Consider the following 93,050-nt stretch of genomic DNA (forward strand, 5'->3'; position numbering starts at 1 on the left):
GCGGCAGGCGTCCAGCCCCCGCTCCCCGAATGCCGGCATGGTGGCTTTGCTGGCGCATTACGCCAGTAAAGCCACCATGCTGGCGTTTCACTCTCCCGCCGCTCGGAGCTATCCCGCAGCTTCGTCCGGCATCGCGGCGGACCGTGTCAGCGCGTCCACGCAGGCCTCGGCCGGGCCCCGCAGGAGGCCGTGTGCCTCGAGGAACACCTCGTGGGCCTGTCGGCCGTTCCACCCTTCGGGGAGCAGTTCCGGCGGGAGGTCGGGATCGCGGAACGGGAACCGCCGGTAGTCGTGGATCAGCTTCATCCGCTCGACCAGGGCGTCGGCCCCCTGCAGCTCGCCCGCCCGGTAGGCCGGGAGCCGGGGACGGTAGGTCGCGAGCAGGCCGGCGTACGCCCGGTCGAGCTCGGCGAGGTCCCAGCACCGGGCCGCGACGTCGCGGTCCTCCTCGACACCCGCCGAACGGGACCGGAAGACGTCGAGCCGCACGGCGGGTTCGCCGGCGAACGCCGTGCGCACCTGGCCGGTCCGGTCGTGCGGGCTCAGCCACACCGCCGACGACAGCGGGCCGAACCCGAACCACGCCAGCTTCTTGCGCAGCTGTTCGCGCAGGCCCCGCTCGGTCTCCGGCACCGAGTAGAGGACCATGTGCCACTGGCCGTCCCAGGGCCCCTGCGCCCGGTGGAAGATCCGCTCACGCCCCTCGTCGAGGAGCGCCCACGCGGCGTCGGTCAGGGCGTACACCGTCTCGCGGCCGTCGCGGCGGCTCGAGAGCCAGCCCTCCTTGCGCAGGCGCGTCACCACGACCCGCACCGTCGACTCGGGGACGTCGAAGCAGTCCATGAGCGACACCAGGCTGCGCAGCCGCACCTCCCCACCGCGGTAGCGCAGGTAGTCGCCGAACAGGTCGAAGACCAACGATCGCGCCTTCACCCACAGCACCTCCCGCCGGCACACGCAGACGGCGCGCCGCCCCCAGTGTCACACCACTGCCGACAGGCGCCACCACCCCATAAATGTTTCATGCTCTAGACGGTCGTCGTCATCTCGTTGTAACTTGTGCGGGCCAGTCGCCATGACGGCGACGTGTGCGTCCCAACGAGGAGCGTGGTGCTCGTGTCACAGGCGACAAGCCCAGCTGCCCGACCCGGCCTCGTCGTGGTGGCCCTGTGCTTCCTGACGATCGTCTTCGACGGCTACGACCTGATCGTCTACGGCTCGGTCGTCCCGAGCCTGCTGGCGGAACCCGGCTGGAACATGGGCCCTGCGCAGGCCGGCGCGATCGGCAGCTACGCCCTCGCGGGCATGCTCCTGGGCGCCTTGGGCGCCGGTGCGGTCACCGATGCGCTGGGCCGTCGCCGGATCATGCTCGTCGGCATCACCTGGTTCTCGGTGCTGATGCTGGGCTGCGCCCTCGCGCCGACCCCCGGTGTGCTGGGCCTGCTGCGCTTCCTCGCCGGTCTCGGGCTCGGCGGCGTGATCCCCTCGGCGATCGCGCTCACGGTCGAGTACGCACCGCGGGGTCGCCGCCAGCTCTACAACGCGCTCATGTTCGCGGGGTACTCGGTGGGCGGTGTGCTCGCCGCGGTGATGGCGCTGCTGCTCGTCGTCGACCACGGCTGGCGCCCGCTGCTGGCGATCGGGGCGGCGCCGCTGGTGGTCGTGCTGCCGCTGGCGTGGCGGTTCCTGCCCGAGTCGGTCGGATACCTGCTGGCGAAGGGGCGTGACGACGAGGCGCAGGCCCTCGCCGCCCGCTACGGCCTCGACCTGCCCGCGATGCGCGCCGAGCGCAGCGCCGCCACGGGCACGGCGGGGCCGCGGGCGCTGTTCCGCCCGGGGGTCGTCGGCGCCACCCTGATGTTCGGTGCCGCGAGCTTCTGCGGGCTGCTGCTGGTCTACGGCCTCAACACCTGGTTGCCGCAGATCATGCGCCAGGCCGGCTACCCGCTCGGGTCCGCCCTGACGTTCCTTCTCGTGTTGAACCTCGGCGCGATCGTCGGCACCGTCGCCGCCTCGGTGCTCGCGGACCGGTTCGGCCCCAAGCCGGTCACCGCGGCCGCCTTCCTGCTCGCCACCGCCTGCCTGGTGGTGCTCAGCCAGCGGGTCGACACGTGGCTGCTGCTCGTGGCGGTGGCCGTGGCGGGCCTCGGCAGCGTCGGCACCCAGATCCTGGTGAACGGCTACGTCGCCGTGCACTACCCGGCCTCGGTGCGGGCCACGGCGCTCGGCTGGGCGCTGGGCGTCGGGCGCGCGGGCGCGATCGTCGGCCCGCTGTTCGGCGGCTGGGTGCTGGCGTCGGGGATCGGGTTCGAGTGGAACTTCTACGGGTTCGCCGTGCCCGCGCTCGCCGGTGCGGTGCTGATCGCCCTGGTCCCGCGCGCGGGCGGGCACACCGCACACCCCGACGACCCCGTCCCCGAGGCGCCAGGCCTCGTCCCCAGTGCACGTGAGGAGCGCCCGTGAGGCTCGCGACGATCAGGACCGCCACCGGCACGGCCGCCGTCCGGGTGGACGAGGACGGCGCGGTCGAGCTGGGCGCCGCCGACCTGGGGGAGTTCCTCGCCCGGCCGGACTGGAAGGCGACGGCGGCCGCCGTCGGCGGGGCCCGGCACACGCTGGCGGGTCTGGACTACGCACCCGTCGTCCCGCGGCCGGAGAAGATCGTCTGTGTCGGCCTGAACTACCGCACGCACATCCTGGAGATGGGCCGCGAGCTCCCGGAGCACCCGGCGCTGTTCGCGAAGTTCGCACGGGCGCTGGTCGGCGCCCACGACCCGGTCGAGCTGCCGGTGGGCTCGGAGCAGGTGGACTGGGAGGCCGAGCTCGGTGTCGTCGTCGGCGCGGAGGTCCGCTGTGCCGACCCGGAGGAGGCCGCCGCGGCGATCGCCGGCTACACGGTGGTCAACGACGTCACCGCCCGCGACTTCCAGTACCGCTCCGTGCAGTGGCTGCAGGGCAAGACCTTCGAGCGCAGCACCCCGGTCGGGCCGTGGCTGGTGACCGACGCGCGTCCGGGCGAGATCTCCTGCGAGGTCGACGGCGACGTGGTGCAGAAGGCCGACACGGGGGATCTGGTGTTCGCACCCGCCGACCTGGTCTCCTACATCTCGCAGATCATCACGCTGGTGCCCGGCGACATCATCGCCACGGGCACCCCCGGCGGGGTCGGGCACGCGCGGAAGCCTCCGCGGTACCTGGCCGAGGGGTCGGAGCTGGTCACACGGGTGGAGGGTGTGGGCGAGCTCCGGAACACGATGACGAGGGGGCGCTGAGACATGCGGATCGCCGTCGCGGGGGGTGGCCCGGGTGGGCTGTTCCTCGCCACCCTGCTCCGGCGGGCCGCGCCGTCGGTCGAGGTCACCGTGTTCGAGCGGAACCGGGCCGACGACACGTTCGGTTTCGGCGTGGTCTTCTCCGACCGCACCCTCGCCGGCATCCACGAGGCCGACCCGGTGCTGCGCCAGGCGCTCACCGAGCACGGCAGGCACTGGGACGAGATCGAGGTCCGGCTCAAGGGCGAGCGGATCCGGTGCGGTGGCAACGGCATGGCCGCGATCGTGCGGCGCACGTTGCTGGCGCTGATGCAGGCCCGCGCCCGTGACGTGGGCGCCGAGCTGCGGTTCTCGACCGAGGTCGGGCTCGACGACCTCGCGGGTTACGACCTGGTCGTCGCGGCCGACGGGACCGGCTCGAAGATCCGTGAGCGGCTGGAGGCCGATCTCGGGGTGGAGGTCGAGACCGCGACGGCGAAGTTCATCTGGTTCGGCACCGACTACCTGTTCGACGGGCTGACGTTCGTGCACGAGCGCAGCCCGGACGGGGTCTTCGCCGTGCACGGCTACCCCATCTCGGACGAGGTGTCGACCTTCATCGTGGAGACCGACGAGGCCGCGTGGCGGCGGGCCGGGCTCGACGAGTTCGACGTGACGCGCCCGCCGGGGGAGAGCGACCTGCTCTCCAAGGAGTACCTGGAGAAGCTGTTCTCCGACCAGATCGACGGGAAGCGGCTGCTGGTCAACAACTCCCGGTGGGGCAACTTCCGCACCCGCCGCACCCGGCGCTGGCACACCCTGCACCCGCGCCCCGTGGCGCTACTGGGCGACGCGGTGCACACCGCGCACTTCTCCGTCGGGTCGGGCACGAAGATGGCGATGGAGGACGCGGTCGCGCTCTCCCGCGCCCTCGCCGCGCATCCCGGCGACCTGCCTGCCGCGCTCGCGGAGTACGAGGCCGCCGCCCAGCCGTCGGTCCGGAAGATCCAGGACTCGGCGCGGCCGAGCCTGGCGTGGTGGGAGCACTTCGGGCGCTACCACGACGAGTTCGAGCCGTGGCAGTTCGCCTACCACTTCCTCTCCCGGTCGATCACGGACTCCCGACTCGCCCGGCGCGACCCGGGCTTCGTCGCCGCGAGCCACGACGGGTGGGTCTCGGCTCATTGCGCGGAGCCGCTCGAGACGCCGTTCCAACGCGGCGGCTGGTCCACGCCCGGCCGGCTGGTGACCGTGACGACCGCCGACGGCGTGCCGACCGCGGTGGCGGGCGGCCTGCGGCTCGCCACCGAGCCGCAGGCCGGTCCGTGGGGAGCACCGGTCGCCGCCCCGGCGAGCGAGGACGGCCTGCCCGGCGTGTTCGCGCGCCTCGACGAGCTCGTTGACCTGCAGCCCGTGCTCGTCGCGGTGCACGGCGGCACGGCGCTGACCCGCACGCTGGTGTGCGAGCAGGCCCGCATGCACAACCGGCTGCCCGCGCTGGTCGTCGACACCGGCGAGCGCGAGGGCCTGGCCGATCGCGCCCTGACCACGGTGCTGTCCGGCCGGGCCGATCTCGTCGGAGTCCCCGCATGAGCCGTACCGGCCTCGACGCGCTGTTCGCGCCGAAGGGGATCGCCGTCGTCGGCGCCTCCCGCAGCCCCGGCAAGCTGGGCGCCACCCTGGCCCGCTCGCTGCGCGGCTTCGCGGAGAAGGGCGGGCACCTCGCCCTGGTGAACAGCCGCGACGACACCATGTACCCCTCGGTCCGGGCGGCGGCAGGCGCCGGTCCGGTGGACCTCGCCATGGTCTGCGTCCCGGCCGCGGCGTGCGCAGGCGTGCTGGCCGAGGCCGCCGACGCGGGCGCCCGCGCCGCGGTCGTCTGCGGGGGTGGGTTCGCCGAGGCGGGCGGCCCTGGCGTCGGCCACCAGGAGGAGCTCGCGGCCGTGGTCGCCGCGACCGGGCTGCGCCTGCTCGGCCCCAACACCAGCGGCTTCCTCGCCCCCCGGGCCGGGGTCACGGCGAGCTTCGTCCCCGGCGTCGCGCAGGTCCGGCCCGGCCGGGTGGCCGTCGTCGCCGCGAGCGGTGGGGTCAACCACGCTCTGGCCTTCCTGCTCACCGAGGCCGGGCACGGCGTCAGCCTCGCGGTGGGCCTGGGCAACGCCGTCGACGTCTCCGCGCCCGACGTCCTCGGCCACCTCGCCGGTGACCCGGAGACGGCCGCGGTCGCCCTGCACGTGGAGTCCGTCGCCGACGGGCCCCGGCTCGTCGACGCCGTGCGCAGGCTGTCCGCGCGCCGGCCCGTCGTCGCCCTGGTCGTCGGCCGCCACGACATCGGCGCCTTCGCCGCCTCCCACACCGGAGCGCTGGCCACCTCCTGGCGCACCACCCGCGCGGCACTGGCCCAGGCCGGAGCGGTGCTGGTGGACGACGAGCGCGAGCTCGTCGACGCCGTCGGGGCACTCGCGGTGGCCCGGGCGCGGCCCGCCCCTGACCCCGGGGTCGGTGTGGTCACCGCGCAGGCCGGGCCGGGGCTGCTCCTGCTCGACGACCTGCGCGGCCGCCGCGCCCGCGTGCCCGAGCTCGCCGGGCCCACCCAGGAGGCGCTCGCGACCCTGCTGCCGCCGCTGACCTTCCAGCGCAACCCGGTCGACACCGGCCGCCCCGGGCCCGAGCTGGGGCGGGTCTTCCACGCGGTGGCGTCCGACCACCAGGTCGACGTCATCGCCGGGTACGCGCTGCACGAGCCCGACGCGGTCGACCTGGTCGCCGCCGTGCGTGCCGGCCGGGTGGCGGACGTGCCGGTCGTCCTCGGGGTCGGTGGCACCGGGGACGACGTCGTCCGCGCGCGCCGCGACCTGCTCGCCGCGGGCGTCGCCGTCGCGACCGATCCGCGCGGCGTCGCGGCCGGGGTCGGCGCGCTCCTCGCCGACGCCCGGGTGCGGGCCCGGGGGCCCGGGGCCGCCGCACCGCGGCGGGTGCCGACCGGCGTCGGGGGCGCGCACGACGAGGACCGGGCCAAGGGGTTGCTCGACCGGCTGGGCATCGGCACGCCGCCGCGCCGGGCATGCGGTTCGCGCGCGGAGGCGCGCGCCGCCCTCGCCGAGCTCGGCGGTCCGGTGGCGGTCAAGATCCTCGACGCCGCGGTGCTGCACAAGACCGAGGTCGGGGGCGTGCACCTCGGGATCGCCGGTCCGGCCGAGCTCGACGCGGCCCTCGACCGGCTCGACGCGATCGGCGCCACCCGCTACCTCGTCGAGCGGATGGCGCCCGCGGGCGTCGACCTGGTGCTCGGCGCCCGCCGCGACCCGGTGTTCGGGCCGATCCTGCTGCTGGGCCTCGGCGGCACCACCGCGGAGGCACTGGCCGACGTCGCGATCCGGCTCGCCCCGCTCACCCCGGAAGAGGCCGCGGAGATGCCGGCCGAGCTGGCCGGGCACGCGCTGCTCGACGGCTGGCGCGGCGGGCCCGTCCTCGACGCCGCCGAGCTCGGGCGCACCGCATCGATGCTCGGTGACCTGCTGGTCGCCAACCCCGCACTCGACGAGATCGAGGTCAACCCGCTCCGAATCACCCACGACGGCCTCGTCGCGCTCGACGCCGTCGTCCTGGCAAGGAGGCCGACCGAGGATGCCGACACCGCCCACCCCGATCAGTGACCACACCGTGCCCTGGCCCGACGACGTCGCCGCCGGCTACGTCGCCAAGGGGTACTGGGCCGGCGTGCCGCTCGGCACGTTGCTGCGGGAGGTCGCCGACAGCCACCCGGACGCCCCGGCCCTCGTCGACGCCGCCACCGGAGTTCGGCTGACCCACGGCGAGCTGGCGCAGCGCGCCGACGCCGCCGCCGCGCGGCTGCTCGACCTGGGGGTCAGCCGTGGCCACCGGATGGTGGTGCAGCTGGGCAACGGGTGGGAGTTCGTGGTGCTCACCCTCGCCTGCCTGCGCGCCGGCGTCGTCCCGGTGATGGCGCTGCCCGCGCACCGCCGCACGGAGCTCGCCTACCTCGCCCGCCACGCCGAGGCCACCGCGATCGCGGTGCCGGACCGGATGCACGACTTCGACCACCAGGCGCTGGCCCACGAGCTCGCCGACGACGTCCGCGAGGTCACCGGCGCCCCCTGGCACGTGCTGGTCGCAGGCGAGGTCGCACCGGGCGGCGTCGACCTGCGGGTGCTCTGCGGGCCCGCGGAGGACCCGGAGGCCGACCGGGCCCGGCTCGACGCCGGGGCATCCGGCAGCCGCGACGTCGCGGTCTTCCTGCTGTCGGGCGGCACCACCGGCCTGCCGAAGCTGATCGCCCGCACCCACGACGACTACGCCTACAACGCCCGCCGCAGCTCCGAGGTGGCCGGCATCGACGCCGGCACGGTCTACCTGGTGAGCCTGCCCGCCGGGCACAACTTCCCGCTGGCCTGCCCCGGCATCCTCGGCACGCTGCTCGCGGGCGGCCGGGTCGTGATGCTGCCCTCGCCCGAGCCGGTGCGGGCGTTCGCCACGATCGCGGCCGAGGGTGTCACGCACACGGCCGTGGTCCCCGCGGTCGCAAGCCGCTGGCTCGACCACGCCGCCGCGCACGGGTCCGACCAGGTCACCTCCCTGCGGGTGCTGCAGGTCGGCGGCGCGCGCCTGGCCGACGAGCTGGCCCGCCGGGTCCGCCCGGTCCTCGGCACGACCCTGCAGCAGGTTTTCGGGATGGCCGAGGGGCTGCTCAACTACACCCGCCTCGACGACCCCGAGGACGTCGTGTGCACCACCCAGGGCCGCCCGATGTGCCCGGACGACGAGGTGCGCCTGGTCGACGAGCTCGACCGGGACGTCCCCGACGGCGAGCCGGGCTCGTTGCTCACCCGCGGTCCGTACACCCCGCGCGGCTACTACAAGGCCGCCGAGCAGAACGCCCGGGCGTTCACCGAGGACGGCTGGTACCGCTCCGGCGACATCTGCCGCCGCACGCCGGAGGGCAACCTGGTCGTCGAGGGCCGCGACAAGGACATGATCAACCGGGGTGGGGAGAAGATCTCCGCCGAGGAGGTCGAGAACCTCGTCTACCAACTGCCCGCCGTCGCCCAGGTGGCCGCGGTCGCGATGCCCGACCGGGAGCTGGGCGAGCGGGTGTGCCTCTACGTCGTGCCCAGGCCCGGGGCCGCGGTGACGCTCGAGGAGATCCGCGCGGCGATGCAGTCCATCGGCGTGGCGCGCTTCAAGCTGCCGGAGCACCTGGTGCTGGTCGACGAGCTCGCCACCACGAAGGTCGGCAAGATCGACAAGAAGGCGCTGCGCAGCGACATCGCCGAGCGGCTGGCCGCGGCGTCGGCGTAAGCCGCCGCGTTGACTGAATATATAGACCGGTCTAGCTTTTCGGCATGGTCACGGCCAAGGGTGCGCAGACGAGCGCGCGACTCGTGGAGACGATGCTCGAGCTGATCCAGACCCGCGGTTACGCGGGAACCGGGCTGAACACGCTGATCGAGCAGTCGCAGGCGCCGAAGGGGTCGCTGTACTTCCACTTCCCGGAGGGCAAGGAGGAGCTGGGGGTGCGGGCCGTCGAGCTGGCGGCCGAGCAGTTCCGCGCCCTCGTGGCGGACGCGGCGTCGTCGGCGGCCACGCCCGGAGAGGTCGTCCGGCGCGTGGTCGAGGTGCTGGCCGAACTCCTCGCAAGCAGTGACTTCCGGCTCGGGTGCCCGGTCTCGGTGGTCACCCTGGAGATGGGCGCGCAGAGCGAACGCCTGCGCGAGTCCTGTGCGGGCGCGTTCGACTCGTGGATCACCCCGGTGGCCGCGTACCTCGCCGCGAACGGCAGGCCGGAGCCGGTCGCGCGGGCGCTGGCGACGGCCGCTGTCAGCGCCGTGGAGGGCGCGATGATCGTGTCACGGGCACAGCGGAGCGTGGAACCGCTGCGCCACACCGCCGACGCGCTGGTCACGTTGCTCGACGGACCGGTGTCGTGAGCAGACGCCTGCGCGTCGGCATCGCCGCGTTCGCCTGTTCTCTGCCTGTACTCGGGTTCGCGCCGGGTGCCGCGTCGGCGCAGGCCCCGCCGCCGGAGCCGGCGCCCACGATGGTCGTGCTGGACGCCTCCGGGTCGATGACGGGCGCCGATCCCGGACGCGGCACGAAGATGGACGCGGCGAAGCACGCCGTGCACGCGCTGCTGGACGCCGCCCCGGACGGTGCGCCGATCGGGCTGGCGGCCTACGGGACCGGCACCGGCAACTCCGACGCCGAGCGCGCGCAGGGGTGTCAGGACGTGACGGTGCTGCACCCGCCGAAACCGCTGGACCGCGCCGGTCTCGGGGCCGACGTCGACGGTCTGGTCGCGCGCGGCTACACGCCGATCGGGCGCTCGCTGCAGGTCGCGGCGGAGCAGCTCCCGCAGGAGGGGCCGCGCTCGATCGTCCTCGTCTCCGACGGCGTCGACACCTGTGCCCCGCCCGAGCCGTGCGACGTCGTGCGGACGCTCGCCGGCCAGGGGGTCGACCTCGTCGTGCACACCGTCGGGTTCGGGGCCGACGAGGCGGCGCGTGCCCAGCTCGCCTGCGTCGCCCAGGCCACCGGCGGCACCTACACCGACGCCCCCGACGCCGACGCGCTGCAGCGGGTGCTCCCGCGGGTCACCCGCTCGGCGATGCGGAACTACCAGCCGGCGGGCACCCCGGTGACCGGCGCAGCCACCGTCGTCGCAGCCCCGCTCACCACGCCGGGGCAGCACCTGGACACGATCGGGCAGCACGAGCAGCGGTTCTACGCCGTCGACGTCCCGGCGGGCGCCACCGCGTACGTCAGCGCCACCGTCGCCTATCCGCGGCTGGAGGGCGTCGGCATCACCGACGACTTCAACGTGCTCCAGCTGCAGACCTACGGCGGGACGGGCGAGAGCTGCAACCAGTTCGAGAGCGAGCAGACGGGCGACTCGAGCTCCGGGGAAGTGCTGACCGTCGCCACGACGTGGACGGGCGCCACCGAGCAGGACACCGGCGACGGGTGCACGGGCGGCGGTCGCTACACGTTCGGCCTCACCTGGGACGTCGTGTCCGCCGGCGTGCCGGAGCGGCTGCCGGTCGAGCTGCTCGTGGCCGTGGAACCGCCGGTCGCCGACGCCGGGCCCGCCGCCGTCCTCCCGGAGCCGGTGTTCACCGAGCGGCCGGGCCCGGCGCTGCCCGTCGCGGGGGGCGGCTCGTTCAACGTGGCCGCCGAGCTCCCCGGCTCCGGGAGCTACACCGACTCGGTGCAACGCGGGGAGTTCGTCTTCTACCGGGTGCGGCTCGACTGGGGGCAGGGGCTGGCCTACCGCGTCCGGTTCGCCGCGACCCCGGGCAACGGCCTCGACAACCTCTCACCGGTCTCCACCGCGGCGTACACGCCCACGCGGCAGGAGATCCTCTCCGACAACCTGGCCTACACCGGCGACGCGGAGGTGCTCCCCACCGACGCGGCAGCGGAGACCACCGCGCGGGTGCGCTACGCCAACCGCGAGGCGGACACGTACGAGTACCACGCCCAGAGCGTCGCGGGCGGCTACTACATCGCGGTGCACATCGGCCCGACCGAGGAGAAGCCGGGTGCCGCGGTGGCGGTGCCGATCCAGCTCGACGTGGCCGTCGTGGGCGATCCCGAGCCCGGCCCGCGCTACGCCGCCGTCGCCCCGGCGCCCGGGGAGCCGCCCTCGGCGGCAGCGCCTGCCGGCCCCGTGAGCACCCGCACCACGCTCACGCCCACCGGGTGGGCCGTACTCGCCGGTGGGGGCGTGGTGGCGGCGCTCGCGATCGCACTCGTCATACGGCGACGTCGACGTGCCGGACGCGTCTGAAAGGACTGCTGGAACCGCAGGAGGGGGGAATCGTGTCCGAAGAACCACCTGCCGGTCTGGGCTCGCCGCCGTACGACCCGCCGCTCCTGCTGCCGGACGATCCGCTGGTGCCGGCCGACTTCGGCGGCTGGTGCGCTGGGTGGTCGGGGTGTGGCGCCGCAGCTGGCGCAGGCTCCTGCCCCTCCACGCCATCACCGTGGTGGCAGGCGCGCTGTACTGGGCGGTGATCGGAACGGTCGTCCCCACTACGACGGTGTCGCGGACGTGGTGGGAACGGGCCGGGCGGGCGTCGACGACGTCACCACGTTCCTGGCCGCCGAGCTGGGTTCGGTGGTCGTCTCGCTGGTGGTGGGCGCGTTCGTCTGGAGCGCCGCGGTGTTCGTCGCGGTACAGGGTGCGGCGGGCCGCCCGGCCGGCCCGCTGCAGGGGCTGCGCTTCGCCGCCCGTCGGGCGGTGCCCCTCATGGGCTGGTGGCTGCTCGCGATGCTGCTCGTCGCGATCGGAACGATCATGCTGGTCGTGCCCGGGCTCGTCCTGACGGTGCTGTTCTACGGTTCGCTGCTCGGGGTGGTCGTCGTCGAGCGACGGGGCATCGGCCGATCGATCGAGTTGTCGATGGGCCGCTTCTGGCCGACCGCGGGCCGGCTGGTGGTCGCAGGCCTCGTCTGGCAGCTGGTCGCCGTCGCCGCCGATCGGATCGGCGGTGGGTTCACCGACGGCGTCGTCGGGGCCCTCGCGCAGGCGGGTCTGATGCTCGTGGTCGCCCAGCTGCTCACCGGCGTCGCCGTCGTGACGTACGCGGAGCTGCGCAGCCACGACGGCGGGTGCACGACCAGCACACTCGCGGAAGAACTGGGTGTCCACCGACAGCCATGAGGCGTCGACGAGGATCGGCGGCGATCCTGGTGTCGGCCTCGTGGCCGGTTCCGCCCGAGGTCTCAGGCGGCGGGGTGGTCGGTGGCGGGAGCCGTCTGCGCGGTGGCGTCGAGGTTGGCGCGCAGGGCGTCGATCTTGGCGCTGGCGTAGGCGTGCGAGTCGGACCCGAGCACCTGGCGCAGCGGGGCCTCGGCATCACTCACCACCCGCTCGATGATCGCCGCGGCACCCTTCACCGGGTCGCCGAGCTGGCTGCCCTGCAGGTTGAGGTGGTTCTCGGTCATCTCCCGGATGCCGGGGTAGGCGTCGGTGGTCTCGGCAGGCAGCGCGAGGGAGTCGCGGGTGAGGAAGTCGGTGCGGAAGTAGCCGGGCTCGACGATGGTCACCTTGACCCCGAAGTCGGCGACCTCACCGGCCAGGGCCTCGCTGATGCCCTCCAGCGCGAACTTGCCCGCGCAGTAGAGCGCCCAGCCCGGCAGGGAGACGAGCCCGAGCACCGACGAGACGTTCACGATGTGCCCGCTCTTCTGCTCGCGCAGCACCGGCACCGTGGCGCGAAGGACGTTCCACACGCCGACGACCTGCACGTCGAGCATGTCGCGCACCTCGGCGGGGCTGGTCTCCTCGACCGCGGCCAAGTAGCCGTAACCGGCGTTGTTCACCACGACGTCGAGGCCGCCGAAGCGCTCGACGGTGTGGGCGACGGCCTGCGCGACCGCGGCGTCGTCGGCCAGGTCGAGGGGCAGGGGGAGCAGCCGGGAGGTGTCGACGCGGTCGCCGAGCGCGGCCAGCAGGCGGTCGGTGGAGCGGGTGGTGGCCGCGACGTTGTCGCCGCGCCGCAGCAGCTGGGTGACCAGCTCAAGCCCCAGGCCGCGGGAGGTGCCGGTGACGAACCAGGTCGACGGGCGGTCCGACGGGAAGCTCATGGTGTCCTCATTTCGACGGGGAATCGCCTCGGCGAGGCGTGATCCCAGATTCGGCCACGGCGACGGGCCGCAGGGCCTCATCTCGGGCCCTGTGCGACCTCGGACGCGGCAACCCAGGACGCGGCAACCCAGGACGCGGCAACCTGGGACGCGGAGGTCCAGGTACGGCTCGTCGACGTCGGGGAGGATGGGATCCGTGGCAGGGACGAATCGTGAGCTCGCCGATTTCCTGCGCCGGGCCCGCAGCCAGGTCGACCCGGCGCGGGCGGGGTTGCCGCCGGACGGCCGGGTGCGCCGGGTTCCCGGGTTGCGGCGCGAGGAGGTCGCGCTGCTGGCGGGGGTGTCCACCGACTACTACGCGCGGCTGGAGCAGGGCAGGCGGATCACGCCGTCGCCCGCCGTCGTGGAGGCGATCGGCCGTGCGCTCGGGCTCGACGCGGCGGGGCGGGCGCACCTCGAGGACCTGATCGGGCTGGCGGCGGCGCCGGTCCGGCGCCGGGCCGCGGCCGTGCAGCGGGTGCGTCCCGGGCTCTACCAGCTCCTCGAAGCCCTCGACGGCGAGCCCGCGCTGGTGCTCGGGCGGCGCACCGACGTGCTGGCGGTCAACCGGATGGGTGCGGCGTTGTTCGCCGACTTCGACCGCATGCCCGTGGCGCAGCGCGACTACGCGCGCTGGATGTTCCTCGACGACCACGCGCGTGCGCTGTTCGTCGACTGGGAGGACCAGGCCCGCGCCGCGGTGGAGAGCCTGCGGTTCGAGGTCGGGCGCGACCCGCACGACCGCGCCACCGCCGCTCTCGTCGCCGAGCTGCGCGAACACAGCGCCGAGTTCGACCACTGGTGGGAGCAGCACCGGGTGCACCAGCGCACCCACGGCTCGAAGCGGCTGCGCCACCCGCTGGTCGGGGACCTGACCGTCGAGTACGAGACCCTCTCCCCGCCCGGCGATCCGGACACCACGCTGTTCATCTACACCACCGAGCCCGGTTCGCCGTCGCGGCGGGCCATGGACATCCTCGCCAGCTGGGCGGCGTCCGGTACGGGCATGGAGGCGCGCCCCGAGTCGGGTGGACGGCGTCTCCGACCAGTGAACGGTCGTCCTCCCAGGCCTCGGTGATGGCTGCGCCCTGGAAGCCGACTCCACTCGCCGGCGCGGGACCTCACCGCCCGACGGCATCGTGCACGATCTCCGCGGCCGCCGCGTTCTCGTCGCCTTCCAGCAGGGCGTCCACCACCCGCCCCCCGCGGTCGCCGAGCAGCTCGCCTGCCGCCCGCCGCTGCTCCGCGGAATCGCGGAAGAACAGCTCGGCGGGCAGGTCGGCGGTGCGGCAGGTGACGGCGTCCCCGCCGGACCCGATGGTCACCACGGCGTCCCGGTAGCCGAGGTCGTCGTCGGCGACCACCTCGACGCGCGCGGCCAGTGCCACCACGGTCTCGTCGTCACGCCGGTCGTAGTCGGCGGAGGTGAGCGTTCCGGTGGCGAGCAGTTGCGCCGTGACGAACCGGACGCTGGACAGCGCCGAGGTCAGCGTCGGGAAGGGCGGCCGGCCCAGGGTCCCGGGGAAGCCCGCGAAATGGGCGTTCATCCGCACCGTCACGGGAGCCCCGGCCACGGCCGTGCGCCCCTGCCCGTTGTGGTGGAGGTGCCGGGCGGCGAGTGCGGCCGCCATGTTGTCGCCGAGCGTCGGGAGGGCCTTCGTCCAGACGTCGAGGACGAGATCCTGGTGGGGCGGTGTCCGCAACGGCTCCGGGACGGTGCCGAGCCCGGCGATCATGCGGAGGAACCCGAAGCGGGCGTCGAGCGCGCCGGGGCCGGCGACCATCCCGGCGCGCGCGGCGAGCGCGTAGAGGAACCCGTCGCGGGCGGCTCCCGGGTTGTGGAGCCGCCAGTCCTCGCCGCCCGAGCCGACGCTGTGCAGCGATCCGCGTCCGACGAGGAGCGCTCCGCTCAGGGCGTGCAGCGTCTGCCCGGCCGTCAGGCCCGCCGCGCGGGAGGCCGCCGCGCTCGCGCCCGCCGCGGCGAAGGTCGGGCTCGGGCGGTGGCCGGCAGCCATCATCGCGAGCGGGACCTGCCCGTCCGCGCCGAGCCAGGCGGTGGTGGCGTACCCGGCGACGAGCCCGTCGAGCAGGGCACCGTACGTCGCACCGGTCTCCACGGCGGCGGCGACCGCCGAGGGCACCACGAAGCTGCCCGGGTGGCTCCACGACCGCATGTCGGTGTCGTCCTGGAACCGCGCGCACACGGCCACGGCGTTGGCCTGCACGGCGTCGGCGGCGCCGAGGCGGTTGCCGGAGGACCACGCCAGGTGCGCCCCCGACCCGGCCCCGAGCTCGCCGAACGCCGTGGCACCCGGCACCGTGTGCGCGGCGAGCGCGAGCGTGACGGCGTCGGCCAGCAGGATCCTGGCGTACCGGCGCACCGCCGGGTCGTCGTAGCGGCCGTCGGCGACGAAGTCGGCGGCGCTCGCCAACGGGTCGGTTCCGGTGGTCATGCTGTGTCCCGTCCCGGGCGGTCAGGCGACCCGCGTCGCGTCGGCGAGCGGCGAGAGGCCGGTGAACGGCTCGGCGTCGCCGAAGCGGGCGAGCCGGGCGTGGAGCGCATCGGCTGCCGCGCCGAAGCCGGCGAACGTCACGCAGTCCTCGAACTTGGCGCGCAGGTCGTCATCGCTCATCGGGGCGCGGCGGTCGCCCTGCGGGACGTCGACCCGGGCGACCTCGCGGCGGCCGTCGCGCAGCCGCACGTCGACCACGGCGTAGGCCTGTTCCCATGTCGCCGGCCCGACCGGGGGCTGCGCCGCCTCGGCGATCCGCACCCGCTCGACGAGGGCACGGGCCTCGGGACGGCGGACCGCCACGTCGGTGTAGGTGGACAGGGCCACCGCCCCGTCGAGCAGCGCGGCGGCGACCGCGTACTCACCGCTGAACTTCCCCTCCAGCCCGGTGGTGGGCCGGTGGTGGATGAGCGGGTCGAGACCGCCCGGCTCCACGGTGAGCGCGATCTCGGCGACGTCCTGGGGGCGGACGCCCCGCGCCGCCACCGCCAGCGCGGCGTCCAGGGTGCGCTGCGTGTTGTAGCAGGCCGGGTACTTCTTGACGTTGACGCCGTCGCGCAGGACGGCGGTGCCCGGCGCCGCCGGGAGGGCGGGAACGATGCGGTCGACGCGGGACCGGTCCTGCCCGTAGAGCGCGACGAAGCCCAGCGGTCCCTCGATCTGGCCGGTGTCGGCGGTGAACCCGCCGGCGGCGAGGCCGGCCGCGAGGACGCCGTCGCGGGCGGCGAGCCCGGCGTGCAGCGGCTTGGTCATGGTGCCGAAGTTCTGGCGGCTGCCGCCCGCCATCGAGGCGGCGATCCCGAGCGCCGTCGCGGCCTCTTCGGCGGTGCGGCCGAGCAGCCGGGCCACCCCGGCCGCCGCGGCGAGGACGCCCAGTGTGGCCGTGGAGTGCCAGCCGCGGGCGTAGTGCTCGCGCAGCACGAACCCCTGCGTGAGCGCCATCTCGACGTCGAAGGCCACGAGGTAGGCCTCGACCAGCTGCCGGGTGCTCACCCGGTGCGTCTCCCCGGCGGCGAGCAGGGCAGGCCACAGCACGGTGCTCGGGTGGCCGTAGAGCACGTCGACGACGTCGTCGTAGTCGAGCGCGTGCGCGGCGACGCCGTTGACCAGCGCCGCGTCGTGCGGCCGCGCGGTGGAGCCGTCGACGAGCACGGTGCTCGCGCCGGGCCCGCCGCCCACGAGATCGCGGACCACCGCCACCGCGGGGTCGTGCCGCGCACCGATCGCAACGCCGACGGTGTCGACGAGCGTGCGCCGGGCGAGCGCCACCGCCTCGGCGGGCACCGCGGACAGGTCGCTGTGGATCGCGTACTCGGCGAGCGCGCGCGTGACGGCCGGTGAGTCGCCGGACATGGGTACCTCCGGAAGGGTCAGCCCTGCGGGCGGAAGACGGACGTGACGGGCTCGCGCCACGGGCTCAGCGGCCCCGCGTAGGCCGCCGGACCCCGGCGGAAGTGCGCTGCCTCGTCGAGGGTTTCGATGAACGGCAGGTCCATCGGGTAGAGCCGATCGCCCTCCGGGAACCCGCCGGCCTTCGACACGTGGCCGTACAGCGGGTGCCCGACGATCCGCTCGGCGAGCACGACGACGTCGATCAAGCGGTCGAGGTCCACGCCGGTGCGGTAACCGAGGCCCTCGAGCAGGTGCACGACGTCCTCGGTGGGGGAGAGGGCGGCCGCGCGCCCGTTGCCGCAGTACGGGCATCCGGCCATGCCGCCGACGCTGGTGTCGAGCACCACCCGGCGGCCCGGGCCGAGGGTGGTCAGCGCGGCGTAGGCCGAGATCGGCGCCATGCCGCGGGTGTTGTGCAGGTGGAGGTGGAAGGTGGTGACCTGCTGCCAGCGGTCGACGATCGCGCGCAGGTCGGCGGCCACGAGGTGAGGCATGTTCCACCCCATCGGGTCTCCGAGGAAGACCTTCGTGACCGGGATCCCCGCCGCCGTCCAGAGCGCGTGCTGGTCCTCGAGGAAGCGCATCCGCTCCCCGGGCTCGAACCGGCCGAGCCAGTTGGAACCCCATGCCGCGTTGACGCCGATCTCCGCCTCGGTGGCCCCGTCGGCCACCGCGCGGGCCACGACGCCGTCCCACGAGGCGATCTCGGCCGCCCGGGTCCGGTTCGTGTTGCGCTGTGCGAACACGTCGCACAGGTGCAGCCGGGTGGCGGGGCGCTCGTCCTCCAGCGACAGCCGGTCCGGGATGTACGCGGCCCGGCGTTTGACGCCGCGGGCGTTGAGGGCGAGCGCGGTGTAGCGGACGCCGGGTCGCGGGGTGAACCCCTTCACGAGATCGTCGATGCGCGCCATCTGCGGCGTCCACCTCGGACTCACGAAGCTGCCCACGACGATCCGCTTCAGGCCGGTGCCGGACAGCGCGTCGAGCAGGCGGATCTTGTCGCCCACCGGGATGGCGGCGTCCTCGATCTGCAACCCTTCGCGCATCCCCTCCTCGACCAGCACGACGTCGGGGAATCCCGCCGGGCCTGCGAGCACGTCGTCCGCGCCGGTCATCGTCGGGTCTCCCCGTCGTCGAGCCAGGCGGGGCCGTGCTCGCCGAGCTGTGGGGCCGGGCGCCGCAGGCCGGGGTAGCGACCCCGGTTGCGCAGCGGCAGCCGCACGGTCCGGAAGTCCGGGACGCGCGGGTGCGGCACCGGGCCGATCGCCTCGATCGCGGTGACCTGCTCGTGCCGGACGACCTGGTCGAGCGTGTGGATCGGCGCGCACGGCACGCCGGCCGTCTCGAGCGCGGCGACCCACTCGGCACTCGTGCGGTCCGCGAGCGCCTTCGCCAGCTCCGCGAACAGCTCCTCGCGGTGCGCGACGCGGTCCGGGTTCCCGGCGAAGCGCGGGTCGGCGGGCAGGTCGGGCCGGTCGAGCACGACGCAGAGCCGCAGCCACAGCGACTGGTTCCCGGCCGCGACGACGATCCACCCGTCCGCCGTCGGGAACGCGGCGTAGGGGTAGATGCCGATCGTGCCCGAGCCCAGCCGTCCCGGCACCGTGCCGTCGGCGAAGTGGTTGCCGAGCTGGGCGGGCTGCCACATCAGGGCGGTGCCGAGCAGCGAGACCTCCAGGTGCGTCCCGGCCCCGGTGCGGTCGCGTTCGCGCAGCGCGTCGAGCACCGCGATCGCCGCCCACATGCCCGTGCCCTGGTCGAGGATGGACACCGGGATCCGCGCGGGCGGCCCGCCCTCCTCACCGGTCATGCTCATCAGGCCGCTGAACGCCTGCATGAGCGGGTCGTAGGCCGGGCGGTCCGACAGCGGGCCACCCGAGCCGTAGCCGGTGATGTCGCAGTAGACCAGCCGCGGGTTGCGCCGGGCGGTATCGGCGTACCCGAAGCCGGCGCGCGCCAGCGCCCCGGGCCGCAGGTTCTGCACGAGCACGTCGGCCGTGTCGACGAGCCTGCCGAAGGTCGCCGCGTCCGCCGGGTCCTTCAGGTCGAGCGCGACGCTGCGCTTGTTGCGGTTCAGCGCGGTGAAGTGCGGGCTCTCGCCGTTCCAGAACGGCGGGCCCCAGTGCCGGGTGTCGTCGCCGGACCCCGGCCGTTCCACCTTGAGCACGTCGGCGCCCAGGTCGCCGAGCACGAGCGTGGCGAACGGGCCGGCCACGCTCGTGGTGACGTCGAGGACCCGGATCCCCGTGAGCGAACCGGCCATCAGCCGAACACCCCCTTCTCGAGCACCTCGGCGTCGTGGCTGGGGACGACGGTGGCTCCGAGCCGCTCGATCGTCGCGAAGCTGCGCATGTAGGCGGCGAGGTCGACGAACGACCCCGACGGGATGTGCGACAGGCGCTCGTCGCCGTCCCAGTTGGCGTGGGTGTCGACCGTGTCCCCGGCGAGCAGGTGGGGGCCGGCGCCGGTCTCCACCAGCACGCCCTGCGACCCGGGGGTGTGCCCGGGCAGGGCGACGACACCCACCCCCGGTGCGAGCCGCGCGTCGCCATCGACGGTGCGGAAGCGGTTCAGCACCGGCGCCCACGGCGGGGCGATGGCGTCGGTGTTCTCGAACGCCACGCGCGACGGCTCGAGCGGGTCGACCGCGTAGGACAGCTCGGCCTTCTGCACCACGAACCGGGCGTTCGGGAACAGGTGGTTGTTGCCGCAGTGGTCCCAGTGCAGGTGGGTGTGGACGACGAGGCGGACGTCGGCGGGGTCGACCCCGATCCCGGCCAGGGTCGCCGCGGGGTCCTCGGCCGCGGGGCGCACGAAGTCGTACCCGTGGTGCTCGCGGACGAGGTCCGGCTCCGGGGTGCCGCTGTCGACGACGATCGGGAACTCCCCGCCCGTGATCACGAACATGATCATCGGGGTGTCGTGGAAGTCGCCGAAGCCGCGCAGGTAGCGCACGGCGGCGACCGGGAAGTTGCGGATCGTGCCCGCGGGGAGCGCGTGGATGCGCAGGCTCATCGGGTGCTCCTCGTCAGTGTTCGTCAGCGTTCGTCACGATTTGTCGTCACCGCCGTCGGCGACCAGCACCGCTCCGTTGACGAAGCTCGACCGGTCCGAGGCGGCGTAGACGATCAGGTCGGCCAGCTCCTGCGCGGTGCCCCACGCCCCGTCCGGGCGGGCGATGCCGGGAGCCCACGACCGCAACTGGGCGTCGACGTCGCCGGCCGTGGCCCCCGCGCCCAGCTCGGCCTGCCACTTCGCGAGCCGCTCCTCCGTGCGGACGTATCCCGGCACGACGGCGTTGACCCGGATCCCGCGCTCGCCGAACTCGCTCGCGAGGATCTTGGTGAGGCGGTTCTCCGCGGCCTTCGACGGTCCGGTGCAGGACGAGCGGAACGGCGGCGTGGTCACCCGGATGCCGGTCTCCCCGGTGACGTTGACGATCACGCCGCCGCCCTGGACGAGCATCACCGGCACGACCCGCTGGGCGAGCCGGAACTGCGCGAAGAAGTTCACCGTCGTGCCGTACACCAGCTCCTCGTCGGTGACCTCGAGGAACGGCTTGTAGATCCCGTCGCCTGCGTTGTTCACCAGCACGTCGATGCGCCCGTGCAGGTCGAGCGCCGTCCGGACGAGCCGGTCGAGCGCGGCCGGGTCGCAGATGCCGACCGGCGTCCAGTCCACGTGCACCCCGGTCGAGGCGGTCACCGACCGCGCGGCGGCCTCCAGCACATCGGGCCGGCGCGCCGCGATGAGGACGCGCGCGCCCTCCTCGGCGAACGTGCGCGCCGCGGCGAGCCCGATCCCGCTGCTGCCGCCGGTGACGACGACGGACTTGTCCTTCAGGTTCAGATCCACGACGGAGCCTCTTCTTCGGTGCGGGTTCTGCGGTGCGGTCTCAGTACGACTTGGGCATGCCGAGCACCTGGTGCCCGATGTAGGCGAGGACGAGGTTGTTGTTGATCGGGGCCACGACCGGCAGGCGCGCCTCCCGGAACTTGCGCTCGATCCCGTACTCCTCGGCCAGGCCGAACCCGCCGAAGGTGTCCATCGCGGCGTTCGCCGCCGCCCAGCTCGCCTTCGAGGCGAGCAGCTTGGCGGCGTTCGCCTCGAACCCCGGCTGGCCCCCGGCGTCGAACTTCGCCGCGGCCTGCCAGCGCATGAGGCTCGCCGCCGACAGGTCGGCGTAGGCCTGGGCGAGGGGGAACTGCACGCCCTGGTTCTGGCCGATCGGCCGGCCGAACACGACCCGCTCGCGCGAGTAGCGCACAGCCTGGTCGACGAACCAGAACCCGTCACCGAGGACCTCGGAGGCGACCAGGATCCGTTCGGCGTTCAGGCCCGAGAGGATGTAACGGAACCCGCGGCCCTCCTCACCGACCAGGTTCTCGGCCGGGACCCGCAGATCGGAGAAGAAGACCTCGTTGGTCTCGTGCGCGGTCATCGTGCGGATCGGCCGCACCGCGATCGCGTCGCCCGCCTCGCGCAGGTCGACGAGCAGGATCGACATGCCGTCGGACTTCTTCTCTACTTCGTCGTAGGGCGTCGTGCGGACCAGGAGCAGCAGGTAGTCCGAGTGCTGGAAGCGGGAGGTCCAGATCTTCGCGCCGTTGACGACGTAGTGGTCGCCATCGCGGCGGGCGAAGGTGCGGATCCGGGTGGTGTCGGAGCCGGCGTCGGGCTCGGTCACGCCGAACGCCTGCAGCCGGATCCGGTTCGCGGCGATGTCCGGGAGCAGCCGCTTCTTCTGCTCCTCGGAGCCGTGCCGCAGGATCGTGCCCATCGTGTACATCTGCGCGTGGGCGGGCACGCCGGTGCCGCCGGACCGGTTGATCGTCTCGAGCACGATCGCCGCGTCGGTGAGGGTGCCCCCGCCGCCGCCGTACTCCTCGGGGATCAGCACCGACAGCCACCCGGCCTCGCCGAGCGCGGTGACGAACTCCTCCGGGTACTCGAGGTTCGCGTCGCGTTCCCGCCAGTACTCCAGCGGGAAGCGGGCGCACAGGTCCGCGACCGCGGCCTGGATCGCGAGCTGGTCGTCGTTGAGGTCGAACACGGGTGGGTTCCTCCGGGGTCGTGGGGTCCGGGCGGCTCAGCGGCCCCGCCAGCGGGGCGGTCGCTTCTCCAGGAAGGCGCGAATGCCCTCGGCCCGGTCTTCGGAGAGGTACGGGTTCGGGCCGACGTTGAGCCGCAGCGCGCTGGACACCGGGAGCTCCCAGCCCTTCGTGACCATCTCCTTGTAGCGGCGCAGCGTCAGCGGGGCGTTGGCGACGATCGCGTCCACGTACGCCGCACTCACGGCGGCCAGGTCCGCCTTGTCGACCACGCGGTTCAGCAGGCCCCACTCCAGCGCGGTCGGTGCGCTGATCGGCTCGCCGAGGTAGAGCATCTCCAGCGCCCGGGCGCGGGGGATGAGGCGGGGGAGCAGCACGGTGGCGAAGTTGGCGCCCATGCCACGCTTGGCCTCGGGCATCCCGATGAACGCGTGGCTCGCGGCGATGCGCACGTCGCACGCGAGCGCCAGCTCGCAGCCGCCCGCCACGGCCGGGCCGTTCAGCACGGCGATCGTCGGCTTCGGGGTCTCGGCCACGGCCTCGTAGACGTTGCGCTCCGGGCCGGTCATCGGGACCGGGATCGGCCGGCCCTGCCGGGCCATCTCGTCGAACTCCTTGAGGTCCGCGCCCGCGCAGAACGCGGCATCCCCGGCACCGGTCAGGACCACCGCCCACACGTCGTCGTCGAGCGCGGCGTCGCTGAAGCACTCGACGAGTCGCCTGCTCACCGCGAGGGACAGGGAGTTGCGCCGCTCCGGGCGGTTGATCGTCACCCGGGCCACGTGCCCGGAGACCTCGTAGCGGACCTCGTCCTCGACGCGGGCGGTCATCGCAGGTCGTTCCCCTTCGTCTCGGGCGACAGCAGCGCGGTGACCAGCCCGACCAGGGCGAGGACGACCGTGTAGAGCCCGAAGACCCACTCCAGGTCGCGGCTGGAGAGCCAGGTGAGCAGGTAGGGAGCGCTGCCGCCCAGCAGGGCGACGGTCAACGAGGAGCCGATCCCGACGCCGCTCGCCCGCACCTCGGTGGGGAAGAGCTCCGCGAAGTAGGCGGGCATGTTGCCGTTGAAGGCGCCCATCAGCACCAGGGCGACCGTCATCAACAGGCCCATCCGCACGGCCGAGTCGTTCAGCAGGGCGAGCAGCGGGAAGGCGATCACGGCCATGGCCGCGCCGTAGAACACGTACACCGGGCGGCGGCCGACGCGGTCGGAGAGCAGGCCCCAGAGCGGGAGCGTGGCCATGAACACGAGGTTCGCGACGACCGTCGCCCACAGCGCATGAGTCGGGTCGACCCCGCGGGTGCTGATCGCGAACCCGGAGATCCCGACCGCCCAGACGTAGTAGACGACGGTGATCCCCGCGGTGAGCCCGATGGTCCGCAGCAGGCTCGCCCGGTTCCGCGACAGGTCGGCTGCCAGCTGCCGGAGGGTCGTCGGAGTCGCGTCGGTGGCGCGGAAGGCGGCCGTCTCCTCGAGGCTGCGCCGCAGGTAGAGCCCGACGACGCCGAGCAGGCCGCCGATCAGGAAGGGGATGCGCCACGCCCATTCCCGCAGCTCGTCGGCACCGAAGATCGTCGCGGCGGCCGCCCCGACGAGCGAGGCCCCCAGTACGCCCGCGGTGACCGAGACGTAGACCGTCGTGGACCAGAGGCCGCGCCGCTCGCGCGGGGCGATCTCGGCGACGTAGGTGTACGAGGCGGCGATCTCGCCGCCGTGCGCGAGGCCCTGCACCAGCCGCGCCACCACCAGCAGGACGCCCGCCCAGGCCCCGATCGCGGCGTGGGTCGGGGCGAGGCCGATCAGCAGGCTCCCGCCGGCCATCATCATCATCGACGTCGTCATCGCGAAGCGCCTGCCGCGGCGGTCCGCGACCCAGCCGAACAGGAACCCGCCCAGCGGGCGCATGAGGAACCCGACGGCGAAGATCGCCAGCGTCGACAGGATCGCGCCGAACGCGCCGTCGTCGACGAAGAACTGGGCGGCGAAGAACGTCGCGAAGATCGCGTAGACGCTCCAGTCGAACCACTCGAGCATGTTCCCGACGCCTGCGCCGGCGAGGATGCGCGCGGTGCCGGGGCCCGGCCGGTCCCGTTCGGCGGCAGGACTGTCGACGGTGGCCACCGGGAGTGGCTGGGGATCGGACATCGAGGCGACTCCACGGTGAGACGGACCGGCGGGGGCCGGAGCGCGCACGGCGTCCCGACGTCCGCGACTCTCGCCGCCGGACCCTGGCCCGGGACACCCGGAGAACACCTAAGCCACCACGTACACCGTGGCCACGGCCCCGGAGCCGCCCCACGCCGTTGTTGACCGGCCCCTGCGCGCCGGATAGCGTCGCGACGCCATGAGCGCGCCACGGTCGCCGCGACGGGACGGTTTCCTCCCTGCCGAGCTGACCGGTTTCGTGGGGCGTCGACAGGAGCTCACCGCGCTCAAGCGCCTGCTCGGCACCGCACGGCTCGTCACGATCATCGGGCCGGGTGGGGTGGGGAAGACCCGGCTGGCCGTTCACGCGGCCACCGAGCTGCGGAGGCGGTTCAGCGGCGGGGCCTGGCTGATCGAGCTGGCGGAGGTGTCGCACCCCGCGCACGTGGCGCAGGTGATCGCAGCGGGTCTGGGGATGCGCGACCAGTCCGACCGGGACCCGGTGGACGTCCTCGCGGAGTACCTGCGGCAGCGGCGGCTCCTGCTCGTCCTTGACAACTGCGAGCACCTGGCCACCGCCGTGTCCGAGCTGCTCTACCCGCTGCTGCGCCGAGCCCCGGACCTCCAGGTGATCGCGACGAGCCGGCAGGCGCTCGGGGTCACCGGCGAGCACCTGTTCCCGCTCGACCCGCTGGCCGTCCCCCCGGCGGAGCCTGCACCGTCCCTCGGCGAGCTGTTGGGCTTCGAGTCGGTCCAGCTGTTCCAGGAACGCAGCCGGGCGGTGGCGCCCGCGTTCGCCGTCACGGAGGACAACCGGCGCGTGGTGGCCCAGCTGTGCGCGCGGCTGGAGGGCCTGCCGCTGGCCATCGAGCTGGCGGCCGCGCGCATGCGTTCGCTGACCGTCGCCCAGATCGCGGCCCGGCTGGACGACATGGCGGGCCTGCTCGCAGGCGGGAACGAGGGCGGGCAGCCCCGGCAGCGGGCGCTCTCCGCGCTGATGGGATGGAGCTTCGAGCTCTGCACGCCTGCCGAACGCCTGGCGTGGATCCGGACGTCGGTCTTCGCGGGCACCTTCGATCTCGAGGCGGCGACGGCGGTGTGCGGGCTGCCGAACCCGGACGACGCCGGCGTGCTCGACGCACTGGCCGGGCTCGTCGACAAGTCGATCCTGACCCGCGTCGGCGACTCGGCGCCCCGGTACCGCTTCCTCGAGCCGATCCGGCAGTTCGGTCGTGCCCGGCTCGCGGAGTCCGGGGACGAGCACGCGACGCGGGAGCGGCACTGCGCCTACTTCCGCGATCTCGTCGGGCGTGCCGACGCGGAATGTTTCGGGCCCGCGCAGCTCGACTGGCTCGTCCGGCTGCAGCAGGTGAACGCCGACGTGCGCGCCGCGCTGGAGTTCTCGCTGCAGAACGACGGGGTGGACGCGGCAGCGATCGCCGGCGCGCTGCGGGTCTACTGGCACTCCAGCGGCTCGCTGAGCGAGGGGCGGCGGTGGCTGGGCACGGTCCTGCGCGTCTACGCCGAACCCGACCGGCGGCGTGGCCTGGCGCTGTGGACCGACGGATGGCTCGCGCTCATGCAGGGGCGGGTCGAGGCCGCGCTGCCGGCGTTGCGGGAAGGCAGGGAGCTGGCCGAGTCGCGCGCCGACGCCGACCTCCGCGACGACATGGCGCTGGCCTTCGGGGTGGCCGAGATGCACACGGGCGACCTCGTCGCGGCCCGGGACACGCTGTCGGCCGCCTACCGGGGCTTCCGGGCCCGCGGCGACCACGTCGGCACGGCGATCGCGCTCGTGCAGCTCGCGCTGCTGGAGTGCGTCGGTGGCGACGCCGATGCGGCCGCGGCCCACGGCGCGGAGTGCGTCCGGCTGAGCGAACGCCACGGCGAGTCCTGGTACCGCGCGCACGGGCACTGGGTGCTGGCCGTCGCCTGGTGGCGCTCCGGGCGGGCGGAGGAGGCGATCGAGGAGCTGCGCGCCAGCATCCACCTGATGCGGCAGTTCGGCGAGCGCCTCGTCATGGCGCGCTCGTTCGAGGTGCTCGGCTGGATCGCCGCCGATCAGGGCGATCCGGACCGGGCCGTGCGGCTGCTCGGGATGGCCGACCGGCTGTGGTCCGACACCCACGCCACCCTCTCGGCGTTCGGCCGGCTCTCCACGTTCCACGACCGCTGCATCGCCGATCTGGAGCGCCGGATGGGTGCCGAGGCGCTCCAGCGGGGGATGACGGCAGCCGCGGGCATCCCGCTGGACGCCGCGATCGCCTACGCCCTCGGCGAGCCGGAGCCGCGCGCGCGGCCTGCGGTCGAGGGCCATCGGACGTCGGCGTCGTCCGAGCTCACGCGCCGCGAGTGGGAGGTGGCGGGCCTGCTGGCCGACGGGAAGGCGAACCGCCAGATCGCGGCGCAGCTGGTGATCTCGTTGCGCACGGTCGAGGCGCACGTCGAGCACATCCTGAACAAGCTCGGGTTCCGCTCCCGGGCGCAGGTCGCGTCCTGGTACGTGGCGCAGGTGGACCAGCGCGAGCGCGACGGTGCGGTGGCGGTGGTGCGGGTGCGGCGGGTCTGACGGCCGCGTGCGGCCGGGGCGGTGACCGGTCGGCCGGTCACCGCGGGCCGAGGGTGTGCCCGGGCGGTCGGAGCGCGCGCGAGATCCCCAGCGCGGCGGTGCGGACGGCGGCAGCGAGCCGCTGGGTGTTCAGGCGGTGGGACCAGCCGGTGATGGAGACGGCGGCGACGGCGTGCCCGTCGATGCCGAGCACGGGTGCGGCGACGCAGGCGATCCCGGCCGCGGACTCCTCGTGCTCCTCGGCGATGCCGCGACGGCGGACCGTGTCGAGCTCGGCGTGCAGGAGGCCCGGAGCGATCACCGTGCGGGGGGTGCGGCGCCGCAGGCCCGCGGCGACGACGGCGGCGAGCCGCTCCGGCGGGCTGAAGGCGAGCAGCGCCTTGCCGACGCCGGTGCAGTAGGCGGGCATGCGGCCGCCGAGCCGGGACGGGATGTCGGGGCTGCCGCTGACGGTGAGCTTCTGGACGTAGACGACGTCGGTGCCGTCGGGCACGGCGAGGTGGACGGTTTCGCGCGTGGCTTCGAACAGGTCGGCGAGGAACGGTGCGCCGACGTCCAGGAGGTCGCGCTGGCGGGGCACGAGCTGGCCGAGCTCGAACAGTCGCAGGCCCAGGCGCAGCGCCCCGTTCGGCGTGCGTTCCACGGCGCCCCACTCCGCGAGCTCACCGAGGAGCCGGTGTGCGGTGGGCTTGGCGATGCCGGTGCGGCGGGCGAGCTCGGCGAGCGTGAGCTCGCCGTCACCGGGGCGGAACGCGGTGAGCAGCGTGAACGCCCGGCCCAGCATCGAGACCGCGGCACCGTTCCGCTCTACGGAATGCACGGCTCCATCCTGCTGGCGTGGCGGTGCGAGAGTCCAGCCATGACGAAGGTGGCGATAATCGGGTCGGGCAACATCGGCTCCGACCTGATGCTCAAGGTGATCCGGCTGTCGGACACGTTGGAGATGGCCGCGATGGTCGGCATCGACCCCGCGTCCGACGGGCTGGCCAGGGCGCACCGGCTCGGGATCCCGACCACCGCCGAGGGCGTCGACGGGCTGATCGGGCTGCCGGGGTTCGGCGAGATCGACATCGTCTTCGACGCGACCTCGGCCAAGGCCCATCTCGCCAACGCCGCGCTGCTGGAGCCGCACGGCAAGACCCTCGTCGATCTCACCCCCGCGGCGATCGGGCCGTTCGTGGTGCCCGCGGTGAACCTCGGGGAGCACACCGCGGCGCGCAACGTCAACATGGTCACGTGCGGTGGCCAGGCCACGATCCCCGTGGTCGCCGCGGTATCGCAGGTCTCGCGCGTCCGGTACGCCGAGATCGTGGCCTCGATCGCGTCGGTGTCGGCCGGCCCGGGCACCCGGGCCAACATCGACGAGTTCACCGAGACGACGTCGAAGGCCATCGAGGTGGTCGGTGGGGCGGACCACGGCAAGGCGATCATCGTGCTGAACCCGGCCGATCCGCCGATGATCATGCGCGACACCGTGCTGTGCCTGGTGGAGGGGGGCGAGCCGGACGCCATCCGCGGCAGCGTCGAGGCGATGGTCGCCGAGGTGGCCCGCTACGTGCCCGGCTACCGGCTCAAGCAGGCCGTGCAGATCGTCCCGGTCCCGGCGGACGAGCCGCTGGACACGCTGATCGGTGCGGGGGCGCCGCGGCCGGCGTGGCAGGTCACGGTGTTCCTCGAGGTCGAGGGAGCTGCGCACTACCTGCCCGCCTACGCCGGGAACCTCGACATCATGACCTCGGCCGCGCTGCGCACGGGCGAACTGCTCGCCGCCCGGACCGTGGAGGCCGCGCTGTGACCCGCCTGTACATCCAGGACGTGACGCTGCGGGACGGGATGCACGCCATCCGCCACCGCCTGCACCCCGACCGGGTGCGCACGATCGCCGCGGCGCTCGACGCGGCGGGGGTGGACGCGATCGAGGTCTCGCACGGCGACGGCCTGGCCGGCGCCAGCCTGACCTACGGGCCGGGCAGCAACACCGACGGGGAGTGGATCGCCGCGGCCGCCGAGGTGGTGCGGCACGCGCGCCTGACCACGCTGCTGATTCCCGGCATCGGCACGGTCGCCGACCTGCGCCGGGCGTACGAGCTGGGGGTGCGGTCGGTCCGGATCGCCACGCACTGCACCGAGGCCGACATCGCCGCCCAGCACATCGCCACGGCCCGCGCGCTGGACATGGACGTCGCCGGGTTCCTGATGCTGTCGCACATGGCTCCCGCCGCGGAGCTGGCGAAGCAGGCGCGGCGGATGGAGGAGGCCGGGGCACACTGCGTGTACGTCACCGACTCCGGGGGCCGGCTCACCATGAACGACGTGCGGGACCGGGTGCGCGCCTACCGCGACGTGCTCGACCCCGGCACGGAGATCGGCATCCACGCCCACGAGAACCTGTCGCTGTCGGTCGCGAACTCCGTGGTGGCCGTGGAGGACGGCGTCACCCGCGTCGACGCCTCGCTCGCCGGCCAGGGTGCCGGCGCAGGCAACTGCCCGATCGAGGCCTTCGTCGCGGTCGCGAACCTGCACGGCTGGGCGCACGGCTGCGACCTGTTCGCCCTGCAGGACGCCGCAGACGATCTCGTCCGCCCGCTGCAGGACCGGCCCGTCCGCGTCGACCGCGAGACGCTGACGCTCGGCTACGCCGGCGCCTACTCCAGCTTCCTGCGCCACGCGGAACGCGCCGCGGACCGGTACGGCCTGGACACCCGCGACATCCTCCTGGAGGTGGGCCGACGCCGCCTGGTCGGCGGTCAGGAGGACATGATCGTCGACATCGCGCTGGATCTCGCGAACACCTGAGGGGATCCGGCTCCGTCAAGGGCGAGCGAAGATCGATTCGTCGACCCGTTTCCCGGTCGCCTTCTCGACGGCGTCGAAGATGAGCTTGTCCTCCGGGATCCCGGACCGCCTCGCGCCGTCCTCCAGCACCGAGTTCACGAAGCGCTGCAGCGCCACGACGTCGACGAGCCATGCGCCATCGACGTGGACGAGCTCGAAGTCGAACGGGGTGGGGGTGCCGTCGGCGACGATCTGGATGTACGCGCGGTCGCCCTCGATGCGCACGGCGCCGAGCGCGTCGTCGGACGGGGGTGCGGTGGAGCTGAGCCTGGGCGTTTCGACCCCCGCGCTGAACAGCTGCCGTCCGTCCATCGCGGCGAGTTCGGCGGTCGGGAACTGGATGCGCAACGCCGCGATGCTGATCCGGTCGAACATCGACAGGGTGCCGATCTCCTCCGGCCCGCCGGTGCCGGCGACTCCGGCGAGCCACTCGTTGTACGCGATGGTGCTGTCGGGCACCAACGCGAGCGCTGCGGGCGCGTCCCGATCCTCCAGCGCTTCCCGGTAGGCGCCGAATGCGGCGCACACCGCCGTTCGCTCGTCCTGCTGGTCCGGCGCCGAGGGCGCTGTGGCGGCCAGCAGTTCGGAACAGCCGGCGGTCTCGTCCTGACCGCGCGCGCAGCCGCCGGCGATGATGACCATGACGAGCGCTGTCGCCGCGATGCCTGCCGAACGTCGTGAGTGGACCATGTCTGCCTCCCCCTGTAGACAAGGGACGACCCGGCTCCCGGTGCCACGGTTGGGGCGGCTCGGCGCCCGGCCGGCCTACCGCACCGCCCGACGAACGGGGAGGCACACGATGGCGCTCGAGGCGGTCGACCGGACACTGTCGATCACCCAGCTCGAAGGCGATGACTGGGGTGACGCACCACCGGGCGCGGCGCACCTCGTCACCACGGTGCACCGCCTGCGCCACAAGCCGCTCGAGGCGCTCGATGCGGGCGACTACTGGGTGGCGCACCCCGCGCAGCGCTCCGAGGTCGAGCGGATCCTCGACGTCGTCGACCCGGACGACGCCGGGATCCGCGCCGAGATCACGTCCTTCCGGAACACCGCACCGTGAGGAGAAGCAGATGGCGCGCGTGGTCGTGCTCGGAGCGGGACTGACCGGACTGGCCGCAGCCCTGGTGCTCGCCCGCGACGGGCACGAAGTGACGGTGCTGGAGCGGGACCCCGCTGATCCGGTGGGTGGGGCCGAGGATCTGTGGGAGCACTGGCAGCGGCCCGGGGTCAGCCAGTTCCGCCTCGGCCACATGATGATGGGCCGGTGGCGTCGTCTGGCGGAGCGGGAGCTCCCGGACGTGCTGGCCGAGGTGGAGCGGCTGGGCGGGCAGGTGATCGGCCCGATGGACGTGCTGCCCCCGTCGTTCACCGGAGGGCCACGACCCGGCGACGAGGACCTGCGCACCGTGCAGGCGCGGCGCCCGGTGCTCGAAGGGGCGATGGTGGCGGTGGCCGCCCGTACCCCCGGGCTGGTCGTCCGTCGTGGCGTCAAGGCGGAATCGCTGCTCCGAGGGGCGGCCACCGACGGGGTGCCGCACGTCGCCGGGGTGCGCGCCGGCCGTGACGGCGAAATCCGGGCGGACCTGGTCGTCGACGCGATGGGACGCCGCTCACCGCTCGCCGACATGCTGAGCGCCATCGGCGCCCGACGGCCGGTCGAGGAGCGGGACCAGCTCGGGTTCGTCTACTACGCCAGGCACCTCCGGCTGATCCACGACGACGTCCCGCAGATTGTGCCCGCCATCATCGATTGCGAGGGTATGTCGGTGCTCGTGCTCCCCGCCGACGCCAGGACGTACAGCGCGCTGTTCAGCTGCGCAGCCGACGACCGAGCGCTGCGCCCGCTGCGGGACGAGCAGGTGTGGGAGCGGGTGCTCGCGCTGTTCCCCAACCTCGCGCAGGCACGTGCGGTGTCGGAACCGATCACACCCGTGCAGGTCATGCCCGGCGCCGAGGACCGGATCCTCAGGTTCGTCGACGGCGCCACGCCGATCGCCACCGGCGTCGTCGCGGTGGGTGACGCCGCCATGCGGACGAACCCGTCGCTCGGCCGGGGAACGTCGATCGGCCTCACGCAGGTGTGCGTGCTGCGGGACGTCCTGCGCGAGGTGGGCCCCGGGCGTCCCGAGCGGCTCGTCACGCGGTTCGCCGAGGCGTGTGAGGAGACGGTCGTGCCCCTCTACCGCAGGACACTCGCCCAGGACCGGTCCCGGATGGCCGAGATCCAGGCCGACATCGCCGGCACACCCCACCCACCGGCTGGTCCGGACTGGTCGGTCACGCGAGCGCTCGCGGCGCTCTCGAGGACGGACCCGAGCATCCTGCGTGCGTACGCGCGGATGTTCAACCACATCCTGGAACCGAGAACCGCCTTGGACGAGCCCGGCGTGCGAGCCACGTACGACGAGCTCGCCCCGACCCTGCCCCGCTACGCCGGGACCCCGACGCGGGCGCAGGTCCTCGCCGCGATCGACGACGGTGGTGGCGGCTGATCCGATGATCACTGCTCCGGCGCAAAACCCGACGGAATGCGTCGGAAGACGCGCCAGACCGGCGATCAAGACCTGGTGTTGGGCCGCCAGGGGTCGTCGAGGAGGGCTCCGCTCGCTCAACGAGGCGATCCGGATGACATGATCGACCGCCGGGATGGGGGACGGAAGGGCGGTTGGTGGAGCACGCGTTCCAAGTAGACCTGCGGGGGGTCGTCGACCTCCTCAGCCGCCACCTCTACACCGGTCCCCGCGTCTACGTGCGGGAGCTGCTGCAGAACGCCGTCGACGCCATCGCCGCCCGTCGGCTGGTCGAACCGGATGCCCCGGCGGCGGTCGACGTCGTCGCGGGCGAGGTGCTGGAGGTGCACGACAGCGGGATCGGGCTCACCGAGGACGAGGTGCACGAGCTGCTCGCGACGATCGGGCGCAGCTCCAAGCGCGACGACTTCGGGTTCGCCAGGCACGAGTTCCTCGGCCAGTTCGGCATCGGGTTGCTGTCCTGCTTCCTGGTGGCAGACCAGGTGCGGGTCACCACCCGGTCGGCGCGGGGCGGGCAGACCGTCGTGTGGACGGGGTTCGCCGACGGCCGCTACACGGTGACGTCCGCGGACGGTGAGCGCGCCCGGCGCGGCACGACGGTGACCCTGGCTCCGCGCCGCGGGATGGAGCACTGGCTGGGCGCGCAGGTCGTCACCGAACTCGCCACCGCGTTCGGAAGCCTGCTGCCGGTGCCGGTCACCGTGAACGGGCGGGCGGTGAACGAGGACGAGCCGCCGTGGCAGCGTCGGTACGGGACCTCGCACGACCGGACCGCCGCGTTGAGCGCCTACGGGGAGAGCCTGTTCGGGTTCACCCCGTTCGACGTGATCGACCTGCGGGTTCCTGCAGCGGGCCTGTCAGGGGTGGCGTTCGTGCTGCCGATGGCCGCCAACCCGGCGGAGCGGGGCGGGCACCGGGTGTACCTGCGCAGGATGCTGCTCGCCGAGGACGTGCCGGACCTCCTGCCGGAGTGGGCGTTCTTCGTGCGGTGCGTGGTCGACACCAGCGAGCTGCGGCCCACCGCCGGCCGGGAGGCGCTCTACGCCGACGACCTGCTCGCCGACACCCGCGAGGCCATCGGCGCGCAGCTGCGGGACTGGCTGGTGGCGATGTCGGGCACGCAGCCGCGGCGGTTGCAGCGGTTCCTGCAGGTGCACCACCTCGGGGTGAAGGCGCTGGCCGTGCACGACGACGCGATGCTGCGTGTGGTCGACCGCTGGTGGCCGATGGAGACCAACCTCGGACCGCGGACCCTCGCCGAGTTCCGCCGGACGCATCCGACGGTCCGCTACACCGCGACCGCCGCCGAGTTCCGCGAGCTCGCCGCGGTGGCCGCCGCCCAGGGCATCGGGCTGGTCAACGGCGGCTACACCTACGACATCGAGATCATGAAACGGGTGCCGGAGCTGGACCCGGCGGTACAGGTGCGCTACCTCGAACCGGCCGACCTGACCACGACGTTCGCACCGCCGGACCCGGTCGCCGCACAGCGGCTGCGGCCCTTCGTCGCCCTCGCCGAGGACCTGCTCGCAGGGCGGTGCGCGGTGGTCCCACGCACCTTCGACCCGCCCGCGGTCCCCGCGCTGTACCTGGTGAGCCGGGCCGCGGTGCAGGCGGGCGAGATGGCCGCGGCGCGTGAGTCGGCGGACGATCTCTGGTCCGGGGTACTGGCCGCCGTCGACGGCCCGGCCCCGGCCGACGACCGGCCGCAGTTGGTGCTGAACCTCGCCAACCCGCTGGTCCGCCGCATTGCCGAGCTCCCGGACGCGACCCTGACCGGCCTGGGTGTGCAGGCGTTGTACGGGCAGGCGCTGCTGCAAGGACACCACCCGCTGCACACCGAGGACAGCGCGGTGCTCAACCAGGCCCTCCTCGGGCTGCTGGACTGGACCGTACGGCCGGGAGAGGGTGCATGAGCCACGACGAAGCGGAACTGTGGGCCGCGCTGGAGGCAGCGCAGGCGACGGGTTCCCACGAGGCGGAGCAGGCGCAGCTCGAGGACGTGGTCCGCCACGCCGATGCCGGGGGTTTCTCCCGGCTCGCCTTCGTCGCCCGGCGCGCACTGGCGAGCGCGTACTGCGTGGGGCGGCAGTGGGACCGGGCGTTCCCCCTGTTCGCCCGCTGCCTGTCCGAGCACGACTCGCGCGTGCGGGAGTTCAGCCCGGCCGAGGCGGCATCGCTGCGCTCCTGGTACTGCTGGACCATCCAGTCGATGGCCGAGTTCCCGGCCATCGGCCTGCCCCGGATCTACGCGGCGCTCGACGACGTCGAACAGCGCTACCGGGCGGCGGGCCAGAACCTCCGGGAGGTGTACGAGACCCGCCGCTCCGTGGCGCACATCGCCGCGGACTGGGAGCAGGAGGACCACTACTTCCGGCAGTGGCTCGCCGCGGGCGGGCCGGACCCGGGAGGCCTGTGGGACTTCGCCCTGCAGGTCGACCGGCTCACCGACCGCGGCGCCGACGCGGCGGCGTACGAGCTGGCCGCCCCGGTGCTGGCCGGCGCGCGAACCTTCGGCGTGCCCCCGGTGCCGGTGCAGATCGACATGTTGCTCCCGCTGGCTCGGCTGGGCAGGCACGCCGAGGCCCGGCAGGCGTTCCGGCGGGCTCGCCGGGACATCTTCCGCGACGTGTACCGCTTCGAGTACAGCGGCAAGCTCATCGAGTTCTGCGCGCTCACCGGGAACCTCGACGCAGGCCTCGACCTGGTCAGCGCGATGATGTGGGGCTTCCCGACCCTGAACCGGCCGACCGGGCGGATGGGCTTCGCCGCCTCCGTTGCGGTGCTGATGCAGCAGATGGTCGAGGCGGGCCGCGGTGCCGAACCCATCGACTGGAGCAAGCAGGACCCGGACGAGTACGTCACCGCGGCGCAGCTGCTCGAGCAGATGCGCGGTATCGCTCTGGATCTCGCGGCGCGGTTCGACGCCCGCAACGGCACCACCGCCCAGGGCGACCTTGTCCGCGCCCGGCTCGCCGCGCAGCCGGTCGGGCGGATCCGGGTGGGCGCCGCGCAGTTCCGGGTCCGCCGGCCGATCCCCCCGGGTCTGCCGGCCGAGGAGCTGCTGAGCCGTGCCGAGTGGCACTTCTACCGCGAGCAGCGCGCGGTGGCCCGCGACCACCTCCGGGCACTCGGGCAGCCGCCGGCCCACCTGGCCGCCCGCCGCGCCCACCTGCTGGCGATGATGGACGACGGGCCGGACGCGGGAGCCGATCTGCACGACGCGGCGGAGCAGTACCAGGCCGCCGACGACCTGATCGGCATGATGCTCTGCCTCTGCGACGTCGCGGTGTGGATGTCCGACGACGGCCGGCAGGACGCGGCGGTGGGGGTCGTCACCCAGATGCGCGAGGCCCTGCACAAACAGCCCGACCAGCGGGCGATCGCCCTCGCCGAGGTCGCGTTCGCCTTCGTGGTGGTGCGCTCGGATCCGGGTGCGGCCGACGAGGCGCTCGCCCGTGGCGCTCACCACGCCGCCGAGTCCGGTGACCCCCACGTCGTCGCGAAGGTCGCGCGCCTGCAGGTGCACCGGGCGCTGGCCCTGGAGAAGCCGCCCGAGCAGGTCATCGCGCTCGCCACGACACTGCGCGACGCCGCGTTCGCCGCGGGCTGGCCGGCCAACGTGGTGCGCGCGTTCGACTACCTCGAGACGGCGCACGCCCGGGCGGGCACCACCGCCGCCCACCACCAGGCGATCGACGCGCAGATCGCCCAGCTCCCTCCGGGCACGCCGCAGCTGGTGCGGGTGGGCTTCGGCTACGCGCAGGCCAGGGGCTTCCTCGCGAACGGCCGGGCAGCGGACGCGGTGCCCGCGTTGGAGCAGTTGATCGCCGAGGAACGCCCCGGCGGGGTGCCCGCCGAGCACTGGAACTGGCTCGCGCAGGCCTACTTCGCGGCCGGTCGCCTCGACGACGCGGTCGACGCCGCCGACGTCGACGCCGACTGGCTCGACGAGCTGCAGGATCGCGGGAGCCTCGCCACACCGTCGATGGCGGACGAGAACCGCAAGCTGCTCGTCGAGTGCTACCGGAGGCTCGGCGAGCCCGACGGCGTCTCGGAGCAGCTGGAGATCCTGGGCCGCAAGGCCCGTGAACGCGACGACGCGGACCTGCAGGCCTACGTGCACGCACTGGTCGGTCACGTCCGTTGAGCGCCGGCGGCTACTGGTCCAGGTAGTCGCCCTGCTTGTCCCGGTAGACGCTGTGGTAGTGGTTGTCGCCGTTGCCGAAGCGGCCGACGTTGGAGAACTCGATCCACAGCCGCGGACCGTCTATCCGCAGGTAGGAACCCGGGGTGTCCGGGTCGGTGGAGCCGGCCCAGGCCACGCGGGTGCGATCGAACTCGGCGACGTACCGCTCCATCAGCGGCTGCGCGATCCGCTGGTCGGTGTCGCCCACCCACGCCCGCACCACGTCGATGACCCGCTCGCGTTGTTCCTCGGTGAGGTCGGTGACCAGGGTGCCTTCCGGGTCGGGGTACCGGTCGCCCTCCCCGGTGCCGACGCGCACGTCGTCGATCGGGTCGATCCGCGCGGTGGCCAGTTCGCCCTCGTCCATGCTGCCGAACAGCGCCGACACGGCGTCGGTCTCGGCGAGCATCGGCCGGAGCCGCTGACCGGCCTCCTCGAAGTCCACCGGGTCGACGCCGGTGAAGGCCGGCGTGGGGCTGACCCGGCCGTTGTCGAACGTCGTGTTCACCGCGAGGTGGTGCCCGTTGATCTGGACCGTGAACCGCCCGGCAGTGCGGGGCTCGCCGAAGAACGCGATGAAGTAGCGGGCGGAGCTGACCGCGCTGTCGTTGTTGCGCACGCCGAGCGCGTCCTCCGCGGCGATGACGCCACGCAGCTGGGCGTACCCGCTGTCGGAGAGCACCGCCTCGGCGACGGCCAGGGCGGCGCCGCGCTGCTCGTCGGTCAGGTCGCCGAACGCCACGCCGTTGCGGTCGCGGGTGGTCGGGAAGTAGGTCCACCGGCGCAGGGCCGGGTCGGCGGCGTCGTGGAGGACCTGGTCGCGTTGGTCGGGGTCGAGGCCGGCCAGGAAGGCATCGGCGGCCGCGACGACCGCCTCGGTGGGGCCGGGCCCGGTCTGGACGTGGTCCGCCCGATCGACCGGCGGCGCCGGGGCGGCTGCGGTGTCGCTGCCGGCCGCGCCGGCCGCGCAGGCCGACAAGGCCATGGCCGTGGCGACCGCCGCGGAGAGAAGCGGGGTTCGAGCTCGCATGCATCGAGTCTATCCATCACTTGATGCATATCAAGCTCTTGATTACGGGTGCGGTGCCACCGGCAGCTCCGACAGCCCGCGCAGCACCACGCCGTCGCCGTGCCCCCAGCGCAGCTCGCCCGGCTCGACGGCCAGTCGCATCCGCGGGAACCGCGTGTGCAGCGCCGCGAGCGCGATGCGGCCCTCCAACCGGGCCAGCGGCGCCCCGAGGCAGTGGTGGATGCCGTGGCCGAACGCGAGGTGGCCGCCGTCGTCGCGGTGGATGTCGAACCGCTCCGGATCGCGGTAGCGCGCAGGATCCCGGTTCGCCGCCGCGAGCGACACGACGACCTGCGTGTACGCCGGGATCACGACGTCGCCGATCCGGACCTCCTCGGTGGTGTAGCGGAACGTCGAGTGCGGCACGGGGGCGTCCCACCGCATCACCTCCTCCACCACGCGGGGCGCGAGCCCGGGGTCGGCGACGAGCGCGTCGCGCTGCTCCGGGTGGCGCAGCAGCGCCACGGTCGCGTTGCCGATGAGGCTCGTGGTGGTGTCGTGCCCGGCGATGATCAGCTGGAAGATCGTCGAGAGCATCTCCTGCTGCGTGAGGGCACCGTCGCGCGCGGCGACGACGAGGTCGGTGACGAGGTCCTCGCCGGGTGCGGCGCGCTTGAGCTCCAGCAGCGCGGTCAGGTAGCCGACGACGGCCTCGGACGCGGCCACGGCCTCGGGACCCTGGTCCGGGGCGAGCAGGGTCCGGATCCACCGGCCCAGGTCGGCGCGGTCGTCCGGTGGCACCCCGAGCAACTCGCAGATGACGGTGAACGGCAGCGGGAACGCGTACCCGGCCACGAGGTCGACGGGGCCATCGTCGACGGCGCTGTGCGTTGCCAGGCCGTCGAGCAGGTCGTCGACGATCCGGCGGATCCGCTCCTCCAGCCGGTCCACCCGGCGCCGCGAGAATGCGGGCATCGCCATCCGCCGCAGCCGGCTGTGGTCGGGCGGATCGACGGCGAGCATGTGGCGGGCCAGGGCCGGGCCGGGCAGGCCCTCCGCGACGACCTCGCCGCTGCGGGCCAGCGCCGCGTGCATGTCCTTCGACAGCCGCGGGTCGCCCAGCGCCGCCCGCGCCTCGGCGTGCCCGACCACCAGCCACGCGGTGTGGCCGTCGGTGAGCCGCACCTGGTGCACCGGGCCGGTGGTGCGCACCCGGTCGAACAGGGGGAAGGGGTCGTCCCGGTCGTAGTGGTCGGGGCCGCCCCACGCGTCCAGCGCGGGGTCACGCAGCGACGTGCTCATCGAGTACCTCCCGGAAACCGGAGCACAGCAGGTCGATCACCGCCAGCAGCCCGTCGACCGTCTTGCAGACCGCGGTCTGGGTGCACACCCAGCGGGTCGTGCCGCGGGTGACGTGCAGGCGGTAGTGGATGAGGAGGCGGTCCCCGACGGGTTCGCCCGCCGCGCTCACGAGCCGCACGGTGTCGAACCCGGCGAAGAAGCCGAGGAAGCGGGCGGCGACGTCCGCGCGCCCGTGGACCTCGATCGGGCCACCGGGCAGGAGGGCGCGCAGCCGTGCCGTCTCGGTGATCACGGTGGCGAGCTGCTCCGGGTCGCGCGCGGCGACGAGCGCGGCGACCTCGGCGGCGACGGCGTGGTGCTGCACGGCCGGCCCCCTCAACTCGCGCGCCCGGCGAGCGCGCCCAGGTGGTCGACGAGGTGCTCGGTGAGGTCGCGCGCGTCGGCGGCGGCGCCGTCGATCAGCGTCGACCTCCGGCGGCGCAGGAACGGCAGCCCCATGACGTAGAGGCCGGGCGCGGCGGTGACGCCGCCGTCGTGCACGACCCGGCCCTTGCGGTCGAACACCGGCACGTCGAGGAAGGACAGGTCCGGGCGGAAGCCCGTGGCCCACACGACGCTCTCGATCCCGCCGCGGCCGAGCCGGGCCGACAGCACCGGCTCCGGCACGGCGGTCGGGTCGAAGCGCTCCGGGGCGTCCGCTTCGATCCCGGCTCGGTCGGCCCATGCGTCGAACCGGTCCAGCAGCCGGTTCAGCTTGAGGTCGGCGAGCGCGCACACGTTGGCCAGCGACCCGGAGAACTGCGCGACCCCGTCGCGGACGCCGCTGAGCCTGCCGACCAGCGAGATCCCCTGCCGGCGCAGCGCGTTCAGGTCCAGCGTCCGGGGCGCGCCCACCAGCTGCATCGACGGCAGGCTCCGTTGCCGGACCAGGTCGTCGACCTCGTCCCAGCGCTCGTCGAGCAGGCCGGAGGCGTCCATCCACCACAGGACGTCGCGGCCCCGGTAGGTGCGCGGCAGCCGCACGTGCTCGCCGACCGCCAGGGTGACCGGTCGCCCCGAGCGGGCCAGTTCGTCGGCGATCTGGATCCCGCTCGCCGAGGCGCCCACGACCAGCACGCCACCGTCGGGGAGCCGGCCGGGGTTGCGGTAGTCCGCGGCGGTCACCGCAGGGATTCCCGGGGGGAGCGGCACGGCCGGTGCGGCCGCGGTGGCGGCCGCCCCGGTGGCGACGACGACGGTCCGCGCCCGCCACGCTTCCCGGTCGGTGCGCACCAGGTAGCCCTCGCCGAAGGCCTGCACCGACGTGACGGTCACGCCGGTGAGCACCGGCGCCCCGGTCGCGTACTCCTCGAGGAGCCCGACCACCTCGGGCATGGTCAGGTAGCCGTCCGGGTCGGCGCCGCGGTAGCTGTGCCCGGGCAGCCTGGTCATCCAGTTCGGGGTGAGCAGGCGCAGCGAGTCCCACCGCTGGGTGCGCCACGAGTGCGCCACCTCGCCGCGTTCGATGACGACGTGGTCCACCGTGTGCGCGGCGAGGCAGCGGCTCACGGCCAGCCCGCAGTGGCCTGCGCCGATCACCACCGCCGTCGCGTGCCGCATCTCAGCTCACCGTCACCGTGACGGCCGTCGGGTTGGTGAGGATGTCGTAGACGGCGGACCGCTTCTGCGACTGCGCCACCAGCGCCTCGATCTCGGCGCGCGTGGCGTCGGCGTCGAGGTCGTAGTCGACCCGCACGCCGCTGAAGCCGTTGCGGACCTCCGGGTCGGCGCCGAGGATGCCGTGCAGGTCCATCTCGGCGGTGACCTGGGCGCGCACGGAGCGCAGCTGGATGCCCCGCTGCTGCGCGACGGCCGCGATGCCCGCCGTCAGGCAGCCGCCCAGGGCCACCAGCACGTACTCCACGGGCGTGATGCCGTTGTCCTCGGCGGCGAACTGCAGCGGGTGGTCGACGTCGAAGGTGAACGTCCGGGTGTGCCGCTGCTCCTCGCCGAACCCGGAGAACGTGTCGACCTCGGCCGTGCTGTGCGTGCCGTTGACCCAGGCCACACGCGAGCGCCACTGGAACCGGGCGATCTCGGGCGCGTCGGCGAACGCATCCCGGGCCCCGAGCAGGGCGGCGACGTTGACGCCGTTGTCGACGACGGACGTGGTCATGGTGTGCTCCTTCGGATCGGCCTTCACCAACGGCCGGAACGCTAGGAGCGCGGGGATGGGCACCGCGTCGGGAATCGCTACCCATCTCAGCGCTGCGCCGTTACCCATTCCGGAGGCGTGCGGCTGCCCGGATTTGCCGCCTTCGGCCGAGTCCGGCCCAGGCGCGCCCCGCGTACGTTGCAGGTCATGCCCCTGCTGGAGCGGGACGAGGCGCTCGCCGACTTGCACGCGGCACTCGGTTCGGCGCGGCGCGGTCAGGGGCGCGTCGCGCTCGTCAGCGGCGGCGCCGGGCTCGGCAAGACGTCGGTGGTGCGGGCGTTCCTGGCCGGGCTGGACGCCGGCGTCGCGGTCCGCGAGGGCGCCTGCGACGACCTGCTGACCCCGCGCCCGCTGGGCCCGATCCACGATCTCAGCCGCCAGGCCGGGCCGGCGCTGGCCCGCGCGCTCGCCGGCGACGACGTGCACGCCGTGTTCACCGCGCTGCTCGACGAGCTCGCGGGCGGTGCGGTGACCGTGGTCGTGGTGGAGGACGTGCACTGGGCCGACGACGCGAGCCTCGACGCGCTGGCGTTCGTGGCCCGCCGCATCGAGCGGCTGCCCGCGCTGCTGCTGCTCACCTACCGCGACGACGACGTGCCCGCGGAGGCGCCGCTGCACCGCGTGCTGGGCGGGCTGCGCGCCCCGTCCGCGGTGCGGATCGCGCTCGCGCCGCTCTCACCCGACGCCGTGGTGCAGCTCGCGGGGCAGGAGGAAGCGGGACGGCGGCTGTACGCCTCGACCGGGGGCAACCCGTTCTTCGTCACCGAGCTGCTCGCCGCCGAGCACGAGGGCACCCCCGCCTCGGTGAGCCACGCGGTGATGGCGCGGGTGGCGCGGCTGCCGAGGCCCACCCGCGAGCTGCTCGACCTGCTCGCGGTCGTCCCCGCCCGCACGGAGGCGGCGTTGCTCGACGGCCTGTGCCCGGGGTGGCCGGAGCGGGCGGCGATCGCCGAGGAGCGTGGCGTGGTCGGGTGGCAGGGCGGCGGGCTGGCCTTCCGCCACGAACTGGCGAGGCGGGCGGTCGAGGAGGCGTTGCCCGCGTCCCGGGCGCGCGGGCTGCACGCCCGCGTGCTGGCGGCGCTGCAGGCCGCAGGCGCGGACCCGGCCCGGCTGGTCCACCACGCCGACCGCGCCGCCGACCTCGACACGCTCGTCGCGGTCGCGCCGCTCGCCGCACGGGCGGCCGCCGCCGCGGGCGCGCACCGCGAGGCCACGGCGCACTACCGCCGGGCGCTGGAGCTGGGCGACCGCTACTCCGACGCCGAGCGGGCCGAGCTGCTGGAGGCGTTCACGGTCGAGGCGTCGACCACGTGCCGCATCGGCGAGGCGCTGCGGGCCGCGGAGCGGGCACTCGAGCTGCGCGAGGCGCGCGGCGAGGCGTCGGGGATCGGGCGCAACCTGCGCCGGCTCTCCCAGCTGTACTGGTACGCGGGGCGCCGCGAGGACATGGAGCGCCGGCTCGCCGCCGCGCTCGAGGTGCTGGAGGGGCAACCGCCCGGCCCGGAGCACGCGATGGCCTACAGCGACCTGGCGATGCGCATCGGGCTCTACGGCGGACGGCGCGAGGAGGCCGAACGCACTGCTGCCCGCGCCGTCGCCCTCGTCGAGCGGTGCGACGACCCGGTCGCGCTCGGTCACGTGCAGGGCCGCATCGGGTTGATGCGCGCGACGCTCGACGGCGACGACACCCTGCTGCGGGACTGCCTGCGCCGCGCGCGGACGACCGGGTCGCACTTCGACGCCGGGTTCGCCTACGAGGGGCTCGCTGCGGGCGCCGCCCTGCGCCGCGACCGGGCGGCCACCCGCCGGTGGATCGCCGAGGGCATCGACTACCTGCGGCCCCGCGACATCCTGGGCCCGCTGCAGTACCTGCGCGGGCTGCAGGCGGCGCAGGAGCTCGCCGACGGGGACTGGGCGGGCGCGCAGCGGTCCGCCGCGTGGGTGCTGGCCCAGCCGGAGGGACGGGGGATCACCGGGATCCACGCGCTGGTCACCGACGCCCTCCTGCAGCTGCGCCGCGGCCGCGTCCCGGAGGCCGTGTCCACGTTGGACGAGCTGTGGACCGTGGCGGCGACGTGCGGGATGGTGCAGCACGTCGCGCCGGCGGCCTGCGCGCTGGCCGAGCACGCCGAGCTGACCGGCGAGTGGGACGGCGCCGTCGAGCCGCTGCGGGAGGCCAGGGCGCTCGCACAGCGGCTGGGGCTCGCCGGGGTGGCGACCGAGCTCGGGTTCTGGTTGTGCCGGGCGGAGGCCCTCGACCCGGCCGAGCTCGGCGCCCTCGACCCGGGCGACCCGTACGCGCTGGCCGCGGCGGGGGAGTGGCGCGCCGCGGCGGCCGTGTGGGAACGGTGGGGACGTCCGTTCGAACGCGCACGCGCCCTCGCCGCCGTCGACGACCAGCAGGCGCTGCTCGCCGCCCTCGACGTCGCCTGCGACCTCGGCGCCGAGCCGCTGGCGGCCCGGGCGCGGGCGCGGCTGCGCGACCTGGGCGTGCGGCGGGTCCCGCGTGGTCCGCGGCCGGCCACCCGGGCCAACCCGGCCGGCCTCACCGCCCGCCAGCTCGAGGTGCTGGCACTGCTGCGCGAGGGCCTGACCGACGCCGAGATCGCCCAGCGGCTCGTGCTGTCGGTGAAGACGGTGAACCACCACGTCAGCGCGGTGCTCGACAAGCTCGGGGTGGACAACCGCCGCGACGCGGTGCGCGTCGCCGCGGGTTCCGGCTGAAGCCGGGGACGGTTTCCGGGGACGCACCCCCCACGTCAGCTCCAGCGTTCGGGTGTCACGTGGGCCCAACTGCGAGAAGCACCTTCATGGGGGCGTCGGCGGCGCGCGCTTCGCGGAAGGCTGCAGCGGCGTCGTCGAGCGGGAAGACCGCCACCGGCAACCGGTCCAGGCCGAGCGGGTCGTCCGGGAGGAGCGCGACGGCCTCGGCGAGGTCGTCGCGGGTGTAGACCCGAGAACCGAGCAAGCGCTGCTCGCCGAAACACATGGCTCTCAGGTCGAGGGCTGCCGGCTGTCCGTAGACGGCCACCAGCACGATCGTGCCGGTCTCGCGAGCCGCGACGCTCAGCATACCGGCGACGTCGGGATGTCCTGCCGCGTCGAAGACGACGTCCGCTCCCTCCGATGCGTTGGTGGAGCGGAACCACGCGACGGGGTCGACGCCGTCGGGGACCGTCTCGAAGCCGCAGTCGGCAACCGTCTTCCGGCGGCTCGCCTTCCGTTCGACGAGGACCGTCCGGGCGGCACCGGCCTCGCGGGCGACCAGCGCGACGAGGATGCCGATGGGGCCTGCGCCGACGACGAGCACCGACTCGCCTCCCCGCAGCTGCGCTCGCGCCACCGCGTGCACCGCGACGGCGAGGGGCTCCGCCCATGCGGCGCGCCGAACCGGCACCCCGGGCTGCACCGGGACGACCCGGTCCGCCGGCACCGCCATGTGGTCGGCGAGCCCGCCCGCCGCGTCGATCCCGAACAGTTCGAGCTCGCGGCACACGTGTGATGACTGGTGGCGGCAGGCCCAGCAACGGCCGCAGCTGATGAGCGGCTCGACCACCGCCCGGGTCCCGACGGGCGGCCCGCCCGGGCCCGTCCGCACGACGGTCCCGACGATCTCGTGGCCGAGCACCAGGGGGGCGGCCGCCCGGGGGTGCTTCCCCGCGACGATGGACAGGTCCGTTCCGCAGATGCCGCCGTACTCCACCCCCAGGAGCAACCATCCGTCCGGGACGTGCGGATGCGGGACGTCGCGCACGTCGACGCGTCCCGGACCGGTCCAGACAGCGGCACGCATGGTGACGTCCCGCGACACGGCTTCCGTCGCCATGGTCGGAGCTCCTCGGGGTCAGCGCCGGAACTGGTCGACGTAGTCGGCGCCCAGGCCGTTCGCCGCGTAGTGGGCGCGGCACATGTCCAACTTGGTGAAGGCGTCCTCGTAGCCGATCTGGCGGCCGTCCTCGTCCAGGTAGATCATCGCGCCGCTGATGTTGAAGAAGGTGATCATCTCCTGGCAGTGGTCGGGGACCCGCAGGGTGTGGATCTCACCCGGCGGCTCGTAGACGAACCCCCCGGTGCGAGCCGTCCAGTCGTGCTCGTCGTACTTCCACTCGCCCGCGATGACGTATCCCACGACGATGCCGGGATGCCGGTGGCGGGAGACGATGCCCGACCTGGTCACCTTGAGCAGGTTGCACCACTGGCCGGTCACGGTGTTGATGAACAGCGGGCGGAAGAAGACGCCCGGGGCCTGCGGGACCCACACCCGGTCGTCGTCCGGGAGCGCGTCGACGGCGATCTCCAGCGGGATGTCGGTCGAGACGGCGATCTGCTGCATCTGCGGTTCCTTCTCTCTTGCCCGGTCGCTAGTACCTGTCGGAGCCGACGGCCCCGGGGAACACGGGTTCGGTGCCCTCGCGCACGGCACGGATCCCGGCCTCGGCGTCCGGCAGCGTCGCGCTGTGGGCCTCGACGTAGAGCGAGTGCTCGAAGATGCCCATGTTGTGCAGGTACCAGTCGTTCAACGCGGCCTTGGTGCCCTGGATGGCGAACTGCGGCCCCGTGGCGAGCCGCACCGCGATCTCGTTCGCGGTCGACATCAGGTCCTCGTGGGGGACGCACCTGCCCACCAGCCCGATCTCGGCCGCTTCCCGACCGGTGATCCGGTTGCCGAGCAGGAGGTGGTACTTCGAGCGGGCCATGCCGATCGCGAGGGGCCACACGAGGGCGGCGTGGTCGCCCGCCGCGAGACCCAGTCTGACGTGGCCGTCGATGAGCAACGCCCGCTCGCTGGCGATCGAGATGTCCGCGAGCAGGGCGATCGCCAGGCCTCCGCCGACCGCGACCCCGTTGATGGCGGAGACGATCGGCTTGCGGCACGCGATCATGCTGCGCACCAAGGTGCGCCCGTCGCGGGTGTCGACGGGGAGGGGCCCGTTGCCCTCCTTGATGTCACCCCCCGCGCAGAAGGCGCGTCCCGCGCCGGTGATCAGGGCGACGTTCATCTCCGGGTCGGAGTCGAACTCACGCCAGATGCGGCCCTGTTCGGCGTGCCCGATCTCGCCGGACGCGTTCAGCTTCTCGGGGCGGTTCATGGTGATGCGGAGGACCCGATCCGCCCCCGCCTCCACCTGGAGGAACTCGTAATCGCTGTACATCTGCTGCTCCTGTCATCGTGGTCGGGCCGCGGCCGCGGCGATCGTGTCGGCGAACACGTCGGGTGCCTCCACGGGTACGAAGTGCCCGACGCCGTCCACGGGCACCACCGTCACGTCCGCGTAGAAGGCGTCGAGCCGGTCGGCCCACGCGCGGGGGAAGAGCGGGTCGTGCTCGGGCCACAGGAACGTCGTCGGGACGGCGATCCGGTCGGCGGGGTCCGGCTCGGTCTCGGCGAGCGCGCGGGCGACCATTCCGACCGCCGCGCGGTACCAGCCGATCGACGCGACGAACGCCCCGGGAGCGCCGTAGACGGCGGCGAGGTGGTCGAGCCGCTGGTCGTCGACGGTGTGGTCCGGGCCGGACCAGTGGGACCAGAAGTGCTTCAGGTAGGCGCGGGCGCGCCCCACGTCGCCGTCGATCAGCTCGCGGGCGAGCTCCAGCTGGTGGAACGGCTGGTACCAGAACTCGCGCATCGGACGCTCGTCGAGGACCCGCCGCCCCACGCCCGGAGCCGGCGGGGCGACCACCAGGGCGCGCACCAGGTCCGGCCGGTCGAGGGCGAGCTGCTGGCCGACCCGGCTGCCGATGTCGTAACCGCCGACCACGGCCTGCGAGACCCCCAGCTCGTCGAGCAGCCCGGCCACGCCGCGCGCCTGTGCGGGGGCGCCGTAGTACGCGGCGGGATCCCGGTCGTGCTTGTCGGACTGCCCGAAGCCACGCAGGTCCGGTACGACGACGTCATGCCCGGCGCCGGCGAGCCGTTCGGCCACCGCCGCGTGGTCGGTCCGGTCACCCGGCCAGCCGTGCAGCAGCAGGACGGGGGGTCCGGCAGCGTCGCCCTGCCGGTCGTAGGCGAGCCGGAAGTCGTCGACCGGCTGGGACAACGGCGGGGACAACAGCGGGGACAACAACATCGGTGCTCCTGATCCCGGCCGTCAGATCTGCCGGTCGACGCCACGCCAGTACGGCTCGCGCACGCGGTTCTTGAGGACCTTCCCGTTGGGGCTGCGCGGAAGCTCTCCGACGATGTCGATGCGCTTCGGAGCCCGGATGCCGCCCAGCCGCTCGCGGCACCAGGCGACGAGCTCCTCCGGAGTGGCCTCGGCCCCCGGACGCAGCTCGACCACACCGGTCACCGCCTCACCCCAGTCCGGATGCGGGATGCCGACGACGGCGCAGTCACCCACCGCGGGGTGGCCCCACAGGACCTGCTCCACCTCGCTCGGGTACACGTTGAACCCGCCCGAGATGACCAGGTCCTTCTTCCGGTCGGTGATGTAGAGGTAGCCGTCGCCGTCGAGGTGGCCGATGTCGCCGGTGTGCAGCCAGCCGTCGACCACCGTTTCCGCCGTCTGCTCGGGCTGGGCGTGGTAGCCCGCCATGACCGTGTCCCCGCGCACGCAGATCTCGCCCGCGGTACCGCGGGGCACGGCGTTGCCCTCGTCGTCGCGGATCTCGAAGGAGAGGAGCGGGGTCGGCCGGCCGCAGGAGGCGAGCCGCGTCTCGTCGAGGCGCCCGTCGGGACCGAAGAGCTCCGCGCACCGCATCAGCGCGATGGTTCCCGGGGACTCCGTCTGGCCGTACGCGGCCGTCATCACGGGCCCGAAGACGTCGATGGCCTGCCTGAGCCGCTCGACCGACATCGGCGCGGAGGCGTAGATCAGGTAGCGCAGCGACGAGAAGTCGCGTTCCTGGCCCTCGAGGTGGTCGAGCCAGCGGTAGATCACCGTCGGGGGCAGGAACATCTCGGTGACGCCGTACTGCTCGACCACGTCGGCGAGCACCGTGTGGTCGGCCTTCTCCAGGACCACGACCGTGCCGCCCCGTGCCGTCGCCGGCAGGCTCAGCAGCCCGCTGGTGTGCGTCATCGGCGCCGCGGCGAGGTTGACGATCGGCTGCTGGGCCTCGTAGTTGAGCAGCATCAGCAGGTGAGCGGTGGACGTGTGGAAGTTGCGATGGGTGCTCATCACCCCCTTGGGCCTGCCCGTCGTCCCGCCGGTCGGCGGGATCGCGACGACGTCGTCGATCGCGGTGCGCACGGCCGGGGGTTCGGCGGGGTGGGCGGCGCACCAGCGGTGCAGTTCGGGGGCGTCCGCCATGTCCTGGTCGAGGCACACGGCCAGCCGGAATCCGGGCGACCGGTCCCGGAGCGACTCCACCACACCTGCCATCGACGAGTGGTAGAAGATCGCCTCGCAGTCGAAGGCGGCGGCGAGCTCGGCCGTCTCCTCCTGCGGCATGGCGGGGTTCAGCGGCACCCAGACCATCCCGGCCCGCCAGCTGCCGATCACGCAGATCCACGCCTCGGGGTGGTTCGGCGACAGGACGGCGACCTTCGAGCCGGGCTCCAGTGCGGCGCTCAACCCCTGGGCCACCCGGCAGGACAAGCCGTACGCCTCGCGGTAGGTCCACCGGCGGCCGTCCATGATGTAGGCCGGGCCGTCCGGGTTCTGGCGGAACCCACGATCGAAGAACTCGGTGATCCTCACTCCCCGTGTCCCCCCGCCGTGCCGGCGTCGCCGACGCGGGGCGGTGTGCACGGCGATACGAGGTGTGTCGCGATGTCGGCGACGCTGCTCATCAGCCGGCTCCTCTCGTCGACCTGGTGCTTCAACGGCTCGATGGTTCAGCGCGGCCGCCCCCGCTTCTACGGCGAGCGCCCCAACCGTCGGCGGCCGCGATTGGAGGCCGCTACAACGTCTGGCACAATGCGGTGGTAGGAGGCGTAATTGGAACCATCAGCATTGCGCGGCGATGCCGCCGGGCAATCGTTTCGCGACAGCGTGGCGAGGCTGATGGACGACGTCGACGAGCTCGTCGTGCGGACCGTTGCCAACGGCGACGAGCAACGGCCGCCGTACGCGGTGGTTCCGCGCAGTGCCATCGAGGCGTCGGTCCGGATGAACCTGGAGACCGTCCGGAACTCACTCCTCGCCGGGTCGCCCGTCGTCGACGACCGCGACGTCGAGGCCCTGACCATCCGGGTCGACGAGCGCCTCGGGCAGGGGCTGCGGGTCGAGGACGGGATCCAGGGTTGGCGCCAGTCCATCGGCGTCATCCAGGAACGATTCATCGAGATCGCGGCCGAAAATGGCGTCGACGCGACCGAGGTGCTCGAATCCGTTCGCGTGCTCTGGCAACTGAGCGACCTGATGGCCAATCAGATGACCACGCTCTTCCGGAGCAGGCAGCTCACAGGCGCGCTGCGGAATTCCCAGCTGCGCGCGGAATTCCTGGAGAGGGTCCTCGCCGGAGGACTCCCGGTTCCCGAGGTGCGCGCGCGAGGGGAAGAGCTCGGCCTGGACACCACGGTCGACTACCTCGCGGTGAAGGCGGGCACCGCGCCGGGCGCGTCGGTGGAGGCCCTGCGACGTCGCCTGGAAACGCGGGCGACCGACCTGGTCGTGGTCGCCGACGGATACTGCTTCGGGCTGCTGTCCGGTCCCCTCGGCGTGCTGGCACCCGAGGACGTCGTCGCACTCGGCCCCGCGACACCGCTGCCCGAGGTCGCGGGCTCGTTCGAGCTCGCCACCCGCATCTACGACTGGATGGGACGGCACGGCGTCCGCGGCCGGCGCCGGATCGAGGACATCGGCTGGCTGCTCGCAGTGGATCGGGACGACGCCGTCACCTCGCTCCTGCTGCGCCGCTACCGCGCGCCGCTCGACGCGATGGGCGAGTTCGGTGCGCTCATCTGGCGCAGCATCCGCGCCTACGTGGATGCGGACAAGAACGTGGCGCGCGCGGCCGAGGCACTGGTCGTCCACCAGAACACCCTCCGCTACCGGCTGGCGCGCTTCACGGAGATCACCGGGGCGAACCTGGATTCCACGACGACCTTGCTCGAAGTGGCCTGGGCGCTCGCCGCGGAGCCGGACGAGACGACATGACCCGCCCGGTCCCCGCCGCCCGCCGTCACGGCTGAGCGTCGGCGGCCCCCACGGCGACCGGCTGGTTCATGGCGGCGGCCCCGTGCGCCCGGGCCGTGCGCCCGACGATCGCCGCGGCACACCACGCGGACAGCAGCGCGACCACCGACAGGCCGATGCCGAGCAACGTCGGGCCGTTCGGCGCCGTCGAGACGAGCGTGGCGACGAACGGCGTCACACCGCCGACGACCACCCCGAGCTGCATGCCCAGCGACAGACCCGAATAGCTGACCTTCGTGGCGAACGCCTCGGCGAGCATCACGGGGTAGACCCCCGTGATGACGGCCCAGCCGATCCCGAAGAGCAGCAGGTAGGCGGCGAGCACGAGCACCGCGGAGCCAGTCGCGATCATGGGCAGGAAGAACAAGGAGGTGACCGCGATGAACAGCGCGCCCGCGAGGTACGTGGGCAGCCGCCCGAGCCGGTCGGACAGCGCGCCCGCGGCGGGGACGAGGGCGAGGTGCAGCACGCCGCTGAGGATGATCCCGAGCAGCGGCAGCGCAGCCGGCACGTCGTGCTCGCGGGCGTACGCCAGGCTGTAGACGACGGCGATGTACGACGCCACCGCCTGGCCGGCCTGTACGCCGCCGGCGAGCAGGATCTGGGTCGGGTGGGTGCGGATGACGTCGAGGATCGGGGACGCCGACACCTGGGCGTTCGCCTTGTTCCGCTCGAAGTCCGGGGTCTCGGCCAGTCCGAACCTGACCAGGAGTCCGATGAGGACCAGGAGGCCGCCCGCCCAGAACGGGATCCGCCAGCCCCACGTCTGCACGGCGGCGGGGTCCATGGTGGTGCTGACGGCGAGGAACGCGAGGTTGCCGAGGACCAGGCCGAAGGACACACCCACCCCGGGCAGTGACGCGAACAGCCCCCGGCGCCCCGCGGACGCGTGCTCGGCGACGAGGAGGACCGCCCCGGGTTGTTCGCCGCCGAAGGCGAACCCCTGCGCGAGCCGGAGCAGGACGAGCAGCACCGCTCCCCAGTGACCGATCGAGTCGTATCCGGGCAGGCAGCCGATCAGCACGGTCGACACGCCCATGATGAGCATCGTCGTGACGAGGACGTTCTTGCGCCCCAGCCGGTCACCGAAGTGGCCGAAGACGGCGCCGCCGAGCGGGCGGGCGAGGAAGCCCACTCCGAAGGTGGCGAACGACGCCAGCACACCCACCGTCGGATCGGCGGAGGGGAAGAAGACCGGTCCGAAGACCAGGGCCGCAGCCAGCCCGTAGATGGCGAAGTCGTAGTACTCGAGCAACGTCCCGCCCAAGCCGGCGGCGGCCGCACGCCGCGTCTGCTTCAGGCTGGGGGAGGGGAGTGCCCGCCGCTGATCTGCGGTCATGACCGTACTCCTTCGTACGAGCGGGTAGGGGTTGCGAGGACGGGCCCCGGACGTGCTACTCGGCGCCGACCCGGATGACGACCTTCCCGACGGCCGTGCCGGTGGACGGGGAGGCCTGGGCTTCCTCGGTTTGCGTCCAGGGGACGACCCGCGCGATGACCGGGCGGAGTTGCGTGAGGTCCAGGTTCCGGACCTGCTGGTAGAGCGCGGCCAGCTCGGCCGGGGTGCGGGTGCGGAACGTCACCCCGCGGAGGGTGAGCTGCTTCAGCGAGAACGCCTCCAGATCCGCCGTCGCCTCCGCGCCCGCCGCCCGCCCGACGTTGACGATCCGCCCGTTGACCGCCGCCGCGGCGACGAGGTCGGGGAAGTAGCACCCACCGACGTGGTCCACGGCGACGTCAGCGCCCGTCCCGCCGGTCGCGTCGAGAACCCGTTCGGCGAAGCCGGGCCCCGAGCTGTGGAGGACGAGGTCGGCACCGAGGCGGTGGAGGACGTCGTCCGCGCGGTCCGATCGCGCCACGGCGATGATCCGGCCGGCCCCGAGGTGCCGCGCGAGCTGTACCGCCTGCAGACCCATGCCCGAGGTGGCCCCGGTGACGACGACGCCCTCGCCGGCGCGCAGGCCCCCGGCCGCGGTGAACGCGCTGCACCCGGTCAGCAGACCGACGATCCCCGCCGCGCCCTCCTCGTCGGACCACGCCGGCGGGACGGGGACGGTGAACCGCGCGTCGGCGACCACCTGCTCCGCGAGGCTGCCGGGCACCATGGCCATCACCCGGTCACCGACCTGCACGCCGCTGACACCGTCCCCGACCTCGGTCACCTCGCCGGCACCGTCCAGGCCCGCCACCCACGCAGCGCCGTCCGCGGGGGGCGTGCCGTACCCGCCCTGCGGCACGACCCGGTCGGCGTAGTTGACCGAGACGGCGCGGACGGAGATCCGGACCTGCCCGTGGCCGAGCTCCGGCTCCGGGACGTCGCCGAGGGCGAGCGTCGCGCCGTCGGTGCGGCGGTGGATCAACACCGCCTTCATCGCGCCGTCCCGGTGACCTCGGACAACAGGGCCGCCATGTCGCGAACGGGTTCGATTCCGTCCCAGCCCTCGGCGGCATCGGCGATCGCGTCGAACAGCGCCCTCTTGTCGGCCCCCCGCTCGGAGATCTCGATCGCGGTGCCGTCGGGGGCCCCACGGTCGAAGTAGGCGAACCGGCTGTCGGGCCTGCCGGGGAGCGACGTGCCGCGGTGGAGCTCGACGTACCCGCGGGCCAGGGCGGCCTCCACCCCGGCGTCGAAGTGCTCGGTCCAGAAGGCGACGTGGTGCAGGCCCTCGCCGAACCGCCCGACGAACGTGTGGAGGAACGACGGCGAGTCGTCGCGGAGTTGGACCAGCTCGATCTGCACGCCACCGGACTGCGCCAGCGCGCCGTTCCCCTCGAGGTAGTAGAAGGGCCCGACGCCCGGGCCGTCGAGCCAGTGGCGCATGGCCGCGCGGATGTCCGTGACGACGTACCCGAGTTGCCGAACGGGTCCGAAGGGCGGGGTCATGGGTCTCCTCAGCTGGTCAGATGATCGGGCGCACGAGTCGGTGGGTGAGCATCCACCGTCCGTCCGGCCCGCGGCGCACCGTGTCGGTGAACTCGCCGACGCTCAGCCGTCCACCGGAACGGACGGTCAGCACCTTGGAGCGGCAGGTCGCCGTGTCCGGCCCCGCCGGCTGGACGGTCATGCTGGACAGGTGGTGGCTCAACGCGGGATCGGCCGCGTTCTCGAGCGTGTCGACGAGCTCCGCCAGGCTGTGGATGTGCGTCTTCCCGGGGTTCTCGTACTCGACGTCGTCGGCCAGCAGCTCGCCCAGCCGTGCGGCGCGGTCACCGCCGGCGCTGTCGAAGGCGAACGCGATCTCGGCGACCAGGTGCTGGATGGCGATGATCTCGCGCTCGGTGACGACCGGGTCTCGGGTGGTGTGCATCGGTCACTCCTGTGGACCTCGGGGCCGGGGTGACGCCGCTCGCGCATCTCCGGCTATGACGGCGCTCACTCTCCGTCACCCGGGCACGCCGGGGTATGGCGGTGCCACCAACCCTGCCGGGACGAGGTTGTGTCTCGCTCCAACCGGTCCCGGGGACCATGGACGGGGTGAGAGCAGCGATCTACCGGAAGACCGGGCCGGCCCGGGACGTCCTCGAACTCGTCGAGCTGGACGTGCCCGACCCCCGGGCGGGAGAGGTGCGCGTCGCGATCTCGGCCTCCGGCGTGAATCACACGGACTGGAAGGCCCGAACCGGACTCACCGGCCGCGCCCCCGACGATTTCCAGGTGCCCCACCACGACGGCGCCGGCCGGGTCGACGCGATCGGCCCGGGGGTCACCGGGCTCGCCGTCGGCCAGCGCGTGTGGCTCTACCTCGCCGCAGCCGACAACCCGTACGGTACGGCCGCGGAATTCGCGGTGGTTCCGGCGCACAAGGTGGTGCCGCTCCCCGACAACGCGTCGGACGAGCTCGGCGCCGGCCTGGGGGTGCCCGCGCTGACGGCGGCGTACTGCCTCGGCGGCGACCCCAGCGCGGTACAGGGGCGGACGGTTCTCGTCGCGGGGGGCGCGGGAGCCGTCGGGCACTTCGCGATCGAGCTGGCGAAGCACGCGGGGGCCCACGTGATCACCACGGTCAGCTCCGAGGAGAAGGGCGAGCTGGCGCGTGCCGCAGGCGCCGACCTCGTGCTGAACTACCGCGAGGAGAACGTCGCGGAACGGATCCTGACGTCCGCCGGACGCGTCGATCGCATCGTCGAGGTCGCGCTGGGGGCGAACATCGACACCGACGCCGCCGTCCTCGCCCCCAACGCCGTGATCGCCGTGTACGCCGGGGAGTCCGAGCAGCCCAGGATCCCGATCCTGCCGTTGGCGGTGGCGAACTCGTCGATCCAGTTCGCGCTGATGTACACGGTCTCGGCAGCCGAGTTCGCGCGGGTGGTGTCCTGGACGAACGCCGCGATCGAGGCGGACGCGCTGTCCGCGCTGCCCTTCTCCGACTACGGCCTCAGCGACGTGGTCGCCGCGCAGGAGGCCGTGGAGAAGGGTGCGATCGGGAAGGTGCTCGTCCGTCCTTGAGCGCGGCACCGAGCAGGTCGGCAACGCCCGCTGACGGTGCCGCGCTGATCGAGCGCCGCGGCCGACAGGCGTGTTGCGCTCGGGCGGGGCAGCTCGACCCACAAGGCCATGCCGGCCTTCGGCGTGGACCGCAACTCACTCGCCACCTCACACCACGAGGGAGGGGGACGCGACCTTGACGACTGTTTTCCCTCGGGTCTTGCCGGACAATGCCTGATTGAGTGTGTCGCGGGCGTTTTCCAAGCCGTCGACGACGGTTTCCTCGTAGGACAACGAGCCCACCTGCAACGCGGTAGCGAGCTTCCCGATGATTTCGCCATAACGCGCGACGTGGTCGGTGACGATGAACCCCTGCAGGGTGGTTCGCTGCATCAGCAACTGGTTCACATTTCGCAGACCCAGCTGGTCGCCGTGGTCGTTGTAGTCGTCGTACTCGGATATCAGACCGCACAGCGTTATCCGTGCTCCGACGTTCAGTCGGCTCAGTACGTGATCCATGATCGGGCCGCCCACGTTCTCGAAGTCGACGTCGATGCCGTGGGGAGTTGCGTCGTCGAGCGACTCGCGCCAGTCGTGCGAGTGTCGGTCCACGCACGCGTCGAAGCCGAGTTCCGCCACGAGGCGGCGGCACTTCTCAGTGCCGCCCGCGATGCCGACCACCCGAGCGCCACGTTGCTTCGCCAGCTGGCCGGCGATAGAACCGACAGCTCCGGCAGCGGCAGAAACCACGAACGTCTCTCCCGGTCGGGGATCGCCCAGTTCCACACCGATGAAGGCTGAAATGCCAGTGTGTCCCAGCACTCCGAGGAACGCGGACAGCGGCGCCGGCAACGGGTCCGGAAGGACCGTAAAAGGAATTTCGAGAACGGAATCGTCAGCAACGCAGTACTCTTGCCAGCCGGTGAAGCCGAGCACGAAGGCGCCGACCGGAAGATCCGCTCGCCGACTTTCGACGACCTGCCCCACGCCGAGACCCCGCATGACCGCGCCGAGCTCGACCGGCGCGATGTAGGACCGAATCTGGCTCATCCACACGCGATTCGTGGGATCGAGCGAGAGGTAGAGGGTGCGGATCAACGCCTGCCCGTCGGCGATCTCGGCAACGGTCTCCTCGCTCCACTCGAGATCCCCCTCGCCCACACGGCCCTGAGGCCTGTTGCGCAAGCGGAAGAGTCGGTTGACGGGCGATTTCATGATCGACCCCCGTTGGTCGCGAGCAGTGACATGGGTGGTCGGACACGCGGCGCGTGCGCTGCAGCGAGGGTGTCCGCAAGCCTGTCAGCAGGCTAGACCGGACGTCGATAGTCGTCAACACAGTGTCGACACCGGTGTCGACCTCGCCTTCCGTGCCTGGACCGGGCAGAACGCCGCAGAAGAGTCGACAGCGTGTTGACTACTGCCGACACCTCGTGCACTGTGGGCTGGGACACCGGCTGAGACATCAGTCGACGAGGACATGGAGGCGGTGTATGAGCGCGCAGGCGGACAACCGGGCGACGGTGGAACGCTTCTGGAAAGCTCTCGAGGAGGGCCCACCTCGCGGTGCGGCCCTGGAGGCCTGGAAGGACACCTTCGCCGAAGACAGCGTCTGGGAGATGCCCTTCGCGCCCGAGCCGCTGGCCAAGAGCGTGCCGGGCCGGCACCTCATCGGACATTTCGTCGACTGGTTCTTCGAGTCGGTACCGGACCTGCGCATCGACTCGCTGACGGTGCACGAGACCACCGACCCGGAGCTCTTCGTCCTCGAGCTGCACGGCACGGCGACGGTGTCGCAGAACGGCAAGACCTACGCGAATACCTATTGCACGCACATGCGGATCCGGGACGGCAGGATCGTCCTGTTCCGCGAGTACTTCAATCCGGATGTCGTCCTCGAGGCGTTCGGGTACGACGAGATCGCCAAGGGCATGTCGTCCGTTCTTGCCGCTGCTGGAGTGGAGGTCGGTCGGTGAAGTTGGAACCGGAGTTCAGCTACACCGCAGAGCTGGCCGAACCTCAGGTCGTCGGCCCAGGCCCTTACGGCCTACGTCAGGTTCTCGCCGTCACGGGAGGCAAGGTCACCGGCAAGCGACTCAGCGGGACAGCGGCCCCCGGTGGCGGCGACTGGCTGCTGGCCGGGGACGACGGCTTCGGCCGACTCGACGTACGCGCGCAGTTCTACACCGACGACGGCGCGGTCATCTACATGAGCTACCAGGGTCTGGTCCAGGTGACCGAAGCAGCCGCAGGCGCACTCGGTGGAGGCGCAACGGGCACCGACTTCGGCGACCACTACTTCGTCACCACCCCCCGCCTGGAATGCGGAGACCCCAGGTACTCCTGGGTCAACCAGAGCATCTTCGTAGGACAGGGCCGCATCCAGCCGGGGCCGATCGTCGAGTTCCAGGTCTTCCGGGTCGACGCATGACGCCCGCCGGCCGTTCCGGCGGATCCCTCCCGTTCCGGGGGTGAGGGGTCGCATGAGCGTGCTGCATGCGCAGGTCGAGCAGCTGTTGCGTTCTGCGTCCACGCGCCCGGCTCCGCAGCCGTGGGAGATGCCGATCGCTGCCTACCGGCAAGCCGGCGAGAACTTGAGGGCATTGTCAGGCCCCGTTGACGAACGCTGCACGGTCGACGATTTCACGATTCCAGTTCGCGAGGGGGTGGTCGCGGCACGGCGCTACCGCCCTCCCGCAGCCGGATCCACCCTGCTCCCGGGCGTTGTCTACCTGCACGGCGGGGGTTTCGTGCGCGGGAGCCTGGACACCCACGATCGACTCTGCCGAGAGGTCTGCGTGCAGGGCGGGCTCATCGTGGTTTCCGTCGCGTACCGACTAGCACCAGAAAGCCGGTATCCGGCTGCTCACGACGACGCCGGTGACGCATTCACCTGGGTGAGCGAGCATGCGGATGCGTCAGGCATCGACGGAGGTTCTCTCGCGGTCGCCGGTGACTCCTCAGGAGGTGCGCTGGCGGCGGGCATTGCCCTCGCCTCGCGAGGGCACGGCCCGCCGGTCAAGGCGCAAGGTCTGCTGTGTCCCGCTCTCGATGCCACCATGAGCAGCGACTCGGTGGACCGGTACGCGGACGGTCCGTTCCTCACCCGGGCCGCGCTCGAATGGTCGTACGACCTGTACGTCCCGGACGCCGATGATCGTCGATCGAACCTCGCCTCGCCGTTGCTGACCCGGGATCTCACGGGTGCTCCACCTGCCGTCATCGTCAGCGGTCAGATCGATCCCGTCGCCGACGATGCCCGCCGGTACGGCGAGATGCTCGCGGCGGCGGGAATTGAAGTCCGAAGCCATGAGTACAAGGGAATGCCGCACAGCTTCCCGCTACTGGCGGGAGTGCTGGACGATGGCGGTCACGCCATCACGGTATTCGCGCGAGGACTCTCCGACCTGCTCCGACAAGTCCGTACGCCCGTACCTTGATCTCGAACACGTACACGGCGCCACACACACAAGGACGAACGAGGACCGACATGACCACTGCATCAGAAGCCGACCAGATCCAGCCGTCGACCTCTCGCGACGGAGAAAGCTATGTCTCGCACCGTGACGAGATCCACTTCAATATGACCGGCGATTTCATGACGGGTGTGGACTTCTGGATCCACGCGACCGGCGAGACCACCAACGGCCAGCTGATCGTCATCGAGACGAATTGGGTCCGCGGTACCGAACCCGTCTGGCACATCCACCACCGCGAAGAGGAGGGCTTCTTCGTGATGGACGGCGAAATCAAGATCCACACCGAAGCCGGTTCGTACAGCGCCAAGCAGGGCCAGTTCGTGTGGGGGCGCAAGGATCAGCGGCACACGTATGAGGTGGTCGGTGACGAAGCTCGGATCCTCGTGGTGTTCGTGCCCGGACCCGACAGCAAGGGTTTCGAGCCCAACGGCGGAATCGACAAGTACTTCTACGAGGCCCGCGACCGGGAGCTCCGGACGCCCGAGCAGCTGCAGGCAGAGGTCGAGAACCTGAAGGTCAACTACGGGTTGGAGATGTTCCCGGACCTTCCGCACCCGCGTGACCAGAAGGGCGAGTAGCGGTGAGCATCGACGCATCCCTCGACACCACCGTGCCGCACTGGATCGCCGGCGGCGCGGTGCCCCCGACGAACGGTCCGCGAGCCGACATCCGTGATCCGGCTACCGGGCGGGTGGTCAGGACCGTCGTGCTGGGCGGTGCTGATGCCGTCGAGGAGGCTGTGGCCGACGCGCGGACCGCCGCGGAGGGCTGGGCCGCCACCCCCGCCCCGGCACGCGCATCGGTGCTCCACCGGTTCCGCGCTCTGATGATCGAGCACACGGACGAGTTGGCGTCACTCATCACATCCGAACAGGGCAAGACGATCGCAGATGCCCGGGGAGAGATAGCCCGCTCCGTCGAAGCCGTCGACGTGTCGCTCTCGGTGGTGCAGCAGCTCAAGGGGGAGTACGCCGACCAGGTCGCCAACGGCGTCGACACGTACTCCTTCCGCCAGCCGCTCGGGGTGTGCGCCGGTATCACGCCGTTCAACTTCCCGGTCATGGTGCCGGTGTCGATGTTCACGGCCGCCATCGCCTGTGGGAACGCGTTCGTGCTCAAGCCGAGTGAGCGGGTGCCGTCGGCGTCGGTCAGGTTGGCGCAGATGATGAGCGATGCCGGCCTGCCCGGCGGTGTGCTCAACGTCGTCCACGGCGGCTCGGAAGCGGTCGAGGCACTTCTCGATCACCGCGATGTCGCGGCGGTGTCGTTCGTCGGGTCCACCCGCGTCGCGCGCATGATCTACCGGCGCTCGGCCGAGACGGGCAAGAAGGTCCAGGCCCTCGGGGGCGCGAAGAACCACATGGTGGTGATGCCCGACGCCGACCTCGACGCCGCCGCCGATGCACTGGTGTCAGCGGCCTTCGGCGCCGCGGGCCAGCGGTGCATGGCCGTGACCGTCGCCGTCGCCGTCGGCGCGGCGGGAGAGGCTCTGGTCGCCAGGGTCGCCGAGCGCGCGAACGCGTTCACGGTGGGTCCGGGGGCCACGTCGGGTACCGACATGGGGCCGTTGATCTCGGAGGTCGCCCTCGATCGGGTCCGTGCGGCGCTGGAGGTCTCCGTCGAGCAAGGGGGCCGGCTGGTCGTCGACGGCCGCGAACGACCGGCACCCGGGCCTGGCTACTTCATCGGTCCCAGTCTCGTCGACCATGTCAGCGTCGAGAGCGACCTCTACCGCGAAGAGGTGTTCGGCCCCGTACTGAGCGTGCTGCGCGCCGGAGACCTCGAGCACGCCCTGCAGATCGTGAACGACAACCCCTACGGAAACGGCGCCGCCATCTTCACCAGGAGCGGTCCGGCCGCACGTCGGTTCACCCGGGGCGTACTGGCCGGAAGTGTGGGGGTCAACATCCCCATCCCCGTGCCGATCTCCTGGTTCGGCTTCGGCGGCTGGGGGGACTCCCGGTTCGGTGACGACGGGCTCAACTACGACGCATACCGCTTCTACACGAGGTCCAAAGTGGTCACACAGCGATGGACGGAGCCCACTCCGGGTCTTGCACCGCACTTCGTCGCGGCGGCAGGTCAGTAACTCGGCCGGCAAGGAGCCGTCATGCCCGAGAACAATCCCACCTCGCCTCCTCGACTTGATCATGTCGGAATACTGGTTCGCGATCTGGATTCTGCCGTCGCACACTGGTCCGGCCGGTTCAAGGTCGAGGTTGCTCGAAGGGTCGAGGCGCCGGCCATGAGCATCAGGGCGGCCTTCCTCAACGTGGCGGGGGCAGAGGTCGAACTGTACACCGTGCACGAGACGGATGTGCTTGATGCGGCTCTGAAAGGCGCATCGGCGAAGCTCGACCACGTAGCGCTACGGCTGCACGACGCCGATGGCCCGGAACTCGCCGGATGCGCTATCCGAGGGCCCGGTCGGCCGGATCCCATATTCGAGCCCATTGCGATGGGAGGCGCCACACATGTCTGGACCGAGCCTCCCGGGATCGATGTTCTTCTCCAACTGATCAGGCCCGGCGGGTAATCCGAAACCCAGACGTCAACGAAGTCACACAGAAGGAGGAGCGCAATGGGGCGCATGGAAGGCAAGGTCGCGCTGGTCACCGGCGCGGCTCGGGGTCAGGGGCGGGCACACGCGGTCCGCCTCGCCCAAGAAGGTGCAGACATCCTCGCGTTCGACTGCCCGGTCGACGGAAGGGTTCCCTACCCCGTTGGCACGGCGGACGATCTCGCGATCACGGTCAAAGAGGTCGAGGCACTCGGCCGGCGGATCATCGCGCGCGCTGGGGATGTCCGGGAGCAGTCCGCGCTGGACGAGTTGGTGGCTTCGGGCGTGCAGGCTTTCGGCGGGCTCGACGTCGCAGTGGCCAACGCCGGCATCTGGACCGTGCACCCCTTCGCGGATATTCCCGAGGACGAGTTCCTGGACGTTCTCAACGTCAACATCGTGGGAGTCTGGCGCACGCTGAAGGCGGTGACTCCTGCCATGAAGTCACGCGGCGGTGGGTCGGTGATCGTCACCTCGTCCGGCAACGGCGTCGAGGGATCTCCGCACTACGTCCACTACGTCGCATCGAAGCACGGCGTACTCGGCCTGGCGAAGAGTGCAGCGCTCGAGTTCGGCCAGTTCGGCATCCGGGTCAACTCGTTGCTTCCTGGTCCTACTGATACCCCCGCCCTCGACTGGCAAGGCGGCTACGATCTTTGCGCAGGGAAGGGGCCGGGCCAGGGCGTCAAGGAGGACTTGCAGGGCGCGAAGTACTGGTCGGTTCTCCGCGATGTGGGCCTGCTGCCGACGCGAGCCATGAGCGAGGCGGTCCTGTGGCTCGCATCCGACGAATCACGATGGACGACCGGCCTCGAGATGCTGGTCGACGGCGGCCACATGCTCATGCCGGGGCTGAACATGGCGAAGATCGCGTTGGACAACCAGTAGCGTCCGAGCAGGTGTTCAGCGGGGCTTCCATTCGCGACCGTAGACCGTCCGCAGCCAGATGGTGGTCATGGTTTCGACCATGTCGTCCAACGGGATGGCATTTTCGCTGCGCAAGCTCATCAACGAGAGGTTGCGTTCTCCCATCCACATCAACGCAGCTGCCAACGACCTGGCGGGCGGTCCGTCGATCGCCATGCCAGTGGCTCGGTCTCGCTCGATGCCTGCGGCCGCAGCGTCGATGAACCGACCGAGGATCGAGTCCCATTGCGCCTGCAAGGCCGGCTCGGCGGCAGCGGCGTCGGCTACTTCGCGCAGAACATGACCGTGCTGTTCCCACACCTGGATGACCTCGTTGACGGCCTGCTCGATCGCCGCCTCCGGCGGCATCCCGGTGGGACGCTCGAATATCAGGTGCGACGCTCGGAACACATCGGCGGTGACCCGCGAGAGCAGCGCGGACAGGACCTGCCACTTGGATTCGAAGTAGAAGTAGAACGACGACCGGGACAGCCCTGCACGCTCGGTGATGTCGTGAATCGAAATGTTGCGCAGAGGCATCGTGCGCAACAGGTCGTAAGCACCTTCGAGGAGGGCTTGCTCGCGCCTGTCACCCTTGATGTTTCGTCGGCCCACCCGCGCTTCCGCTGCGCTCAGGCCGAACGGGGAGTTGGTCGCCACAGGCGACATGATAGAACAGGAGCCAAGCGTGTCGAACCTCGCTGAAAACCTCGTGGCGGCCGCACGTGAATACGGAAGCCGTCCGGCCGTGAAGCTCGACGAGTACGTCCTGTCCTACCGCCAGCTGCATCACCACGCCGCAGCTGTGGCCGGCGACCTGCGCGCCCGCGGCGTGCAGCCGGGCGATCGGGTGGGTCTCATGGTGCCGAACGTCCCTGCCTACGCAGTCCTGTTCTACGGCATTCTGCTGGCCGGTGCGGTTGCGGTGCCGATGAACCCGCTGCTCAAGTCGCGTGAGGTCGAGTACTACCTCGACGACTCGGGCATGACGCTGGTGTACGGGCTGGACGGTAGCGATGCGGTCGTGCCGGACCTGGCGGCGAAGGTCGGGATCCGGTCGGTCCTGGTACCTCCGACGGGTCCGGCCGACTTGTCCGGCGACCCGGTCCTCGAAGCCACCGATCGTGTCGACGACGACACCGCCGTGATCCTGTACACCTCCGGGACCACCGGGCGGCCCAAGGGGGCCGAACTCACCCACCGGAACATGTCGACCAACGCGGCGACGACGGTGGACACCCTGATCCAGCTGGGTCCGGACGATGTGATCCTGGGCTGCTTGCCGTTGTTCCACGTCTTCGGCCTCACGTGCGGGCTCAACGCAGCGGTGAAGGCAGCTGCACTGCTCACCCTCGTCCCCCGCTTCGAGGCCACCAGGGCACTGCAGGTCCTGGCCCGCGATCGGGTGACGGTTCTCGAGGGCGTGCCCACCATGTACGCCGCGATGTTGCACTCTGCCGATGCCGACGACACGGACACGTCCTCGCTCCGCACGTGCATCGCCGGCGGCGCCGCCATGCCCGTCGAGATCCTCCGGGCGTTCGAGAAGAAGTTCGCCTGCGAGATCTACGAGGGCTACGGGCTCTCGGAGACAGCGCCCATCGCCTGTTTCAACCAGCCCGGGCACGAACGCCGACCCGGCACGATCGGGATACCGGTACGCGGCTGCCGGTTGCGGCTCGTCGACGACGACGGTGCAGACATTCCCGACGGGGAGCGCGGCGAGATCGCCATCCAGGGCGAGAATCTCATGAAGGGATACTGGAACCGACCCGAGGCCACTGCCGAAGCCATCCCCGACGGATGGTTCCGCACCGGGGACATCGCCACTCGCGATCGCGACGGGTACTACACCATCGTGGACCGGAAGAAGGACCTGATCATCCGCGGTGGGTACAACGTCTACCCCCGCGAGGTGGAGGAGGTTCTCTACGAGCACCCCGCTGTCGCCGAGGCGGCGGTGGTCGGCATCACGCACGTGGACCTCGGGGAGGAGATCGGCGCGGCCGTGGCACTCAAACACGGAGCACGTGCGGAGACCGAGGAGCTGAAGGAGTTCGTTCGAGGTCGGCTCGCCGCCTACAAGTACCCGCGCGAGGTGTGGATCGTCGACTCCTTGCCGAAGGGGCCGACGGGCAAGATCCTCCGGCGAGAGGTCGAGCCGCCTGGCGTCACCACCGCCGCAGGCACCACGAACCGAGAGAATCGGCCTGTGGCGAGCGAGAACCGCGGAGCGGTCCGCCATGACGTCGGGGCGGGGAGGGCGTGATCCGCACGAGCGTGACGGGAGGCATCGCCCGGCTGGTCCTGGTCGACTCGGACCGCCACAACGCGATGTCGCGGTCGATGATGCGCGATGCCGCGGCGGCGCTGGACCGGTTCGCGGCCGACCCCGCCGTCCGGGTCGTCGTCGTGTCCGGCCACGGCGCCGACTTCAGCGCCGGTGCCGACCTGCGGGGGATCACCACCGGCCCCGAGCTGGAAGCCGCCGCTGCCGCTCTGTTCCGCGGCCTGGAGGCGTTCGACCGCCCTGTCGTCGCCGTCGTCCGTGGCTACTGCCTGGGCGCGGGCGTCGCGCTCGCGCTGCGCGCTGACGTGCGAATCGCCACGCCGACCAGCGTGTTCGGGGTCCCGGCGGCCCGCGTCGGCATCGGCTACCCGCTGGCCGAGGTCCGCGCGCTCGTCCGCGTCGTCGGTCCGGCAGCGGCAGCGGACCTGCTGATCACCGCCCGGCGCATCGACGGTGTGGAGGCCCACCGGATCGGATTGGTCACCCGTCTCGTCGAGGACCGGGACCTCGACGTCGCCGCCCTGTCCGTCGCCGAGTCCGTGGTGGCGAACGCGCCGCTGTCGGTTCGCGCGGCGAAGGCGGCGATCGCCGCTGTCGTCGACCCGGACCGGCCGGGGATGTGCGAGCGGGCTGAACAGCTGATCGCGACGTGCGCCGGCTCCCGGGATGCGCGCGAGGGTGCCGACGCCATCCTGCAGAAGCGCCCGCCGGAGTTCACCGGCTGCTGAGTGCGGGAAGCCGCGTCAGACCCGAGGCGGGCTCCCGCCCAACAGCGAGTGCACGATCCGGCGTGCCTCGTGCAGCGGTGTGGTGCCGGCAGCGGCCGCGGTGTCGAGGATCCCGGCCAGTCGTCGCCCGATGCCGCGTACCCGGGCGGAGGCGGCGTCGGCGCTCAAGCCCTCGCGCTCGCGAGCGACTGCGCCGATGATGCCGCCGGCGCTCACGACGACGTCGGGACACCAGATGATGCCGTGCTCGTGCAGGACGTCGGCGGTGCTGTCGTGGTCGAGTTGGTTGTTCGCCGCACCGACGATCGCCCGGGCACGGATATCGCCGACCAGCTGGGCGGTCAGGATCCCGCCCACCGCACACGGGACGAGGACGTCGACGTCGGCCACCAGCACCTCGTCAGGGGTCGCCCAGGTGGCCCCCCAGCTGTCGGCGAGCGCGCGCCTGGACTCGTCGACATCGGAGACGACCAGGCGTGCACCGCGGGTGGCGAGGTGCTCGGCGACCCGCGCCCCGACGTGTCCGAGTCCGTGCACGGCGAAGCGGAGATCGGACAGGGCCCGGCCGGGCCAGACGTGTGAGCACACGGCCTCGATCGATGTGGTGACACCGAGGGCGGTCGGCGCCGAGGAGTCCCCGCTCCCCCCGGCCGATTCGGGCCGGCACAGGACGTGCGCGGTGCGTTCGCCGATGCGGGTCATGTCCTGCGGGCCGGACCCGATGTCGGGCCCGGTGACGTAGCCGCCGCCGAAGCTCTCGACCACATCGCCGATGTCGGCGAGAAGATCTGCCCGGTCCGCGGCCGACCCCCGCTGTACGAAGTGCTCGTCGAGAGCCACGACGGTCTTGCCGCCCCCGTGCTGCATGCCCGCGAGCGCCGCCTTCTCGGTCATGGCCGCAGACAGCCGCACCGCGTCGCCGCAGCCGTCCTGCCAGGACCGGTAGCTCCTGATCCGGCACCCGCCCAACGCCGGTCCGAGACGGGTCGAGTGGATGCTGACGGTGATCATCTGGCCGCTGCGCTTCCCGCGCTCGGTGATGACGCGCTCGGGTGGAATCGTGGCGGCGTTCGGAGAGGGAGAGGGCATGTCCATCCGTCCTGTGTTCGGCAGATCGACGAAACTGAAGCATCGTCGTCCTGCCTGAAGGACGAACTCCGCACGACGTTCGGCAGTGGTGGGCCGCCCGGCGCGCTCGCCGAACGTGGTTCGGGTCAGTCCTCGATCACCGGTTCGACCGTCCAACGGTGGGTGTGGTCGTAGACGAGCGAGGTGCGGAAGCCGACGACCTCCTTGCGCTTGCTGAACCGGTCCATCAGGAGCGCGTGCATGTCCGCGACGGCCGGAACCGCGACGTGCACGAGGAAGTCGTCCCCACCGCCGATCACGAAGACCGACAGCACCTCGCGCTGCTGCAGCGCGAAGGCTTCGAAGGAGCGGATCACGTCCCGGCTGAGGGGCCGGACCTGGAACGCGATCAAGGCCTGGACGCCGCGTCCCACGCGATCGAGGTCGACCTGCGCGTGGTAGCCGGTGATGATGCCGCGCTCCTCGAGCGCACGGGTACGGACCGAGGAACTCGACGGCGCCAGGTCGACGCGCGCAGCCAGCTGTCGGTTCGTCAGTCTGGCGTTGGCCTGCAGCTCTCGGATGATCGCTCTGTCCCGCTCGTCCATGCGCTCAGTATCGAAGGAACCGGAGGGCTGCCGCCTTCACCGGTGACGCGCCCTCGCCCATGACCATCCGCTCCCGGGTGCTGCCCGTGGTCATCGTTGACACCTTAACGGTGTTCAGGCACGCTGGTCGCAGCGTTGAACTTAGTTAAGGAGACCCCTGATGCGCGCTGCGGTCGTCACCGCCCCCGATGCACCACCCGCCTGTGGCGAGTTCCCCGAGCCGACGGTCCCGCCCGATCACGAGCCGCTTCACCTCGTCGGAGCCGGCCTGCACAACATCGTTCGCGGGCTGGCCACCGGGCGGCACTACGGCCGAGGCGAGATGGCGTATCCGCTGGTGCCGGGCATCGATGCGGTCGCCCGCACCGGCGACGGGCGCCTGGTCTACACCGGCTACGCGCGTCCGCCCTTCGGCACGATGGCCGAGCGGCTCTTCGCTCCCTTCCAGGCGGAGGTTCCGGCAGGTGCGGATCCGCTCGCGATCGCCGCGGGGATGAACCCCGGCCTGTCGGGCTGGATGGTCCTCACCGCGCGGCGCAAGGAAGTGGGAGCGCTGGGCACCGTGCTGGTGCTGGGCGCCACGGGGATGTCGGGCAGCCTGGCGGTGCAGGGTGCGCTGGCGCTCGGGGCGGAGCGGGTCATCGCCGCCGGGCGCGATCCGGAGGCGCTGGAGCGCCTGCGCGGCGCGGGAGCGACGACCGTGTCGTTGGTCGATGACGGGACCCACGGCCTGGAGCAGGCCCTGGCCGACGCCGTGTCCGAGACGTCACCCGGTCTCGTGCTGGACTACCTGTGGGGGCCCGTCGCCGAGGCCGCCTTCGCCGCGCTGGGCCGCAGCGGTGAGGACACCGAGGCGAACACGGCCTACGTGCAGATCGGCTCGCTCGCGGGCCTCGAGGCATCCCTGCCCGCGGAGCTGCTGCGCAGCCGGCGGATCGGGATCACCGGGAGCGGCGCCGGATCGGTGTCCCACGAGGAGATGCTCGCCGAGGCGCCCGAGGTCATGGCCCGGTTCGCCGACGGATCCCTGCACCTGCCCTACACCGCGTTCCCGCTGAGCCGGATCGGTGAGGCGTGGGCGCACACCGGGCGCAGCCGCGTCGTCGTCGTGCCGGACTGAGCCGTCCACCCAGCAGTACGTGATCGGAGAGGGAGAGTCATGCAGAAGAGGGCACTGGTGGTGGGGCTCGGGATCGCGGGGATGTCCGCGGCGATCGGGCTGCGCCGGGCGGGGTGGACGCCCGTGATCGCTGAGCGGGCAGCCGAGCGTCGGACGGGGGGCTACTACATCTTCATGTTCCCGGAAGGCGTGCGAGCCGCGGGCGACCTGGGGGTCGCCGACCACCTGCACACCCGCAACCCGGTATGGAGACCGGGCGGGAACACGTGGTCGGTGGATCGTCGGGGCCGGCGGAGACCGGCCCTGGGACTGCTGGACGCGCCCAGCGGGCTGGCAGCGGTGCTGCGCGGCGACATCGAGGCCGCGCTGTGGCAGGGCATCACCGGTGACGGGATCGACGACGCGGTCGAGGTGCGGTTCGCGACCACCCCGGTCGAGATCACCGAGGGCGCCGGCGGGGTGCAGGTCCTGCTCGAGGACGCCGGCACCGGGAATCGGTACCGCGAGGACTTCGACCTCGTGGTCGGCGCGGACGGGATGCGCTCGAGCGTGCGCCGGATGGTGTTCGGTCCGGACGAGGACTACATGGCGAACTGGAAGTCGATGATCTGCGCGTTCCAGATGAAGGAGCAGGTGCCCTCCTACGAGGCGTGCGACAGCATCCTCGTCTCGCGCCCCAAACGGGCGATGTGGGTGTTCGGACTCGCCGACCACGCGCCCTGCGCGTGGCTGACCTTCCGCACCGAGGACATCCCGGACCGGTTCGCCGGGTCGTCGATCGAGCAGGTGCGCGCGGCCTTCTCCGGGATGGAGGACGACCCCGTGGTTTGCCACGTGCTGGCCTCCCTGGAGGAGGCCCCTGACCACGTGTTCGACTCGATACACCAGGTGAAGATGCCCCGGTGGAGCGCGGGGCGGGTCGTGCTGGTGGGGGACGCGGCCTGGTGCATGAACACCTTCTCGGCGATGGGCTCCTCATCCTCGCTGCGCGGCGGCGCCGCACTGGGCGTGGCGCTGCAGGAGCACCCCGACGACCTCGCCGCCGCTCTGGACGCCTATGAGACCGGTCTGCGCCCCTACATCACCAGGCAGCAGCGCTCCGCACGGATCAAACAACAGCGGTTCGTCCCGTCCAGCCGTCCGGTCGAGGTGCTGGGTTCGGTCGTCCTCGAACTGATCCGCAAGGTCGTTCACCGCCGGATGACAGTGGAGTACACCGCAGAGTCGACTTCGACCCTGTCCGGTACGGGGCGGTGACGACCATGCGGAGGAGGGCGCTGGTGGTCGGGCTCGGGATCGCGGGGATGTCCGCGGCGATCGGGCTGCGCCGGGCGGGATGGACGCCGGTGATCGTCGAACGGGCGCCGGAGCGCCGTACCGGAGGCTACTTCGTCGGGCTGTTCCCGGAGGGGCGGCAGGCCGCGGCCGACCTGGGGATCGCCGAGCACCTGCACACCCGCAACCCGGAACGCAACGCGGGCGCGAACTCGTGGTCGCTGGATCGCCGGGGCAGGCGCAGGCAGGCTCTGGGGTTCCTGGACCAGCCCGGCGGGCCGGCAGCGGTGCTGCGCGGCGACATCGAGGCCGCGTTGTGGCAGAGCACCACGGGCGTCGAGGTGCGGTTCGCGACCACCCCGGTCGAGATCACCGAGGGCGCGGACGATGTGCAGGTCCTGCTCGACGACACCGGCACCGGTGTGCGGTACCGGGAGAGCTTCGACCTGGTCGTCGGCGCCGACGGGATGCGCTCGACCGTGCGCCGGATCGTGTTCGGCCCGCACGAGGACCACCTGACCACGTGGAACGCGATGATCTGCGCCTTCCAGCTGAAGGAGCAGGTGCCCTCCTACGAGGCGAGCGACAGCATCATCATCGCGCGCGCCAAGCGGGCGGTGTGGGTGTTCGGGCTCGCCGATCACGCGCCCACCGCATTGCTGACCTACCGCACCAGGGACGTCCCGGAACAGTTCACCGGCTCGCGGATCGAGCGGCTGCGCGCCGTCTTCGCCGGGATCGACGACCCCGTGGTGCACCACGTCCTGGACTCCCTCGAAGAGACCCCTGACCACCTGTTCGACTCCGTGCACCAGGTGCGGATGCCGCGGTGGAGCACGCGGCGGGTCGTGCTGGTGGGAGATGCGGCGTGGTGCATGAACCTCTACTCGGGCATGGGCGCCACGTCCTCGCTGCGCGGCGGCGCCGCACTCGGTGCCGCCCTGGCGGAACACCGCGACGACCTCGGAGCCGCTCTGGACGCCTGGGAGGTCGGGCTGCGTCCGTTCATCACCAGGCACCAGCGCACCGCGCGGCTCAAGCAGCAGATGTTCGTCCCGTCCAGCCGTCGGGCTGAGGCGGTGCGCTCGGTCCTCGTCGGTCTGGGTCGCAGGATCCGCAGCCGCCAGCTGGCGACGGAGACGGGCGGACCGCAGGCCCCGGCGCTGTCCGGCACGTCGCAGTGACGACGATCTCCGCGCCCACCCGCCCGGACACGGCGCATTCGAACTGCGCCGCGCCGGGCGTGGCTACGCGATCGCCGCTCGGGCGCCGTTCTCCCGGATCACGATTCCGATCGGCTCAGAATTCGATCCGCACCACTGACGCGGGCTTGATGATCCCGGCTGGGTTCGGCGGGGTGTGCCCACCGTCCGTGCTGAAGTAGGCGACGCGGCCGTAGTCGCCGGGTGCGCGGCCCCAGGCGGCGCTCGACGGCCCGAGGAACCGGTGGTCGATCGGGTCCCCGACCACGACTGCGGCCTCCGCGGCCGGAGCCGCCGGGTCCAGCGGGACGCGGTGGAGGGTGTTGTCGATGTGGGTCGTGATGTACGCGACGCCGGCGTTCTCGTCGATGCAGAAGTCGTCGACCGCGTGGATGCCCTTGGCGACCACCTCCGGATCGCTCGCCGGCTCGTGCGTCACCGGATCGACCGCCACGCGCGCGAGGACCTGCTCCCACGAGCCCGTGTAGTACACGCGGTGGGACTTCTCGGCGGCCCGGACACCGTTGACGCCCGGGTAGGGGATGGAGAAGGTCTGGGTCAGGTGGACGGCCCGCTCCGGGTCCGTGCCCGGTGCCATGGACTCGTGGCGGAGCCAGACCTTGGCGGTCCCCGCGAGGCCGTCCTCGGTCAGGTCGACCCGCCAGATCAGGCCGGCCGCGCAGTCGGCGATCAGGATCACGCCAGGTGCCAGGAGGCAACTGCCGTTCAAGCCGGCTGCGTGGGATTCGAACGTCAGCACGCGCGTCCGGTTCACGGGCGCTCCGGGAACCCAGCCGCGCAGGTCGAAACGGTCCAGGGCGGCCGGGGCCATGGAGGAGACGTAGAACACGTCGGGCTCGGCCTCGACAATGCTCATCGGCAAGCCCTCCATCCGATCGACCATGACGGGACCGATGGTGGCGTCGTCGGCGGGGGCGGGCACCCACCACAGTTCCCTGCGATTGAGGGCGGTGACGAGCATCGAACCGTCGACCCGGACGACGATGTTCTCAAGGAAATAGTGCTCCGGCAGCGTGGCGACTGTCGTCAGCTTCGGCTGGTCATTGATTACTGTCAACTCTGATCTCCTCAGATGGTGGGACCATGGACGCCACGGGGATGAAATCCCCGCGATGATTGTCGCCGCGGGCGGTTTACTCGGGGGCGGGTACCGCAAACATGGTCAGCAAGGTGCACACCGCTTGGTACTGACCCATGACCGCACCGATGTCGTACAGGCCACGCTTGCCGAACGCCTGCTCGGCCACGCGGAAAAGGTCGTCGTCAAGACGATGTTCGATCAACAGTTGCCGTGCGACGCGCACCGCGATCTTCTCGTGTTCGCCCAGTTGGTCCGGCACAGCGCCCTCACTCAGCGCCGTGACGACCTCCGGCGGGAGGCCGATCCGGCGGGCCAGGATCTTGTGGGCGTACAGCTCGTAGTCGGCGCCCCACACGGCGCCGACGGCGACGATCACAACCTCGCGCACCGTGTCCGACAGTGAGGTGTGGCTCGCCTCCGCGGCAGCGAAGCCGAGGAATCGCAACGCGACCTCCGGCTGCAGCAGAAATGTGTTGAACGGGCCGATGAGCTGCCCGTCATCGGCTCTGATCTGGAACCCGTTCTCGTTCGCCCACGGCAACTGGTTCGCCATCACCGAGTCGACGAGTTCTTGTTGTGCGGATGTCAATGTTGCCGGGTCGGTCAGCGGGAGGCGCCCGCCGAGTGCGTCTCTCTGGATCGCCATTGAGATGGCTCCTGCCCATCTGTGCGTTCTCTCGGACACGGGTTGTCCGACTGCGCGACTCAAGCGCTGACAGGGCCGATGTCGTTCGCAGGTCGTTCCGTGCTTGTTTCCAGGTTGACCGACCTGCGTCGTCCTGTCCAACGCCGTTTATCGATAACTCGGATCTATGCCGGTGATGAGTGACGGCCTCAGTTGTTCGTGGCCAGATGTTGCTCGACCATGTGCTCGAATGCCCGGGCGGCAGCTCCCGGCGTGCGTCCGACAGGCGTCGCCAATGAGATGGGCCAGTCGAGGTCGGCACCGGTGACGCGCAGCACGGCGAGATCGTCGTCGGGAATCAGGACGGCGCGCGGGAGGAGAGCGATGCCGAGGCGGTGGCGGATGAAATTCGTGCCGGCGGTGATGTCGGTGATCTCGATCGAGACGTGGCGGGCGAGTCCGGCAGCGCTGAATGCCCGATCGGTCACAGCGCGGTTGCCGTAGCCCAGCGGGAAATCGATGAACGACTCATCGGCAAGGTCGAAGATCGTCAACTCGTCCCGGTCTGCGAGTCGATGGCCTCGCGGAACGACGAGATCCAACGGATTGGCGGTGAGATCCCGAATGTGCACGCCTGCCGGCCGATGGCCAGGAATGGAGACGAACGACAGGTCGAGCCGACCCTCGGCCAGCGCCGCGACGAGTCCTGGCGAGCCGTTGCCGACGATCGCGAGCTGAACGGACACAGCGGGGTGCTCACGGTGGAACTCACCCAGCAGGCCGGGAAGGTCGATCAACCCGAGCGAACTCATCGTTCCGATGCGCAGCGTGCCGCGGATGCCGCCGCTCACCTCGTGCACCGCTTCGCGAGCGTCGCGTGCCGCCTCCAGCGTCGCCCGTGCTTTCGGCAGCAGTTGCCGCCCGGCATCGGTGAGACCGATGTGGCGGGTGGTGCGCAGCAACAGCCGAGCTTCCAGTTCCCGCTCCAGCGACGCGATCGTCGATGACACCGCGGACTGGACGATGTGCAGGCGGGCCGCGGCACGCGTGAAGCTGGATTCCTCCACCACGGCGACGAAGCACTCCAGCTGACGCAACTCCATGCGCCGATCATCGCAAGTTCGGACTGCGGGCCCACCGGTCTTCTGGAGTCCGACGGTGACGCGTGGCGGGTGGCGGCCCCTCAGGTGTGCGCGGCGCGGAACGTGCGGCGGTAGGCCAGCGGGGACACCCCGATCGCCGCGTGGAGGTGTTGGCGCAGGGACGTGCCGGTACCGAAGCCGACCTGGAAGGCGATCTCGTCGACCGGGAGGTCGGTGGATTCGAGGAGGTGGCGGGCGCGGGTGAGGCGTTGCTGGGTGATCCACCGCCCGGGGCTGGTGCCGACCTCGTCGGTGAAGCGGCGGGCGAAGGTGCGTGGGCTCATCCGCGCGTGTGCGGCGAGGTCGGCGAGGGCGAGGGGTTCGTGCAGGTGCGCGAGCGCCCATTGCCGGGTGGCGGCGGTGCCGTCCTGCGGGGTGCGGGGGACCGGCGCTTCGATGTACTGCGCCTGCCCGCCCTCGCGCCAGGGTGGCACCACGCAGCGGCGGGCGGCCCGGTTGGCGATCTCGCTGCCGTGGTCGGTGCGTAGCAGGTGCAGGAACAGGTCGACGCCGGAGGCGGCGCCTGCGGAGGTCAGGACGTCGCCGTCGTCGACGAACAGCACGTCGGGGTTCAGGTCGACCTTCGGGAAGAGCCGGCGGAACGGCTCGGCGGCCTGCCAGTGGGTGGTGGCCGGGCGCCCGTCGAGCAGGCCGGCGGCGGCGAGCACGAAGGCCCCGGTGCAGATGGACACGAGCCGGGTGCCGGGCCGGATCCGGCGGAAGGCCGCCGCGATCGGTTCCGGTAGCTCCCGCACGACTGCCTCGGGGTCCTCCGGGGACGGGGCGAACGGCGCGACCACCACGGTGTCGGCGGTGGACAGCAGCTCGGGACCGTGTTCGACGGCGACGGCGAAGTCGCTGCTCGTGCGCACCGGGCGGCCGTCGACGCTGCAGGTCAGCACCTCGTAGAGGCCTTCGGTGGCGCCGAGGATGCGGCTGGGCATGCCGAGCTCGAACGGGTACACACCGTCGATGGCGAGGACGGCGACCCGGTGCGTTCGCGGCACGGCGTGGCTCCTCGGAACCGGGATCACCGGCGGTTGGCAGGATCCCATCGAATAGTGGCAATCATGCCATGGCCGACCCGGCTGTGCCCTCCGAGACTGGCGTTCATGAGCGGAAGCGAGAGCGGCACCATGCGCGCCGTCAGCCAGGACGTGTTCGGCGGCCCGGACGTGCTCCACGTGGTCACGCGGCCCCGGCCCGTGGCGGGGGCCGGGGAGATCGTCGTCCGCGTGCGCGCGGCGGGCGTGAACCCGACCGACTGGAAGCACCGCGCGGGCCTGCCGTGGCTGGCCGAGCCGGTGCCGGTCCTCGGGTGGGACGTGGCCGGGGTCGTCGCGGAGGTCGGCAGCGGGGTCACCCTGTACGAGCCCGGTGACGCGGTGTTCGGCATGCTGCCCTACCCGCGGGGGGCGGGCGCCTACGCCGAGTACGCCGTGGCGCCGACGCGGTCGTTCGCCCGCACACCGGCGAACCTCGACCACGTGCAGGCCGCGGCGTTGCCCCTCGCCGCGCTGACGGCGCACCAGGCGCTGGTCGACACCGCGGACCTGCGGCCGGGGCAGCGGGTGCTGATCCACGCCGCGGCGGGTGGGGTGGGCCACCTGGCCGTGCAGATCGCGAAGGCCCGCGGTGCGCACGTCATCGGCACGGCGAGCGCGGCCAAGCACGACTTCCTGCGCGAGCTCGGCGCCGACGAGCTGATCGACTACCGGGCCACCGACTTCGTCGAGGCGCTCGACGACGTCGACGTGGTGCTGGACACCCTCGCCGGCGAGACGCGAACCCGTTCGCTGGGGGTCCTGCGGCCGGGTGGCCTGCTCGTCTCGCTCGTGGCCGGTGACCCCGAGGCCGACGCGGCCGACGCGAAGCGGGCCGCCGAGCTCGGTGTGCGGCTGAAGGGGCTGATGGTCGAGGCCGACCACGCGGGCATGCGCGCCGTCGCCGGGCTCGTCGAGCGGGGCGCGTTGCGCGTCCACCGCGATGCGACGTTCCCGCTCGCCGAGGCCGCCGCCGCGCACGCCCACGGCGAGACCGGACGCACCACCGGGAAGATCGTTCTCGTCGTCGGGTGACGGGCGTCCGCCGTCGTCATGCGGCCACGCCTTCCGCGGCCACCGGACTCCCGGTCGCCGCGTCCGCCGGCGCGCCGCCGGAGCGCGGAACGGCGGCGCACGCGACCGCCCCGATCAGGGCGACGAGCGCGAACACCCCGACGTTGGTGCTGAGCCCCGCCCCCGCCGCGACGAGCGCGCCCCCGAGAACGGGCCCGGTGACCGCACCCAGCCGGCCCACGCCGGTGCTCACCCCGAGCGCGGTGGCGCGCTGCCCGGCGCTGTAGTGGGTGGCGACGTACCCGTAGATCACGACCTGGTTGCCGGTCGTGGCCGCACCGGCCACGAAGACGAGGACGAACACCACAGGGGTGGGCAGGGGCACGGCGATCAACCCGAGGGAGAACACCGCGGCGATGAACAGGGTGGTGGCGATCCACCGGCTGCCCCAGCGGTCGGCGAGCGCGGAACCCGCCAGGCCGCCGACCACGGCGCCGAGGTTGAGCACGAGGAGGAATGCCAGGGCCGAACCGAGCTGGTAGCCCGCCCCGCGCATCAGCTGCGGGAGCCAGGTGTTCAGCCCGAAGACCAGCAGGAAGCTGCAGAAGTTGGTGAGGACGAACAGCGTCAGCGCCAGGAGCATCCTGCGTGTGAGCAACGTGCGCAGACCGCTCTGCCGCGGGGTCCTCGGGACACCGCGGGCGCGCCGCACGAAGTTGGGTGACTCGGGGAGCAGCCACAGGCTGAGCGGCACGAGCGTCACCAGCGGCAATGCACCGAAGGCGAAGAGGGCGCGGAAGCCGAGCGGCTCGAGGAACACCAGCGCCGTCACCGCGGCGAGCACCCCGCCCACGGGGAACCCGCACAGCATGAGGGCGTTGACGAAGTGCCGTCGCGCCGCCGGTGCGACCTCGATGACCAGGGCGACGGCGGTGGGCGGGATGCCGCCGAAGCCGAGCCCGGCGAGGAACCGGAACGACCCGAGCCACCACGGGGTGGGGGCGAACGCCGACAGGAGCATCATCACGGAGAACCAGGCGAGCGAGGCGATGAAGAGCCGCCGCCTGCCGAGCAGGTCCGTGAGGGGCCCGGTCAGGACTGCGCCGATGATGGCGCCCACGAGGGCGTAGCTGCCGATGGCGCCCGCCTGGGTGGGTGTCAGGTTCCAGGCCTGGTGCTCGAGCAGCTTCGGCACCGCTGATCCGTAGACGATCAGGTCGTAGCCGTCGAACACGATCGCGGCGAACCCGAGCGCCACCGCGGCTGCTGTCGAACGGCGTTGGACGGACGGCGTCGTCATCCCGGACCTCCTGGGTCGGCCCGCACGCGCTGCGGGGGTGCCCAGACGCTAGAAGCATCGCGACATGAGTGTCAATATCTCGACATTACTGAAATCAGATGCGTCGATTTGTTGACAGCACTGTCACGCGGCCATACCGTCGGATCCGACCCGAGGGGTGCGTGGAGAGGACGATGCGGATGACAACCAGGCCGAGCGCTTCCCTGGGCGCCGCCCACGTGGTCGCCGTAGGGCAAGATGGCCCGGACGGCGCACTGGGCGACTCGACTGGGGCAGCGATGGCACGGCAGCACAGCCGCCGCCGGCTCGTGTCCAGCGAACTGCTCGAGCACTCGGCACGGCTGTTCGCCACGCAGGGCTACGCCAACACCTCGTTCCAGGACATCGCCGACGCGATGGGCATCAGCCGTCCGGCGCTGTACCACTACGTGAGCAACAAGGAGGAGATCCTCGCCGCGCTCGTGCGGGATGTCCTCGAACGCGTCGTCGAGATCCTCGAGCAGGCCAGGGGCCGGGAGGACCTCGACGAGGACCAGCGGGTGGAGCAGGCGCTGCGCCGCATCGCGGTCAACAACGCGCGCAACACGACCCGGTTCCGGCTGCTGGACCGCAGCGAGCCCGACCTCCCGGCGGAGATCGCCGAGATGCACCGGGCGGCCCGCCGACGGGTCCTGGAGCTGTTCACCGGACTGATCGAGGACGCCGTCCAGGCCGGCCGGTTCCGCCCGCTGCCCGCCCGCACCGTCGCCCTGGGCATGCTCGGGATGGTCAACTGGGTCGCCTGGTGGTACCGCGCAGACCACGACGGCGACGCCGAGGCGATGGCCGACGTCCTGGTCGACCTCGCGATGTCCGGCGTCCGCCGCGACGACGAGCGCCAGGTCCAGCCGGGCCCGTGGGCCGCGCTCGCGCTGCTGAAGGAAGACCTCAACCACCTCGAAGGCGCTCTGTCTGCCGCGCTGACCTCCGGGTCGTCGCCGTCCGCGGACCCGGGTTCGCGGAGCTAGTCCCTCCTCCCTCCCTTCTCCTCTGCTTCGCCGGCATCCGGCCATACCTGAGGGTGACAACGATGTCGAAAAACCAACACGAGACGTCCTTCCCGGCCGCGCGCGTCGAGCGGTACCGGCGCGAGGGCCTGTGGGCCGGAGAGACGCTCGCCGACGCGCTGCGCCGGACGGCACGCGCCCACCCGGACACCACCGCGCTGATCACGGTGGAGGGCCGGCTGACCCACCGCGAGCTCGACGAGCTCACCGAGGACTTCGGCGCCGGGATGCTGGCCGCGACCCCGCTGCATCCCGGGGATCGCGTGATGTTCCAGCTCGGGAACGTGCTCGAGACGATCGTCGCCTACTACGGCTGCATCAAGGCGGGCATCATCCCGGTCTGCACCCTTCCCCAGCACGGGGAACGCGAGATCGGCCTGCTCGCCGAGCACACCGGCGCCCGCGCCCACGTCGTGCAGGCCGACTTCCGCAGCCGCGACCTGGTCGAGTCCGGCATCCGGCTCCAGCGCGAGGTCGGCGTGCTCGACACGCTGATCGTCGCCCGCGGCCCGCTACCGGCCGCGGCCGGCTCCGCGCACGCCTACGATGCGATCCTGGAGGCCGGGCGCAGCCCCGAAGCCCGCACGGCCCTCGCCGGGGTCCGGGTCGACCCGGGCGGCCTGGTCGTCCTCCAGCTCTCCGGGGGCACCACCGGGCTGCCGAAGGTCGCTCCCCGCAGGCACGAGGAGTACGTCTACAACTCACGCGTCTGGGCCGAGGCGCTCGAGCTGACCCCGCGCTCCGTCGTCCTGCACGCGCTCCCGATCATGCACAACGCCGGCACTGCGGCCGCGCTGCAACCCGCGCACCTGGCCGGCGGCACCTGCGTCGTGGCGCCGGGAGCCGACGCGGGCGCCGTGCTCGAGCTCGTCGCGACCGAGCGCGTCACCGTGCTGCCGGTCGTCCCGCCCGCCGTGGCGATCCGCCTCCTCGAGCACGAGCGCGCCCGCGCCCGCGCCACGGACCTGACCAGCATCGAGCGCTTCGTCCTCGGCGGGCAGCGCCCCAGCGTCGAGCTGATCGAACGCCTGGAGCGCGAGCTCGGCATCCGCGCCCAGCAGATGTTCGGAATGGCCGAGGGCATGTTCCTCCACACACCGCCCGACGCCCCCGAGTGGGCCCGGCTGCACACCGTCGGCACGCCGATCTCCCCGGCCGACGAGGTCCGCGTGCTCGACGTCGCCGGCGAGGACGAGGTGCCCGAGGGAACGCTCGGCGAGCTCGCCTGCCGCGGCCCGTACACGATCACCGGCTACCACCGCGCCCCGCGGCACAACGCGGACGTGTTCACCTCCGACGGCTTCTACCGCACCGGCGACCTGGCCACCCGCCACGTCCTCGACGGCCGTCCGTACTACTCCATCGACGGGCGCATCAAGGACGTCATCAACCGGGGCGCCGAGAAGATCCACGCGGAGGAGCTCGAGGAGCTGCTCGTGCGGCATCCCGACGTCCGCAACGCGGCCGTGGTGGCCATGCCCGACCCCGTGCTCGGGGAGCGGATCTGCGCCTACCTGGTCGTCGCGGACGGGGCGGAGCACCCCACCGTGGCCTCCCTGGCGGCGTTCCTCCTCGGTGAGGGCCTCGCGAAGTTCAAGTTGCCCGAGCGGGTCGAGATCGTCGAGGCGTTCCCGCTGACCAACGTCGGCAAGGTCTCGAAGAAGGACCTGCGCGCGGACATCGAGCAGAAGATCGAGAAGGAGAGCGTTCCCGCATGAGGCTCCAGAGCGTCGCCGTGCTCGGAGGTGGTCCCGGCGGCCTGTACGCCGCACGCCTGCTCAAGCTGGCGCACCCCGACGCCACCGTCCGGGTCTACGAGCAGGGCGTACCGGAGAAGACCTTCGGCTTCGGCGTTGCGGTGGCCGGGCGGACCCAGCGGAACCTGGAGGAGGCCGACGCGGCCAGCCAGGCGGACATCATCGCCGCGGGCCGCCCCCACGACATGCGCATGCTCGTCGGCGGCCAGGTCGCGCGGGTGCACAACGGTCCGCTGATCGGCATCGCCCGCACCGAACTGCTCGCGGTGCTCACCCGCCACGCCCGGGCGGCCGGGGTCGAGCTCCACCACGGGCGCCGCTACCGCCTCGACGAGGTCGACGACGCCGACCTGGTCGTGGTCGCCGACGGGGTCAACAGCCGGACCCGCACCGAGCACGCCGCAGACTTCGGTGCGCACGTCGACGTCGCCGACGGGCTCTACCTCTGGGCCGGCGCCGACTTCGCCCTCGACACCGCCATCTTCGCGCCGGTGACCACCGCCCACGGCACCTTCGTCACCCACGCCTACCCCTACGCGTCCGACCGCAGCACCTTCCTCATCGAGACCGACGAGGCGACGTGGCGGGCCGCCGGGTTCGACGTCACGACCGAGGCCACCGGGCCGGACGTCTCGGACACCACGGCGTTGGCCTACCTGGAGAAGGCCTTCACCGAGCACCTCGACGGCCACCGGCTCATCGGGAACAGGACGCGCTGGCTGCGGTTCCGCACCGTGCACTGCGAGCGGTGGACCCGCGGGAACGCGGTGCTGCTCGGCGACGCCGCCCACACCGCGCACTATTCGGTCGGCTCCGGCACGAAGCTGGCGATGGAGGACGCCATCGCCCTGCGCGACGCCATCGCCGAGGCCTCCGACCTGCCCACCGCGCTGGCCCGCTACGAGCACGAGCGCCGACCCCAGGTCCAGCGGATCCAGGAGCTCGCCCGCCGCAGCATGCTGTGGTGGGACTCCTTCCCCCGCCGCACCCACCTGCCGGTCGACCAGCTGATGGTCGCCTACATGACCCGCACCGGGAACGTCGGCCTGCAACGCTTCGCCGCCACCAACCCCGACATCGTCCGGCGCGGCCTCGCCCAGTTCGCCGACGCCGACCCCGCGCACGTCCCGGTCGAGGGTGTCGTGGACTGGGTGCTGGGCCGACCGCTCACGCACGGCGACCGCCGCTGGACCGGCAGGGTCCTGCCCGCGGGCGACCGCGACCGCCTCACCGCCGCGCTTCCGGAGGACCCCGCACCCCCGCCGCCCGGCGCCGACCTCGCCCGCGTCGTCGTCACCCTCGACGACCCCTGGGACGCGGCCGCCGACGCCCTGGTCAAGAAGCTGCACGACCTCACCCTCGGCGGCTGGGCCGGCTTCTGGCTCACCGGGAGCGCGGACCGGCACCACCTGCTGACCCGCCTCGACCTCGGTGAGCGGCTCCGCGCCGAGACCGCCGGACTCGTGGTCGTCGACGGGCCGAGCAGCTCCCTCGACGACCTCGCCGCCGGCCTCGCCGCCGCCCGCACCGACCTGGTGTGCCCCATCTCCACAGCCGACCGACGAACCCACGAGGAGGTTCTACGATGACCGACGCCAGCATCCAGACGGAGCACCGGGTGAAGGGCGTGGACCACGCCGCCTTCCCCACCTTCGACCCGGCCGCCACCGTGCGGTTCTACCGCGACACCCTGAAGTTCCCCGTCGTGCACTCGATCTGCGCGGCGGGCTGGGGGCCCGACGACCACCCCGACTTCATCCACTTCTTCTTCGACATCGGCAGCGGCGACCGCATCGCGTTCTTCTACTACTTCGGACACGAGCCCGTCGGCAACCCGGACGCCCGCGGGGACGCCTGGGCGCGGCTGCCCGAGGGCACCCCGGAGTTCTTCGCGAACTCCCGCCACCTCGCGATCCACGTCGACTCCGAGGAGGACCTCCTCGAGTACCGGCGCCGCCTCGACGAGAGCCGGTGGCCCTGCGAGATGCAGGTCATGCACGAGACCATCGAGTCGATCTACACCCACGACCCGAACGGGTACATGATCGAGATCACCCGGGCGCTGCGTCCGGTGACGCCGCAGGAGGACCTCGACGCCGAACTGACCATCGACGCCCTCTGCGACGTCGCGGCCGGGCCCGAGCCGTCGCTCGACAAGCTGCTCACCCGCAAGGCCGAACTGATCGTCGAGCGCGCCGCGCGCTGGGAGGCCGGGCGGCCGGTCCCCACGCCCACCGAGGCGGTGACCGAGTGACCGCGATCTTCGTCCTCGACGTCCCGGAGAACCGGGGCGTGGTCCGGGTGGCCGAGGAGGACGTCCTGTTGCAGGTCGAGAAGGTCGGACCCTACTTCCGGATCGCCCTCGACGGGGACGACGGCCCGCCAGCCGACCCCGGCGACGACGTCGGCCCGGGCCACACCAGCACCGAGCACCACATCGTCATCGACCGCCGCTCGACCGGCTGCCGCCACGCGGTCTGGTACTCCGCTCTGGCAGGTCTGCAGGACGCGCGCGTGGTCCAGCACGACAAGAACGCGTTGCGCGTCGCCGGGCGCTGACCGACCGGACCGCACGCCCCTCACGACAGGACTGACGATGACCGAACCCACCCCGCCCACCGGCCCCGGGGACCCCGGGAGGCCGCACCACCGCATCGGGCTCGTGGTTCCCAGCTCGAACACCACGGTCGAACGTGAGCTGCCCGCCCTGCTGCGGCGGCACCCGGACGCCGACTTCTCGTTCCACTCCTCCCGGATGCGGATGCACACCGTCTCGCCCGAGGAGCTGCGGGCCATGAACGCGCAGCGCGAGCGGTGCGTCGACGAGATCGGCGACGCCGGCGTGGACGCCGTCCTCTACGCGTGCCTCGTGGCGCTGATGGTCCAGGGCCACACCGACGGCGTCGGCGCGCACGAGCTGACCGAGCGCGCCGTCGTGGACCAGCTGACCCGCCGCGGTCCCGCTCCGCAGGTCACCTCCAGCGCCGGCGCGCTGGTGCACGCCCTGCGCGCGACCGGTGCGCGCCGCGTCGCCCTCGTCATGCCCTACCTCCGCCCCCTCGCCGAGACCGTCGTGGCCTACGTCGAGGCGGAGGGGATCACGGTCACCGACTGGCGCGCCCTCGAGATCGCCGACAACGCCGAGGTCGGTTGCATCGCCGGCACCACGGTCCTCGACGCCGCCCGCTCCCTGGACCTGTCCGGTGCCGATGCGCTCGTCCTGTCCGCGTGCGTCCAGATGCCCTCGCTGCCGCTGGTCCAGGCCGCCGAGGACGAGTTCGGGCTGCCCGTGCTGTCGGCCGCCACCGCCGGCGCGTTCACCCTGCTCGACCTCCTCGGCCTGCCCGTCGACCTCCCCGGAGCCGGGCGGCTGCTGACCCGCGACGCGAAGGCGGCCGTCTGACATGGCCACCAACCCCGGCCTCAACGTCGACTGGTACCCCGCCGAGCTGCCCACCGGCACCGGCATCCACGTGCAGACCAGCGTCACCGTGGACGACAACGCGGCCCGCGGCACGCTCTACGCCCCGCCGGGTCGCGAACCCCGCGACACCACGGTCATCGTGATCATGCACCCGCGGGTCGACATGTCCCGTCACTACCTGATCCCGGCCCTGCTCGGGGCCGGCCACGCCGTCTACGCCGTGGCCGCCCGCGACGCCGGCAACGATCTTCGGCTGGTCCACGAGCAGACCCTCCTCGACCTCGGTGCCGCCCTGACCTGGCTGCACACCCTCGGGTTCCGGCGCACCGTCGGCCTGGGCAACTCCGGCGGCGCCGGGCTGCTCACCTACTACGTCCAGCAGTCGGAGAAGGCGCCGGAGAACCGCATCGCCCGCACCCCCGCCGGCCGCCCGAGCTTCCTCGACCGGGCAACCCTGCCGACCCTGGACGCCCTCGCCTACGTCGCGCCGCACCCCGGACAGGGCACCCTGCTCAGCCGCTGCATCGACGCCTCGGTCACCGACGAGGACGACGCCTTCTCCGTCGACCCCGCGCTCGACCCCTTCGACGAGGACAACGGCTACCGGCCCGCACCCGAGAGCTCCGGCTACCCGCCCGAATTCGTCGAGCGGTACCGCGCCGCCCAGCTCGACCGCATCGCCCGCATCGACGCCCGGGCCCGCGACCACATCGCCGAAGCACGGTCCGCCCGCAAGAAGGTCCGAGCGGGTGACGGCAGCGCCGCCGACCGCCGCCGGGCCGGCACCGCGCGGCTGATCACCGTCTGGCGCACCGACGCGGACCTGCGTGCGATGGATCTGAGCCTCGACAAGTCCGACCGCGGATACGGGTCGGTCTACGGCCCCAGACCCGAGGTGACCAACTACGGCATCGTCGGCTTCGGCCGGCTCACCACGCCCGACGCGTGGCTGTCGACGTGGTCGGCGCACTCCTCGAACGCGACGATCGCGAAGGCCGGCCCGGACGTGACCCTGCCGACCCTGCTCATCGCCTACACCGCCGACAACTGCGTGTTCCCGAGCGACTTCGTGGCGATCACCGAGTGCATCGGCAGCGTTCACAAGCAGATCGAGTCCGTCGTCGCCGACCACTACGGGAACCCCGTCGGAGCCGCCGAGCACCGGCGTGATCGGGCGGCCGTACTGATCGACCGGTGGCTCGAGACCCTCGACTGAGGGTGCTCGTCGCGGCAGCGCCTGCGGTCAGCCGAAGGCGACGAGCGAGCAGGTGTCGGCCGGGGCGGGGTGCGCGGCTGAGGTAGAAGCGGCGCGCCGCGGTCGCGAGGTAGCGATCGAGTTCGGTGGCGCCTCGCCGGCGATGATCGTCAGCCCGAGCCGTCTGCCGGCGTGGGCGGGGTCGTGGTCTTTCTGTGCGGGTCGATCAGGTCGATGAGCTTCCTCGCCGCCACCGCCGCGCCGTCGGTGCGGATCGTGGCGCTCACCTCCGCGGCTCGCGCCGCGGTGTCGTCGCGGAGAGCGAGTTCGAGCGCGGTGGACAGGGACTCGACGGTCGGCGTCGGTCCCTCGTGGTGCGCGCCGATGCCCAGCTCGGCGACGCGCCGCGCCCAGTACGGCTGATCCACGATCTGCGGCACGATCACCTGCGGCACGCCCGCCACCGCGGCCGTCGTCGTCGTGCCGGCGCCACCGTGGTGCACGACCGCTGCCACCCGACGGAACAGCTCGCGGTGGTTCGCCTCGCCGATGACCAGGCAGTCGTCGCCCCCGTCGACCGGTGCGAGGTCGGCCCATCCTCGGCTGACCAGCACCCGGCGGCCCTGCGCGCGGATCGCCTCGACGGCCACCGCCGCAGCGTCGGGTGCAGAGGCCATCTGCATGCTGCCGAAACCCACGTAGACCGGGGGTTCGCCGGCATCCAGGAACTCCACGAGTTCCGCATGCAGCGGCCGGTCGTCCGGCATGAGCCACGCGCCGGTCTGCACGACGTCGAACCCCAGCGCGTCCTGGAACGGCCAGAGCACCGGGTCCGCCGCGAGCCACGGCCGGGCGGTGAAGCTGTGGTCGCGGACGTTGCCCACCGGCGGCAGACCGAGCGCGGCCCGGTGCGTGTTGACCGGCTCGCGGTACAACGCGTCGACCCGCTCGGCATCGATCTTCCACAGCACCCGGAGGTCCGTCTCTCCTGGCGGGAACGGCTTGCCCGGGCGTGGCCCCGGCGGGCGGTGCAGCGACGGCAGCCCGACCGAGTGCAGGGCGGCGAGCACGTAGTGGATGCCGAGGTGCTCGGTCACCGACCGCACGCCGGCAGGCATCAGGCCGCTCGCGACCACCGCGTCGCAATCCCCGGCCGCTGTGCCGACCACTTCGAAGTGTTCGGCGACCAGCGCGGCTGCCACCTCAGCGGGTGACGGCTTGGAGGCCACCAGCTCACGCACCGCGAAGCCCATCGGCACCGAGGCCACGCCGACCTCGGCCAGCCGGTCCGTGAAGTCCGGTGGCGCGCACATCCGCACGTCGACGCCGTGCGTGCGCAGCTCGAACGCCAACCCCAGCAACGGCTCGACGTCCCCCCGGGACCCCCACGTCGACAACAGAACTCGCACCGCAGCACTTCCGTTTCCCCAGGTTCTGACGTTCGAAGCGCGAATTGTGCTGCATTGACGGGGTATTGCCGCAAGGCCGGGGGCGTGTTATACGTTGAAGTGGGAAGACGATCGACTATCGGACCGTTTTCGCACGCCCGTCCGAGTGGCTCGGCCACAGGTCGAGCCTCCGTGCTCCGCTGCCCGACACGTCGAGATGGCGTGGCGGGCTAGTGCTTGTGTTCCCTTTTCGAGCTTGGAAAGCCGCGACTGCGTGGTGTTCAGGAGCGCGGCCACGTCGTGCTGGGTGAGGTTCTCCCGCTTGCGGTACCACCGGAGGATCTCTCCGACGTCGGAGCCGTCCGGAGGACCTGACGTCGCCTCTTGTGCCACCCGCAACCAGGTCATGACGGCTCGAGCCGGGCGAGCGCGGCGGCGCTCGCGCTACCGGGGTCGGCGGTGTAGATCACGAGCCGGAGGTCGGTGCCGGGCAGCAGCAGGGTGCGGCGCTCCAGCTCGAGCTCGCCGAGCTCGGGATGGCGCAGGCGTTTGCGCAGTGTCGGCCGGGGGCGCACGTCGTGATCGCGCCATGCGGCGGCGAAGTCCGGGCTGAGTGCGGCGATCTCGTTGACCAGCTCGCCGAGCGCGCGGTCTGCGGGGTGGCGGGCGCTGGTCATGCGTAGCTCGGCGGCGGACTGCCGGGCGAACTCGCCTTCCGCGCCTGCTGCTGCCGAGCAGAGCGTGTCGCTCAGCCGGATGGCCAGCCGCAGGGTGTTGCGCTCCTCGGCGGGCAGTGCTGCGAAGTCGGTGATCAACGTCGCCGCCGCGGCGTTCCAGGCGAGGATGTCTTCGCGCTCGTCGACCAGGTAGGCGGGGATCGGCCCGAGCCGGTGCAGCAGCTCCTCGGCGTCGGCGGGCACGGACGCGCGGTCGGTGTCGGTGCTGAGCGGGGCCTGTCCGGCCAACCGGGACAGGTGCTCGCGCTCCGTGGGGGTGAGCTGCAGCGCCGTGCCCACCGCGGCCAGCACCTGCGGCGACGGACGCGGTCCGCGGGCCTGCTCGAGCCGCTCGTAGTAGCTGGTGGACACGCCGGCCAGCGCGGCCACCTCTTCCCGGCGCAGCCCGGGGGTGCGCCGGGCCCGCCGGCCGGGCGGGTGGGTGCCGGGCACCTGGTCCGGACGCAGCGCTTCCCGCCGGCGGCGCAGGAAGTCGGCCAGGTCGCGTTTGCTCACCGGTCCAGATTGGCACGGCGGCGCCCGCGTCATCCACGGACCGGCTGTCCGGGGCTCACCTGTCGGTTCCACGGCCACGGCCCCGCGCCGAGCCTGGTGTGGTCACATCGCTCGTCACGTTGGAGGACCACGGTGCCCCGCACCCCCGAGGAGACGTTCCGCCGGCTGCTGGAACTGCTGCTGGCCAAGGACATGGACGCCATCGCCGACCTGTGGGCGGAACACGGCACCGCCGAGTTCCCCTTCGCCGAGGGCGCCGCGCCCGGGCGGCTGGACGGGCGCGAGGCCGTCCGCGACTACCTGGCCGGGTATCCGGAACTCATGGACGTGCAGTCCATCCCGGCGGTCACCGTGCACCACACGCAGCGGCCGGACACGATCGTCGTGGAGTTCACGGCGCACGGGCGCACGGTGCGCACCGGCGAGCCCTACCGGCTGGACTACGTCACGGTGATCACCACCCGGGACGGCCTGATCACCCGCTACCGGGACTACTGGAACCCGGTGGCCGCCGCCGGCGCGGCCGGCACGCTGCCCGAGCTGCTCGGCTCGCTGCGCCCGGAGGTGGCCCGATGACCGGGGTGCTGGTCACCGGTGGCACCGGGAAGACCGGGACCGTGCTGGTCGAGTTGCTGCGGGGGAGCGGTGTGCCGGTCCGGGTGGCCACCCGGCACCCGTCGGCCGGTGATCCCGACGCGATCCGCTTCGACTGGGACGACCCGGCCACCCACACGGCCGCACTGCGGGGGGCGGACCGCGTCTACCTGGTGCCGCCACCACACGCCGTGGACCCGCTGCCGCTGGTCGGGCCGTTCCTGGCCGAGGCGCACCGTCTCGGCGTGCGCCGGGTGGTGTTGCTCGGCTCCGCCATCGAGTTGCCGGACGCGCCCGGCCCGCTGGAGCTGGCCGCCCACGTGCGGGCCCGGCCCGGCTGGGTGGTGCTGCGCGCGTCCGGGTTCATGCAGAACTTCCTGAGCCCGCACCCGGTGGGTGATCGGATCCGGCGACACGGCGAGATCCGCACCGCCGGCGGCACCGGCCGGGTGGGCTGGATCGACGCCCGGGACATCGCCGCCGCCGCGGCCGCGCTGCTGACCGACCCCGACGGCCACCGCCGCAACCAGCGCGATTACCTCCTCACCGGCCCGAAGGCGCTCAGCTATGAGGACGCGGCCGCGATCCTCACGACCGAGACGGGCCGGCCGGTCCGGGTCGAGCACGTCGGGGTCGACGACATGGCGCGCACCTACCGGGCCACCGGGATGCCGGCGGCGCTCGCCGACGCTCTCGCCGCCGTCGACGCCGGCCTCGCCGCCGGGCGGGAGGACCGGGTCAGCACCGCCGTGCTGGACCTGACCGGTCGCCCGCCCCGCACGTTCGCCGAGTTCGTCCGTGAGCACGCGGCCGAGTGGACGAATCCGTCCCAGGCTGACTGAGGCAGGGTCTGTGGGTCAGTCGCCGGCGCAGCCCTCGCCGTCGCCGTCGCGGTCGAGGTGCCGGGCGTAGCCGGGGTCGCCGCGGCGGATCGGAGCGGCGCCGGCGGCGCGCACGGCAGCGCAGTTCTTGTAGTAGACGGAGCCACCTCCGGTGTCGTTGTCGTCGTCATCGCGCGGAGGCGCGGGGGCCCGGCGGTCGCGGTCGGGATCCGGGTCGGGATCCGGGTCGGGGGCGGGTGCGGGCCGGGTGGTCGTGGTGGTCGGGGCGGGCGCCGCGGTGGTGGGTGCGGATCGGCTGGTCCAGCTCGGGGCGGCGGTCCGGGTCGGCGTGGTGAGGGCGGGGGTGAACGAGCGGGCGGGGGCCGGCTCGTCGCCGCCGCTGCAGGCGTTCACGACACCGACGATCAGCAGGGCGATCAGGACCAGACAGCCGCAGCCGACGGCTTCATCCTTTTTGGCGGGTTTGCTCGAGCGCGTGCGTCGGTTGCGCGTGTTGCGGGTGGCCATGGGGGAGCGTGCGTCTCCTTCGGGGGAGTAGGAGGCGGGCGGAGGCCACGACCAGGGCCGGTACCCCGAAGGCGGGTACGAGCAGTCGGTGCACCCTGCGACCTTCCTGTGTTGGATGCGGGTGCGCATCCGGGCGACTGCTCGCGGAGCACGCGTGTCCCGTTACCGATCTCGCAGGCGCACGCCGTGGCCGGGGTTCCGCGGGCCGCCGCGACGGTGCTGCGGCGCCTCGCCACGCCCGAGGAGGTCGCGGCGACGGTGGCGTTCCTCGCCTCCGCCGACGCGTCCTATGTGACGGGGGCGCAGCTGCTCGTGGACGGTGGGTGGGCGGCGAAGAAGGACTCCCGCTGACAGCGTCGTGTCAGGTCGGTTCCGACGTCGGGCGCTCGCCGCCCGTCTGGACGATGCGCGACACCGCGGTGATGACGGCCTGCCGATGCGCAGCGAGGCGCCGCGGATCGTGCGGGTCGCCGCCATCTGCCCTGAGCAGGCCGTCGGGCGTCAGGTACCAGGCTTGTGCGACGGCGTAGATGAAGACGAGGAGGTCGACGGCGGTCAGCGGGCCGCTGTCGGTGCCGGCCACGGCGGTGGTCTTCGCGAGGTAGCTCTCCAACGGTTCGGATGCGGCCTGCGGGCGTTCCAGCTGCGCCCACATGTTGATCCGCAGCGCCGCGGGTTCGCGCTGGTGGTAGTCGAACAGCTCGCCCGCCCAGGCGGGTAGATCCTCCGGTTTCGGCGGGACCTTCGCGGCCATGGACGTGATCGCGCTGGTGAGTGCGGCGTCGAAGAGCCCGTCCTTGTTGCCGAAATAGGCGTAGATCATCCGGATGTTGGTGCCGGCCTCCCGGGCGACCCGTTCGACGCGCCCGCCGGCGTGGCCGTGCTCGGCGAACTCCGTGACGGCCGCCTGCAGGATCCGGGCCTTCGTCGCCTGGGCGTCACGTGCGGGCATGTGGTCTCCGTCTCGATGGGGGCGTTCGACGGCGGGCAGGTGCGAGGCTAGTCTAGAAGTAAATAACTTCTTACTTACTTGGAGGGTCGATGCAGCGGATCGCGATGGTGACGGGTGCGGACCGGGGGCTCGGGCGCAGCACCGCGCTCGCGCTCGCCCGGCGCGGTGCGAGGGTCGTGGTGACCTACCGGGGCGGCGCTCCCGGGGCGGCGCAGACCGTGCGGATGATCCAGGACGCGGGCGGCGACGCGTTCGCCACGCGGCTCGACATCAGCGACGTCGGCTCGTTCGCGACCTTCACCGCCGAGCTGACCGGCGAGATCCGCACCCGCTGGGGGAGTGCGACGCTCGAGGTCCTGGTCAACAACGCCGGGATCGGCCTGTTCGGCCGCCTGGAGGACGTCACCGTGGACAGCTTCGACGCGGTCGTGGGCACCAACGTCCGCGGCACCTTCTTCCTCGTCCAGGCGCTCGTGCCGCACCTCGCCGACGGCTCCCGCATCATCAACGTGTCGACCTCGCTGACCCGCCACGTCAGCCCCGGTACGTCGGTCTACTCGGCGTCCAAGGCGGCGGTCGAGGCCCTCTCCCGCAGCCTGGCCGTCGAGCTCGGCGCGCGCGGCATCCGCATCAACGCGGTCGCCCCCGGCCCGAGCGCCACCGACTTCAACGGCGGCGCCATGCGGGACGACCCCGACCTGCGGGGGACCCTCGCGGCGCAGACCGCGCTCGGCCGGGTCGGCGAGCCGGAGGAGATCGGCGACGCCATCGCCGCGCTCGCCTCCGACGACATGCGCTGGATCACCGCAGAGCGCATCGAGGTCTCCGGAGGAACCCTCCTGTAGAGGGCGCCGCCCTCGCTGATCGCGCCCGGGGAGCTACCGCTTCACGCCGGTGGTCGGGTGCGGTGCTGCTGCCGGTATCGACCGGCTGAGATGCCGTACTCGCGTTTGAACGCGTCGGCGAAGGAGTACGCGGAGCCGTAGCCGCTGCGCTGCGCGACGGCGGCCAGCGGGGCGTCGGTCGTCTGGAGCAGGCGGGCCGCCGTGGTGAGCCGCCACCACGTCAGGTAGGTGAGCGGTGGCTGCCCCACCATGGCCGTGAACCTGCGGGCGAAGGCGGCACGGGACAGGCCCGCGTGCGCGCCCAGCGACTCCACGGTCCAGGGGTCGGCGGGGCGTTCGTGCACGGCGCGCAGCGATCGCGCGATCACCTCGTCGTCGAGGGCGACGCACCAGCCGGTGGCCCGCGATCCCGCACGTTCGCGCAGGCAGGCCCGGATCAGGTGCACGAGGAGCACTTCGAGCAGCGCCGGCAGCACCACGTCCCTGCCGTGCATGCGTTCGTCCAGTTCGCCGCGCAACAGGTCGATCGACGCCTGGAGGCCCGGGTAGCGGTCCTCGTGGGCGGGAAGGCTCACCAGATCGGCGAGGTCCTGGAACAGCGGGTGCGGGCGAGCCCGCTCGAGCCGGTAGGTGCCGGACAGGAACCGGGCGGTGCTGCCGGTGGCGTTCCCGAGCGTGTGGGCGATCCCGTGGGGGAGCAGAACGGCGTCGCCCGGCTGCAGGGTGACCGCCTCGTCCGGTGCCGCCACCCGGATCCGGCCCGCGGTGCCGACGTAGAACCGGGCACCCTCGAAGGGCGGCACCTCCGTCTCCCACGACGGGTCCGCGACTTCCGGCGACAGGGACGGGCGCCCCACGCGCATGGCGCCGATCGCGTCGCTGAGCACGTCCATCGCCGGATCTTCCCCCACCCGGGTCAGGCGTCCGAGAACGGCGCCCATCGCCTGATCGAGACGTCCCCGTTCGACCGCACGACCTCGGCAGCACCCGCTCCGCCCAGGTGCGCCGGCACGACCAGGCTGTTCGTCGCGGCCGCCCGCTCCAGGACGCGCCGCCGGGACCGGGTGGCCTCGGTCTGATCCTCGCTCAGGCAGGTGTCGTGACCGGGTTCGATCATCTGCAGCGGGGTGTGGACGAGGTCGCCGACGAACACCGCCCGGTCGGTGCCGGACTCCAGCCACAGCACCGCCGAGCCGGGCGTGTGACCGGGGGCGGACTCCAGGACCAGGTGCTCGTCGATGCGGTGGCTGTCGCCCTCCCACAGCACCGCCTGACCGGCCCGGTGGACGGGCAGGACGCTGTCTCCGAACATGACCCCGGTGTCCGATGCGGACTGGAACGGGGACTTCGGGACGTGCCCGTTGACGGGGTTCCAGAAGTCGAAGTCGGCCCGGTTGATCAGATACCGCGCGTTCGGGAACGTCGGCACCCAGTCGCCGTCGACCAGCCGGGTGTTCCACCCCACGTGGTCGTTGTGCAGGTGGGTGTTGACGACGAGATCGACGTCCTCCGGCCGCACTCCGGCCGCCGCCAGCCGGTCGAGGAAATCGCCGTCGCGCCTGTCGAACAGCTCCACTTCGCGTTGCTTGTCGTTGCCGAGACCGGTGTCCACCAGAATGGTGCGGCCCGCGCTGCGCAGCACCCAGGTCTGCACGTTCGCCAGCCACGCACCGGTCTCGGAGTTCAGGAAGTCGGGCGCCAGCCAGGACTCGTGCCGGCGCCACAGCTCGGTGGGCACGGACGGGAACAGGACATCGGTGGTGGCGAAAGCACCCTGCCACTCGACCACGCGGGAGACCTCGACATCACCGAGGACGATCTTCTGCACCCCGTCACCGTAGGAAGGGGTGGTGAGACGCGAAATGCGTCGACGTCTCCCGTTGTTGAGGCAGCGTCTCGGTGCCTCAGCACGCGGCCGAGCAGCGGCTATTCGGCTCGGTCGACGCGGAGCGCCAGCAGGGTGAACACCGCGACGACGACGAACAGCCCGGCCAGGACGAGGTAGCCGAGGGTCAGCGAGACCGCGGCGAAGGCGGCTGCGGCCGCCGGGCCGGCCATGAACGAGATCGCCTGGGCGCCGGCGGCGATGCCGAACGCCGTGCCGCGCTGGTCGCGCGGGGCGCTCATGGCGATCAGCGTGTTGCTCGCCGGGAGCAACGCCGCCTGCAGGAGCGCGGTCAGCGCGAAGAACACCACGTAGGCGGCGACATCGGGGGACAGTGCGAGCAACACGTGCACGAATGCTGACAACGCCATGCCGCCGGCGATCAGCCACCTGAACCAGCCGGGCTTGGACAACCGCCGGACCGCGACCACACCCAGGACGCTGGCCACCCCGGCGATGGTGAACGCCACCCCGACGGCGCCGGTGGCCGCGTCGCTGTCGAAGCCGGCCAGCGAGAGCGGCGCCATCAGCCGCACCATCGACCCGGTGGCGTAGAGGACGAAGCAGATCAGGATCGCGACGGCGAACTGGACCGTGACCAGCCTCCGGTAGCTCGCCTGCTGCTCCTGGGCCGCCGTCGCGGCCTTCGGTGCCGGGGCGACGCTGTCGCGGGGGACGATGAACCACACCAGCACGGCCCCGAGCGCGGGCAGCAGCGCCGAGGCCAGGATGGCCCCCCACATCCCGAACCCGACGGCCAGGACGGCCCCGAGCGACGGGCCGACCGTGCTCCCCAAGTACTGGGCGGCGGTGACGGTCCCGAGCCCCTTGCTCAGCTTCGAATCGGGCACGGTCACGCTGGTCAGCGCCACAGCAGCCGGGATGAACCCGGAGAACAGGCCCTGGCAGGTCAGGGCGAGCGCGATGTGCCAGGGCTCGGTGGCCGCGACCATGATCAGCGTGGTCACCGTCGCGAAGAACAGGGCCCGGATGTACATGAGCTTCCGGCCGTGCCGGTCCGACAGCACGCCCCAGACCGGCCCCGCGACCAGCCGCGCGATCCCTTGCCCCGTCATCGCGATGCTGACCCAGAACAGGGCGTTCGCGTCGCTCGTCGCGCCGAGTTCGCGCATGTAGAGCGGGAGGAACGGGAACCAGAAGTTCATGGCGCAGGCGGCCATGAACGAGCCGGAAGCGATGGCGAGCACCGGGCCCGAGTCGAGCCGCCGGGTGAGCGACCTCCGCACTGAAGTGAGCGAGTGGGCAGAGGTCACTGCGACAACGTTAGCTTAGGCAACTAGGCCGTGTCCGGCAGTCAGTGCGCAACTGCACGCGATCGCGGCGATGATGATCACCGGGGCGGCCCCGCCACCCGCCGTCGACAAGGCCGGGAAGCGGTGCCGCCAACCGGGAGCGGCTGCTGGCCTCGGCAGTGACGACCATGATGCGCCATGGGACGCAGGTCTCGCTGGCGCGGATCGCAGAAGAGGCCGGCCTCGGGATCGGCTGCCGAACGGCGACGACTGGGACGCCAGGATGGCGCGCCAGATCGACTTCTTCATCAGCGCCGTCCGACGGTGAGGGCGCCGCCGGGGCCGGTGGGGCCCGAAATTGCGTCCCCTGGTCGTCGATCAAGGGGAAATGGTCGCTAGATGATCGGCGGTCTCAACTGGTTGTTGCAACGAGCAGCTCGTCGAGTGCCTGGGCGGGATTCTTCCATCCGAGGGTCTTGCGTGGGCGGCCGTTGAGTTCGTGGGCGACGGTGTCGAGGTCGGCCTGGGT

The 93,050-nt window shown here is 72.3% G+C and carries 87 protein-coding genes and 1 pseudogene; 43 read left to right on the top strand and 45 right to left on the bottom strand.

Annotated elements, in window-relative coordinates; translation table 11 throughout:
• Nucleotides 1-108 precede the first annotated feature (108 nt).
• Nucleotides 109-933 (bottom strand): PaaX family transcriptional regulator, encoded by an 825-nt coding sequence (locus ACFPL3_RS30860; RefSeq protein ID WP_343942669.1) that lies wholly within the window; start codon nt 931-933, stop codon nt 109-111.
• A gap of 183 nt (nt 934-1,116) precedes the next feature.
• On the opposite strand from ACFPL3_RS30860, the gene ACFPL3_RS30865 reads away from it, so the two are divergent.
• From ACFPL3_RS30865 to ACFPL3_RS30900, 8 genes are all read left to right on the top strand, one after another.
• On the top strand, nt 1,117-2,463 hold the full coding sequence (locus ACFPL3_RS30865) for an MFS transporter (protein ID WP_343942670.1): 1,347 nt from the start codon (nt 1,117-1,119) through the stop codon (nt 2,461-2,463).
• Complete coding sequence (locus ACFPL3_RS30870; protein WP_343942671.1) at nt 2,460-3,272, top strand: fumarylacetoacetate hydrolase family protein; 813 nt, start codon at nt 2,460-2,462, stop codon at nt 3,270-3,272. The genes ACFPL3_RS30865 and ACFPL3_RS30870 overlap by 4 nt, the downstream gene beginning before the upstream one ends.
• 3 nt (nt 3,273-3,275) lie before the next feature.
• Nucleotides 3,276-4,844 carry an FAD-dependent monooxygenase gene (locus tag ACFPL3_RS30875; protein ID WP_343942672.1) on the top strand — a complete coding sequence of 523 codons (1,569 nt, stop codon included), beginning with the start codon at nt 3,276-3,278 and terminating at the stop codon, nt 4,842-4,844.
• Nucleotides 4,841-6,907 carry an acetate--CoA ligase family protein gene (locus ACFPL3_RS30880; protein WP_379589816.1) on the top strand — a complete coding sequence of 689 codons (2,067 nt, stop codon included), beginning with the start codon at nt 4,841-4,843 and terminating at the stop codon, nt 6,905-6,907. Before ACFPL3_RS30875 ends, ACFPL3_RS30880 begins: the two co-directional genes overlap by 4 nt.
• Nucleotides 6,879-8,570 carry a (2,3-dihydroxybenzoyl)adenylate synthase gene (locus ACFPL3_RS30885; protein WP_343944800.1) on the top strand — a complete coding sequence of 564 codons (1,692 nt, stop codon included), beginning with the start codon at nt 6,879-6,881 and terminating at the stop codon, nt 8,568-8,570. The genes ACFPL3_RS30880 and ACFPL3_RS30885 overlap by 29 nt, the downstream gene beginning before the upstream one ends.
• A gap of 44 nt (nt 8,571-8,614) precedes the next feature.
• Complete coding sequence (locus ACFPL3_RS30890) at nt 8,615-9,199, top strand: TetR/AcrR family transcriptional regulator (RefSeq protein WP_343944801.1); 585 nt, start codon at nt 8,615-8,617, stop codon at nt 9,197-9,199.
• Nucleotides 9,200-9,309: 110 nt separating this feature from the next.
• Nucleotides 9,310-11,058: a vWA domain-containing protein gene (locus ACFPL3_RS30895; RefSeq protein ID WP_343944802.1), complete on the top strand. Its 1,749-nt coding sequence runs from the start codon at nt 9,310-9,312 to the stop codon at nt 11,056-11,058.
• A gap of 264 nt (nt 11,059-11,322) precedes the next feature.
• A complete protein-coding gene (locus ACFPL3_RS30900) occupies nt 11,323-11,934 on the top strand; it encodes a hypothetical protein (protein WP_343944803.1) in 612 nt (203 codons plus the stop codon).
• A 62-nt stretch (nt 11,935-11,996) separates the two neighbouring features.
• Here ACFPL3_RS30900 and ACFPL3_RS30905 read toward each other — a convergent pair whose 3' ends face one another.
• Nucleotides 11,997-12,860: an SDR family NAD(P)-dependent oxidoreductase gene (locus ACFPL3_RS30905; protein ID WP_343944804.1), complete on the bottom strand. Its 864-nt coding sequence runs from the start codon at nt 12,858-12,860 to the stop codon at nt 11,997-11,999.
• 187 nt (nt 12,861-13,047) lie between these two features.
• Here ACFPL3_RS30905 and ACFPL3_RS30910 point away from each other — a divergent pair, with 187 nt between their 5' ends.
• Nucleotides 13,048-13,977, top strand: a complete 930-nt coding sequence (locus ACFPL3_RS30910) for a helix-turn-helix transcriptional regulator (RefSeq protein ID WP_343944805.1) — start codon at nt 13,048-13,050, stop codon at nt 13,975-13,977.
• Nucleotides 13,978-14,020: 43 nt separating this feature from the next.
• Here ACFPL3_RS30910 and ACFPL3_RS30915 read toward each other — a convergent pair whose 3' ends face one another.
• From ACFPL3_RS30915 to ACFPL3_RS30955, 9 genes are read right to left on the bottom strand one after another with little or no spacing between them, the layout of a single operon-like run.
• Complete coding sequence (locus ACFPL3_RS30915) at nt 14,021-15,352, bottom strand: MmgE/PrpD family protein (RefSeq protein WP_343944806.1); 1,332 nt, start codon at nt 15,350-15,352, stop codon at nt 14,021-14,023.
• Nucleotides 15,353-15,373: 21 nt separating this feature from the next.
• The gene (locus tag ACFPL3_RS30920; protein WP_343944807.1) at nt 15,374-16,765 is read right to left on the bottom strand and encodes an MmgE/PrpD family protein; all 1,392 of its coding nucleotides are present in this window, start codon (nt 16,763-16,765) and stop codon (nt 15,374-15,376) included.
• Between the two features lie 17 nt (nt 16,766-16,782).
• Nucleotides 16,783-17,919: a beta/alpha barrel domain-containing protein gene (locus ACFPL3_RS30925; protein WP_343944808.1), complete on the bottom strand. Its 1,137-nt coding sequence runs from the start codon at nt 17,917-17,919 to the stop codon at nt 16,783-16,785.
• Nucleotides 17,916-19,067, bottom strand: coding sequence for a CaiB/BaiF CoA transferase family protein (locus tag ACFPL3_RS30930; RefSeq protein ID WP_343944809.1), 1,152 nt, complete (start codon nt 19,065-19,067; stop codon nt 17,916-17,918). The genes ACFPL3_RS30925 and ACFPL3_RS30930 overlap by 4 nt, the downstream gene beginning before the upstream one ends.
• Nucleotides 19,067-19,819 (bottom strand): N-acyl homoserine lactonase family protein, encoded by a 753-nt coding sequence (locus tag ACFPL3_RS30935; RefSeq protein WP_343944810.1) that lies wholly within the window; start codon nt 19,817-19,819, stop codon nt 19,067-19,069. Before ACFPL3_RS30935 ends, ACFPL3_RS30930 begins: the two co-directional genes overlap by 1 nt.
• A gap of 33 nt (nt 19,820-19,852) precedes the next feature.
• Entirely contained in the window at nt 19,853-20,659 is an 807-nt protein-coding gene (locus ACFPL3_RS30940; protein ID WP_343944811.1) for an SDR family NAD(P)-dependent oxidoreductase, read from the bottom strand.
• Nucleotides 20,660-20,699: 40 nt separating this feature from the next.
• Nucleotides 20,700-21,857 (bottom strand): acyl-CoA dehydrogenase family protein, encoded by a 1,158-nt coding sequence (locus ACFPL3_RS30945; protein WP_343944812.1) that lies wholly within the window; start codon nt 21,855-21,857, stop codon nt 20,700-20,702.
• Nucleotides 21,858-21,893: 36 nt separating this feature from the next.
• The gene (locus ACFPL3_RS30950) at nt 21,894-22,685 is read right to left on the bottom strand and encodes an enoyl-CoA hydratase/isomerase family protein (RefSeq protein ID WP_343944813.1); all 792 of its coding nucleotides are present in this window, start codon (nt 22,683-22,685) and stop codon (nt 21,894-21,896) included.
• Nucleotides 22,682-24,001: an MFS transporter gene (locus ACFPL3_RS30955; RefSeq protein WP_343944814.1), complete on the bottom strand. Its 1,320-nt coding sequence runs from the start codon at nt 23,999-24,001 to the stop codon at nt 22,682-22,684. Before ACFPL3_RS30955 ends, ACFPL3_RS30950 begins: the two co-directional genes overlap by 4 nt.
• A gap of 259 nt (nt 24,002-24,260) precedes the next feature.
• Between ACFPL3_RS30955 and ACFPL3_RS30960 the strand changes: the two genes are divergently transcribed.
• On the top strand, nt 24,261-26,570 hold the full coding sequence (locus tag ACFPL3_RS30960; protein ID WP_343944815.1) for an ATP-binding protein: 2,310 nt from the start codon (nt 24,261-24,263) through the stop codon (nt 26,568-26,570).
• A gap of 37 nt (nt 26,571-26,607) precedes the next feature.
• Here ACFPL3_RS30960 and ACFPL3_RS30965 read toward each other — a convergent pair whose 3' ends face one another.
• Complete coding sequence (locus tag ACFPL3_RS30965) at nt 26,608-27,390, bottom strand: IclR family transcriptional regulator (RefSeq protein ID WP_343944816.1); 783 nt, start codon at nt 27,388-27,390, stop codon at nt 26,608-26,610.
• A gap of 39 nt (nt 27,391-27,429) precedes the next feature.
• On the opposite strand from ACFPL3_RS30965, the gene ACFPL3_RS30970 reads away from it, so the two are divergent.
• Entirely contained in the window at nt 27,430-28,365 is a 936-nt protein-coding gene (locus tag ACFPL3_RS30970) for an acetaldehyde dehydrogenase (acetylating) (protein ID WP_343944817.1), read from the top strand.
• Nucleotides 28,362-29,366, top strand: coding sequence for a 4-hydroxy-2-oxovalerate aldolase (gene dmpG, locus ACFPL3_RS30975; RefSeq protein ID WP_343944818.1), 1,005 nt, complete (start codon nt 28,362-28,364; stop codon nt 29,364-29,366). Before ACFPL3_RS30970 ends, dmpG begins: the two co-directional genes overlap by 4 nt.
• Before the next feature lie 15 nt (nt 29,367-29,381).
• Here the strand turns inward: dmpG and ACFPL3_RS30980 are convergent, their stop codons facing one another.
• On the bottom strand, nt 29,382-30,095 hold the full coding sequence (locus tag ACFPL3_RS30980; protein ID WP_343944819.1) for a hypothetical protein: 714 nt from the start codon (nt 30,093-30,095) through the stop codon (nt 29,382-29,384).
• Between the two features lie 109 nt (nt 30,096-30,204).
• On the opposite strand from ACFPL3_RS30980, the gene ACFPL3_RS30985 reads away from it, so the two are divergent.
• From ACFPL3_RS30985 to ACFPL3_RS31000, 4 genes are all read left to right on the top strand, one after another.
• Nucleotides 30,205-30,468 (top strand): hypothetical protein, encoded by a 264-nt coding sequence (locus tag ACFPL3_RS30985; RefSeq protein ID WP_343944820.1) that lies wholly within the window; start codon nt 30,205-30,207, stop codon nt 30,466-30,468.
• Between the two features lie 10 nt (nt 30,469-30,478).
• Nucleotides 30,479-31,900 (top strand): FAD-dependent oxidoreductase, encoded by a 1,422-nt coding sequence (locus tag ACFPL3_RS30990; protein ID WP_343944821.1) that lies wholly within the window; start codon nt 30,479-30,481, stop codon nt 31,898-31,900.
• 176 nt (nt 31,901-32,076) lie between these two features.
• On the top strand, nt 32,077-33,855 hold the full coding sequence (locus ACFPL3_RS30995) for an HSP90 family protein (protein ID WP_343944822.1): 1,779 nt from the start codon (nt 32,077-32,079) through the stop codon (nt 33,853-33,855).
• Nucleotides 33,852-36,089: a tetratricopeptide repeat protein gene (locus tag ACFPL3_RS31000; RefSeq protein ID WP_343944823.1), complete on the top strand. Its 2,238-nt coding sequence runs from the start codon at nt 33,852-33,854 to the stop codon at nt 36,087-36,089. The genes ACFPL3_RS30995 and ACFPL3_RS31000 overlap by 4 nt, the downstream gene beginning before the upstream one ends.
• Nucleotides 36,090-36,099: 10 nt before the next feature.
• Here the strand turns inward: ACFPL3_RS31000 and ACFPL3_RS31005 are convergent, their stop codons facing one another.
• From ACFPL3_RS31005 to ACFPL3_RS31025, 5 genes are read right to left on the bottom strand one after another with little or no spacing between them, the layout of a single operon-like run.
• On the bottom strand, nt 36,100-37,158 hold the full coding sequence (locus ACFPL3_RS31005) for a DUF3500 domain-containing protein (RefSeq protein WP_343944824.1): 1,059 nt from the start codon (nt 37,156-37,158) through the stop codon (nt 36,100-36,102).
• 42 nt (nt 37,159-37,200) lie between these two features.
• Nucleotides 37,201-38,439, bottom strand: a complete 1,239-nt coding sequence (locus tag ACFPL3_RS31010) for a cytochrome P450 family protein (RefSeq protein WP_343944825.1) — start codon at nt 38,437-38,439, stop codon at nt 37,201-37,203.
• Nucleotides 38,420-38,803 carry a nuclear transport factor 2 family protein gene (locus ACFPL3_RS31015; RefSeq protein ID WP_343944826.1) on the bottom strand — a complete coding sequence of 128 codons (384 nt, stop codon included), beginning with the start codon at nt 38,801-38,803 and terminating at the stop codon, nt 38,420-38,422. Before ACFPL3_RS31015 ends, ACFPL3_RS31010 begins: the two co-directional genes overlap by 20 nt.
• Nucleotides 38,804-38,814: 11 nt before the next feature.
• Entirely contained in the window at nt 38,815-40,038 is a 1,224-nt protein-coding gene (locus ACFPL3_RS31020) for an NAD(P)-binding domain-containing protein (protein WP_379589827.1), read from the bottom strand.
• 1 nt (nt 40,039) lies between these two features.
• Entirely contained in the window at nt 40,040-40,594 is a 555-nt protein-coding gene (locus ACFPL3_RS31025; protein WP_343944828.1) for an OsmC family protein, read from the bottom strand.
• Nucleotides 40,595-40,780: 186 nt separating this feature from the next.
• On the opposite strand from ACFPL3_RS31025, the gene ACFPL3_RS31030 reads away from it, so the two are divergent.
• A complete protein-coding gene (locus ACFPL3_RS31030) occupies nt 40,781-43,357 on the top strand; it encodes a helix-turn-helix transcriptional regulator (protein ID WP_379589829.1) in 2,577 nt (858 codons plus the stop codon).
• A 55-nt stretch (nt 43,358-43,412) separates the two neighbouring features.
• Here ACFPL3_RS31030 and ACFPL3_RS31035 read toward each other — a convergent pair whose 3' ends face one another.
• The 5 genes from ACFPL3_RS31035 to ACFPL3_RS31055 are packed head-to-tail and all read right to left on the bottom strand — an operon-like array spanning nt 43,413 to nt 48,276.
• Complete coding sequence (locus ACFPL3_RS31035; protein WP_343942082.1) at nt 43,413-44,459, bottom strand: zinc-dependent alcohol dehydrogenase; 1,047 nt, start codon at nt 44,457-44,459, stop codon at nt 43,413-43,415.
• Nucleotides 44,460-44,477: 18 nt separating this feature from the next.
• A complete protein-coding gene (locus tag ACFPL3_RS31040; protein WP_343942083.1) occupies nt 44,478-44,966 on the bottom strand; it encodes a 2,4'-dihydroxyacetophenone dioxygenase family protein in 489 nt (162 codons plus the stop codon).
• Between the two features lie 28 nt (nt 44,967-44,994).
• Nucleotides 44,995-45,786 (bottom strand): enoyl-CoA hydratase-related protein, encoded by a 792-nt coding sequence (locus tag ACFPL3_RS31045; RefSeq protein ID WP_343942084.1) that lies wholly within the window; start codon nt 45,784-45,786, stop codon nt 44,995-44,997.
• A 12-nt stretch (nt 45,787-45,798) separates the two neighbouring features.
• Nucleotides 45,799-46,701, bottom strand: a complete 903-nt coding sequence (locus ACFPL3_RS31050) for an alpha/beta fold hydrolase (RefSeq protein WP_343942085.1) — start codon at nt 46,699-46,701, stop codon at nt 45,799-45,801.
• Between the two features lie 21 nt (nt 46,702-46,722).
• Nucleotides 46,723-48,276: a class I adenylate-forming enzyme family protein gene (locus ACFPL3_RS31055; RefSeq protein ID WP_343942086.1), complete on the bottom strand. Its 1,554-nt coding sequence runs from the start codon at nt 48,274-48,276 to the stop codon at nt 46,723-46,725.
• 255 nt (nt 48,277-48,531) lie between these two features.
• Here ACFPL3_RS31055 and ACFPL3_RS31060 point away from each other — a divergent pair, with 255 nt between their 5' ends.
• Nucleotides 48,532-49,677: a PucR family transcriptional regulator gene (locus ACFPL3_RS31060; protein WP_343942087.1), complete on the top strand. Its 1,146-nt coding sequence runs from the start codon at nt 48,532-48,534 to the stop codon at nt 49,675-49,677.
• Nucleotides 49,678-49,702: 25 nt separating this feature from the next.
• Here the strand turns inward: ACFPL3_RS31060 and ACFPL3_RS31065 are convergent, their stop codons facing one another.
• Genes ACFPL3_RS31065 through ACFPL3_RS31080 form a run of 4 tightly spaced genes read right to left on the bottom strand, consistent with a single transcriptional unit; the run spans nt 49,703 to nt 53,024 of the window.
• Nucleotides 49,703-51,055: an MFS transporter gene (locus ACFPL3_RS31065; RefSeq protein WP_343942088.1), complete on the bottom strand. Its 1,353-nt coding sequence runs from the start codon at nt 51,053-51,055 to the stop codon at nt 49,703-49,705.
• A gap of 55 nt (nt 51,056-51,110) precedes the next feature.
• Nucleotides 51,111-52,088 (bottom strand): quinone oxidoreductase family protein, encoded by a 978-nt coding sequence (locus tag ACFPL3_RS31070; protein WP_343942089.1) that lies wholly within the window; start codon nt 52,086-52,088, stop codon nt 51,111-51,113.
• Nucleotides 52,085-52,600, bottom strand: a complete 516-nt coding sequence (locus ACFPL3_RS31075; RefSeq protein ID WP_343942090.1) for a VOC family protein — start codon at nt 52,598-52,600, stop codon at nt 52,085-52,087. Before ACFPL3_RS31075 ends, ACFPL3_RS31070 begins: the two co-directional genes overlap by 4 nt.
• 16 nt (nt 52,601-52,616) lie before the next feature.
• Complete coding sequence (locus ACFPL3_RS31080; protein ID WP_343942091.1) at nt 52,617-53,024, bottom strand: YybH family protein; 408 nt, start codon at nt 53,022-53,024, stop codon at nt 52,617-52,619.
• A 158-nt stretch (nt 53,025-53,182) separates the two neighbouring features.
• Between ACFPL3_RS31080 and ACFPL3_RS31085 the strand changes: the two genes are divergently transcribed.
• Entirely contained in the window at nt 53,183-54,163 is a 981-nt protein-coding gene (locus ACFPL3_RS31085; protein ID WP_343942092.1) for an NADPH:quinone reductase, read from the top strand.
• 147 nt (nt 54,164-54,310) lie between these two features.
• Here ACFPL3_RS31085 and ACFPL3_RS31090 read toward each other — a convergent pair whose 3' ends face one another.
• Nucleotides 54,311-55,357: an NADP-dependent oxidoreductase gene (locus tag ACFPL3_RS31090; protein WP_343942093.1), complete on the bottom strand. Its 1,047-nt coding sequence runs from the start codon at nt 55,355-55,357 to the stop codon at nt 54,311-54,313.
• Nucleotides 55,358-55,632: 275 nt separating this feature from the next.
• On the opposite strand from ACFPL3_RS31090, the gene ACFPL3_RS31095 reads away from it, so the two are divergent.
• From ACFPL3_RS31095 to ACFPL3_RS31125, 7 genes are read left to right on the top strand one after another with little or no spacing between them, the layout of a single operon-like run.
• Complete coding sequence (locus ACFPL3_RS31095; RefSeq protein WP_343942094.1) at nt 55,633-56,115, top strand: nuclear transport factor 2 family protein; 483 nt, start codon at nt 55,633-55,635, stop codon at nt 56,113-56,115.
• Nucleotides 56,112-56,570 (top strand): DUF3237 domain-containing protein, encoded by a 459-nt coding sequence (locus ACFPL3_RS31100; protein ID WP_343942095.1) that lies wholly within the window; start codon nt 56,112-56,114, stop codon nt 56,568-56,570. Before ACFPL3_RS31095 ends, ACFPL3_RS31100 begins: the two co-directional genes overlap by 4 nt.
• Nucleotides 56,571-56,622: 52 nt before the next feature.
• A complete protein-coding gene (locus ACFPL3_RS31105) occupies nt 56,623-57,579 on the top strand; it encodes an alpha/beta hydrolase (protein WP_343942096.1) in 957 nt (318 codons plus the stop codon).
• A 50-nt stretch (nt 57,580-57,629) separates the two neighbouring features.
• The gene (locus ACFPL3_RS31110) at nt 57,630-58,196 is read left to right on the top strand and encodes a cupin domain-containing protein (RefSeq protein WP_343942097.1); all 567 of its coding nucleotides are present in this window, start codon (nt 57,630-57,632) and stop codon (nt 58,194-58,196) included.
• Between the two features lie 32 nt (nt 58,197-58,228).
• Entirely contained in the window at nt 58,229-59,707 is a 1,479-nt protein-coding gene (locus ACFPL3_RS31115; RefSeq protein WP_379589836.1) for a CoA-acylating methylmalonate-semialdehyde dehydrogenase, read from the top strand.
• Between the two features lie 21 nt (nt 59,708-59,728).
• On the top strand, nt 59,729-60,154 hold the full coding sequence (locus ACFPL3_RS31120) for a VOC family protein (RefSeq protein ID WP_343942099.1): 426 nt from the start codon (nt 59,729-59,731) through the stop codon (nt 60,152-60,154).
• Nucleotides 60,155-60,199: 45 nt separating this feature from the next.
• Nucleotides 60,200-61,066: a mycofactocin-coupled SDR family oxidoreductase gene (locus ACFPL3_RS31125; RefSeq protein ID WP_343942100.1), complete on the top strand. Its 867-nt coding sequence runs from the start codon at nt 60,200-60,202 to the stop codon at nt 61,064-61,066.
• A 15-nt stretch (nt 61,067-61,081) separates the two neighbouring features.
• Here the strand turns inward: ACFPL3_RS31125 and ACFPL3_RS31130 are convergent, their stop codons facing one another.
• Nucleotides 61,082-61,744, bottom strand: coding sequence for a TetR/AcrR family transcriptional regulator (locus ACFPL3_RS31130; RefSeq protein WP_343942101.1), 663 nt, complete (start codon nt 61,742-61,744; stop codon nt 61,082-61,084).
• Nucleotides 61,745-61,751: 7 nt separating this feature from the next.
• Between ACFPL3_RS31130 and ACFPL3_RS31135 the strand changes: the two genes are divergently transcribed.
• On the top strand, nt 61,752-63,353 hold the full coding sequence (locus ACFPL3_RS31135) for a long-chain-fatty-acid--CoA ligase (RefSeq protein WP_379589839.1): 1,602 nt from the start codon (nt 61,752-61,754) through the stop codon (nt 63,351-63,353).
• Nucleotides 63,350-64,102 (top strand): enoyl-CoA hydratase-related protein, encoded by a 753-nt coding sequence (locus ACFPL3_RS31140; RefSeq protein ID WP_343942103.1) that lies wholly within the window; start codon nt 63,350-63,352, stop codon nt 64,100-64,102. The genes ACFPL3_RS31135 and ACFPL3_RS31140 overlap by 4 nt, the downstream gene beginning before the upstream one ends.
• Nucleotides 64,103-64,117: 15 nt before the next feature.
• On the opposite strand, the gene ACFPL3_RS31145 is transcribed toward ACFPL3_RS31140, so the two are convergent.
• Together ACFPL3_RS31145 and ACFPL3_RS31150 are read right to left on the bottom strand one after the other, a co-directional pair.
• Nucleotides 64,118-65,191 (bottom strand): Glu/Leu/Phe/Val dehydrogenase dimerization domain-containing protein, encoded by a 1,074-nt coding sequence (locus tag ACFPL3_RS31145; protein WP_343942104.1) that lies wholly within the window; start codon nt 65,189-65,191, stop codon nt 64,118-64,120.
• 125 nt (nt 65,192-65,316) lie between these two features.
• Complete coding sequence (locus tag ACFPL3_RS31150; RefSeq protein WP_343942105.1) at nt 65,317-65,778, bottom strand: Lrp/AsnC family transcriptional regulator; 462 nt, start codon at nt 65,776-65,778, stop codon at nt 65,317-65,319.
• A gap of 160 nt (nt 65,779-65,938) precedes the next feature.
• Between ACFPL3_RS31150 and ACFPL3_RS31155 the strand changes: the two genes are divergently transcribed.
• The 3 genes from ACFPL3_RS31155 to ACFPL3_RS31165 are packed head-to-tail and all read left to right on the top strand — an operon-like array spanning nt 65,939 to nt 69,357.
• The gene (locus ACFPL3_RS31155) at nt 65,939-66,898 is read left to right on the top strand and encodes a zinc-binding alcohol dehydrogenase family protein (protein WP_343942106.1); all 960 of its coding nucleotides are present in this window, start codon (nt 65,939-65,941) and stop codon (nt 66,896-66,898) included.
• A gap of 39 nt (nt 66,899-66,937) precedes the next feature.
• Nucleotides 66,938-68,155: an FAD-dependent monooxygenase gene (locus ACFPL3_RS31160; RefSeq protein ID WP_343942107.1), complete on the top strand. Its 1,218-nt coding sequence runs from the start codon at nt 66,938-66,940 to the stop codon at nt 68,153-68,155.
• Between the two features lie 5 nt (nt 68,156-68,160).
• Complete coding sequence (locus ACFPL3_RS31165; protein ID WP_343942130.1) at nt 68,161-69,357, top strand: FAD-dependent monooxygenase; 1,197 nt, start codon at nt 68,161-68,163, stop codon at nt 69,355-69,357.
• A 115-nt stretch (nt 69,358-69,472) separates the two neighbouring features.
• Here ACFPL3_RS31165 and ACFPL3_RS31170 read toward each other — a convergent pair whose 3' ends face one another.
• The 4 genes from ACFPL3_RS31170 to ACFPL3_RS31185 all read right to left on the bottom strand — a co-directional run bounded on the left by ACFPL3_RS31170 (nt 69,473) and on the right by ACFPL3_RS31185 (nt 73,251).
• Nucleotides 69,473-70,552 (bottom strand): hypothetical protein, encoded by a 1,080-nt coding sequence (locus ACFPL3_RS31170; protein WP_343942108.1) that lies wholly within the window; start codon nt 70,550-70,552, stop codon nt 69,473-69,475.
• Nucleotides 70,530-71,123, bottom strand: coding sequence for a carboxymuconolactone decarboxylase family protein (locus ACFPL3_RS31175; protein ID WP_343942109.1), 594 nt, complete (start codon nt 71,121-71,123; stop codon nt 70,530-70,532). The genes ACFPL3_RS31170 and ACFPL3_RS31175 overlap by 23 nt, the downstream gene beginning before the upstream one ends.
• A 188-nt stretch (nt 71,124-71,311) precedes the next feature.
• Complete coding sequence (locus tag ACFPL3_RS31180; protein WP_343942110.1) at nt 71,312-72,205, bottom strand: LysR family transcriptional regulator; 894 nt, start codon at nt 72,203-72,205, stop codon at nt 71,312-71,314.
• An 80-nt stretch (nt 72,206-72,285) separates the two neighbouring features.
• On the bottom strand, nt 72,286-73,251 hold the full coding sequence (locus ACFPL3_RS31185; RefSeq protein ID WP_343942111.1) for a GlxA family transcriptional regulator: 966 nt from the start codon (nt 73,249-73,251) through the stop codon (nt 72,286-72,288).
• 129 nt (nt 73,252-73,380) lie between these two features.
• On the opposite strand from ACFPL3_RS31185, the gene ACFPL3_RS31190 reads away from it, so the two are divergent.
• A complete protein-coding gene (locus tag ACFPL3_RS31190; protein WP_343942131.1) occupies nt 73,381-74,322 on the top strand; it encodes an NADP-dependent oxidoreductase in 942 nt (313 codons plus the stop codon).
• A 16-nt stretch (nt 74,323-74,338) separates the two neighbouring features.
• Here the strand turns inward: ACFPL3_RS31190 and ACFPL3_RS31195 are convergent, their stop codons facing one another.
• Complete coding sequence (locus ACFPL3_RS31195; protein WP_343942112.1) at nt 74,339-75,601, bottom strand: MFS transporter; 1,263 nt, start codon at nt 75,599-75,601, stop codon at nt 74,339-74,341.
• A 278-nt stretch (nt 75,602-75,879) separates the two neighbouring features.
• On the opposite strand from ACFPL3_RS31195, the gene ACFPL3_RS31200 reads away from it, so the two are divergent.
• The 7 genes from ACFPL3_RS31200 (at nt 75,880) to ACFPL3_RS31230 (ending at nt 83,044) form a co-directional block, all read left to right on the top strand.
• Nucleotides 75,880-76,608, top strand: coding sequence for a TetR/AcrR family transcriptional regulator (locus ACFPL3_RS31200; protein WP_343942113.1), 729 nt, complete (start codon nt 75,880-75,882; stop codon nt 76,606-76,608).
• Between the two features lie 62 nt (nt 76,609-76,670).
• Nucleotides 76,671-78,365 (top strand): (2,3-dihydroxybenzoyl)adenylate synthase, encoded by a 1,695-nt coding sequence (locus tag ACFPL3_RS31205; protein ID WP_343942114.1) that lies wholly within the window; start codon nt 76,671-76,673, stop codon nt 78,363-78,365.
• Nucleotides 78,362-79,993, top strand: a complete 1,632-nt coding sequence (locus ACFPL3_RS31210; RefSeq protein ID WP_343942115.1) for an FAD-dependent monooxygenase — start codon at nt 78,362-78,364, stop codon at nt 79,991-79,993. The genes ACFPL3_RS31205 and ACFPL3_RS31210 overlap by 4 nt, the downstream gene beginning before the upstream one ends.
• Nucleotides 79,990-80,658, top strand: coding sequence for a VOC family protein (locus ACFPL3_RS31215; protein WP_343942116.1), 669 nt, complete (start codon nt 79,990-79,992; stop codon nt 80,656-80,658). The genes ACFPL3_RS31210 and ACFPL3_RS31215 overlap by 4 nt, the downstream gene beginning before the upstream one ends.
• Entirely contained in the window at nt 80,655-80,963 is a 309-nt protein-coding gene (locus tag ACFPL3_RS31220) for a hypothetical protein (RefSeq protein WP_343942117.1), read from the top strand. Before ACFPL3_RS31215 ends, ACFPL3_RS31220 begins: the two co-directional genes overlap by 4 nt.
• A 37-nt stretch (nt 80,964-81,000) precedes the next feature.
• Nucleotides 81,001-81,807, top strand: a complete 807-nt coding sequence (locus ACFPL3_RS31225) for a maleate cis-trans isomerase family protein (RefSeq protein WP_343942118.1) — start codon at nt 81,001-81,003, stop codon at nt 81,805-81,807.
• Nucleotide 81,808: 1 nt separating this feature from the next.
• Entirely contained in the window at nt 81,809-83,044 is a 1,236-nt protein-coding gene (locus ACFPL3_RS31230; protein WP_343942119.1) for an alpha/beta fold hydrolase, read from the top strand.
• 149 nt (nt 83,045-83,193) lie between these two features.
• Here ACFPL3_RS31230 and ACFPL3_RS31235 read toward each other — a convergent pair whose 3' ends face one another.
• From ACFPL3_RS31235 to ACFPL3_RS31245, 3 genes are all read right to left on the bottom strand, one after another.
• The gene (locus ACFPL3_RS31235; RefSeq protein ID WP_343942120.1) at nt 83,194-84,432 is read right to left on the bottom strand and encodes a glycosyltransferase; all 1,239 of its coding nucleotides are present in this window, start codon (nt 84,430-84,432) and stop codon (nt 83,194-83,196) included.
• An 87-nt stretch (nt 84,433-84,519) separates the two neighbouring features.
• Complete coding sequence (locus tag ACFPL3_RS31240; RefSeq protein WP_379589847.1) at nt 84,520-84,819, bottom strand: helix-turn-helix domain-containing protein; 300 nt, start codon at nt 84,817-84,819, stop codon at nt 84,520-84,522.
• Nucleotides 84,816-85,643, bottom strand: a complete 828-nt coding sequence (locus ACFPL3_RS31245; RefSeq protein WP_343942121.1) for a helix-turn-helix transcriptional regulator — start codon at nt 85,641-85,643, stop codon at nt 84,816-84,818. The genes ACFPL3_RS31240 and ACFPL3_RS31245 overlap by 4 nt, the downstream gene beginning before the upstream one ends.
• 132 nt (nt 85,644-85,775) lie before the next feature.
• Here ACFPL3_RS31245 and ACFPL3_RS31250 point away from each other — a divergent pair, with 132 nt between their 5' ends.
• Nucleotides 85,776-86,219, top strand: coding sequence for a nuclear transport factor 2 family protein (locus ACFPL3_RS31250; RefSeq protein WP_343942122.1), 444 nt, complete (start codon nt 85,776-85,778; stop codon nt 86,217-86,219).
• Nucleotides 86,216-87,079: an NAD(P)H-binding protein gene (locus ACFPL3_RS31255; protein WP_343942123.1), complete on the top strand. Its 864-nt coding sequence runs from the start codon at nt 86,216-86,218 to the stop codon at nt 87,077-87,079. Before ACFPL3_RS31250 ends, ACFPL3_RS31255 begins: the two co-directional genes overlap by 4 nt.
• Before the next feature lie 15 nt (nt 87,080-87,094).
• Here ACFPL3_RS31255 and ACFPL3_RS31260 read toward each other — a convergent pair whose 3' ends face one another.
• On the bottom strand, nt 87,095-87,472 hold the full coding sequence (locus tag ACFPL3_RS31260) for an excalibur calcium-binding domain-containing protein (RefSeq protein ID WP_343942124.1): 378 nt from the start codon (nt 87,470-87,472) through the stop codon (nt 87,095-87,097).
• Nucleotides 87,473-87,772: 300 nt separating this feature from the next.
• Between ACFPL3_RS31260 and ACFPL3_RS31265 the strand changes: the two genes are divergently transcribed.
• Nucleotides 87,773-87,937 (top strand): SDR family oxidoreductase, encoded by a 165-nt coding sequence (locus tag ACFPL3_RS31265; protein ID WP_379589850.1) that lies wholly within the window; start codon nt 87,773-87,775, stop codon nt 87,935-87,937.
• A 10-nt stretch (nt 87,938-87,947) separates the two neighbouring features.
• Here ACFPL3_RS31265 and ACFPL3_RS31270 read toward each other — a convergent pair whose 3' ends face one another.
• Nucleotides 87,948-88,538, bottom strand: coding sequence for a TetR/AcrR family transcriptional regulator (locus ACFPL3_RS31270; RefSeq protein WP_343942125.1), 591 nt, complete (start codon nt 88,536-88,538; stop codon nt 87,948-87,950).
• Between the two features lie 89 nt (nt 88,539-88,627).
• Here ACFPL3_RS31270 and ACFPL3_RS31275 point away from each other — a divergent pair, with 89 nt between their 5' ends.
• Nucleotides 88,628-89,383, top strand: a complete 756-nt coding sequence (locus ACFPL3_RS31275) for an SDR family NAD(P)-dependent oxidoreductase (protein WP_343942126.1) — start codon at nt 88,628-88,630, stop codon at nt 89,381-89,383.
• A 41-nt stretch (nt 89,384-89,424) separates the two neighbouring features.
• Here the strand turns inward: ACFPL3_RS31275 and ACFPL3_RS31280 are convergent, their stop codons facing one another.
• The 4 genes and pseudogenes from ACFPL3_RS31280 to ACFPL3_RS31295 form a co-directional block, all read right to left on the bottom strand.
• Complete coding sequence (locus tag ACFPL3_RS31280) at nt 89,425-90,276, bottom strand: AraC family transcriptional regulator (protein WP_343942127.1); 852 nt, start codon at nt 90,274-90,276, stop codon at nt 89,425-89,427.
• 23 nt (nt 90,277-90,299) lie between these two features.
• Entirely contained in the window at nt 90,300-91,211 is a 912-nt protein-coding gene (locus tag ACFPL3_RS31285) for an MBL fold metallo-hydrolase (RefSeq protein WP_343942128.1), read from the bottom strand.
• A gap of 98 nt (nt 91,212-91,309) precedes the next feature.
• Nucleotides 91,310-92,515, bottom strand: coding sequence for an MFS transporter (locus tag ACFPL3_RS31290; protein WP_343942129.1), 1,206 nt, complete (start codon nt 92,513-92,515; stop codon nt 91,310-91,312).
• 418 nt (nt 92,516-92,933) lie between these two features.
• Nucleotides 92,934-93,050: pseudogene (locus ACFPL3_RS31295) on the bottom strand (IS30 family transposase); the annotation flags it as partial.

This window comes from Pseudonocardia zijingensis (assembly GCF_042657305.1).
In the GTDB taxonomy this organism is placed as follows: domain Bacteria; phylum Actinomycetota; class Actinomycetes; order Mycobacteriales; family Pseudonocardiaceae; genus Pseudonocardia; species Pseudonocardia zijingensis.

What these genes read in the sequence shown, in the direction of transcription:
- ACFPL3_RS30935 (WP_343944810.1), bottom strand. Translation starts at nt 19,819, where the DNA reads ATGAGCCTGCGCATCCACGCGCTCCCCGCGGGCACGATCCGCAACTTC.
- ACFPL3_RS31175 (WP_343942109.1), bottom strand. Translation starts at nt 71,123, where the DNA reads ATGGCGATCCAGAGAGACGCACTCGGCGGGCGCCTCCCGCTGACCGAC.
- ACFPL3_RS31280 (WP_343942127.1), bottom strand. Translation starts at nt 90,276, where the DNA reads ATGGACGTGCTCAGCGACGCGATCGGCGCCATGCGCGTGGGGCGCCCG.
- ACFPL3_RS30925 (WP_343944808.1), bottom strand. Translation starts at nt 17,919, where the DNA reads ATGACCGGCGCGGACGACGTGCTCGCAGGCCCGGCGGGATTCCCCGAC.
- ACFPL3_RS31145 (WP_343942104.1), bottom strand. Translation starts at nt 65,191, where the DNA reads ATGCCCTCTCCCTCTCCGAACGCCGCCACGATTCCACCCGAGCGCGTC.
- ACFPL3_RS31160 (WP_343942107.1), top strand. Translation starts at nt 66,938, where the DNA reads ATGCAGAAGAGGGCACTGGTGGTGGGGCTCGGGATCGCGGGGATGTCC.
- ACFPL3_RS30890 (WP_343944801.1), top strand. Translation starts at nt 8,615, where the DNA reads ATGGTCACGGCCAAGGGTGCGCAGACGAGCGCGCGACTCGTGGAGACG.
- ACFPL3_RS31035 (WP_343942082.1), bottom strand. Translation starts at nt 44,459, where the DNA reads ATGGCGACGGAAGCCGTGTCGCGGGACGTCACCATGCGTGCCGCTGTC.
- ACFPL3_RS31210 (WP_343942115.1), top strand. Translation starts at nt 78,362, where the DNA reads ATGAGGCTCCAGAGCGTCGCCGTGCTCGGAGGTGGTCCCGGCGGCCTG.
- ACFPL3_RS31080 (WP_343942091.1), bottom strand. Translation starts at nt 53,024, where the DNA reads ATGCACACCACCCGAGACCCGGTCGTCACCGAGCGCGAGATCATCGCC.
- ACFPL3_RS31040 (WP_343942083.1), bottom strand. Translation starts at nt 44,966, where the DNA reads ATGCAGCAGATCGCCGTCTCGACCGACATCCCGCTGGAGATCGCCGTC.
- ACFPL3_RS30930 (WP_343944809.1), bottom strand. Translation starts at nt 19,067, where the DNA reads ATGGCCGGTTCGCTCACGGGGATCCGGGTCCTCGACGTCACCACGAGC.
- ACFPL3_RS30905 (WP_343944804.1), bottom strand. Translation starts at nt 12,860, where the DNA reads ATGAGCTTCCCGTCGGACCGCCCGTCGACCTGGTTCGTCACCGGCACC.
- ACFPL3_RS31120 (WP_343942099.1), top strand. Translation starts at nt 59,729, where the DNA reads ATGCCCGAGAACAATCCCACCTCGCCTCCTCGACTTGATCATGTCGGA.
- ACFPL3_RS31275 (WP_343942126.1), top strand. Translation starts at nt 88,628, where the DNA reads ATGCAGCGGATCGCGATGGTGACGGGTGCGGACCGGGGGCTCGGGCGC.
- ACFPL3_RS31110 (WP_343942097.1), top strand. Translation starts at nt 57,630, where the DNA reads ATGACCACTGCATCAGAAGCCGACCAGATCCAGCCGTCGACCTCTCGC.
- ACFPL3_RS31155 (WP_343942106.1), top strand. Translation starts at nt 65,939, where the DNA reads ATGCGCGCTGCGGTCGTCACCGCCCCCGATGCACCACCCGCCTGTGGC.
- ACFPL3_RS30875 (WP_343942672.1), top strand. Translation starts at nt 3,276, where the DNA reads ATGCGGATCGCCGTCGCGGGGGGTGGCCCGGGTGGGCTGTTCCTCGCC.
- ACFPL3_RS31045 (WP_343942084.1), bottom strand. Translation starts at nt 45,786, where the DNA reads ATGTACAGCGATTACGAGTTCCTCCAGGTGGAGGCGGGGGCGGATCGG.
- ACFPL3_RS31150 (WP_343942105.1), bottom strand. Translation starts at nt 65,778, where the DNA reads ATGGACGAGCGGGACAGAGCGATCATCCGAGAGCTGCAGGCCAACGCC.
- ACFPL3_RS31135 (WP_379589839.1), top strand. Translation starts at nt 61,752, where the DNA reads ATGATAGAACAGGAGCCAAGCGTGTCGAACCTCGCTGAAAACCTCGTG.
- ACFPL3_RS31105 (WP_343942096.1), top strand. Translation starts at nt 56,623, where the DNA reads ATGAGCGTGCTGCATGCGCAGGTCGAGCAGCTGTTGCGTTCTGCGTCC.
- ACFPL3_RS31070 (WP_343942089.1), bottom strand. Translation starts at nt 52,088, where the DNA reads ATGAAGGCGGTGTTGATCCACCGCCGCACCGACGGCGCGACGCTCGCC.
- ACFPL3_RS31030 (WP_379589829.1), top strand. Translation starts at nt 40,781, where the DNA reads ATGCCCCTGCTGGAGCGGGACGAGGCGCTCGCCGACTTGCACGCGGCA.
- ACFPL3_RS31020 (WP_379589827.1), bottom strand. Translation starts at nt 40,038, where the DNA reads ATGCGGCACGCGACGGCGGTGGTGATCGGCGCAGGCCACTGCGGGCTG.
- ACFPL3_RS31065 (WP_343942088.1), bottom strand. Translation starts at nt 51,055, where the DNA reads ATGACCGCAGATCAGCGGCGGGCACTCCCCTCCCCCAGCCTGAAGCAG.
- ACFPL3_RS30910 (WP_343944805.1), top strand. Translation starts at nt 13,048, where the DNA reads ATGGGATCCGTGGCAGGGACGAATCGTGAGCTCGCCGATTTCCTGCGC.
- ACFPL3_RS31205 (WP_343942114.1), top strand. Translation starts at nt 76,671, where the DNA reads ATGTCGAAAAACCAACACGAGACGTCCTTCCCGGCCGCGCGCGTCGAG.
- ACFPL3_RS31085 (WP_343942092.1), top strand. Translation starts at nt 53,183, where the DNA reads ATGGACGGGGTGAGAGCAGCGATCTACCGGAAGACCGGGCCGGCCCGG.
- ACFPL3_RS31270 (WP_343942125.1), bottom strand. Translation starts at nt 88,538, where the DNA reads ATGCCCGCACGTGACGCCCAGGCGACGAAGGCCCGGATCCTGCAGGCG.
- ACFPL3_RS31075 (WP_343942090.1), bottom strand. Translation starts at nt 52,600, where the DNA reads ATGACCCCGCCCTTCGGACCCGTTCGGCAACTCGGGTACGTCGTCACG.
- ACFPL3_RS31200 (WP_343942113.1), top strand. Translation starts at nt 75,880, where the DNA reads ATGGCACGGCAGCACAGCCGCCGCCGGCTCGTGTCCAGCGAACTGCTC.
- ACFPL3_RS31215 (WP_343942116.1), top strand. Translation starts at nt 79,990, where the DNA reads ATGACCGACGCCAGCATCCAGACGGAGCACCGGGTGAAGGGCGTGGAC.
- ACFPL3_RS30920 (WP_343944807.1), bottom strand. Translation starts at nt 16,765, where the DNA reads ATGTCCGGCGACTCACCGGCCGTCACGCGCGCGCTCGCCGAGTACGCG.
- ACFPL3_RS31190 (WP_343942131.1), top strand. Translation starts at nt 73,381, where the DNA reads ATGCGCGCCGTCAGCCAGGACGTGTTCGGCGGCCCGGACGTGCTCCAC.
- ACFPL3_RS31005 (WP_343944824.1), bottom strand. Translation starts at nt 37,158, where the DNA reads ATGCGAGCTCGAACCCCGCTTCTCTCCGCGGCGGTCGCCACGGCCATG.
- ACFPL3_RS31195 (WP_343942112.1), bottom strand. Translation starts at nt 75,601, where the DNA reads ATGACGACGCCGTCCGTCCAACGCCGTTCGACAGCAGCCGCGGTGGCG.
- ACFPL3_RS31095 (WP_343942094.1), top strand. Translation starts at nt 55,633, where the DNA reads ATGAGCGCGCAGGCGGACAACCGGGCGACGGTGGAACGCTTCTGGAAA.
- ACFPL3_RS31090 (WP_343942093.1), bottom strand. Translation starts at nt 55,357, where the DNA reads ATGAAATCGCCCGTCAACCGACTCTTCCGCTTGCGCAACAGGCCTCAG.
- ACFPL3_RS31240 (WP_379589847.1), bottom strand. Translation starts at nt 84,819, where the DNA reads ATGACCTGGTTGCGGGTGGCACAAGAGGCGACGTCAGGTCCTCCGGAC.
- ACFPL3_RS30955 (WP_343944814.1), bottom strand. Translation starts at nt 24,001, where the DNA reads ATGTCCGATCCCCAGCCACTCCCGGTGGCCACCGTCGACAGTCCTGCC.
- ACFPL3_RS31180 (WP_343942110.1), bottom strand. Translation starts at nt 72,205, where the DNA reads ATGGAGTTGCGTCAGCTGGAGTGCTTCGTCGCCGTGGTGGAGGAATCC.
- ACFPL3_RS31000 (WP_343944823.1), top strand. Translation starts at nt 33,852, where the DNA reads ATGAGCCACGACGAAGCGGAACTGTGGGCCGCGCTGGAGGCAGCGCAG.
- ACFPL3_RS30895 (WP_343944802.1), top strand. Translation starts at nt 9,310, where the DNA reads ATGGTCGTGCTGGACGCCTCCGGGTCGATGACGGGCGCCGATCCCGGA.
- ACFPL3_RS30880 (WP_379589816.1), top strand. Translation starts at nt 4,841, where the DNA reads ATGAGCCGTACCGGCCTCGACGCGCTGTTCGCGCCGAAGGGGATCGCC.
- ACFPL3_RS30990 (WP_343944821.1), top strand. Translation starts at nt 30,479, where the DNA reads ATGGCGCGCGTGGTCGTGCTCGGAGCGGGACTGACCGGACTGGCCGCA.
- ACFPL3_RS30970 (WP_343944817.1), top strand. Translation starts at nt 27,430, where the DNA reads ATGACGAAGGTGGCGATAATCGGGTCGGGCAACATCGGCTCCGACCTG.
- ACFPL3_RS31165 (WP_343942130.1), top strand. Translation starts at nt 68,161, where the DNA reads ATGCGGAGGAGGGCGCTGGTGGTCGGGCTCGGGATCGCGGGGATGTCC.
- ACFPL3_RS31230 (WP_343942119.1), top strand. Translation starts at nt 81,809, where the DNA reads ATGGCCACCAACCCCGGCCTCAACGTCGACTGGTACCCCGCCGAGCTG.
- ACFPL3_RS31125 (WP_343942100.1), top strand. Translation starts at nt 60,200, where the DNA reads ATGGGGCGCATGGAAGGCAAGGTCGCGCTGGTCACCGGCGCGGCTCGG.
- ACFPL3_RS30915 (WP_343944806.1), bottom strand. Translation starts at nt 15,352, where the DNA reads ATGACCACCGGAACCGACCCGTTGGCGAGCGCCGCCGACTTCGTCGCC.
- ACFPL3_RS31225 (WP_343942118.1), top strand. Translation starts at nt 81,001, where the DNA reads ATGACCGAACCCACCCCGCCCACCGGCCCCGGGGACCCCGGGAGGCCG.
- ACFPL3_RS30885 (WP_343944800.1), top strand. Translation starts at nt 6,879, where the DNA reads ATGCCGACACCGCCCACCCCGATCAGTGACCACACCGTGCCCTGGCCC.
- ACFPL3_RS31025 (WP_343944828.1), bottom strand. Translation starts at nt 40,594, where the DNA reads ATGACCACGTCCGTCGTCGACAACGGCGTCAACGTCGCCGCCCTGCTC.
- ACFPL3_RS30950 (WP_343944813.1), bottom strand. Translation starts at nt 22,685, where the DNA reads ATGACCGCCCGCGTCGAGGACGAGGTCCGCTACGAGGTCTCCGGGCAC.
- ACFPL3_RS30980 (WP_343944819.1), bottom strand. Translation starts at nt 30,095, where the DNA reads ATGGTCCACTCACGACGTTCGGCAGGCATCGCGGCGACAGCGCTCGTC.
- ACFPL3_RS31010 (WP_343944825.1), bottom strand. Translation starts at nt 38,439, where the DNA reads ATGAGCACGTCGCTGCGTGACCCCGCGCTGGACGCGTGGGGCGGCCCC.
- ACFPL3_RS31050 (WP_343942085.1), bottom strand. Translation starts at nt 46,701, where the DNA reads ATGTTGTTGTCCCCGCTGTTGTCCCCGCCGTTGTCCCAGCCGGTCGAC.
- ACFPL3_RS30985 (WP_343944820.1), top strand. Translation starts at nt 30,205, where the DNA reads ATGGCGCTCGAGGCGGTCGACCGGACACTGTCGATCACCCAGCTCGAA.
- ACFPL3_RS31255 (WP_343942123.1), top strand. Translation starts at nt 86,216, where the DNA reads ATGACCGGGGTGCTGGTCACCGGTGGCACCGGGAAGACCGGGACCGTG.